At 73.3% G+C, this 115,343-nt stretch carries 100 protein-coding genes and 1 riboswitch (1 of these 101 running past the window's edge); of the genes, 63 read left to right on the top strand and 37 right to left on the bottom strand.

Going from position 1 to position 115,343, the window contains the following annotated elements; all coding sequences use genetic code 11:
- From IE248_RS33275 to IE248_RS33175, 21 genes are all read left to right on the top strand, one after another.
- On the top strand, positions 1-363 hold the 3' portion of the coding sequence (locus tag IE248_RS33275; protein WP_073795891.1) for a VOC family protein. 90 nt of this gene lie to the left of the window's left edge; 363 of the gene's 453 nt are visible here — the last part of the coding sequence; its start codon lies off the left edge, out of view; it ends in the stop codon at positions 361-363.
- Between the two features lies 1 nt (position 364).
- Entirely contained in the window at positions 365-2,185 is a 1,821-nt protein-coding gene (locus IE248_RS33270; RefSeq protein ID WP_037792308.1) for an AGE family epimerase/isomerase, read from the top strand.
- A 37-nt stretch (positions 2,186-2,222) separates the two neighbouring features.
- Positions 2,223-2,573 carry an STAS domain-containing protein gene (locus IE248_RS33265; protein ID WP_008740349.1) on the top strand — a complete coding sequence of 117 codons (351 nt, stop codon included), beginning with the start codon at positions 2,223-2,225 and terminating at the stop codon, positions 2,571-2,573.
- Positions 2,570-4,717, top strand: a complete 2,148-nt coding sequence (glgX, locus tag IE248_RS33260) for a glycogen debranching protein GlgX (protein WP_229895714.1) — start codon at positions 2,570-2,572, stop codon at positions 4,715-4,717. The genes IE248_RS33265 and glgX overlap by 4 nt, the downstream gene beginning before the upstream one ends.
- Positions 4,718-4,733: 16 nt before the next feature.
- A complete protein-coding gene (locus IE248_RS33255) occupies positions 4,734-5,045 on the top strand; it encodes an STAS domain-containing protein (RefSeq protein ID WP_008740347.1) in 312 nt (103 codons plus the stop codon).
- Between the two features lie 14 nt (positions 5,046-5,059).
- The gene (locus tag IE248_RS33250; RefSeq protein ID WP_037792307.1) at positions 5,060-5,515 is read left to right on the top strand and encodes an ATP-binding protein; all 456 of its coding nucleotides are present in this window, start codon (positions 5,060-5,062) and stop codon (positions 5,513-5,515) included.
- Positions 5,497-6,756 carry a PP2C family protein-serine/threonine phosphatase gene (locus IE248_RS33245; RefSeq protein WP_053065747.1) on the top strand — a complete coding sequence of 420 codons (1,260 nt, stop codon included), beginning with the start codon at positions 5,497-5,499 and terminating at the stop codon, positions 6,754-6,756. Before IE248_RS33250 ends, IE248_RS33245 begins: the two co-directional genes overlap by 19 nt.
- Entirely contained in the window at positions 6,757-7,500 is a 744-nt protein-coding gene (locus IE248_RS33240; protein WP_008740342.1) for a MinD/ParA family ATP-binding protein, read from the top strand. It abuts the gene before it with no gap.
- 70 nt (positions 7,501-7,570) lie between these two features.
- The gene (locus IE248_RS33235; RefSeq protein WP_008740340.1) at positions 7,571-8,311 is read left to right on the top strand and encodes a type 1 glutamine amidotransferase domain-containing protein; all 741 of its coding nucleotides are present in this window, start codon (positions 7,571-7,573) and stop codon (positions 8,309-8,311) included.
- A 38-nt stretch (positions 8,312-8,349) separates the two neighbouring features.
- Positions 8,350-9,834 carry an aldehyde dehydrogenase family protein gene (locus IE248_RS33230; protein ID WP_073778878.1) on the top strand — a complete coding sequence of 495 codons (1,485 nt, stop codon included), beginning with the start codon at positions 8,350-8,352 and terminating at the stop codon, positions 9,832-9,834.
- Positions 9,835-9,878: 44 nt separating this feature from the next.
- Entirely contained in the window at positions 9,879-10,505 is a 627-nt protein-coding gene (locus IE248_RS33225) for an NADPH-dependent F420 reductase (protein ID WP_229895713.1), read from the top strand.
- Positions 10,490-11,014 carry a (2Fe-2S)-binding protein gene (locus tag IE248_RS33220; RefSeq protein ID WP_073778874.1) on the top strand — a complete coding sequence of 175 codons (525 nt, stop codon included), beginning with the start codon at positions 10,490-10,492 and terminating at the stop codon, positions 11,012-11,014. The genes IE248_RS33225 and IE248_RS33220 overlap by 16 nt, the downstream gene beginning before the upstream one ends.
- Before the next feature lie 5 nt (positions 11,015-11,019).
- Complete coding sequence (locus IE248_RS33215; protein WP_229895712.1) at positions 11,020-13,515, top strand: xanthine dehydrogenase family protein molybdopterin-binding subunit; 2,496 nt, start codon at positions 11,020-11,022, stop codon at positions 13,513-13,515.
- Complete coding sequence (locus IE248_RS33210; protein ID WP_190032635.1) at positions 13,512-14,354, top strand: FAD binding domain-containing protein; 843 nt, start codon at positions 13,512-13,514, stop codon at positions 14,352-14,354. The genes IE248_RS33215 and IE248_RS33210 overlap by 4 nt, the downstream gene beginning before the upstream one ends.
- 23 nt (positions 14,355-14,377) lie before the next feature.
- On the top strand, positions 14,378-15,694 hold the full coding sequence (locus tag IE248_RS33205; protein ID WP_190032634.1) for an MFS transporter: 1,317 nt from the start codon (positions 14,378-14,380) through the stop codon (positions 15,692-15,694).
- Positions 15,691-17,256, top strand: a complete 1,566-nt coding sequence (locus IE248_RS33200; RefSeq protein WP_190032633.1) for an ATP-binding protein — start codon at positions 15,691-15,693, stop codon at positions 17,254-17,256. The genes IE248_RS33205 and IE248_RS33200 overlap by 4 nt, the downstream gene beginning before the upstream one ends.
- A 15-nt stretch (positions 17,257-17,271) precedes the next feature.
- Complete coding sequence (locus tag IE248_RS33195) at positions 17,272-17,613, top strand: nuclear transport factor 2 family protein (protein ID WP_037797207.1); 342 nt, start codon at positions 17,272-17,274, stop codon at positions 17,611-17,613.
- Positions 17,614-17,695: 82 nt separating this feature from the next.
- On the top strand, positions 17,696-18,343 hold the full coding sequence (locus IE248_RS33190; RefSeq protein WP_037799405.1) for a TMEM175 family protein: 648 nt from the start codon (positions 17,696-17,698) through the stop codon (positions 18,341-18,343).
- 73 nt (positions 18,344-18,416) lie between these two features.
- Positions 18,417-19,727 (top strand): IS701 family transposase, encoded by a 1,311-nt coding sequence (locus tag IE248_RS33185; protein WP_079196009.1) that lies wholly within the window; start codon positions 18,417-18,419, stop codon positions 19,725-19,727.
- Positions 19,727-20,881 carry an XdhC family protein gene (locus IE248_RS33180; protein WP_073795882.1) on the top strand — a complete coding sequence of 385 codons (1,155 nt, stop codon included), beginning with the start codon at positions 19,727-19,729 and terminating at the stop codon, positions 20,879-20,881. Before IE248_RS33185 ends, IE248_RS33180 begins: the two co-directional genes overlap by 1 nt.
- Positions 20,882-21,027: 146 nt before the next feature.
- The gene (locus tag IE248_RS33175) at positions 21,028-22,470 is read left to right on the top strand and encodes a GuaB1 family IMP dehydrogenase-related protein (protein ID WP_037797205.1); all 1,443 of its coding nucleotides are present in this window, start codon (positions 21,028-21,030) and stop codon (positions 22,468-22,470) included.
- Positions 22,471-22,561: 91 nt separating this feature from the next.
- On the opposite strand, the gene IE248_RS33170 is transcribed toward IE248_RS33175, so the two are convergent.
- The 3 genes from IE248_RS33170 to IE248_RS33160 form a co-directional block, all read right to left on the bottom strand.
- On the bottom strand, positions 22,562-23,797 hold the full coding sequence (locus IE248_RS33170; RefSeq protein ID WP_190032632.1) for a sensor histidine kinase: 1,236 nt from the start codon (positions 23,795-23,797) through the stop codon (positions 22,562-22,564).
- Positions 23,794-25,644: a sodium/solute symporter gene (locus IE248_RS33165; protein ID WP_190032631.1), complete on the bottom strand. Its 1,851-nt coding sequence runs from the start codon at positions 25,642-25,644 to the stop codon at positions 23,794-23,796. Before IE248_RS33165 ends, IE248_RS33170 begins: the two co-directional genes overlap by 4 nt.
- A gap of 112 nt (positions 25,645-25,756) precedes the next feature.
- Positions 25,757-26,032 (bottom strand): hypothetical protein, encoded by a 276-nt coding sequence (locus IE248_RS33160; protein ID WP_073778861.1) that lies wholly within the window; start codon positions 26,030-26,032, stop codon positions 25,757-25,759.
- A 223-nt stretch (positions 26,033-26,255) separates the two neighbouring features.
- Between IE248_RS33160 and IE248_RS33155 the strand changes: the two genes are divergently transcribed.
- Entirely contained in the window at positions 26,256-27,434 is a 1,179-nt protein-coding gene (locus IE248_RS33155) for an alpha/beta hydrolase family protein (protein WP_190032630.1), read from the top strand.
- 22 nt (positions 27,435-27,456) lie between these two features.
- Entirely contained in the window at positions 27,457-28,320 is an 864-nt protein-coding gene (locus tag IE248_RS33150) for a class I SAM-dependent methyltransferase (RefSeq protein ID WP_190032629.1), read from the top strand.
- Between the two features lie 28 nt (positions 28,321-28,348).
- Here IE248_RS33150 and IE248_RS33145 read toward each other — a convergent pair whose 3' ends face one another.
- From IE248_RS33145 to IE248_RS33135, 3 genes are all read right to left on the bottom strand, one after another.
- On the bottom strand, positions 28,349-29,194 hold the full coding sequence (locus IE248_RS33145) for a LytR/AlgR family response regulator transcription factor (RefSeq protein ID WP_100582435.1): 846 nt from the start codon (positions 29,192-29,194) through the stop codon (positions 28,349-28,351).
- A gap of 175 nt (positions 29,195-29,369) precedes the next feature.
- The gene (locus IE248_RS33140) at positions 29,370-30,386 is read right to left on the bottom strand and encodes an SCO0930 family lipoprotein (protein ID WP_229895711.1); all 1,017 of its coding nucleotides are present in this window, start codon (positions 30,384-30,386) and stop codon (positions 29,370-29,372) included.
- A 113-nt stretch (positions 30,387-30,499) separates the two neighbouring features.
- Positions 30,500-31,516 (bottom strand): GDSL-type esterase/lipase family protein, encoded by a 1,017-nt coding sequence (locus IE248_RS33135; protein ID WP_073795871.1) that lies wholly within the window; start codon positions 31,514-31,516, stop codon positions 30,500-30,502.
- A gap of 406 nt (positions 31,517-31,922) precedes the next feature.
- Here IE248_RS33135 and IE248_RS33130 point away from each other — a divergent pair, with 406 nt between their 5' ends.
- Together IE248_RS33130 and IE248_RS33125 are read left to right on the top strand one after the other, a co-directional pair.
- Entirely contained in the window at positions 31,923-33,392 is a 1,470-nt protein-coding gene (locus IE248_RS33130) for an amino acid permease (protein WP_008744037.1), read from the top strand.
- Between the two features lie 10 nt (positions 33,393-33,402).
- Positions 33,403-33,858 carry an Lrp/AsnC family transcriptional regulator gene (locus IE248_RS33125; RefSeq protein WP_030027017.1) on the top strand — a complete coding sequence of 152 codons (456 nt, stop codon included), beginning with the start codon at positions 33,403-33,405 and terminating at the stop codon, positions 33,856-33,858.
- 100 nt (positions 33,859-33,958) lie between these two features.
- Here IE248_RS33125 and IE248_RS33120 read toward each other — a convergent pair whose 3' ends face one another.
- The 5 genes from IE248_RS33120 to IE248_RS33100 all read right to left on the bottom strand — a co-directional run bounded on the left by IE248_RS33120 (position 33,959) and on the right by IE248_RS33100 (position 39,113).
- Positions 33,959-34,270, bottom strand: a complete 312-nt coding sequence (locus tag IE248_RS33120; RefSeq protein WP_190032628.1) for a WhiB family transcriptional regulator — start codon at positions 34,268-34,270, stop codon at positions 33,959-33,961.
- A gap of 95 nt (positions 34,271-34,365) precedes the next feature.
- On the bottom strand, positions 34,366-35,499 hold the full coding sequence (locus IE248_RS33115; protein WP_190032627.1) for an LLM class flavin-dependent oxidoreductase: 1,134 nt from the start codon (positions 35,497-35,499) through the stop codon (positions 34,366-34,368).
- 14 nt (positions 35,500-35,513) lie between these two features.
- A complete protein-coding gene (locus IE248_RS33110; protein WP_190032626.1) occupies positions 35,514-36,914 on the bottom strand; it encodes an NtaA/DmoA family FMN-dependent monooxygenase in 1,401 nt (466 codons plus the stop codon).
- A 19-nt stretch (positions 36,915-36,933) separates the two neighbouring features.
- Complete coding sequence (locus IE248_RS33105) at positions 36,934-38,163, bottom strand: LLM class flavin-dependent oxidoreductase (protein ID WP_190032625.1); 1,230 nt, start codon at positions 38,161-38,163, stop codon at positions 36,934-36,936.
- A 257-nt stretch (positions 38,164-38,420) separates the two neighbouring features.
- Entirely contained in the window at positions 38,421-39,113 is a 693-nt protein-coding gene (locus tag IE248_RS33100; RefSeq protein ID WP_229895710.1) for a GNAT family N-acetyltransferase, read from the bottom strand.
- A gap of 1,395 nt (positions 39,114-40,508) precedes the next feature.
- Between IE248_RS33100 and IE248_RS33095 the strand changes: the two genes are divergently transcribed.
- The 3 genes from IE248_RS33095 (at position 40,509) to IE248_RS33085 (ending at position 43,859) form a co-directional block, all read left to right on the top strand.
- Entirely contained in the window at positions 40,509-41,144 is a 636-nt protein-coding gene (locus tag IE248_RS33095) for a glutathione S-transferase family protein (RefSeq protein WP_100582441.1), read from the top strand.
- A 167-nt stretch (positions 41,145-41,311) separates the two neighbouring features.
- On the top strand, positions 41,312-42,112 hold the full coding sequence (locus IE248_RS33090; protein WP_037797195.1) for a carbon-nitrogen hydrolase family protein: 801 nt from the start codon (positions 41,312-41,314) through the stop codon (positions 42,110-42,112).
- Positions 42,113-42,161: 49 nt separating this feature from the next.
- Positions 42,162-43,859: a flavin monoamine oxidase family protein gene (locus IE248_RS33085; protein ID WP_037797193.1), complete on the top strand. Its 1,698-nt coding sequence runs from the start codon at positions 42,162-42,164 to the stop codon at positions 43,857-43,859.
- A gap of 105 nt (positions 43,860-43,964) precedes the next feature.
- Here the strand turns inward: IE248_RS33085 and IE248_RS33080 are convergent, their stop codons facing one another.
- From IE248_RS33080 to IE248_RS33070, 3 genes are all read right to left on the bottom strand, one after another.
- Positions 43,965-44,606 (bottom strand): DUF5995 family protein, encoded by a 642-nt coding sequence (locus tag IE248_RS33080; protein ID WP_037797191.1) that lies wholly within the window; start codon positions 44,604-44,606, stop codon positions 43,965-43,967.
- 130 nt (positions 44,607-44,736) lie between these two features.
- Entirely contained in the window at positions 44,737-46,176 is a 1,440-nt protein-coding gene (locus IE248_RS33075; protein WP_190032641.1) for a uracil-xanthine permease family protein, read from the bottom strand.
- Between the two features lie 61 nt (positions 46,177-46,237).
- On the bottom strand, positions 46,238-47,458 hold the full coding sequence (locus IE248_RS33070; RefSeq protein WP_190032624.1) for an MFS transporter: 1,221 nt from the start codon (positions 47,456-47,458) through the stop codon (positions 46,238-46,240).
- Between the two features lie 52 nt (positions 47,459-47,510).
- Here IE248_RS33070 and IE248_RS33065 point away from each other — a divergent pair, with 52 nt between their 5' ends.
- A complete protein-coding gene (locus tag IE248_RS33065; RefSeq protein WP_190032623.1) occupies positions 47,511-48,668 on the top strand; it encodes an ROK family transcriptional regulator in 1,158 nt (385 codons plus the stop codon).
- 139 nt (positions 48,669-48,807) lie between these two features.
- Here IE248_RS33065 and IE248_RS33060 read toward each other — a convergent pair whose 3' ends face one another.
- Both IE248_RS33060 and IE248_RS33055 read right to left on the bottom strand, forming a co-directional pair.
- A complete protein-coding gene (locus IE248_RS33060; protein ID WP_073797493.1) occupies positions 48,808-49,566 on the bottom strand; it encodes an SDR family oxidoreductase in 759 nt (252 codons plus the stop codon).
- A gap of 180 nt (positions 49,567-49,746) precedes the next feature.
- Complete coding sequence (locus IE248_RS33055; protein WP_190032622.1) at positions 49,747-52,116, bottom strand: chitinase C-terminal domain-containing protein; 2,370 nt, start codon at positions 52,114-52,116, stop codon at positions 49,747-49,749.
- Positions 52,117-52,459: 343 nt separating this feature from the next.
- A riboswitch (FMN riboswitch) is annotated at positions 52,460-52,590 on the top strand.
- A 216-nt stretch (positions 52,591-52,806) separates the two neighbouring features.
- On the opposite strand from IE248_RS33055, the gene ribD reads away from it, so the two are divergent.
- From ribD to IE248_RS33005, 10 genes are all read left to right on the top strand, one after another.
- Positions 52,807-53,889, top strand: coding sequence for a bifunctional diaminohydroxyphosphoribosylaminopyrimidine deaminase/5-amino-6-(5-phosphoribosylamino)uracil reductase RibD (gene ribD, locus IE248_RS33050; RefSeq protein WP_100582488.1), 1,083 nt, complete (start codon positions 52,807-52,809; stop codon positions 53,887-53,889).
- Positions 53,890-54,519 (top strand): riboflavin synthase, encoded by a 630-nt coding sequence (locus tag IE248_RS33045; protein ID WP_008743108.1) that lies wholly within the window; start codon positions 53,890-53,892, stop codon positions 54,517-54,519. It abuts the gene before it with no gap.
- Positions 54,516-55,172 carry a nicotinamide mononucleotide transporter family protein gene (locus tag IE248_RS33040; protein ID WP_174261658.1) on the top strand — a complete coding sequence of 219 codons (657 nt, stop codon included), beginning with the start codon at positions 54,516-54,518 and terminating at the stop codon, positions 55,170-55,172. The genes IE248_RS33045 and IE248_RS33040 overlap by 4 nt, the downstream gene beginning before the upstream one ends.
- Positions 55,169-56,452: a bifunctional 3,4-dihydroxy-2-butanone-4-phosphate synthase/GTP cyclohydrolase II gene (locus IE248_RS33035; protein ID WP_073797495.1), complete on the top strand. Its 1,284-nt coding sequence runs from the start codon at positions 55,169-55,171 to the stop codon at positions 56,450-56,452. The genes IE248_RS33040 and IE248_RS33035 overlap by 4 nt, the downstream gene beginning before the upstream one ends.
- A 74-nt stretch (positions 56,453-56,526) precedes the next feature.
- Positions 56,527-57,012, top strand: coding sequence for a 6,7-dimethyl-8-ribityllumazine synthase (gene ribH, locus IE248_RS33030; RefSeq protein ID WP_007262951.1), 486 nt, complete (start codon positions 56,527-56,529; stop codon positions 57,010-57,012).
- Between the two features lie 35 nt (positions 57,013-57,047).
- Positions 57,048-57,329: a phosphoribosyl-ATP diphosphatase gene (locus tag IE248_RS33025; protein WP_008743111.1), complete on the top strand. Its 282-nt coding sequence runs from the start codon at positions 57,048-57,050 to the stop codon at positions 57,327-57,329.
- 73 nt (positions 57,330-57,402) lie between these two features.
- Positions 57,403-58,251 carry an ATP phosphoribosyltransferase gene (hisG, locus tag IE248_RS33020; protein WP_008743112.1) on the top strand — a complete coding sequence of 283 codons (849 nt, stop codon included), beginning with the start codon at positions 57,403-57,405 and terminating at the stop codon, positions 58,249-58,251.
- Positions 58,252-58,309: 58 nt separating this feature from the next.
- Complete coding sequence (locus IE248_RS33015) at positions 58,310-58,774, top strand: PH domain-containing protein (protein ID WP_008743113.1); 465 nt, start codon at positions 58,310-58,312, stop codon at positions 58,772-58,774.
- A gap of 200 nt (positions 58,775-58,974) precedes the next feature.
- On the top strand, positions 58,975-60,351 hold the full coding sequence (locus IE248_RS33010; protein ID WP_008743114.1) for a hemolysin family protein: 1,377 nt from the start codon (positions 58,975-58,977) through the stop codon (positions 60,349-60,351).
- Positions 60,348-61,442, top strand: coding sequence for a hemolysin family protein (locus IE248_RS33005; protein WP_037797185.1), 1,095 nt, complete (start codon positions 60,348-60,350; stop codon positions 61,440-61,442). Before IE248_RS33010 ends, IE248_RS33005 begins: the two co-directional genes overlap by 4 nt.
- Positions 61,443-61,493: 51 nt before the next feature.
- On the opposite strand, the gene IE248_RS33000 is transcribed toward IE248_RS33005, so the two are convergent.
- Both IE248_RS33000 and IE248_RS32995 read right to left on the bottom strand, forming a co-directional pair.
- On the bottom strand, positions 61,494-63,449 hold the full coding sequence (locus IE248_RS33000; RefSeq protein ID WP_037797183.1) for an AAA family ATPase: 1,956 nt from the start codon (positions 63,447-63,449) through the stop codon (positions 61,494-61,496).
- 388 nt (positions 63,450-63,837) lie between these two features.
- Positions 63,838-64,500: a uridine kinase family protein gene (locus tag IE248_RS32995; RefSeq protein ID WP_008743117.1), complete on the bottom strand. Its 663-nt coding sequence runs from the start codon at positions 64,498-64,500 to the stop codon at positions 63,838-63,840.
- 145 nt (positions 64,501-64,645) lie between these two features.
- Here IE248_RS32995 and IE248_RS32990 point away from each other — a divergent pair, with 145 nt between their 5' ends.
- From IE248_RS32990 to IE248_RS32970, 5 genes are all read left to right on the top strand, one after another.
- Positions 64,646-66,016, top strand: a complete 1,371-nt coding sequence (locus IE248_RS32990) for a C39 family peptidase (RefSeq protein WP_190032621.1) — start codon at positions 64,646-64,648, stop codon at positions 66,014-66,016.
- A gap of 118 nt (positions 66,017-66,134) precedes the next feature.
- Positions 66,135-66,557, top strand: a complete 423-nt coding sequence (locus IE248_RS32985) for an SPW repeat protein (protein ID WP_008743119.1) — start codon at positions 66,135-66,137, stop codon at positions 66,555-66,557.
- Positions 66,558-66,731: 174 nt separating this feature from the next.
- Positions 66,732-66,905, top strand: coding sequence for an SCO1431 family membrane protein (locus tag IE248_RS32980; RefSeq protein WP_106433416.1), 174 nt, complete (start codon positions 66,732-66,734; stop codon positions 66,903-66,905).
- Positions 66,906-66,991: 86 nt separating this feature from the next.
- On the top strand, positions 66,992-67,705 hold the full coding sequence (locus tag IE248_RS32975; protein WP_190032620.1) for a TetR/AcrR family transcriptional regulator: 714 nt from the start codon (positions 66,992-66,994) through the stop codon (positions 67,703-67,705).
- Between the two features lie 148 nt (positions 67,706-67,853).
- Positions 67,854-69,026 (top strand): acyl-CoA dehydrogenase family protein, encoded by a 1,173-nt coding sequence (locus IE248_RS32970; RefSeq protein ID WP_190032619.1) that lies wholly within the window; start codon positions 67,854-67,856, stop codon positions 69,024-69,026.
- A gap of 512 nt (positions 69,027-69,538) precedes the next feature.
- On the opposite strand, the gene IE248_RS32965 is transcribed toward IE248_RS32970, so the two are convergent.
- A complete protein-coding gene (locus IE248_RS32965) occupies positions 69,539-69,766 on the bottom strand; it encodes a hypothetical protein (protein WP_008743123.1) in 228 nt (75 codons plus the stop codon).
- A gap of 796 nt (positions 69,767-70,562) precedes the next feature.
- Between IE248_RS32965 and IE248_RS32960 the strand changes: the two genes are divergently transcribed.
- Both IE248_RS32960 and IE248_RS32955 read left to right on the top strand, forming a co-directional pair.
- A complete protein-coding gene (locus IE248_RS32960) occupies positions 70,563-71,636 on the top strand; it encodes an Rv3169 family protein (protein ID WP_373301688.1) in 1,074 nt (357 codons plus the stop codon).
- Positions 71,637-71,700: 64 nt separating this feature from the next.
- Positions 71,701-72,807 carry a phosphotransferase family protein gene (locus IE248_RS32955; RefSeq protein WP_190032617.1) on the top strand — a complete coding sequence of 369 codons (1,107 nt, stop codon included), beginning with the start codon at positions 71,701-71,703 and terminating at the stop codon, positions 72,805-72,807.
- 39 nt (positions 72,808-72,846) lie between these two features.
- Here IE248_RS32955 and IE248_RS32950 read toward each other — a convergent pair whose 3' ends face one another.
- The gene (locus tag IE248_RS32950; protein ID WP_008743127.1) at positions 72,847-73,299 is read right to left on the bottom strand and encodes a hypothetical protein; all 453 of its coding nucleotides are present in this window, start codon (positions 73,297-73,299) and stop codon (positions 72,847-72,849) included.
- 219 nt (positions 73,300-73,518) lie between these two features.
- Between IE248_RS32950 and IE248_RS32945 the strand changes: the two genes are divergently transcribed.
- The 4 genes from IE248_RS32945 (at position 73,519) to fxsA (ending at position 77,476) form a co-directional block, all read left to right on the top strand.
- Positions 73,519-73,959, top strand: a complete 441-nt coding sequence (locus tag IE248_RS32945) for an Lrp/AsnC family transcriptional regulator (RefSeq protein ID WP_030240692.1) — start codon at positions 73,519-73,521, stop codon at positions 73,957-73,959.
- A 68-nt stretch (positions 73,960-74,027) separates the two neighbouring features.
- Positions 74,028-75,662 (top strand): amidohydrolase, encoded by a 1,635-nt coding sequence (locus IE248_RS32940; RefSeq protein WP_190032616.1) that lies wholly within the window; start codon positions 74,028-74,030, stop codon positions 75,660-75,662.
- Between the two features lie 270 nt (positions 75,663-75,932).
- Entirely contained in the window at positions 75,933-76,817 is an 885-nt protein-coding gene (locus IE248_RS32935; RefSeq protein ID WP_190032615.1) for a polyprenol monophosphomannose synthase, read from the top strand.
- Positions 76,818-76,897: 80 nt separating this feature from the next.
- Entirely contained in the window at positions 76,898-77,476 is a 579-nt protein-coding gene (gene fxsA / locus IE248_RS32930) for an FxsA family membrane protein (RefSeq protein ID WP_190032614.1), read from the top strand.
- A gap of 123 nt (positions 77,477-77,599) precedes the next feature.
- On the opposite strand, the gene IE248_RS32925 is transcribed toward fxsA, so the two are convergent.
- The 3 genes from IE248_RS32925 to IE248_RS32915 all read right to left on the bottom strand — a co-directional run bounded on the left by IE248_RS32925 (position 77,600) and on the right by IE248_RS32915 (position 80,507).
- Positions 77,600-77,974: an RNA polymerase-binding protein RbpA gene (locus tag IE248_RS32925; RefSeq protein WP_007262928.1), complete on the bottom strand. Its 375-nt coding sequence runs from the start codon at positions 77,972-77,974 to the stop codon at positions 77,600-77,602.
- Positions 77,975-78,297: 323 nt separating this feature from the next.
- Positions 78,298-79,671 (bottom strand): MFS transporter, encoded by a 1,374-nt coding sequence (locus IE248_RS32920; protein WP_190032613.1) that lies wholly within the window; start codon positions 79,669-79,671, stop codon positions 78,298-78,300.
- A 65-nt stretch (positions 79,672-79,736) separates the two neighbouring features.
- Positions 79,737-80,507: a glycerophosphodiester phosphodiesterase family protein gene (locus IE248_RS32915; RefSeq protein ID WP_008743133.1), complete on the bottom strand. Its 771-nt coding sequence runs from the start codon at positions 80,505-80,507 to the stop codon at positions 79,737-79,739.
- A 185-nt stretch (positions 80,508-80,692) separates the two neighbouring features.
- Between IE248_RS32915 and IE248_RS32910 the strand changes: the two genes are divergently transcribed.
- Positions 80,693-82,195 carry an SCO1417 family PLP biosynthesis transcription factor gene (locus IE248_RS32910; protein ID WP_100582455.1) on the top strand — a complete coding sequence of 501 codons (1,503 nt, stop codon included), beginning with the start codon at positions 80,693-80,695 and terminating at the stop codon, positions 82,193-82,195.
- A gap of 48 nt (positions 82,196-82,243) precedes the next feature.
- On the opposite strand, the gene IE248_RS32905 is transcribed toward IE248_RS32910, so the two are convergent.
- Together IE248_RS32905 and IE248_RS32900 are read right to left on the bottom strand one after the other, a co-directional pair.
- A complete protein-coding gene (locus IE248_RS32905) occupies positions 82,244-83,875 on the bottom strand; it encodes a P-loop NTPase family protein (protein ID WP_190032612.1) in 1,632 nt (543 codons plus the stop codon).
- Between the two features lie 80 nt (positions 83,876-83,955).
- On the bottom strand, positions 83,956-84,150 hold the full coding sequence (locus tag IE248_RS32900) for a hypothetical protein (protein WP_008743136.1): 195 nt from the start codon (positions 84,148-84,150) through the stop codon (positions 83,956-83,958).
- 310 nt (positions 84,151-84,460) lie between these two features.
- Between IE248_RS32900 and IE248_RS32895 the strand changes: the two genes are divergently transcribed.
- Together IE248_RS32895 and IE248_RS32890 are read left to right on the top strand one after the other, a co-directional pair.
- Positions 84,461-84,901: an ankyrin repeat domain-containing protein gene (locus IE248_RS32895; RefSeq protein WP_190032611.1), complete on the top strand. Its 441-nt coding sequence runs from the start codon at positions 84,461-84,463 to the stop codon at positions 84,899-84,901.
- Positions 84,902-85,243: 342 nt separating this feature from the next.
- A complete protein-coding gene (locus tag IE248_RS32890; RefSeq protein ID WP_073797508.1) occupies positions 85,244-86,641 on the top strand; it encodes a hypothetical protein in 1,398 nt (465 codons plus the stop codon).
- A gap of 403 nt (positions 86,642-87,044) precedes the next feature.
- On the opposite strand, the gene IE248_RS32885 is transcribed toward IE248_RS32890, so the two are convergent.
- The 4 genes from IE248_RS32885 to IE248_RS32870 all read right to left on the bottom strand — a co-directional run bounded on the left by IE248_RS32885 (position 87,045) and on the right by IE248_RS32870 (position 90,266).
- Positions 87,045-87,452, bottom strand: a complete 408-nt coding sequence (locus tag IE248_RS32885) for a DUF3224 domain-containing protein (RefSeq protein WP_190032610.1) — start codon at positions 87,450-87,452, stop codon at positions 87,045-87,047.
- A gap of 536 nt (positions 87,453-87,988) precedes the next feature.
- A complete protein-coding gene (locus tag IE248_RS32880; protein WP_190032609.1) occupies positions 87,989-88,900 on the bottom strand; it encodes a 5-oxoprolinase subunit C family protein in 912 nt (303 codons plus the stop codon).
- Positions 88,897-89,508 (bottom strand): 5-oxoprolinase subunit B family protein, encoded by a 612-nt coding sequence (locus IE248_RS32875; RefSeq protein ID WP_190032608.1) that lies wholly within the window; start codon positions 89,506-89,508, stop codon positions 88,897-88,899. Before IE248_RS32875 ends, IE248_RS32880 begins: the two co-directional genes overlap by 4 nt.
- Positions 89,505-90,266: a LamB/YcsF family protein gene (locus IE248_RS32870; protein WP_100582491.1), complete on the bottom strand. Its 762-nt coding sequence runs from the start codon at positions 90,264-90,266 to the stop codon at positions 89,505-89,507. Before IE248_RS32870 ends, IE248_RS32875 begins: the two co-directional genes overlap by 4 nt.
- A 194-nt stretch (positions 90,267-90,460) precedes the next feature.
- Here IE248_RS32870 and IE248_RS32865 point away from each other — a divergent pair, with 194 nt between their 5' ends.
- From IE248_RS32865 to IE248_RS32855, 3 genes are all read left to right on the top strand, one after another.
- Complete coding sequence (locus IE248_RS32865) at positions 90,461-91,984, top strand: hypothetical protein (protein WP_037797178.1); 1,524 nt, start codon at positions 90,461-90,463, stop codon at positions 91,982-91,984.
- A gap of 193 nt (positions 91,985-92,177) precedes the next feature.
- Complete coding sequence (locus IE248_RS32860) at positions 92,178-93,101, top strand: membrane protein (protein WP_037797177.1); 924 nt, start codon at positions 92,178-92,180, stop codon at positions 93,099-93,101.
- Between the two features lie 53 nt (positions 93,102-93,154).
- Entirely contained in the window at positions 93,155-97,825 is a 4,671-nt protein-coding gene (locus tag IE248_RS32855; RefSeq protein ID WP_190032607.1) for a hypothetical protein, read from the top strand.
- Positions 97,826-97,866: 41 nt separating this feature from the next.
- On the opposite strand, the gene IE248_RS37880 is transcribed toward IE248_RS32855, so the two are convergent.
- Complete coding sequence (locus tag IE248_RS37880) at positions 97,867-98,328, bottom strand: hypothetical protein (RefSeq protein ID WP_229895709.1); 462 nt, start codon at positions 98,326-98,328, stop codon at positions 97,867-97,869.
- 388 nt (positions 98,329-98,716) lie between these two features.
- Here IE248_RS37880 and IE248_RS32845 point away from each other — a divergent pair, with 388 nt between their 5' ends.
- Genes IE248_RS32845 through IE248_RS32830 form a run of 4 tightly spaced genes read left to right on the top strand, consistent with a single transcriptional unit; the run spans position 98,717 to position 103,190 of the window.
- A complete protein-coding gene (locus IE248_RS32845) occupies positions 98,717-101,728 on the top strand; it encodes a sensor histidine kinase (RefSeq protein WP_190032606.1) in 3,012 nt (1,003 codons plus the stop codon).
- Complete coding sequence (locus IE248_RS32840) at positions 101,725-102,162, top strand: roadblock/LC7 domain-containing protein (RefSeq protein WP_037797174.1); 438 nt, start codon at positions 101,725-101,727, stop codon at positions 102,160-102,162. Before IE248_RS32845 ends, IE248_RS32840 begins: the two co-directional genes overlap by 4 nt.
- A 10-nt stretch (positions 102,163-102,172) precedes the next feature.
- Complete coding sequence (locus tag IE248_RS32835) at positions 102,173-102,583, top strand: DUF742 domain-containing protein (RefSeq protein ID WP_073780702.1); 411 nt, start codon at positions 102,173-102,175, stop codon at positions 102,581-102,583.
- Positions 102,564-103,190, top strand: coding sequence for a GTP-binding protein (locus IE248_RS32830; RefSeq protein ID WP_190032605.1), 627 nt, complete (start codon positions 102,564-102,566; stop codon positions 103,188-103,190). The genes IE248_RS32835 and IE248_RS32830 overlap by 20 nt, the downstream gene beginning before the upstream one ends.
- A 208-nt stretch (positions 103,191-103,398) precedes the next feature.
- Here the strand turns inward: IE248_RS32830 and IE248_RS32825 are convergent, their stop codons facing one another.
- The 4 genes from IE248_RS32825 to IE248_RS32810 all read right to left on the bottom strand — a co-directional run bounded on the left by IE248_RS32825 (position 103,399) and on the right by IE248_RS32810 (position 106,189).
- Entirely contained in the window at positions 103,399-104,589 is a 1,191-nt protein-coding gene (locus tag IE248_RS32825) for a lipid-transfer protein (protein ID WP_073797517.1), read from the bottom strand.
- Positions 104,586-105,059, bottom strand: a complete 474-nt coding sequence (locus tag IE248_RS32820) for a Zn-ribbon domain-containing OB-fold protein (RefSeq protein WP_229895708.1) — start codon at positions 105,057-105,059, stop codon at positions 104,586-104,588. The genes IE248_RS32825 and IE248_RS32820 overlap by 4 nt, the downstream gene beginning before the upstream one ends.
- 105 nt (positions 105,060-105,164) lie before the next feature.
- Positions 105,165-105,503, bottom strand: a complete 339-nt coding sequence (locus IE248_RS32815) for an Mpo1-like protein (protein ID WP_073797520.1) — start codon at positions 105,501-105,503, stop codon at positions 105,165-105,167.
- A 14-nt stretch (positions 105,504-105,517) separates the two neighbouring features.
- Positions 105,518-106,189, bottom strand: coding sequence for a M15 family metallopeptidase (locus IE248_RS32810; protein ID WP_229895707.1), 672 nt, complete (start codon positions 106,187-106,189; stop codon positions 105,518-105,520).
- A 29-nt stretch (positions 106,190-106,218) separates the two neighbouring features.
- Between IE248_RS32810 and IE248_RS32805 the strand changes: the two genes are divergently transcribed.
- Positions 106,219-106,740: an NUDIX domain-containing protein gene (locus IE248_RS32805; protein WP_100582465.1), complete on the top strand. Its 522-nt coding sequence runs from the start codon at positions 106,219-106,221 to the stop codon at positions 106,738-106,740.
- A 227-nt stretch (positions 106,741-106,967) separates the two neighbouring features.
- On the opposite strand, the gene IE248_RS32800 is transcribed toward IE248_RS32805, so the two are convergent.
- Complete coding sequence (locus IE248_RS32800) at positions 106,968-109,421, bottom strand: glycoside hydrolase family 31 protein (protein ID WP_190032603.1); 2,454 nt, start codon at positions 109,419-109,421, stop codon at positions 106,968-106,970.
- A 211-nt stretch (positions 109,422-109,632) separates the two neighbouring features.
- Here IE248_RS32800 and IE248_RS32795 point away from each other — a divergent pair, with 211 nt between their 5' ends.
- Both IE248_RS32795 and IE248_RS32790 read left to right on the top strand, forming a co-directional pair.
- Positions 109,633-111,615 carry an acetoacetate--CoA ligase gene (locus IE248_RS32795; RefSeq protein ID WP_073797526.1) on the top strand — a complete coding sequence of 661 codons (1,983 nt, stop codon included), beginning with the start codon at positions 109,633-109,635 and terminating at the stop codon, positions 111,613-111,615.
- 63 nt (positions 111,616-111,678) lie between these two features.
- A complete protein-coding gene (locus tag IE248_RS32790; protein ID WP_073797527.1) occupies positions 111,679-112,641 on the top strand; it encodes a DUF8829 domain-containing protein in 963 nt (320 codons plus the stop codon).
- Positions 112,642-112,719: 78 nt separating this feature from the next.
- On the opposite strand, the gene ptsP is transcribed toward IE248_RS32790, so the two are convergent.
- Both ptsP and IE248_RS32780 read right to left on the bottom strand, forming a co-directional pair.
- Positions 112,720-114,390 (bottom strand): phosphoenolpyruvate--protein phosphotransferase, encoded by a 1,671-nt coding sequence (ptsP, locus tag IE248_RS32785; protein ID WP_008742845.1) that lies wholly within the window; start codon positions 114,388-114,390, stop codon positions 112,720-112,722.
- A gap of 75 nt (positions 114,391-114,465) precedes the next feature.
- On the bottom strand, positions 114,466-114,915 hold the full coding sequence (locus IE248_RS32780) for a PTS sugar transporter subunit IIA (RefSeq protein ID WP_008742846.1): 450 nt from the start codon (positions 114,913-114,915) through the stop codon (positions 114,466-114,468).
- Positions 114,916-115,343 lie beyond the last annotated feature (428 nt).

Genomic DNA, 115,343 nt, shown 5'->3' with positions numbered 1-115,343 from the left:
TACTTCGGCTTCACCCGGGCCCGGGTGGTCGATCTCGGGGAGTCGCGGATCGTGTTCCTGCGCAAGGGGGACGCGTACCTGGAGCTCTTCGCGGCCGACACCGCCCCCGCGGGCGCGGCGCACGAGGACGGGCCGCAGGCGCCCGGCCGGATGCGGCACCTGGCCTTTCAGACCGACAGCGTGGACGCGTTCCTGGCATCGCTCGGTGACGCGGCCGAAGTGACCCTGGGACCTCTGGACTTCGACGACTTCATCTGCGGGTGGCGGACCGTGTGGGTCCGCGATCCCGACGGGGTGATCGTCGAGGTCAGCCAGGGATTCGAGGACGACCGCACGCCTTCAGAGAACAAGGACGGTGCATGACATGGCGGACGCCGTGAGCTTCTCCTTCTCCGACACCATCGCGGGCTATGTCGTCCGCTTCGACTCCGGCACCCGGCTGCTGCGGCTGAGGACCTCGGACGGCCGCGAGTTCGACGTCTCGCTGGCCGGCGACCCGAGCGCCGAGCTGGTCCGCAACCTGGACGAGCCGTACATCGACGCCTCCGGGCACATCGACGAGATGCTCTCGCCGGGCCGGTTCCTCTTCGTCTACGGGATCCACTACCCGGAGCACGGCGGCCGTTTCGACGCCAAGCGCCTGGTGTTCCTGGGCCGCGGGGCGGAGGACTACCGCTTCGAGGAGGGCAGCTGGTGGGTCAAGCAGATCGAGTCGCTGGCCGACTTCTACATCCGGGCGCAGTTCGGCGACGGGCCGGTGGACTTCACCGAGTACCGCACCGAGGTCCGGCTCGGCGGTGACAAGACCGCCAGTCATGTCCAGGAGACCGACACGATCTCCCGCCTGGTCTACGGCATGGCCTCGGCCTACCTGCTGACCGGCAAGGACGAGTACCTGGAGGTCGCCGAGCGCGGCACCGAGTACCTGCGCAAGCACATGCGGGTCGTGGACAGCGAGGAGGACGTGGTCTTCTGGTACCACGGCATCAGCGTGGACGGGGACTCCGAACGCAAGCTGTTCACCTCGGAGTTCTCCGACGACTACGACGCGATCCCGATGTACGAGCAGATCTACGCGCTCGCCGGCCCCATCCAGACGTACCGCGTCACCGGTGACATCCGGATCAAGAACGACGCGGACGCCACGATCCGGCTGTTCGACAAGTTCTTCAAGGACCCGGAGCAGGGCGGCTACTACTCGCACATCGACCCGATCCTGTTCAGCGCGGACCACGAGTCCCTCGGCGAGAACGCCGAGCGCAAGAACTGGAACTCGGTCGGCGACCACGCCCCCGCGTACCTCATCAACCTGTACCTGGCGACCGGCGACCAGAGCTACGCCGACTTCCTGGAGTACACCTTCGACACCATCGCGGACAGGTTCCCGGACTACAAGAACAGCCCCTTCGTCCAGGAGCGCTTCTTCCGCGACTGGTCGCACGACACCGCGCACAGCTGGCAGCAGAACCGCGCGGTGGTCGGGCACAACCTGAAGATCGCCTGGAACCTGATGCGGATGAACTCGCTGAAGCCCAAGCCGGCGTACGAGGACCTCGCCAAGAAGATCGGCGAGATCATGCCGGCCGTCGGCAGCGACGTACAGCGCGGCGGCTGGTACGACGTCGTCGAGCGGATCAAGCAGGGCGACCAGGAGGCGTACCGTTTCGCCTGGCACGACCGCAAGGCCTGGTGGCAGCAGGAGCAGGCGATCCTCGCCTACCTCATCCTGAACGGCACCGTCGGCGGCGACGACTTCCTGCGCGAGGCCCGGCAGGCGCAGTCCTTCTACAACACCTTCTTCCTCGACCACGACGAGGGTGCCGTCTACTTCAACGTGCTCGCCAGCGGTACGCCGTACCTGCTCGGCACCGAGCGGCTCAAGGGCAGCCACTCGATGTCCATGTACCACTCGGCGGAGCTCTGCTACCTCTCCGCCGTCTACAACAACCTGCTCATCAACGGCCGGGAGATGGACTTCCACTTCCAGCCCGACCCGACCAACCTGCCCGACCGCGTGCTGCGCGTCTCGCCCGACCTGCTTCCCGCGGGCTCGGTCGAGGTCGCGTCCGTCGAGATCGACGAGAAGCCGTGGACCGACTTCGACGCGAAGGGCCTCACGGTCCGGCTGCCCGACGTCCAGGGACGGGTCAAGGTCAAGGTCCGGCTGCGGCCGGTGACCAAGTAAGGCCCAACGGGGGGCGCCCCGAGAAGAGGGGAACATCATGACTCTCAACCTGAAGCAGCGCCGGAACAAGGCGAGCACCGTGCTCGTCGCCACCGGCGAGATCAACAGCGAGACCTCCGGATCGATGCTGCAGGCACTGCTGCCGCTCGTGCGCGAGGGCCGGCCGCTGCGCATCGACCTCACGGCCGTCACCTACGTCTCCAGCGCGGGGCTGCGCACCCTGCTCGTCGTCTACCGCGAGGCCCAGCACGCCGGGGTCTCCGTCACCCTCTACGGGGTGAGCGAGGAAGTCCGGTTCGTCATGTCGGCCACCGGGTTCCTCGACTTCTTCGAGGCGGGCGAGGCGGCGGCGGCCGAGGCCAAGGTCCAGGCGGGGACCGTGCGATGACCGAGGCCCAGTCCGAGCTGGTGCTGCGCGTCGACGCGTACCCGACCCACGAGGTGGGCGGGTACCGCGTCCGCGCCGGCAAGCCCTTCCCCTTCGGGGCCAACGTGGTCCCCGGCGGGGTCAGTTTCTCCGTCTTCTCCGACCAGGCCACCTCCATGTCCCTGGTCATCTACAAGCGCGGAGAGCCCGAGCCGATGGCCGAGCTGGAATTCCCCGAGGAATTCCGCACCGGCAGCGTCTTCGCCATGACGGTCTTCGGCCTCGACCACGAGAACATCGAGTACGGCTACCGGGCCGACGGCCCCTTCGACCCGGCCTCCGGCCACCGCTTCGACGCCCGGCAGGTCCTGTCCGACCCGTACGCGCGGCTCATCGCGGGCCGCGACGTGTGGGGCGTGGAACCGGACCGCAGCCGCGGCTACCAGTACCGCTCCCGGGTCTGCCTCCAGGACTTCGACTGGGGCGACGACACCCCGCTGGGCATCCGTGCCGAGGACCTCGTGGTCTACGAGACCCACGTGCGCGGCTTCACCCGGCACCCCTCCTCGGGCGTCACCGCGCCCGGCACCTTCGCGGGGCTGCGGGAGAAGATCCCGTACCTGAAGGAACTCGGTGTGAACTGCGTCGAGCTCCTGCCGGTGTTCGAGTTCGACGAGTGCGACAACCCGCGCAGCAACCCGGAGACCGGCGAGAAGCTCTACGACTACTGGGGCTACAACACCGTCTCCTTCTTCGCGCCCAAGGCCGGCTACGCGGCCACCGGACGCTACGGCATGCAGGGCGACGAGTTCCGCACCCTGATCAAGGACCTGCACGCGGCGGGCATCGAGGTCATCCTCGACGTCGTCTTCAACCACACCGCCGAGGGCAACGAGCAGGGCCCGACGATCTCCTTCAAGGGGCTCGACAACGCCACGTACTACATGCTCACGCCCGAGGGGTACTACTTCAACTTCAGCGGCACGGGCAACACGGTCAACTGCAACCACCCCGTCGTGCGCAACTACGTGCTCGACTGCCTGCGCCACTGGGTCGCCGACTACCACATCGACGGCTTCCGCTTCGACCTCGCCGCCATCCTCGGCCGGTCCGCGGACGGCACCCCGCTGCCCAACCCGCCACTGCTGGAACTGCTCGCCTACGACCCGGTGCTGCGGCACACCAAGCTCATCGCCGAGGCGTGGGACGCGGGCGGCCTCTACGAGGTCGGCAACTTCCCGGCGTACGGCCGCTGGGCGGAGTGGAACGGCAAGTACCGCGACACCGTGCGCAGCTTCCTCAAGGGCGACCCCGGGATCACCGGGGAGCTCGCCACCCGCATCGCCGGCTCGCCGGACCTGTACTCCAGCCGCGGCACCTCGGCGTCGGTCAACTTCCTGACCGCGCACGACGGATTCACCCTGGCCGACCTGGTCTCGTACAACGACAAGCACAACGAGGCCAACGGCGAGGGCAACAACGACGGCGGGAACGACAACGCCAGCTGGAACTGCGGGGCGGAGGGGCCGACCGACGACCCCGGGATCAACGCGCTGCGGCTGCGGCAGATGAAGAACGCCCTCGCCATCCTCTTCACCAGCCAGGGCATTCCGATGCTGCTGGCCGGGGACGAGGTCGCGCGGACCCAGCAGGGCAACAACAACACGTACTGCCAGGACAACGAGCTGTCCTGGTTCGACTGGGACCAGGTCGACGACAACGCCGAACTGCTCCGCTTCACCCGGCAGATGATCGCCTTCCGTAAGCGCCACCGCGAGCTGCGCTCCACCTCGCACCCCACCGGAGCGCTCCGGGACAGCCTCGGGCTGCCCGACATCAGCTGGCACGGGGAGCGGGCCTGGCAGCCCGACTGGTCGCCGGAGAGCCGGCTGCTGGCGGTGGCCCGCTGCGGCACCGGGGACGACGACGTGGTGTACGTGGCCATGAACTCGCACTGGGAGTCGCACGACCTGGAACTGCCCGCCCTCCCGGGCGGACGGAGCTGGCACCTGTTCGCCGACACCGGGGCCGAAGCGCCGTACGACATCCGCACCCCCGGGGCGGAGCAGGAGCTGGACAACGCCGGCAAGTACCTCATCGGCCCCCGCTCCGTCGTGATCCTGGTGGGCCGCACGAACGATCCCGAGACGACCGGGACGCCCTGACCGAAGGAGACCTGACATGCCGCTTTCCGTGTCCCTGAGCATCGAGGGCGACACCACCGTGATCGAGCTGACGGGCGAGCTGGACGCCAAGACCGCGCCGGACTTCCATCAGACGATCGAGAAGGCCGCCGGGCACGGCACGAGCACCGTGGAGATCCGGATGGCCGGCGTCGGCTACATGGCCAGCGCCGGACTGCGCTCCCTGGTCTTCGCCCAGCAGAAGGTGGCGGACCACGTGACCATCAAGGTGGTCGGCGCCATCGAGCCCGTGTCCCGGACCATCCGGACGGCCGGGCTGGACCGCAGCATCCTGCTCTCCGACGACTGACACCGGTGAGTGAGATGGTCGAACTGGCGAGGACGCCCGCCGCGCTGGAGGTGCCCGCCACGGTGGGGGCACTGGGCGACATCGCCGCGTTCGTCCTGCGGCTGGCCGAGGGGGCGGCCCTCGACAAGGGCGCCGCGTACCGGATCCGGCTGGCCGTGGACGAGCTGGCCACGAACATCGTGATGCACGGGTACCGGGGCGGCGACGGACGGATCACCGTCCGGGGCCGCTCCGGTCCCGGCGGGGTGCGGATCACGATCGAGGACACCGCACCCGCCTTCGACCCCGTCGAGGGCTGCCTGCCCCCCGTCCCCGGGCTCCCCCCGGAGCGGCGCAGGGTCGGCGGTCTCGGCATCCACCTGGCGCTGACCAGCGTGGACGAATTCAGCTACACCCGCAGGGACGGCCGCAACATCAGCACGCTGACTGTGAAGGCTGAGGGGACGGACCCATGCCCTCCACGACCGTGATCATCCTCGACGAGTACCCGCCCCCTCCGCCGCAGCTGTACGACGCGCTGCGGACGATGGACGCGGAACTCGTCACCCGCACCCTGCCCGACCTGATGTACGGCGATACGGAGGAGCTGCCCGTCGCCGACGTGCTGCTCGTCCCCGCCGAGTCCGACGGCGAGTCGGTCCGCACGGCCGTGCGCCGGCTGCGCCGCCGGGCCGGGGCACCCATCGTGGTCGTCTGGACCGTGGCCGGGTTCGCCGCCCTGGAGGAGCACGTCCGCCTCGGCCACGACTACCTCGTACCGCCCTTCCTGCCCGCCCTGGTCGGGGCCCGGCTGCACAGCTGCTCGGAGCGCGCCGGACTCGGCCGCACCCTGCGGGAGGCCGACGCCCGGGCCGAGCTCATGGGGTACGAGAAGGAACTGGAGATCGGCCGGGAGATCCAGGCCGGTTTCCTGCCCGAATCGCTGCCGGTCCCGGAGGGGTGGGAGATCGACGTACGCTTCCGGCCGGCCCGGCAGGTCGCCGGGGACTTCTACGACGTCTTCGAGATCTCCCGCGGCCGGCGGCTCGCGGTCGTCGTCGCCGACGTCTGCGACAAGGGGGTCGGAGCGGCGCTGTTCATGGCGCTCATCCGCTCCCTGCTGCGGCACACCGCCGAGAACAGCGGCCTCCAGCACCTGATGGCGGCCGGCCGGGCCGGCGGCGGCCGGCGCACTCCGGTCGTCGGCGCCACCCCGCTGCTCAACGCGGTCACCGCGACCAACGGCTACCTCACCCGCAACCACCTGCGGCAGGGCTACTTCGCCACCCTGTTCTTCGGGGTGCTCGACCCGGTCACCGGCAGCCTCGTCTACATCAACGGCGGCCACAACCCGCCGCTGCTGTTGCGCGCCGACGGCAGCGACCCGGTCCCGCTGGACGTCACCGGCCCGGCCGTGGGGGTCCTGCCCGACTGCGTCTACACCCTCGGCTACGCCCAGCTCGATCCCGGGGACACCCTCTTCGTGTTCACGGACGGGGTCCCCGAGGCCCGCTGCCCGGGCGGCAGCTTCCTCGGCGACGAACGGATGCTGGACCTGCTCGCCGGCCCCCCGGTGAGCGGAAAGGACGTGGTCGACCGGATCGACCTGGCGGTGCGCGAGCACACCGGCACCGCCGAACAGCACGACGACGTCACCATGCTGGCCCTGCACCGGCCACGCGCGGCGCGGGGGCCGCGCGCGGACGGCGCGGGCCACCGGGTGGTGGCGTAGATGACCCGGACCATCGTGGTGCACTCGCACCGCGGCGGCACCGGGAAGTCCTCGGTGCTGGCGAACCTCGCGCTGCTGATCGCGGCCGGGGGGCGCCGGGTGGGGGTGGTCGACACCGACATCCACTCACCCACCCTGGACCTGCTGTTCCGGCTGGAGCCGGGCTTCTCGCTGGCCGACTACCTGCTCGGCCGCTGCGAGATCGAGGCGGCGGCCCAGCAGGCCGGCGCGCCCGGGCTGTACGTCGTACCGGCCCGGACCGGGACGGCCGCCCTGCGCGAGCTCATGTCCACCGGGTACGACGTGGGGCTGCTGCCGGAGGGGTTCGACCGGCTGTCGCGGCACCTCGCGCTCGACGTGCTGCTGCTGGACACGCACGCCGGGCTCAACAACGAGTCGGTGACGGCCATGGCCAGCGCCGACGTCCTGATGATCCTGGCGCGGGCGGACCGCATCGACCTCTGCGGGGTCGAGGAGACGCTCGCCCTGGCCGGGCGGCTGCCCTGCCGGCGCGCCCTGGTCATGAGCATGGCCCCGGCAGGGGTCGACCGGGACGAGGTCGGCCGGCGCGCCGAGGCGGCCTACGACGCACCCCTGGCCGGAATCCTCCCCTACGCGCCGGAAATGGCCGCTCTGTACGGCGAGCGCATATTCGCCGAAGCCCATCCCGACCACCCCCTGGTCGGTGAATTCCGCACCATCATCTCCGCGTTGGATGCACGTGACGAAGTATCACGCGCCTGACGCTCCCCCCTTACGCCCCTCGCGGGCGGCGTGTTGAATCGGCAGCGATTCCAGAACAAGGAGAACAGTCATGAAGATTCTCGTCGTCATGACGGCCAAGGCAACGCTCCATCTCTTGGACGGGGAACAGCACCCCTCGGGATTCTGGGCCGAGGAATTCGTGGTTCCTTTCACCCTCTTCAAGGCCGCGGGACACACCGTGGACCTGGCGACGATCGGGGGGCGGGCGCCCACGGTCGACCAGACCAGCATCGACCCCCAGTTCCTCCAGTGGGTCCGTCCCCAGGGCTCGCCGAACGAGGACGAGGCCAACGCGGCCGAGTACGTCCGCGTCATCGCGGACAGCCCCGAGCTGCGGAACCCGATCGCCCTGGAGAGCCTGGGCGAGAAGGAGATCGCCGACTACGACGGCATCTACGTCAGCGGTGGCCACGGCGCCATCGGCGACCTGCCCAAATCCGACGAGCTCGCCCAGATCCTGCGGTGGGCCATCGCCCAGGACAAGCCGCTGGCCACCGTATGCCACGGGCACACCTCGCTCCTCGCGCTCCGCGACGGTGAGGGCCGGTGGCCGTTCGAGGGCTACAGGATGACCGCCTTCTCCCACGCCGAGGAGCTGGTCACCAACATGGCCGGCCGCCTCCCGCTGATCCTGGAGGCCGAGCTCACCCGGCTCGGTGCCCGGTACGAGAAGGCCGAAGCGATCTGGGACTCGCACGTGGTGGTGGACCGCAGGCTCACCACCGGCCAGAACCCGTACTCCTCCAAGGCCCTCGCCGAGACCTTCTTGACGCAGCTCGCGAAGGGCTAGCACCACCGCGCCCCCGCACCCGACACCGGAAGGCAGCCATGACCAAGCGTGAGCTGAGCGGTCCGCCCCTCGCCAACCCCGGCAAGCTGTTCATCGGCGGCAAATGGGTCGCCTCCCAGGACGGGAGGACCGAGCCGGACATCAGCCCCGTGGACGGACAGGAGATCGTGCCGGTGGCCCAGGCCACCGCCGCCGACGCGGACGCGGCCGTGGCCGCCGCCCGCGCGGCGTACGAGGAGGGGCCGTGGAGCAGACTGTCCGCCCAGGAGCGCGCGCTGAGGCTGAACCGGGTCGGTGAGCTGATCGAACGCGACCTGGAGGAGATAGCCCTGCTGGAGACGGTGGACATGGGCAAGCCGTTCGCCTTCTCCAGCACGGTCGACGCCCCCATGGCCGCGCAGCTCATGCACTACTACGCCGGGGCGGTGACCCGCGTCGACGGCTCCTCGCGGGCCCCGGCCGGCGGGCAGCTGGCGTACACCCTGCGCGAACCGCTGGGCGTGGTCTGCGCGATCACCCCGTTCAACTTCCCGCTGCTGCTGTCGATGACGAAGATCGCACCGGCGCTCGCGGCGGGGAACACGGTGGTCCACAAGCCCTCCCCGGCGACCCCGCTCACCGCGCTGAAGATCGCCGAGCTCTTCCAGGAGGCGGAGATCCCGGACGGGGTGCTGAACGTGGTCACCGGTCCCGGCGTGGAGCTGGGCCAGACCCTCAGCGACCACCCCGGCATCGACAAGATCGCCTTCACCGGCTCCACCGTCGTGGGCCAGTCGATCATCCGCAAGTCGGCCGGCACCCTGAAGAAGGTGACGATGGAGCTCGGCGGGAAGTCCGCCAACATCGTCTTCGCCGACGCCGACCTCGACGCCGCCGAGGAGCTCGCGTTCTTCGGCATCTACTACAACAAGGGCGAGATCTGCACCGCCGGCTCCCGGCTGCTGCTCCAGCGCCCCGTCCACGACGAGATGGTCGAGCGCCTGGTGCGCCGGGCCGCCGCCCTGAAGCCCGGCGACCCGCGCGACCCCGCCACCCTGTTCGGCCCGCTGGCCCACCGCGGCCAGTTCGACAAGGTGAGCTCGTACATCGAGATCGGCGAGAAGGAAGGCGCCGTCCTGCGCACCGGCGGCACCGGCTGGACCCCCGAGGGCGCCTCCTCCGAAGGCCTGTACTTCCTGCCGACCGTCTTCACCGGCGTCGACAACGGGATGCGGATCGCCCAGGAGGAGATCTTCGGCCCGGTCCTGTCGATCATCCCCTTCGACACCGAGGAGGACGCCGTGCGCATCGCCAACGACAGCGCGTACGGCCTCGCCGCCGGCGTCCACACCAAGGACCTGCGGCGCGCCCACCGGGTCGCCTCGCAGATCAAGGCCGGCACCGTCTGGGTGAACTGCTACAACCAGTACGACCCCTCCGTCCCCTACGGCGGCTACAAGGCCTCCGGATTCGGCCGCGAGTGCGGGCCCGAATCCCTGGAGAGCTACACCCAGACCAAGTCGGTCTGGATCGGCATGGACTGAGCACCTCCCGAGCACCTCCCGAGCACCCTCCCGAAGGAGCGGCAATGCGACTGGGCATCATCGGCACCGGGCGGATCGGCTCCACGCTCGCAAGGATCCTGGTGGCGGCGGACCACGAGGTGGTACTCGCCAACTCCCGGGGCCCCCGGAGCATCGGACCGCTGCTGGCCGAACTGGGCCCGGCCGCTTCGGCGGCGCACCCCGCCGAAGCGGCCGACCGCAGCGAACTCCTGGTGCTGATGGTGCCGTTCGACGGCGTCCGGGGCCTGCTGCCCCCCGGCGCCGTCCGCGACAGCGTGATCGTCGACGCGACGAACGCCTTCAGCGGCCCCGGCGCACCCCGGGAGCCGGACGGGCGCGGCTCCAGCGAACTCGTCGCCGAGTGGTATCCCGGCGCGCGGATCGTGAAATCCCTGAACACCATGCATTTCGAGACACTCGCCGTCGCCGGCACCGAACCGGGCCGAGAGGGGTCACGGCGCCTGGCCCATTTCGTGGCCGGCGACGACGGGAAAGCCAAGGAAATCGTCGCGGGAGTCGTCACGGATCTCGGATTCGCTCCCGTGGACACCGGTCCGCTGCACTCCGGGGGAATTCTCCAGCAGCCCGGCGGGCCCCTCTTCAACCGGTCGCTCACGGAAGCGCAGGCGCTCGCATGGATCTCACACTGAATGTCAACGGAAGACCCGAGAAATTCGCGGCGGCGCCGAACGAACTGCTCGTGGAGCGGCTCCGCGACGGCCTCGGGCTGACCGGCACCAAGGTCGGCTGCGACACCGGCCAGTGCGGGTCCTGCGTCGTGCGGCTCGACGACAAGTCCGTCAAGAGCTGCCTGGTCCTCACCGTGGCGGCCGCCGGCTCCGAGGTCACCACCATCGAGGGCATCACCACCACCGGCGGTGAACTCACCGGTCTCCAGGAGGCCCTGCGCCAGGAACACGGCACCCAGTGCGGGTTCTGCACGCCCGGCATGGTCATGGCGCTCGGCGAGCTCGTCGAGGCCACCGCCGACGGCGAGGCCCCCACCGAGCCCGAGATCCGCGAGTGGCTCACCGGCAACCTGTGCCGCTGCACCGGCTACCACAGCGTCGTGCGCGGGGTGCAGCGCGCCTGCGCGGCCTCCCGGGCCGAGGCGCCCGCCGACTCCGCGGCGTCCACCGCCGTCGCACAGGAGGTGTGAGGGAGATGACCACAGTGACGGGGGAGACCAAGGAGGTCACGGAGGCCGTGGAGACCACTGAGACCGCAGGGACCACTGAGGCTGCGGAGGCCACTGAGGCCGCGGAGATCGCCGAGACCGCGCCCTACGGCAACGGGGTGCTCGGCCAGCCGCTCGACAGCCGCGAGGACCCGCAACTGCTGCGCGGCGAGGCCACGTACGTCGCCGACATCAACCTGCCCGGCACCGCCCACATGGCCATCCTCGGCAGCCCGGTGGCCCACGCGAAGATCCTCTCCATCGACACCAAGGCCGCCGAACAACTGCCCGGCGTGCTCAAGGTGGCCACCGCGGCCGACTTCACCGACGTCATGCCGCTGCCCTGCATCTGGATACCCGGCGGGGTCGAGAGCCACTTCCCGCCCCACCCCTACGGACTTCCCGGCGCCCGCCCCGTCCTGACCGGTGACGCCGTCCGGCACGTCGGCGACCCCATCGCCGTCGTCGTCGCCGAGACCCCGCGCCAGGCCGCCGCCGCGCTCGCCGCCATCGAGGTCGCCTACGAGCCGCTGCCCGTGGTCACGCTGGCCGACGAGGCCCTCAAGGAGGGCGCGCCCCAGCTGCACGAGGCCGTCCCCGGCAACCTGAACGCGTACTGGACCTGCGGCGACAAGGACCGCACCGACGCGGCCATCGCCGTCGCCGAGGTCACCGTGGAGCTCGACCTGGTCAACCAGCGCACCATCAACAGCCCCATCGAACCCCGCGGGGCGGTCGGCGACTACAACGCCGCCACCGGCGAGTACACCCTCTACGCCTCCACCCAGGGCCCGCACAACCACCGCTTCCTGCTCTCCGCCCTGGTCCTCGGCATCCCCTTCAACAAGCTCCGCGTGATCGCCCCGACCGTCGGCGGCAGCTTCGGCACCAAGGGCTACCTGTACCCGGACATGGCGCTGGTCCTGCTGCTCTCCAAGGCCCTCGGCCGGCCCGTGAAGTGGGTGGACACCCGGACCGGACTGATGAACTCCACCGTCCAGGGCCGCGACCACCGCCAGCACGTGGTGCTCGCCGGCACCCGCGACGGCCGGATCACCGCCGTGCGCGCCACCAGCTACGCCAACCTCGGCGCCTACCCCTCCACGATCGGCCCCGGTGTCGCCACTGCCCTGATGGGACGCTCCATCAGCGGCATGTACGACATCGACGCGGCCTTCTGCGAGGTGTACGCCGCCTTCACCAACACCGTCTCGCTCGGCGCCCAGCGCGGCAGCGGGCGCGCCGAGGCCGCGTTCCTGATGGAGCGCCTGGTCGACCGGTACGCCTCGGAGATCGGCATGGACCCGGCGGCCGTGCGCCGCAAGAACCTGGTGCCGAAGGAGAAGTTCCCGTACGACAACGGCCTCGGCTGGACGTACGACTCCGGGAACTACCAGCTCAACTTCGACCGGGCCATGGAGCTGTCGGACTACGCCGGGATGCCCGCCCGCAAGGCCGAGGCCCGCGCCCGCGGCAAGCGGCTCGGCGTCGGCATCGCCAGCTACGTCGCCATCTGCGGCGTCGGCCCCTCCACCCGGATGTCCAAGGAGGGCATGCTCGGCGGCACCTGGGAGAGCGCGAACATCCGCGTCCACCCGACCGGCGAGGTCACCGTCACCGTCGGCTCCGCCTCCACCGGCCAGAGCCACGGCACCGTCTTCGCGCAGGTCGCCGCCGACGAGCTCGGCATCGACCCCGCGCAGGTCCAGGTGTACGAGGGCGACACGCTCAAGGCCCCGTACGGGCAGGGCACCTACGGCTCGCGCTCCTACAGCATGGCCGCGCCCGCCGTCGCCCTCACCGCCCGCAAGCTCAAGGCGAAGCTGGTCAAGGCCGGCGCCGTGTTCCTCGGCGTCCCCGAGGACAAGGTGGTCTACGAGGGCGGCAAGGTCCACGAGGACGGCAACCCGGAGAACACCAAGACCTTCGCCGAGCTGGCCATGGCCATGTGGTACGGCTGGGGGCTGCCGCCGGAGATCGAGCCGGCCCTCGACGAGACCACCCACTTCGACCCGCCGGACTTCAACTACCCCTTCGGGACCCATGTCGCGGTCGTCGAGATCGACGAACTCACCGGCGAGACCGAGGTGGTGGCCTACACCGCCGTCGACGACGCCGGGAACATCGGCAACCCGAAGGTGGTCCTGGGGCAGATCGAGGGCAGCATCATGCACGGCCTCGGCCAGGCGCTGATGGAGCACGCCGTGTACGACGAGAACGGGCTGCTCGAAAGCTCCGACCTCACCCGCTACGCGCTGCCGCGCGCCTTCGACGCGCCGTTCTTCACCCTCGGCAAGACCACCACGCCCTCCCCGCACAACCCGCTCGGAGCCAAGGGCGCCGGTGAGATCGCCACCGTGCCGCCCGCCGCGGCCGTCGTCAACGCCGTCGTCGACGCCCTCAGCGATCTGGGCGTCCAGCACATCGACATGCCCGTCACCCCCGAGAAGGTCTGGCGCCGCCTGAGAGGGGAAGCCCAGTGATCCTCACCGACTTCGACTACGTCCGGCCCGCCGGCCTCGACGAGGCCCTGACCCTGCTGTCCGGCACCCGGGGCGCCCGGCTGCTGGCCGGCGGCCAGACCCTGCTGCCCGCGCTGCGCACCGGCGAGATCGCCCTCGACCCGGCCGGCGGCCCGCTGCTGGTGGACATCCGGCACGTGGACGAGCTGCGCGGCATCGAGGACGGGCCCGGCGGCGGACTGCGCATCGGCGCCCTGACCACCCTCGCCGAACTCGCCGCGCACCCCCGGGTGCTCGCCGGGGCCCCGGAGCTGGCCGCCGCTGCCCGCGCCAACGGCGACCCGCAGGTCCGCAACCTCGGCACCGTCGGCGGGAACCTGGCCGCCGCCGGGCGGGCCACCGACCTGCCGGTCGCGGCCGTCGCCGCCGACGCGCTGGTCGAACTGGCCGGCCCCGGCGGGCGGTCGACCGTACCGGCCGAGGAGTTCGCCGCCACCGGCGCGCCCGCCGGCTCGGTCGTCACCGCGCTCCTCGCGCCGGCCGGGGGGCCGGCCGCCGCCTTCGAGAAGACCGCCGACCGGGCCACCCGCTACCCGGTCTGCGCCACCGCCGTACGCATCACCTCCGGCGGGCCGCGGATCGCCGTCACCGGCGCCACCCCGCGCGCGCTGCGCCTGCGCGGGGTCGAGGACCGCCTCGGCGGGGGCCCGTACACGACCGACGCCGTCCTCGCGGCGTTCCGCGCCGAGCCCAGGGAACTGTTCGTCCCCGGGCGCGGCACCTCGGCCGAATACCTCGGCCACCTCGCGGGGGTACTGACCGCCCGCGCGCTCGCGAGGGCGGTCCAGGCAGTCGCCTGACCGCCCACCACGGGGGAGTTGCAGTGGAACCGGACCAGACGTCCACGCCGACCACGCCGACCACGCCGACGACGCTGACCACGTCGATCGCGCCGACCGCGCCGACCACGGGGGTGACCTTGAACCCAGCCGCCCGCACGGTCGGCGCACCGAGAGGCTCGGGCTTCTGGGTGGTGGGCGCCGTCCTGGTCCTGCTGATGCTCTCCTCCTCCGTACCCTCCGCCCTCTACGTGCTCTACCAGCAGGAGTGGGGCCTGTCCTCCGGCACCATCACGGTGGTCTTCGCCCTCTACGCCGTCACCGTCCTGGCGGGGCTCCTGCTGTTCGGCTCCCTGTCGGACACCCTGGGCCGGCGCCCCGTACTCGGCGCCGGCCTGGTCCTGGCCATCGTCTCCATGGGGCTGTTCGCCGGCTCCCAGGGCCTCGGGATGCTGCTCGCCGCCCGCGCCGTCCAGGGACTCGCCGTGGGCCTCGCCACCGGGGCGATGGGCGCGGCCCTGCTGGAACTCACCCCGCGCTCGCGGCCCGCGCTCGGCGCGCAGGTCAACAGCGCCGGGCCGACCGTCGGCATCGGGCTCGGCGGGATCGGGGCCGGGCTGCTCGTCCAGTACGCGCCCGCGCCGACCGCGCTCAGCTACCTGCTGCTGATCGGGGCGTTCGCGCTCTCCCTGGCGGGAGTCGCCCGGATGCCCGAGAGCGCTCCCGGCGCGGGCGGCGGCTTCCGCGTCGTACCGCGCCGGATCCGGATCCCGGCGGCCGTGCGCGGCCGGTTCGCCGTCCTCGTACTGACCATCGTCGCCGTCTGGTCCGTGGGCGGCTTCTACCTCTCGCTCGGCCCGCACCTCGCCCTGTCCCTGCTCCAGAGCACCAACTACCTCGTCGGCGGCGCCACCGTGGCCCTGCTCGCCGGCGCCGCCACCGCGGCGCAGCTGCTGCTGGGCGCCACGGAGGCGCTGCGCACCGCCGTCATCGGGCTGCTCGGGCTGCTCGCCGGGCTGGGTCTGGTGCTGCTCTCGCTCGGCACCGGATCAGCCGCCCTGTTCCTGGTGGCCACCGCCGTCCTAGGCAGCGGCTGGGGCGCCGCGTTCCTCGGCTCCTTCCGCGCGCTGAGCGCCCTCGCAGAACCGGAACACCGGGGCGAACTGACCGCCGCCGTCTACGTGTTCGCGTACCTGGCGATGAGCGTGCCGGCGGTGCTCGCCGGCATGCTGACCAACATCCACGGTCTGCACCGCACCTCGGTCGGCTTCATGGCCGCCGTCGCCGCCGTGTGCGCGCTGGCCCTGCTGGTGACCCTGCGACTGGCCGCCCGTACCCGGGCCGAGGGAAGGACGGCATGACCGAGCCGGAGCTGCGCACGGCCCTGAGCGGGCTGGAGATCTTCGAAGGGCTCACCGAGGACCAGCTGGACTGGCTGGTCTCGGTCTCCGAGCCCCGTGTCCTCGGCGACGGGGAGGTCCTCTTCCGGGACGGCGAGGAGGCCACCGGCTTCCACGTGCTGCTCGCAGGGGGCCTCGTCGTCACCAAGGTGGTCGACGGCCGCGAGGAGGTGCTCACCCGGCATTCCACCGAGGAGGAGAGCGCGGCCGCCGAGGAGCACGACGGCAAGCCCTCCGCCGCGCACCGCTTCACCGGGGAGCTGCCCCTGCTGACGGACGGCTCGTACGTGGCCACCGCCGCCGCGAGCGGGCCGGCCACGACCGTCGTCGCGTACCCGAAGCCGGTGTTCTTCGAGATGCTGACCCGCTGCCACGGGGTGGCCGCGGTGCTCATCCCGGTGCTGGCCTGGCGGATCAAGTCCTCCGAGGTACAGGCTCGCAAGCGGGCCACCGTGGAGGCGCTCGGCACGCTCGCCGCCGGGCTGGCCCACGAGCTGAACAACCCGGCCGCCGCCGTGGCCCGGGCCGCGCAGGAACTGGCGCCCGCCCTGGAGCGGCTGACCCGGACCGCGTACGCCTGGGGCGCGGCCGCCTCGGGCGCGGAGCGCTCCGTACTGGAACGGCTGGCGGAGGAGCTCGACAAGCTGCCGCCGCCGGAGATCACCGACCCGCTGGCCCAGGCCGATGCCGAGGAGGAGATCGCCGACTGGGCGCAGGAGGCGGGCACCGAGCGCGCCGGGCTGCTCGGTTCGGGGATCTCGGACCTCGGGCTGGAGCTGGGCTGGCTGCTGGAGCGGCTGGAGGGCGTCGGCGAGCCGGCCCTGCCCGCCGCCCTGGACCATCTGGCGGCGCTGCTGGAGACCCGCTCGCTGGCCGCCGAGCTCCGGGCGGCGGGTCCGCGGATCTCCCAACTCGTGGCGGCGACCCGCGATTACGCCAATCTCGACCGCGCCCCCGAGCAGACCTTCTCGGTGACCGACGGTCTGGAGAACACGCTGGTCGTACTGCGTGCGAAGCTCGCGGGCATCAGCATCGTACGGAAGTACGAGCCGGATCTGCCCGAACTGACGGGCTATCCAAGCGAGTTGAACCAGGTGTGGACCAACCTGGTCGACAACGCCGCCGAGGCCATGGAGGGCTCCGGCGTACTCACGCTACGCGTCCGGGCCGAGGGCGTCTGCATGGTCGTGGAGATCACCGACACGGGCCGGGGCATCCCGGAGGACTCCCTGCCGCGGATCTTCGAACCCTTCTACACCACCAAGGACGTCGGGAAGGGCACGGGCCTGGGGCTGCACCTCAGCTACCGCATCGTGACCCAGCGACACCACGGGTCGATCGCCGCCCGCTCCCGGCCCGGGGAGACCCGGATGGTCATCCGGCTGCCCTTCGCGGGGAACGCGCCGGCCTGCGCCGTGGTCGACGACGTCCCTGGTCAGAGCGCCGGCGAGGCGCCCGGCGCCGGCGCCACCAGCTCCACCGTCCGCACCACCGACCGCTCCACCAGCAGCTCCACCACGTGAAGGAACGGAGTCGACATGGCCGAGTACGACATCTCGAAACTGCACCCGGTGTTCGTCCGCCAGATGGACGCCCTGGCCGCCCTGGACATCGAGGCGGTGATGAAGAACTACACCGACGACGCCGTACTGCTCCGCTTCGAGGGGGCGTCCGTCGGCATCGAAGCCGTCCGTGAGACGTTCACCGGCTACCTCACGGTGAAGCCGACCCTGGTCGAACTCCAGGAGTACATCGAAACCGAAGACACCATCTTCTACCGGGCGATCATGAACCTCAACGGCGAACCGGAGCACGCGTTCGGGACGCTCGTCGTCCGCGATGGCCGGATCTGGCGCCAGACCGCCGGCTTCGGCGGCTGAGGCCCGAAACCTGGGTAGCGTGTGCGGGGAGGGCGGGGGAACGCCCTCCCCGTATGTGCAGGGCAAAGGCAAAGGGGAGGTCATGGAACGCGAAACCGGGCGGGTCGAGGCATTCAGTGACGGCGTATTCGCCATCATCATCACGATTCTCGTGCTGGAGTTAAAGGTTCCGGAAGAAACCGGATCCCACTTCTGGCAGGGCGTCCGGGAGCAATGGCCGCATTACGCCGCCTACGTGGTGAGTTTCCTCATCATCGGTGTCATGTGGGTGAATCACCACACCATCTTCAGCCATCTCAGGCGGGTGGACCGACCGCTGTTGTTCCTGAATCTCCTGGTGCTGATGGTGGTATCGGTGATTCCTTACACGACCAATGTCCTCGCCGAACACCTCATGGAAGAGGGCGGCTCCGCCAATGCGGCCGCGGTCCTCTACAGCGGCGTCACCGTCGCCTATGCCCTGGCCTTCCTGGGCTTCTGGTGGTACGTCACGCGGGTCGGCCACCTCTTCAACGAAAAGGTGGACAAGGAAGGCGCCCGCGCCACCCGGGTCCGCTTCGGCCTCGGCGCCATCGCCTACCCGCTCACGGTCCTCCTGGCCTTCGTCTCCGCACCGCTCACTCTTGTCGCACACTTCCTGATCGCGATCTACTATGCGGCGAACCAGATCCCCATCCCCCTCGTGGTAGAGGAAGAGCGGCTCGAAACTGCCAGCGACCTCAGGAAGTAGCCGCCGGGGCCTACGGCCGTTCTCCGCGGTCAAGTAGGGTATTGGATCTAGCTGGTCGCGGGGGAGGCACCAGATGGCTCGCTTAGTCCTGCCGGAGGATTCCACCAAGGAAATCTCCGAATTGATCGACGTACTGATCTCGCTCTTCTTCGAGTCCTTACCCCGGCGGGACCAGCGCAACTGGGCCCGCGTATATCTGAACGGTCTGGTGGGAACGGCCGGGAAGAAAACAATCCGAAACATTGCCGGAACCGGGGCCAGTTCCGTCGAGCAGAGCCTCCAGCAGTTCATCAGCAAGTCCCCGTGGGACTGGACCCCCGTACGCCGGTCCCTCGCCCAGCACCTCGAACGCACCGCGCAGCGGCCACTCGCCTGGGTGATCCAGCCCATGGTCGTCGAGAAGGCCGGAGACCGCTCGGTCGGAGTCGGCCGGCAGTTCGTCCCCCAGCTCGGCCGCACCGCCAACTGCCAGCAGGCCAGCGGGATCTGGCTCGCCTCCAGCGAGGCCAGCTTCCCGGTCGAATGGACCCTCACCCTCCCCGGGCCCTGGACCAGCGAGCTGCTGCGCCGGCGGCGGGCCGGCATCCCCGACACCGCCCGCTCCCTGACCCCCGCCCAGGACGCGGTGCACGCCGTCCAGCGCATGGCCGCGAGCTGGCAACTCCAGCGCCGGCCCGTGGTGATGGAGGTCGCCAACAGCGATCTCCCGCACTGCATCGAGTCGTTCGCGCTCCAGGACATCCCCTTCGTCTTCAAGGTCGACGGCACCCTGCCCGTCTCCTTCGGCGGCGCCGGCCGCCACAAGCCCGGGCCGCACACCGCGCCGGCCCGCGAGCTCATCGACTCCCTGCGCTCACAGCGCCGCGTCGTCGAATGGACCCGGCACGGCCGCGCCGAGGGCTCGGTGACCCTGCTGACCTCCGCCGCCATCCTCGCCACCCCCTGCGAGGACCGGCCGGTCCCCGCCCCGCCGACCCCGCTGCTCCTGGTGGGCGCCTGGACCGAGGCCGCGATGCTGCCGTCCGAGTTCTGGATCACCAACATCGGTGACCGGCCCCTCGCCCAGCTCTTCCTGCTCGCCAAACTCACCGACCGGGTGTCCCTCGACTTCTCCGACACCTGCGAACCCGTGGGGATCCGCGACTTCGAGGGCCGTTCCTTCCGTGGCTGGCACCACCACGCCACCCTCGCCAGCGTGGCCCACGCCGCCATGCTGCTCGGCGCCCGAGGACACCGCCCCGCCCCCGGCCCCCTCGCCTACCCGGGCCCCTCCGCCCGGCCCGGCGAGCAGACCGTGCTGCCGCCGAGGCCACCCAGACCGCTCATACCCGGACAGACCCCCCGACTGCCCGGACAGACCCCGCGCCGCGAGTACATCCGCTGATGCTCGACATCGCCGGAGAGCTACGGGCGTGGTGCGCCGCCCAGCGGGAGTTCGCCCTGGCCACCGTGGTCGCCGTCAGCGGCAGCGCACCGCGCGGGCCGGGCGCCTCGCTGGCCGTCGACGCCGGCGGCACCGCGCTCGGCTCCCTGTCCGGGGGCTGCGTGGAGTCCGCCGTGCACGAGATCTGCCTCGACGCGATCGCCTCCGGCGAGAGCGGCGTCCACCGCTTCGGATACAGCGACGACGACGCCTTCGCCGTCGGGCTGACCTGCGGAGGAGTCCTCGACGTCCTGGTCACCCCGGTCCGCGGGCAGGACCCGGTACGGCCCGTGCTCGGCTCGGTGCTCGACGCCGCGCTCGGCGGGGACCGGGCCGCCTTCGCCCGGGTCGTCACCGGGCCGCCGCGGCAGCTCGGCCGCGCCCTCGCCGTCCACGCCGACGGCTCCTACGAGGGCGGCCTGGGCGGCGGCGCGGAGCTCGACCGGGCTGCCGCCCGGCAGGCCCGCGCGCTGCTGCTGGCCGGCCGGACCGGCACCGCCGAGCTGGGCACCGCCGGCGGGCTCTGCGGGCAGCCGCTGACCCTGCTGGTCGAATCCGCCGCCGAACCGCCCCGGCTGATCGTCTACGGGGCCATCGACTTCGCCTCCGCCCTGGCGCGCATCGGGGCCTTCCTCGGACACCGGGTCACCGTGTGCGACGCCCGGCCCGTGTTCACCACGCCGGCCCGCTTCCCCGAGGCCGACGAGGTGATCGTGGACTGGCCGCACCGGCACCTGGCCGCCGAGTGGGAGGCGGGCCGGCTGGACTCCCGTACCGCCGTCTGCGTGCTCACCCACGACGCCAAGTTCGACGTACCGCTGCTGGCCCTGGCGCTGCGGCTGCCGCTCGGCTACATAGGAGCCATGGGATCGCGGCGCACCCACGGGGAACGGGCCGCGCGGCTGCGCGGCGAGGGGATCACCGAGCGGGAGCTGGCCCGGCTGCGCTCGCCCATCGGCCTGGACCTGGGCGGCGGCACCCCCGAGGAGACGGCCCTCGCCATCGCCGCCGAACTCACGGCCGTCCGCAACGGCGGCTCCGTCCTTCCGCTGGCCGGGCTCGCGGGCCCCGTACACCGGCGGGTCGGCGCCCCTTTCGGGACCAAAGTCCCGTAGGAAAGAACCACCCGGGGCACCGGGTCCTGGACGATCCACCCGGGCCTGGTGAACGCCGGGACGTGGGAGAATGAAGTACGTGCGTTTTCCTCGGCTGCCCCGCTGGGTATGACGGGATCCTCCGACTCGACTGGGATGTTCTGCACGTGCGTTTCCTCAATGACCTGAAGCCGCCGTACGACCTGACGTACGACGATGTGTTCATGGTGCCGAGCCGCTCCGCGGTGGGTTCCCGTCAGGGTGTCGACCTCTCCTCGCCCGACGGCACCGGCACCACCATTCCGCTCGTCGTGGCGAACATGACCGCCATCGCGGGCCGCCGGATGGCCGAGACCGTCGCCCGCCGCGGCGGCATCGTCGTCATCCCCCAGGACATCCCGATCGAGGTCGTCACCGACGTCATCTCCTGGGTGAAGACCCGCCATCACGTGCTCGACACCCCGATCACGCTGGCGCCCACCCAGACCGTCGCCGACGCCCTGTCCCTGCTGCCCAAGCGCGCGCACGGCGCCGGTGTCGTCGTCGACGCCGAGAACCGGCCCGTCGGTGTCGTCACCGACCACGACCTGACCGGCGTGGACCGCTTCACCCAGCTCTCCGAGGTCATGTCGAAGGAGCTGCTGCTCATCGACGCCGACATCGACCCGCGCCAGGCGTTCAACCAGCTCGACGCCGGCCACCGCAAGCTGGCCCCCGCCGTCGACAAGGACGGCCGGCTCGTCGGCATCCTGACCCGCAAGGGCGCGCTGCGCGCGACCCTGTACGCGCCGGCCGTGGACGCCAAGGGCGGGCTGCGGATCGCGGCCGCCGTCGGCATCAACGGCGACTTCGTGGGCAAGGCCAAGCAGCTGCTCGACGCGGGCGTGGACACGATCGTCATCGATACCGCGCACGGCCACCAGGAATCGATGATCAACGCGATCAAGGCCGTCCGCGCGCTGGACCCGCAGGTCCCGATCGTGGCGGGCAACATCGTCGCGGCCGAGGGCGTCAAGGACCTGATCGACGCCGGCGCGGACATCATCAAGGTCGGTGTCGGCCCCGGCGCGATGTGCACCACCCGCATGATGACCGGCGTGGGCCGCCCGCAGTTCTCCGCGGTGCTGGAGTGCGCGGCCGAGGCCAAGAAGTACGGCAAGCACGTGTGGGCCGACGGCGGCGTCCGTCACCCGCGCGACGTGGCGATGGCCCTCGCGGCCGGCGCCTCCAACGTCATGATCGGCTCCTGGTTCGCGGGCACGTACGAGTCCCCGGGCGACCTCCAGCAGAGCGCCGACGGCCGCTTCTACAAGGAGTCCTTCGGCATGGCGTCCGCGCGCGCGGTGCAGAACCGGACGTCGGAGGAGTCGGCGTACGACCGGGCCCGCAAGGGGCTGTTCGAGGAGGGCATCTCCACCTCGCGGATGTTCCTGGACCCCGCGCGTCCGGGCGTCGAGGACCTCATCGACTCGATCATCGCGGGCGTCCGTTCCTCCTGCACCTACGCCGGTGCCGGCTCCCTCGCGGAGTTCGAGGAGAAGGCCGTCGTCGGCATCCAGTCCGCGGCGGGCTACGCCGAGGGCAAGCCGCTCCACGCCAGCTGGAGCTAGGCCGTCCCCCTCCCCGGTACCCGTCCCAACACCGCGGCCCCAGCCCGTCCCTCGCGGACGCGCCGGGGCCGCGGCGCGTCCACCGAAGGGGTCAGGAGGGGGGCTGGCGCCCTCCCGGAGGGGACGTGTGGACGCCCGCGCGGTACTTGGGGATCCGGAGGGTGATCTTCATCCCGGCGCCGGGGCCCGTCTCCAGCACCATGCCGTACGCGTCGCCGTAGACCTGGCGGATCCGCTCGTCCACGTTCGGCAGCCCGATGCCGGAGGAGGAGCCCGTCCGCTCCCCGGCCAGGATGCGGCGCAGCAGGGCCGGATCCATGCCGACGCCGTTGTCCTCGATGGTGATCACCGCCTCCGCGCCCGCGTCCCGGGCGGCGATGGTGATCCGGCACTCCTCGGTCGAGTCCTCCAGCCCGTGCTTGACGGCGTTCTCCACCAGCGGCTGCAGGCACAGGAACGGCAGCGCCACCGGCAGCACCTCCGGCGCCACCTGCAAGGTCACCTTCAGCCGGTCCCCGAACCGGGCCCCGGCCAGTGCCAGGTACTGCTCGATGGAGCGCAACTCCTCCGCCAGCGTGGTGAATTCGCCGTGCCTCCGGAAGGAGTAGCGGGTGAAGTCCGCGAACTCCAGCAGCAGCTCCCGGGCCCGCTCCGGATCGGTCCGCACGAACGAGGCGATCGCGGCGAGGGAGTTGAAGATGAAGTGCGGGGAGATCTGCGCCCGCAGCGCCTTGATCTCCGCCTCCATCAGCCGGGTCCGCGACCGGTCCAGCTCCGAGAGCTCCAGCTGTACGGAGACCCAGCGGGCCACCTCCGTCGCGGCCCGCACCAGCACCGCCGACTCCCGCGACCCGTACGCCACCAGCGCGCCCAGCATCCCGTCCTCGCCGGTGAGCGGGGCGAACACGGCCCACTTCAGCGGGCAGCCGGGGCGCTGGCACTCGGTGCGCACGCTCTGGCTGCGCCCGGACTCCAGCATCAGCGTCACCCGGGCCATCGCCCGCCGCTGGTGGTGGTCGGCGCCCGGGCCGTCCCAGGCCAGCACCGCCTCCCGGTCCGTGAGGCACAGCGCCTCGGTGCCCAGCAGCGACCGCAGGCGCCGGGCCGCCTTGCGGGCGGCGTCCTCGGTCAGGCCGGCGCGCAGCGGGGGCGCGGCCAGCGAGGCGGTGTGCAGGGTGTGGAAGGTGGCCCGCTCCACGGGCGTCCCGAGATCCGGGCCGGCCGCCCGCTCGCCGCGCCGGGCCTGCCACCGGCCGGCGGCCCAGCCGGTCCCGAGCAGCAGGGCGGCGCCCGCGACGGCCAGTACCGAGAGCACCGCCGCGGTCATGGAGCACCGCCCGTACGGGCGGCGTCGCCGGGGCCGGGACCGGTTGTAGGGCCGGCCGCACGACCGGGGCCGCGGCCGGCCGCACGACCGGGGCCGCGGCCGGCCGTACGACCGGGGCCGCGGCCGGGGCCCGGATCCGACGGGTACAGCGCCTCCGGCAGGTGCAGCCGGGCCAGCGTCGCCGCCGTCCCGGCCGGAATCCGCGACCGGGTCGCCAGCGACACCAGCACCATCGTCAGGAACCCCAGCGGCACCGACCACACCGCCGGCCACGCCAGCAGCGTGTGCGGCCAGCCCGTCGGGGCCAGCCCCGCCCGCGTCGCCAGCACCGCGCTCAGCGCCGCCCCGCCCCCGGTGACCAGCCCGGCCACCGCCCCGGGTGGCGTCAGCCCGCGCCACCAGATCCCGAGGACCAGCAGCGGGCAGAACGACGAGGCCGACACGGCGAACGCCAGCGCCACCGCGTCCGCCACCGGCACGTCCGTCGCCGCCACGCTCCCGCCCAGCGGTACGAGCATCGCCAGCAGCGCCGCGACCCGGAAGCTGCGCACCCCCCGCGTCGGCAGCACGTCCTGGTGCAGCACCCCGGCCACCGCCATCGTCAGCCCCGAGGCCGTCGACAGGAACGCCGCGAAGGCGCCCCCCGCCAGCAGCGCCCCCAGCAGGTCGCCGAGCACCCCGCCCACCACCCGCTCCGGCAGCACCAGCACCGCCGCGTCCGCCGTCCCGGTCAGCGCCAGCTCGGGGGCGTAGATCCGGCCGAGCGCCCCGTAGACCGGCGGCAGCAGGTAGAAGACGCCGACCAGCCCCAGCACCACCAGCGTGGTGCGCCGCGCGGCCCGCCCGTTCGGGCTCGTGTAGAACCGCACCGCCACGTGCGGGAGACCCATGGTGCCGAGGAAGGTGGCCAGGATCAGCCCGTACGTCGCGTACAGCCGGAACTCCGGCCGGTTCCCGGACAGCGGCTCGGACCAGCTGGACACGCCCAGCCCCGCCTCCGCCCGGGCCTCGGGGACGGCGCTGCCCGGGGTGAACTCCAGCCGCGCGCGGGCCCGTACCGCGTGCCGCCCGGCGGCCAGGGTCAGCGGCTCGCCCGCGTAGGACCGGCCGTCCACCTGCCCCGTCACCGTCAGCGTGAGCGGCTCGTCGAAGGTCAGCCGTACGTCGTCGGCGAGGGTGACGACGGTGTGCTCGCGGAAGACGGCCGGGGCGTCGAAGCGGGCGCGCGGCCCGCCGTCCCCGGCCCAGGCCGCGATCAGGAAGAAGGCCGGCACCAGCAGGGCGGTGAGCTTCAGCCAGTACTGGAAGGCCTGCACGAAGGTGATGGAGCGCATCCCGCCGGCGGCCACGGCCACCGTCACCACCACCGCGACCACCACCCCGCCCACCCAGTGCGGGGCCCCGGTCAGGATCTGCAACGTCAGCCCGGCGCCCTGGAGTTGCGGCAGCAGGTAGAGCCAGCCGACGCCGATCACGAACAGCACCGCGATCCGCCGCACCGCCAGTGACTCCAGCCGCGCCTCGGCGAAGTCCGGCAGCGTGTACGCGCCCGAGCGCCGCAGCGGAGCCGCCACCAGCACCAGCAGCACCAGGTATCCGGCCGTGTAGCCGACCGGGTACCAGAGCATCTCCGGCCCCTGGAGCAGCACCAGCCCCGCGATGCCGAGGAAGGAGGCCGCGGAGAGGTACTCCCCGCTGATGGCGGCCGCGTTCAGGCGCGGGCCGACGGTGCGCGAGGCGACGTAGAAGTCGGAGGTGGTCCGGGATATCCGCAGGCCGAGTGCCCCGACCAGCACGGTGACCAGGACGACGACGGTGACCGCGGTCAGCGCGTACGTCTGGTTCACGGGGGCCGGTTCCTTCGGGGCGGGGCAGCGGGGTGACCGGAGTCTACGCAGGGCCCGGACCGGGCGACAGGCGTGATCCGGCACGTCTGAGGCGGCACTGGCCGGGCGGGTCTCAGATCGCGGGGTCGCGGTGCTCCGCGCAGTCGCGCAGCGCGATCTCCAGCTCCACGTACGACTCCTCCGCGCGCCGGAAGGCCAGCGTCAGGGCCGCCTCGGCGCGGGGCGGCAGCTCCTGGCGGACCCCCTCGTGCGCCTCGTAGAGCACGTCGGCCCAGCGGGCGGCCGCGCTGCGCAGCCGGGCCAGCAGCGCCTCGGTCTCCGCGGGTCCGGCGGGGCGGGTCCGGGGAAGTCCGCTCAGGGCGTCGAGCAGCGCCTGGATCTCGGACATCACACCCCCTGCTTCCGGGCCGGAAGATCCACGATACGCGCGGGGCGGGGCGGTGGTGGATCGCCCGGCAGCCGCTGCGGCCGACGGCAGGGCCGGATCGCCGTACGTCCCTCCCGGCGCGACGAACGGCAGCCGCCGCACGCCGGACGGTCGGCCCCGGCGGTGTCCGGCCGTTCTCCGAAAACTTAGGTTAGCCTTGCCTTAATTCACTTAGGATGCGGGCATGAAGAAGATCATCCGCGCGCTGACGGCCGTGGCCGCCGGTCTGACCCTCGCCGCGCCCGGCACCCTCGCGACCCCCGCCGCCGCAGCCGGCCCCGCCCCGGCCGGACAGGCCACGAGACTCGAACTCCCGCGCCCCACCGGTACGTTGGCGGTGGGCCGCGACACCCTGCACCTCGTGGACCGGGACCGCAAGGACCCCTGGGTCCCCACGGCCGACCGGGAGTTGCTGCTCTCGCTCTACTACCCCGCGCTCGCGCACACCGGAACTCCCGCCCCCTACATGGCTGTTCCCGAGGCCAAGGCGCTGCTCACCGACCGGGGCCGGCTCGGCGAGTACGTCACCCCCGAGCGCCTCGCGGCCACCCGCACCCACGCCCGGGACGGCGCCCTGCCCCGGCCCGCCGCGCAGCGCTACCCGCTGATCGTGCTCTCGCCCGGCTTCACCATGCCCCGCTCCACGCTGACCACCCTGGCCGAGGACCTCGCCAGCCGCGGCTACGTCGTGGCCGCCGTGGACCACGCGTACGAGTCGGACGGCACCCTCTTCCCCGGCGGCCGGATGCTCTCCTGCAAGGCCTGCGAGCAGGTGTTCCCCGACGGGTCGCTGCACCGGGTCACCGAAGGCCGGGCCCGTGACGTCTCCTTCGCCCTGGACCGGCTCACCGGCCCCCGCCCCGCGTGGCGCCACTCCCGGCTGATCGACGCCCGGCACATCGGCATGGCCGGGCACTCCATCGGCGGGGCCGCGGCCTCGGCCACCATGGCCGCCGACCCGCGCGTGGACGCCGGGGTCAACATGGACGGCACGTTCTTCACCCCGGTCCCCGAAAGCGGCCTCGGCGGACGCCCGTTCCTGATGCTCGCCGGGGACCCCGCCCTCCTGCCGCCCGACTTCCCCGACACCTCCTGGGAGGACTCCTGGCCCCGCCTGGACGGCTGGAAGCGCTGGCTGACCGTCACGGGAGCGGGCCACCCCGGCTTCACCGACTGGCCGGTGCTCGGCGACCAGGTGGGCTACGACCACCCGGAGACCCCGCTCTCCGGCACCCGCTCCCAGCAGATCACCCGGGCCTACGTCGGCGACTTCTTCGGCCTGCACCTGCGCGGGACACCGGCGCCGCGCCTGGACGGCCCGGCGGCGGCCGACCCGGAAGTCGTGTTCCACCGCAGCAGCTGAACCGACCCGAGGAGCTCACCCCATGTCGAACACGTCCACGCCGGACGCTCCCGGCAGCGGCGGCCCGGCCCACGGCCTCAGCGGTGTGGCCATGACCCTGCTGACCCCGCTCTACGGCCGCGCCCACGCCGCCGAACTCCTTCCCGGCACCGCCTTCCGCGATCCCGCGGCCGCCTCCGTTCTGGCCGCCACCGGCTACCGGGCGCCGGAGGTGCTGACCGACCGCGGCAACGCGCTCGGCTCCGTCCACCGGGCCATCGTCTTCGACGAGCTGACCGCCGCCTTCTGCCGGGAACACCCCGACGCGGTGGTCGTCTCGGCGGGCATCGGGCTCGACACCCGCGCCGAGCGGCTCGCGGGCGCCCTGCCGGCCACCGTCACCTGGCTCGGCGTCGACGTGCCCGACGTCGTCGAACTGCGCGCCCGGCTGCTGCCCGGCGACCTGACCCGGGTGTTCCCCGCCTCGATCACCGAGCCGGACTGGGCGCAGCGGCTGCTGCCCCTGGTCGGGGAGCGGCGCAACGTCCTGGTCCTCACCGAGGGCGTCCTGATGTACCTGGACCCGGCCGGACTGCGGTCCTTCCTGGTCTCCTGCCGGACCGCGTTCCCCGCCGCGGAGCTGGTGGCGGACCACTTCCACCCGAGGATCGCCCTCAGCGGGCTGCACCCGATCGTCAGGGCGACCGGGGCGCGGTTCCGTTCCGGCGCCCGCGGCGGCCGCGGACTGGCGGCCGCCGCGCCCGGCTGGGAGAAGGTGAGCGATCACCGGGTCATGGAGCGCATCAGCCTCGGCCACCGGGCGGCCGGCGGCCTGTTCCGGCTGCTCGCCCTCGGCGCGCCGGCGTACTCCGTGGCCCGGCTGCGGGCCGCGCCGACGGCCGGCTGACGCGAGGGGCAGCAGGCCGGCCGGGCGGTCAGCCCGTCGCGTGCCGCATCAGCAGGTCCCGCAGCTCCCGGGCGTGGCGCCGGCTGACCTGGAGCTCCGCCGCCCCGACCCGGACGCTGGTGGTGCCCGCGTCCAGCCGGAGCTCGTCGATCCGGCCCAGCGCCACCAGGTGGCGGCGGTGGATCCGGACGAACCCGCGCGCCGCCCAGCGCTGCTCCAGCGTGGACAGCGGGATCCGCACCAGGTGGCTGCCCCCGTCGGTGTGGAGGCGGGCGTAGTCGCCCTGGGCCTCGACGTACGCGATGTCGGCGATCGCCACGAAGCGGGTGACCCCGCCCAGCTCGACGGCGATCTGGTCGGCGGCCCGGTCGGCGACGGTGACCTCGGGAACGGCGCGGTGTGGCGACAGGGGCGGCTGCGGCGGCTGCGGCGCGGGCCGGGCGCCCGCGGCCGCCTGGCTCCGTACCGGCGCCCCGGCCGGCCCGCCCAGCTGTGCGCAGGCCCGCCGGACGGCCTCGGCCAGCCGCTCCGGGCGCACCGGCTTGAGTACGTAGTCCACGGCCTTGAGGTCGAAGGCCTGTACGGCGAAACCCTCGTGGGCGGTGACGAACACGATCAGCGGCGGCCGCGCGAACCCGGCCAGCAGCCGGGCGATGTCCAGCCCGGTCAGCCCGGCCATGTGGATGTCGAGGAAGACCACGTCGATGCGGTCGGGGCCCTCGGGGCCGCTCTCCAGCGCCCGGGTGACCCGGCGCAGCGCCTCGGTGGCGTCCGAGGCCCCCTCGGCACTGTGCACCCGGGGGTCGGAGCGCAGCAGGTAGAGGAGTTCCTCCAGGAGCGGCTTCTCGTCGTCGACGGCCAGTACGCGCAGCATGGGGGGAGTGTAGGCAGTGGCCCGCCGCGGCGGAACGGTGCGCGGCCCCCGCCCCGGGGGAGGTAGGGCGAGGGCCGCGCGATCGGGCGTGGGGGGCGGGCCCGGCGGGTGACCGGGCGGGCGGGGGAAGTCCGGGAGGCCGGCCGGAAGGGGGGCCGGCCGGCCCCGCGGACGGCTACTTGACGGTGATGGGCTTGCCGTCGGGGGCAACGGCGTACCAGGTGCCGCCGACACCCTGGCCGTTGGTGTCGCCCGGCTTCTTGTCACCGCTGAAGGTGTAGACGGGCCAGCAGTTGACCGTCTGCTGCTTCTTGCCGTCCGGGCGGTCGAGCACCAGGTAGTTCTTCTCGATGATGCCCTCGCCCTTCTCCGCCGGGGCCACCGCCGGCCACTTGACCAGGCAGTCGCCGGTGCACTTGGAGACCATCGGCCAGGCGGTGTCCGGCTTGAACCGGTAGACGGTCATGCCCTTGCCGTCGACGATGTGGTCGCCGAGCTTCGGGTCCTTGGCGACGCTCAGCCGTCCGTCCTGGCCCTCGGCGGGCGCCTCCGGGGTGGCCGATGCGGACGGGGCCGCCGACGCGGACGGGGCGGCCGACGCGGACGGGGCTGCCGATGCGGACGGGGCCGCCTTGGAGGCCTTCTTGCCGTCGGGGGCGAACGCGAACCAGACGCCGCCGACGCCCTGGCCGTTGACGTCGCCCGCCTTGGCGTCCTTGCTGTAGCGGTACGCGGGCCAGCCGGCGATCGTCAGCTGCTTGGTGCCGTCGCCGCGGACGACCTCGCCGAGCAGCGACGGGTCCATGCCGGCGGCGGCGGTGGCGTCGCCGGCCACGACCACGGGCCAGGTCTTCTCGCAGTCGCCCTCGCAGTTGGACTTCGGGGGCTTGGCGGTGTCCTTGTCGAAGCGGTAGAGGGTGCGCCCGGAGCTGTCGGCGAGGAAGGAGCCGATCTTCTCGTTGTCGGCGACCGCCAGCTGCCCGGCGGCGGACTTGGCGCCGACGCCCGCGGCGCTGCTCGCCGGGGTCTCGTAGCCGTAGTCCCCTGACTTCGACTGGTTCGACTGGGGAGAGGCGGCCGCGACGGGCTGGGCGGCGTCCGCCGCCTTGTAGTCGTCCCCGCCACAGGCCGTCGCCGTGAGGGCGACGACCGCTGCCACGGCCGCCAGGGTGGTTCCGCGCTTGATGCCCATCGTGTTCTCCCGTGTGCTGTCTCTCGTGCCGCGACCGGGGCCGCGCCGACTTCGTGCAGAACACGGGGTGAGGGGGCCGGGGTGTTCAGCGCGGGCGCTGTGCGCTGTCTCACTCACGTTCCGTCGAACCCGGACCGCCGCAGGGCCGTGGCCACAGCGAGGCCGAGGACCTGGTGTCCGGAGTCGTTGGGGTGCAGTCCGTCGGCGAGGTGCTCGGGTCCCAGCAGGTCACGCCCCGGAAGCAGGGCGAGGAAGGAGTCCCCGGCGGCCGTCCGGTCGCGGACGGCGCGCTCCATGGCGTCCCGCAGGGCGCCCAGGGTGGCGCCGAGCTTGTTCGGGGTGCGTTCGGCGTCGGGGCGCAGTACGGGGGAGACGAGCAGCACCGGGGTCCTGGGGTGGCCCTGGCGCAGCAGGTCGAGGAACGCGCGCGTGGTCTCGTACAGCAGGGGCGCCGAATGGGGCACGCGGGACCAGCAGTTGGTGCCGAAGGCGAGCGTCAGGACGTCGGCGGGGAGTCCGGCGAGCTGCTCGGCGGTGGCGAGCTCCCCGCGCGCGGCGCCCGCGTACCCGAGGTTGACGGTGTCCCAGCCGAGCGCCCGGCCGGTGACGGCGGGCCAGCCGTGCGCGGGGCGGGTGGACCACCAGCCCTCGGTGATGGAGTCCCCGTGCACCACCCAGCGCGGGGCGGCCGGGGCGGGGGAGAGGGAGCCGCCGATGCCGCGCAGGCCGAGGATCAGCGGGCCCTGGCTCTCGGGCGGGTGGACGGTGAACGGGCCGTGCCGGGGCGGGAGTCCGATGCGCACGACGGACTCGGCGGCCGGTTCGGTGTACACCTCGTCGAGGCGGCCGTGCCGGTTCCACAGGGCGAAGCCGTGCGCGAGGTCGCGCAGTGCGTCGGTGGGGCCGGGGACGGTGGCCCGGTAGTGGATCTCCACGGCCCGGGCCGTCCCGGCGGTGAATTCCAGCCGGACGCCGATGGGCAGGGTGGCCCGCTCGCCGGTGTCCCAGGGCAGTCGCATGGTGTCGGCCGGGTCGGCCCGGACGGGACGCCCGCCGTCGAGCCAGGCGACCCCGCGCAGGAACGGCCCGGGGTCCTGCCACGGGTCCTCCGCGCCGCTCAGTGGTCTCACGCATCGCCTCCGCTCGTCGGGTACGGCTGCCGTGCCGCTCCCGGGCCGCCCGGTTCTTCCGTACCCCGCCCGGAGCCGGTTCGACCGCCGGGGGCGCCGCGGTGCGCCGCGGCCGGCGGGCGTCAGGAAAAGGGAGCCGAGAGTGACCGCGCAGTGATCGATCATCCGCGCGCAACAAAGGGCCATCTGGGACAGATCCGCGCAACGATCGTTCGGCAATGTGCAAGGATGGTGCATTACGGGCGCTATCACTCAGCTCGTAGGCTCACTCGCTGTACGTGGAGTGGCGTGGACCGCCTGCTCGGCGGTCCCCCATGCCCAGGCGCGCTTCGCGCACGCCTGCTCCTGCTCAGGACCGCTGCGGTCGATGCCTTATCCCCACCCGCAGTGTCAAAGGAGACCCCCCGTGCTCGAAACCGGCCAGGCGCCACCGCTCACCTCCGAGCCCCGCAAGCCTGTGAACCCTTTGCTGCGCCGCAAGCCGGTCGAGCAGATGGTCGCCGAGGGTGGCCAGGGTGAGGGCGGCTCGCTGCGCCGCTCGCTCACCATGTGGCAGCTGACCATGATCAGCATCGGCGCCACCCTGGGCACCGGCATCTTCGTCGTCCTCGGCACCGCCACCCCCAAGGCCGGCCCCGCCGTGACGATCTCCTTCATCCTCGCGGGCCTGACCGCCCTGTTCTCGGCGCTCTCCTACGCCGAGCTGGCCGGTTCCGTCCCGGTCTCCGGCTCCTCGTACTCGTACGCGTACGCCACCATGGGCGAGCTCATCGCCTGGATCTGCGGCTGGTGCCTGGTCCTGGAGTACGCCGTCTCCGTGGCGGCCGTCGCCGTCGGCTGGGGCCAGTACCTCAACGAGCTCCTCGACGGCACCATAGGCGTCACCGTCCCCGAGGCGGTCTCCGCGCCGCTGGGCGAGGGCGGGTTCATCAACCTGCCGGCCCTGGTCGTCGTCCTGCTCTCCATGGTCTTCCTGATGCGCGGCGCCAAGGAGAGCGCCACGGTCAACTCGATCATGGTCGGGGTGAAGATCGTCACCCTGCTGCTCTTCATCGGCATCGGTGTCATGGGCATCAAGTCCGGCAACTACACCCCGCTGGCCCCGCTGGGCGTCACCGGCATCAGCGCCGCCGCCTCCACCCTCTTCTTCTCCTACATCGGCTTCGACGCCGCCTCCACCGCCGGTGAGGAAGCCAAGAACCCGAAGAAGGACCTGCCGCGCGCGATCATGCTCTCGCTGGCGATCGTCACCGCCCTCTACGTGCTCGTCGCCTTCGTCGCCGTCGGCGCCATGCCGTGGAAGGACTTCGAGGGCACCGAGGCCGCGCTCGCCCAGATCATGACCGACGTGACCGGCAACAGCGTCTGGGGCGTCGTCCTCGCCGCCGGCGCCGTCGTCGCGATCTTCTCCGTCGTCTTCGCCGTCCTCTACGGCCAGACCCGCATCCTCTTCGCGATGTCCCGCGACGGTCTGGTGCCCAAGGTCTTCGCCAAGGTCGACGAGAAGACCGGCGCCCCGCGCACCAACGTCGTGATCGTCTCCCTGTTCTGCGGCACCCTCGCGGCCTTCATCCCGCTGGGCAAGCTCGCCGACGCCACCAGCATCGGCACCCTGTTCGCCTTCGGTCTGGTCAACGTCGCCGTCATCATCCTGCGCCGGACGCGCCCGGACATGCCGCGCACCTTCAAGGTGGCGCTCTTCCCCGTCACCCCGATCCTGGGCGCCATCGCCTGCGCCTACATGATGTTCGAGCTGGATTCGGCCACGTGGATGGTCTTCGGTGGCTGGATGATCGTGGGCCTCGTGTTCTACTTCCTGTACGGCATCCGCCGCTCCGGACTGGCCACGGCAGAAGTGGTCACAGCAGAAAAGTGATCGACCCGCAGTGCGACTGAACGATCTCGACGAACGCATCGTGCACGCCCTCGCCGAGGACGCCCGCCGCTCCTATGCGGACATCGGCTCCGAGGTCGGGCTCTCGGCCCCCGCCGTGAAGCGACGCGTGGACCGGCTGAGGGCCGAGGGAGCCATCACCGGCTTCACCGTCCGCGTCGACCCCGCCGCGATGGGCTGGGAGACCGAGGGCTTCATCGAGATCTACTGTCGCCACAACACCTCGCCCGACGACATCCGGCGAGGGTTGGAGCGGTACCCCGAGGTGGTGTCCGCGTCGACCGTCACAGGCGACGCGGACGCCCTCGTCCAGATCTTCGCCTCCGACATGAGGCACTTCGAGCGGGTCCTGGAGCGGATCGCCGGCGAGCCCTTCGTGGAGCGCACCAAGTCGGTCCTGGTCCTCTCCCCGCTGCTGCGCCGCTTCACCTCGGGCGCCCCCGCCTGAGCGGCACCGCCTGAACGGCCCCGCTCCTGGGCCCCGCCCCCCAACACCCCGCCGCCCGCAGCCGATTCGTCCGGCTGCGGGCGGCGGTGTCACGACAGCCCTAGCGCCGGCCTGCGGGTTCGGGGCGGCGGCGGCGGGAGGCCCGGGTCAGGAGCGTGCGCCGCTCCTCCTCCGTCAGGCCGCCCCAGACGCCGAAGGACTCCCGGGTGCGCAGCGCGTGTTCCAGACAGGCCGTCCGCACCGGGCAGCCGGCGCAGACCCGCTTCGCGGCCTCGTCCCGTTCGTCACGGTCCTCGCCCCGCTCACCGGCGGGGTGGAAGAACGGCTCCGGTCCCAGGTTCCGGCACGCCGCGCGCAACTGCCACTGCCAGTGGTGCGCGGCAGGTCCGGGCAGGCGGGTGTCGTCGGTCATGGCAGGTCCCTTCCTCGGGAAGCGGCGGTCACTCCTGCGCGTGTGACCACTCACCGCCCGCCGAAACCCGCCCGGACGCACCGCCGTCGCTGCCGCTACTGCCTGCGCGCCCACTCCCGCGCCAGCAGCCGGTACGAGCGCACCCGGTCGGCGTGGCCGTGCGTGATCGTCGTGACCAGCAGCTCGTCCGCCCCGGTGGCGTCCCGCAGCCGCTCCAGGTGGTCGGCGACCGTCCCCGGCGAGCCGACGAACCGGGTCTCCACCCGGTCCGCGACCAGCGCGTGGTCCGCCGCCGTCCACGACCGGGTCAGCGCCCGCGCCTCGGCCGGCGTGGGGAACGGCATCGCGCCCTCGGCCGTACGGATGCCGTGCACCCACGGCGCGTACCCGGTGGCCAGCTCCCGCGCCTGCGCCTCGTCCGGCGCCACCACCACGTCGGCCGACACCGTCAGATACGGCCGGTCCAGCCCGGCCGACGGCTTGAACGCCGCCCGGTAGCCCTCCGCCGCCTCCAGCACGCTCGCCGGGCTCACGTGGTAGTTCGCCGCGAACCGCAGCCCGTTCTCCCCGGCCGTCTGCGCGCTCACCCCGCCGCTGCTGCCGAGGATCCACACCTGTACGTCGGCGCCCTCGCCGGGGACGGCGTGCGCCGCCACCCCCTCCTGCGACCGGTACTCCCCGCGCAGCAGGGCCAGTACGTCGCCCACCTGCTCGGCGTAGTCCTGCGGGTGGGCCCCGGGCAGGTTCAGCAACCGCTCCTGGAGGGCGACCCGGGGGTGACCCAGCAGGTGGGAGAAGGAGAACGGCGGCGGGATGCGCAGGCCGTTCTCCGTCGTGTACCCGCCCGCCGGCGCGGGCCTCGGCGGCGGTCCGGTGCGCTGCGGCGGCCGGCCCGCCGAGCGGCCCAGGCCCAGGTCCAGCCGCCCCGGGTGCAGGGCGTCGATCAGCCCGAACTCCTCGACGGTGGACAGCGCCGTACGGTGCCCCAGCTGGACCGCGCCGGAGCCGAGCCGGATCGTGGAGGTGGCCGAGGCGGTCAGCGCCAGCACCACGGCCGGGGAGGTCCCGGCGACACCCGGGTTCAGATGGTGCTCGGCGAACCAATAACGGGCGTAGCCGAACCGCTCGGCCTGCCGGGCGAGGTCGATGCTCGCGCGCAGCGCGTCGGCGGCGGTGGAACCGGAGGCGATCGGTACGAGGTCCAGGACCCCGAGCGGTGTACCGGGCATGGTCGGGACGCTCCTCAGCGGTGGGCGGCAGTGCGGCCGGACGCGGTCAGGGCACCCGGGGCGGCGGGCCCGGGGGCTTCGCGCAGCCCGAGGTGGTCGCGCAGGGTGCGCCCCGTGTACTCGCGGCGGAACACCCCGCGCTCCTGGAGCAGCGGGACGACGGTGTCCGCGAAGGCGTCCAGCCCGCCGGGCGTGAGGTGCGGGACGAGGATGAACCCGTCGGCCGCGTCCTCCTGGACCAGGTGGTCGATGGAGTCCGCGACGGTCGCCGGGGAGCCGATGAAGGACTGCCGGCCGGTGGTCTCGATCACCAGCTCCCGGATCGACAGGTTCCGGGCGGCGGCCAGCTCCCGCCACTCCTTGGCCACCGCGAACGGGTCGCGGAACTGCCGCACGCTGGCCCTCCCCAGGGCGATGGTGTTCTCCCCGGGGTCGGGGTCGACCTCCGGCAGCGGCCCGTCCGGGTCGTAGCCGGACAGGTCACGGTTCCAGACGTGCTCCAGGTACGCGATCGCGGTGGCCCCGCTGACCTGCTTCAGCCGCACCTCCCGGGCCAGCTCCCGCGCCTCGGCGTCGGTGTCGCCGAGTACGAAGGTGGCCGCGGGCAGGATCTTCAGCTCGTCCGGGGTGCGGCCGTAGCGGGCGAGCCGGCCCTTGACGTCGGCGTAGAAGGCCCGGCCCGCCTCCAGCGAGGCGAACCGGCTGAAGACGGCGTCCGCGTCGGCCGCGGCGAACTCCCGGCCCTCCTCGGAATCGCCCGCCTGGAAGATCACCGGCCGCCCCTGGGGGCTCCGCGGCACGTTGAAGTGCCCCGAGATGTCGAAGTGCGGGCCCCGGTGCGCGAAGGCGCCCGCGCCCGCGTCCCGCAGGAACACCCCGGAATCCTGGTCGGCCAGGATCTCCCCGCCGTCCCACGAGTCGAACAGCTCGTGCGCGGTCGCCAGGAACTCCCGGGCCCGCGCGTACCGCTCGTCGCGCGGCAGGAAGCCGCCGCGCCGGAAGTTCTCGCCGGTGAAGGCGTCCCAGGAGGTGACCACGTTCCAGGCGGCCCGGCCCCCCGAGAGGTGATCGAGGCTGGCGAACTGCCGGGCCACCTCGTACGGCTCGTTGAAGGTGGAGCTGATGGTGCCGGTCAGCCCGAGGTGTTCGGTGACGGCGGCCAGGGCGGCCAGCACGGTGAAGGTGTCGGGCCTTCCGACCACGTCCAAGTCGTGGATCCGCCCGCCCTGTTCGCGCAGCCGCAGGCCCTCGGCGAGGAAGAGGAAGTCGAACTTCGCCCGCTCGGCGGTGCGCGCGAAGTGGGTGAACGAGGCGAACTCGATGTGGCTCCCGGCGGCCGGGTCGCTCCACACGGTGGTGTTGTTGACCCCGGGGAAGTGCGCCGCGAGGTGGATCTGCTTGAGCGGCCTGTTCATCGTGACCGGTCCTTCCGGATCAGGCGCGGGCGGCGCGGGCGGGGACGGGGGCTGCGGCGGGCGTGGCGTACCGGTTGGCGGGGCGGGCGAGTCCCAGTAGGCCGCGCAGCGAGGAGGCCTCGTACGACCGCCGGAAGGCGCGCCGCCGCTGGAGCTCCGGGACCAGGCCCCGGGTGATCGCCGGGAGGTCGTGCGCGAGCACCCCGGGCCGCAGCCGGAACCCGGACAGCCCGGCCGCCCGCCACTCCAGCAGCAGGTCCGCGAGGTGCACCGGCGTGCCCGTGAACACCGCGGCGTCGCTCGTGTACGCCGACCCGTGCGCGGCGTCCAGCCGCTGGAGCCGGCGCACCGCGGCCGCCCGGGTGTCACCGAGGAACACCGTCAGCTCCCCGAAGAGGTGCGCCGGCCGGCCGGGGTCCCCGCCGGCCGCCTCCCGGGCGCCCCGGACGCCCGCGACGGCGACACGGACCTCGTCGGTGTCCCGCGGGGTCACGTACCCGATGTCGGTGGCGCGCGCGAGGAGCGGGTACGCGGCGCTGTCGGCGGCGAGGGCGCTGACCGGGGGCTGCCCCTGCGGCGGCCGCGGCGTGATCGAGGGCCCCTTGACGCTGAAGCGGCGCCCCTCGAAGCCGATGTAATGGAGCTTGTCGCGGTCGATGAACCGCCCGGTGGCCACGTCCCGGATCTCGGCGTCGTCCTCCCAGCTGTCCCACAGGCGCCGGACCACCTCGATGTGGTCGGCCGCCTCGTCGAGCAGCACGGCGCGGCCCTCGTCGGGCGAGCGGCGGCCGAAGTGCCGTGCCTCGTCGGCCCGCCCGGAGATCCGGACGCGCAGCCCGGCGCGCCCGCCGCTGACGTGGTCGAGGGTGGCCACGGCCTTGGAGACGTGGAACGGCTCGGTGTGCGTGGCGATCACGCTCGGCACCAGCCCGACGTGCCGCGTCAGCGGCGCCACCCGGGCGGCGAGGAGCACGGCGTCGAGCCGGCCCCGTACCTGGTCGGTACGGCCGTCGGACTCCGTGGGATGCGCCGACTGGAGGGCGAGGGAGTCCTCGAAGGTGACGAAGTCCAGCAGGCCGGCCTCGGCCTCGGCGACGAGCGACGCCCAGTGGGCGGCGGTGAACAACCGCGTGGGCTCGGCGCCCGGTTCGCGCCAGGCGGCCGGGTGCCAGCCGGCGCCGTCGAGGGCGACGGCCAGGTGCAGGGCGGGGGAGGGAGAGAGGGAGAAGGGGCGGGAGGGGGAGGGCATGGCGGAGCGGCCTTTCCCGAGCAGGCGTGGAGGACCGCCGGCGTCGGGAGGACGCGGCGGCGCGGACGCGAGAGCAGGTCAGGAAGGACAGAGCGAGGCGGCGACCCGTACGAGGTCGATGTGCGCCCGCGAGAACAGCCGGACCGGGTGCAGGACGGGGCGTACGGCACTGCCGCGCGACGCGATCACGACCACCGCCCCCTCTCCGCCTCCGCTGTTCCTCGCCTCGACGCTACCGCCCGGCGACGAACGCCGTGTTACGGCTTCTTGTCAGGCGTGCGCAGCCCGAGGAAGTCCGGGCGGCGGCGCAGCGTGAACCCCATCGACTCGTACAGCGCTATGGCGCGGGTGTTGTCCGCGGCGGCGTGCAGGAACGGGCTGTCGCCGCGCTCCCGGACGGCGGCCGCGACCGCGCGTATCAGCCGGCCGGCCAGCCCCTGGCCGCGGTGGTCGGGGTGGGTGCACACGGCGCTGATCTCCGACCAGCCGGCCGGCCGCATCCGCTCCCCGGCCATCGCGACGAGCCGTCCCTCGTGCCGGATCCCGAGGTACGTGCCGAGCTCGACGGTGCGCGCCAGGAACGGGCCGGGCTTGGCCAGTTCGACCAGCTCCGTCATCTCCGGCACGTCGGCGGGGCCGAGGACGACGGCGTCCGGCGCGGCCACGGCCCGTACGGCCCGGCCGTCGAGCTGGACGCCGGGAATGGTGGCGACGGTGTCCCAGCCCGGCGGCGGCTTCAGCAGCCCGGTGACCCAGACGGGCATCCCGGGACCGGCCAGCGCGGCCAGATCCGCCCAGGCCAGGGGGTCTTCGGGGTCGGCGAGCGCGGCGAACGGGGTGGTGTCGCCCTGGTAGCGGGCGGCGCGCCCGGACACCTCCGCGAAGGCGGCGTGCGGGCCGGTCAGCGCGGCCCAGACCGGGTTGTCGAGGGCTGCGTCTTCGGGGGACATGGCGCGGATCTCCTTCCGTCGGGGCGTACGGCCGACCGCCACCGCCTTCTTGACGGCCCGGCGCGCCGCCACGAGACTGCGGGGGACGGCGGCCACGCGTTCAAGTGCCCGCCGTGATCAGCGTATCCACCGGTGCGCTGGCCGCTGCGGAGGGATGGGGCGGACCGATGAGCACGGCCCGTACGGCCCGTACGCCGCACTGCCCCGAAGGGGATGCGGCGGGACCGCCGCTGCGCCGCTGCTGGCTCACCCGCCGCCTGCACATAGACCTCCTCCGCGTCTGCAGCGCCACCCCGACCCCCTCTTAACCCGGCCCGACCCGAGGCCGCCCCCGGCCCTCGGCCCGAGGCCGCCACGAGCCCCGGGCCGCCCCGGCCTCAAGGCCACCACGAGTCCCGTTCCGGCCCGCCCGCGAGTCCGTCACCGACCCTCGGCCCGAGGCGGCCACGGGCCGAGAGCTGGCGAGGCGAGGTCGCCACCCGGTCTCGGCCATGGGTCCCGGGCTGGTCCGGCCGAGTGGTAGCCACCTGGTCCTCGGCCTGGAGGTCGCCATGAGGCTCGGGCTGGTCCGGCCGCGAGGTCGCTACCTGGTTCTCGGCTCTGCGGCCCGGCCGTACCGAGGCGTCGCCTGGATCCGGCCTGCTTCCGGCCGGTCCGGCTACCGTCGCCCAGGCCGAGCCGGGCCAAGGGGCCGGGGCGGGTGCCGTGCGGCCCGCAACGGCTGCCGGGCGTAGTCGCGCCCGGGCCGGCCCGCGGCGCCTGCCGGGGTAGCGGCCCTCGCCGGTCTCGGGGCGGGTGTCGCGACGCCCCACGGGCGGGATGGCCATCTGAGCCGGGTTCGTACGCGGTCCGCGCGGCCTCCGCAACGCCCCCAGGCGCTGTCCCGGGCCGCCCGGTCCGCGGGCGGTGCCGCAGGGGGTGGCCAGCGCCCGCGGGCGCTGCCCCAGCCTTCCGTGCCCCGGGCGGTGCCGCGAGGCCGGGTATGCCGGGGCGCGGGCGCGACCGGGCTGGTCGGGCCAGGCCAGGTACGGCCTGCCCGGCCCAGCCCGGCGCGGCCCGGCCCAGCCCGGCGCGGCCCGGCCCAGCCCGGCGCGGCCCAGCCCGGCGCGGCCCGGCCCGGCCCGGCCAGGCCCGGCGCGGCCCGGTACGGCCGGCCAGGCCAGGCACGGCCGGGGATCCGGCTCGGTGTCGGGGCGGTGTCCGACGGGCCGGTCGCGGCGCGGGCGGGCCGCGGCTTCGTCGGGGGCGCGGTCGTGGGCCGCGCGGTCGGCCCGGCTTGCCGCGCCCATCGCACCGGGGCGCGGCGAGCGGGGTCGACGGCCCGCCGTCGGCGGGAGGGGTACATGGCGCTCGCGGGGTGCGGGCGTGGACGGATACGTACGCAGGAGGAGAGCCATGCTTCAGATGTCACTGCCCCGGACCGGTTCGGGGCCCGCGTTGCGGGGGCGGATCGGGGCCGGGTTCTCGCCCGCCCCGCACCGGTACCACCTCTACCTCCGCGCCGGCTGTCGGGATTCGCTGCGGGTCCGGATCGCCCTCGCCCTCCTCGGGCTGGAGGGCGACGTCTCCACGACCACCCTCACCCCCGACGCCCCCGACCACGCCGGGCTCCGCCGCGCCTACGAGGCCACCCGGCACCATCACACCGGTTCCCTCACCGTCCCCGCCCTCTGTGACACCTGGAGCGGCCGCGTCGTCAGCGATCACACCCCGGACATCCTCGACGACCTCGCCCTCCGGCTCGCCGGCCGGCCCGAGCTGAGCCCGCCCGTCCCCGCGGCCCACGCCGACGCCGTCCGCGCGCTCCTCGACCCCGCCGCCCCGCGCGCCGAGCGGTCCGCCGCCCTGGCATCCGTCGAGCACCGGCTCGCGGCGCACCCGTACGCCCTCCCCGGCGACCGGCCGACCATCGCCGACGCCGACCTCTGGGTCGCCCTCCGCCACCCCGCCACCGCGCCCGCGCCCGGCCCGCACGTACGCTCGTACCTGCGAGGTCTCGCCGCGCACCCCGCCTTCCGGCTCCCCGCGTAGCGCCCCGCGCAAACGCCCCCGCGCAACGAATCGCCGCTCCGCGTCCGGAAGACGCAACGAATCGATGCGCAGAGCGCAACAGTCATGGCTTGTCGCGGTCGAACGCGCAAACGTACCTTCGTATGACACACCCACCCCACCTGTCACAGACTCACAGAGGTACGCCCATGCCCCCGCTGCGCACCGCCCTCCTCCAGAGCTCCGGCCGGCTCGGCGACACCGCCGAGAACCTCAAGGCGCTCGAAGAGGCGGCGGAGCGTGCCGCGCGGGGCGGGGCCGGGCTCCTCGTGACCTCGGAGATGTTCCTGACCGGCTACGCGCTGGACCTCCAGGACATCCCCGGCATCGCCGAACCGGCCGACGGCATGTCCGCCCGCGCCATCGGCGAGATCGCCCGCCGCCACGGGATCGCCGTCCTGTACGGCTACCCGGAGCGCGCCGGCGACGCCGTGTACAACTCGGCGCAGCTCATCGGCCCCGACGGCGCCCCGCTCGCGAACTACCGCAAGACGCACCTCTTCGGCTGCTTCGAGCAGGACGCCTTCACCCCGGGCGACACCCCCGTCGTCCAGGCGGAGCTGAACGGCCTCCGCATCGGCATCATGATCTGCTACGACGTGGAGTTCCCCGAGAACGTCCGCGCCCACGCGCTCGCCGGGACCGACCTCCTCCTGGTCCCGACGGCGCAGATGCACCCGTTCCAGTTCGTCGCCGAGCAGCTGGTCCCCGTACGGGCCTTCGAGAACCAGATGTACATCGCGTACGTCAACCGCACCGGCCCCGAGGGCGAGTTCGAGTTCGTCGGCCTCAGCTGCCTCGCCAGCCCCGACGGAGTCACCCGCACCCGGGCCGGCCGCGGCGAGGAGACGGTGGTCGGCGAGGTCGACCCGGAGCTGCTGCGGGCCTCCCGCGAGGCCAACCCCTACCTGCGCGACCGGCGGCCCGGGCTCTACGCCTCCCTGGTCTGAGCCCGCCCGAGCCTTCCCCCCTGCCCCACCCTGCAAGGAGCCGTACCCCATGACGTCCACGGTGCCCACCACCGCCGTCCCGCACAGCGACGGTCAGCCGCCGATCACCATGTTCGGCCCGGACTTCCCGTACGCGTACGACGACTTCCTCGCCCACCCGGCGGGTCTGGGTCAGGTTCCGGCGACCGAGCTCGGCACCGAGGTCGCCGTCATCGGCGGCGGGCTGTCCGGCATCATCTCCGCCTACGAGCTGATGAAGATGGGCCTCAAGCCCGTCGTCTACGAGGCGGACCAGATCGGCGGCCGGCTGCGCACCGTCGGCTTCGAGGGCACCGGCACCGAGGGCCTGACCGCGGAGATGGGCGCGATGCGCTTCCCGCCGTCCTCCACCGCGCTCCAGCACTACATCGACCTGGTCGGCCTGGTCACCGAGCCCTTCCCGAACCCGCTCGCCGAGGCCACCCCCTCGACGGTCGTGGACCTCAAGGGCGAGACCCACTACGCCGAGACGATCGCCGACCTCCCGCAGGTCTACCGCGACGTCGCCGACGCGTGGAACGCCTGCCTCGACGAGGGCGCCGACTTCTCCGACATGAACACCGCGATGCGCGAGCGGGACGTCCCGCGCATCCGGGAGATCTGGGCCAAGCTCGTCGAGAAGCTCGACGACGAGACCTTCTACGGCTTCCTCTGCAAGTCCGAGGCCTTCCAGTCCTTCCGCAAGCGCGAGATCTTCGGCCAGGTCGGCTTCGGCACGGGCGGCTGGGACACCGACTTCCCGAACTCCATCCTGGAGATCCTCCGCGTCGTCTACACCGAGGCGGACGACCACCACCGCGGCATCGTCGGCGGCTCGCAGCAGCTGCCGCTGCGCCTGTGGGAGCGCGAGCCCGAGAAGATCGTCCACTGGGCCCAGGGCACCTCGCTGTCCTCCCTGCACGAGGGCACCCCGCGCCCCGCGGTGACCCGTCTGCACCGCACGGCCGGCAACCGCATCACGGTCACCGACGCCTCCGGCGACATCCGCACGTACCGTGCGGCGATCTTCACCGCGCAGTCGTGGATGCTGCTGTCCAAGATCGCGTGCGACGACTCGCTGTTCCCGATCGACCACTGGACGGCGATGGAGCGCACCCACTACATGGAGAGCTCCAAGCTCTTCATCCCGGTGGACCGCCCGTTCTGGCTGGACAAGGACGAGCAGACCGGCCGCGACGTCATGTCGATGACGCTGACGGACCGGATGACCCGCGGCACGTACCTGCTGGACAACGGCCCGGACCAGCCCGCCGTCATCTGCCTCTCGTACACGTGGTGCGACGACAGCCTGAAGTGGCTGCCGCTGTCCGCGAACGAGCGGATGGAGGTCATGCTGAAGTCCCTCGGCGAGATCTACCCGAACGTCGACATCCGCCGTCACATCATCGGCAACCCGGTGACCGTGTCCTGGGAGAACGAGCCCTACTTCATGGGCGCGTTCAAGGCGAACCTGCCCGGTCACTACCGCTACCAGCGCCGTCTGTTCACCCACTTCATGCAGGACCGCCTGCCCGAGGACAAGCGGGGCATCTTCCTCGCGGGTGACGACATCTCCTGGACGGCCGGCTGGGCCGAGGGCGCCGTGCAGACCGCCCTGAACGCGGTGTGGGGCGTCATGCACCACCTCGGCGGTTCCACCGACTCCACCAACCCGGGCCCGGGCGACGTGTACGACGAGATCGCCCCGGTCGAGCTCCCGGAGGACTGACCTCCCCGAGCCACCGCCGCCGCAGGCACCCCACCGGTCCCTCCGGCCCCGTGACCACGGGCCGCCCCCGCGCAAACATCGCGGCGGCGGCCCGTTTTCAATGCCTCAGCCCCGGGGGGTCAGGAGGCAGCGGCCCACGAGGCCGACGCCGGCGTCCAGCGACTGGGTGAACTCGGCGGTGAGTTCGGGCGAGCGGCGCAGCGCCCACAGCAGCCGGGCCGCGGCCCAGGCCCCGGCGCGGGCCCGCTCCAGGCTCCAGGAGCCGACCAGGTGCGTCAGCGGGTCCGCGATCTCCAGCAGGTCCGGACCCGGCATCAGGTCCTCCCGGATGTGCTCCTCCAGGGAGACCAGGGTGTCGCCCACCCGGTCGAAGTCCGCTTCGAGCGCCGCCGGTTCGCAGCCCAGGTGCCGGCACGTGGCCACCACCGCCAGCGCCAGGTCATGGCCGATGTGCGCGTTGATCCCGGCCAGCGCGTGCTGGAGCGGCCGTACCCCGGGGTGCCGGCGGTACTGGAGCAGCGGCCGCCAGCAGGCCGGCGGCCGCTCGGCCTCCACCGCCGTCAGGTAGTGCTCCGCGAACCGGGCGCTGAGGGCCGTCGCCCGCCGGGGCACGGGGAACGCCCCGTGGGAGATGCGCTCGTGCAGGGTCTCCGTCACCGTCAGGTAGACCCGGTTGAAGACGGCGACGCCGTCCCGCTGGGGGAGCCGCTGATCCAGGGCGCGCATCCGCGCGAGCACCGCTTCCATGGGACGCAGCGTCGCAGCCGCCGGCGCGGATCCGGGGAACTTGGCCGTACGCTTCGCCGGTTCGGGCGAAGCCGCGTCAACTCGGCTTGTCCCCCGAGTCCCCCGAGCCTCCTAAGCCCCCCGAGCCGCTTCAGCCCCCGGCGCCCCGGGCGCCCCCGCCGTCCCGGGCGCCCCCGCCGTCCCGGACGTCCCCGGCCGGCCCCTCGTCGTAGGCGGAGGTGCCCCCGTCGAGCAGCGGCTCCTCCCGCTTCATGTGCGCCGGGGCGAAGTACCGCAGCGTGTGGTAGCCCGTGATCACCACGATCGTGCCGAGCGCGATCCCGCCCAGCTCGAAGCTGTCGGTGAACCGCAGCGTCACGCCGCCGATGCCGATGATGATGCCCGCCGCGGCCGGCACCAGGTTCAGCGGATTGCGCAGGTCCACCCGGCCGGTGATCCAGATCTGCGCGCCGAGCAGGCCGATCATGCCGTACAGGATGACGGTGATCCCGCCGAGCACCCCGCCGGGGATCGCGGCGACGACCGCCCCGAACTTCGGGCACAGCCCGAACAGCAGGGCGAAGCAGGCGGCCGCCCAGTAGGCCGCCGTCGAGTAGACGCGGGTCGCGGCCATGACGCCGATGTTCTCGGAGTACGTGGTGTTCGGCGGGCCGCCCACCGCCGTGGACAGCATGGACGCCGCGCCGTCGGCGGCGATCGCGGTGCCGAGCTCGTCGTCCAGCGGGTCGCCGGTCATCTCGCCGACCGCCTTGATGTGCCCGGCGTTCTCCGCGATCAGGGCGATCACCACCGGCAGCGCGATCAGGATCGCCGACCACTCGAACGCCGGGGCGTGGAAGGACGGCAGCCCGATCCAGTCGGCCTCGCCGACCCCGGAGAGGTCCAGGCGCCAGTGGTCCACGGCGGCGGTCCCGCCCGCCGGGGAGTGGATCTTGCCGAAGACCAGGTCGAGGACCCAGGAGAGCGCGTACCCGAAGAGCAGCCCGAGGAAGATCGCGATGCGCGACCAGAAGCCGCGCAGGCAGACCACCGCCATCCCCGTGAACAGCATGGTCGCCAGCGCCGTCCACTGGTCCTGCGGCCAGTACGTCGAGGCCGTCACCGGCGCCAGGTTGAAGCCGATCAGCATCACCACCGCGCCCGTCACCACCGGCGGCATCGCGGTGTGGATGACCCGCGCCCCGAACCGGCGCACGGCGAGTCCGGCCAGGAACAGCACCCCGCCGACCACGAAGACCGCGCCGGTGACCACCGCACTGTCCCCGCCGCCCGCCCGGATCGCGGCGGCGACGCCCACGAAGGCGAGCGAACAGCCGAGGTAGGAGGGGATCCGGCCGCGCGTCGCGAGCAGGAAGATCGCCGTCGCGACGCCGGACATCATGATGGCCAGGTTCGGGTCCAGGCCCATGAGCACCGGTGCCACGAAGCTCGCCCCGAACATCGCCACGACGTGCTGGGCGCCGAGCCCGGCGGTCCTCGGCCACGACAGCCGCTCGTCCGGCCGTACCACCGCGCCGGGGGCGGGGGTCCGCCCGTCTCCGTGCAGGGTCCAGCCCACGCCGAGGCCCATGTTCCACCACTTCCGTTCCGCCGGGGTCACGCGATCCGGCCGCAGGGCGGCCAGCGACATATTACGGCCGGATACTGGCCGGTTCGTCCCTGCCCGCCGTCCGGGAGTCCGCCACGGCCGGCTTCGGCCGCAGCACGGAGGCTCCCACGACCAGCCCGAACGCCAGCAGCGTGACCAGCCCGAACGACACCACGAGCGAGGTCGCGTCCGCGACCGCCCCGATCGCGGACGGGGCGATCAGGCCGGAGGTGTAGGTGATCGTCGCGACACCGGCGATGGCCTGCGCCGGGGCCGGCCCGCTGCGTCCCGCGGCCGCGAAGGCCAGCGGGACCACCACCGCGATCCCCAGGCCGATCAGCGCGAACCCGGCCAGGGCCGCCGCCGGATGAGCGGCCGTCACCACCAGCACTCCGCCCCCGGTGGCCAGTACTCCGCCCGCCCGTACGGTGCGCACCGGGCCGAACCGGTCCACCACCCGGTCCCCGGCGAGCCGCGCCACGGCCATGGTCAGCGCGAAGGCGGTGGTGGAGGCGGCGGCGAGGCCCGCGTCGGTGTCCAGCACGTCCCGCAGGTAGACCGCCGACCAGTCCAGGCTCGCGCCCTCCGCGAAGACCGCCGCGAAGCCGATCGCGCCGATCAGCAGCGCCGACTTGGGAGGCGGCGCGAAGTGCGGCGGAGCATCGTCGTCCGCGCCGCTGCGCAGGTCCAGCACCCCCCGTACGGCGATCAGCCCGACGACGGTCAGCGCGAGCGCCGCGATCAGGTGGTGCGTCCGCGCGTCGGTCCCGGCGTGCGCGGCGACCGTACCGGCGGCCGAGCCGATCAGGGCGCCCACGCTCCACATGCCGTGCAGCGAGGACATGATCGAGCGCCCGAGCCGGTTCTCGGTCTCCACGCCGAGGGCGTTCATGGCCACGTCCGACATCCCGGCGGTGGCCCCGTAGACGAGGAGCACGAGGCAGAGCGCCGGCAGGTTCGGGGCCAGGCTCGGGAGGATCAGGGCCAGGGTCCACAGCGCCAGCAGCCCGCGCAGCGCGGCGCGGGCGCCGAAGCGGTGGTTGATCCGGCCCGCGAGCGGCATCGCGAACGCGGCGCCCAGGGCGGGGAAGGCGAGGGCCAGGCCCAGGGTGCCCGCGCTGAGCTGCGCGTTCTCCTGGATCCACGGGATGCGGGTGGCGAAGGAGCCGGTCACCGCGCCGTGGGCGCAGAAGACGGCGGCGATGGCGTGGCGGGCACGGCGCAGCCGCGCCGGGCTGAGGGTGCTGTCGGTGTCCCCGGTCATGACCAGTAAACTATCAGGGAACCTGCCTGATAGTTATGCCGGAACTCCTAGGATGAGCGCCGTGACTCCTGCCAAGGCCCTGACCCCCGCTCCGTCGCCCGCCTCCCCGAGCACGGCCCGGGCCCTCAACGACCGGCTGGCGCTGGGACTCCTCCAGGAGGAGGGCCCCCTGACGGCCACCCAGCTCAAGGAGATGACGGGGCTCTCCCGCCCCTCCGTCGCCGACCTCGTCGAGCGGCTGACCGAGGCCGGGCTGATCGAGGTCGTCGGCGAGTCCGGGGCGCAGCGCCGCGGCCCCAACGCCCGGCTGTACGGGATCGTCGCCGCCCGCGCCTACCTGGCGGCCCTCGACGTACGGACGGACAGCGCGACGGCGGTGATCGCGGACCTGCTCGGGCGGCCCCTGGCCCGGGCGGCCCTGCCCGTGGACGCGGTGGAGGAAGCGGTGGACCGGCTGGAGGCGCTCGCCCGGGAGGCCGGCGCGGACCGGCTGCACACGGTGGTGGTCGGCGCCCCGGGCATGGTCGCCCCCGACAGCGGCGTACTGGAGGACACCAGCGGGCTGCCGGCCTGGCACCGGGACCTGGTGGCGGCCCTGCGGCGGCGGCTGCCTGCCGAGGTGGTGGTGGAGAACGAGACCAACCTGGCGGCGCTGGCCGAGCAGCGCGTCGGGGTGGCGCGGGAGCTGGACTCCTTCGTGCTGCTCTGGCTGGGCGCCGGGGTCGGCGCGGCCGTGGTCCTGGACGGGCGGCTGCGGCGGGGCGCGTCCGGCGGGGCGGGCGAGATCGGCTTCCTCCCGGTGCCGGGTACGGCCGGGCTGCCGTCCGCCACGGACTGCGGAGGCGGCTTCCACGCCCTGGCCGGCCGGGCGGCGGTGGCCGCGCTCGCCGCGGAACACGGCTACGGGGGACCGGTGGAGGAGGCCGTGGCGGGCGCCGCCGGGGAGGCGTTCCTCGACGCGCTGGCGCGGCGGCTGGCGCTGGGCGCGGCGGCCGTCGCGGCGGTGCTGGACCCGGGGTGCGTGGTGCTCGCGGGCGGACTCGGCCGCGCGGGCGGGCCGGAGCTCGCCGCGCGCGTCGCCGCCCGGCTGGCCGAGCTGACCCCGGTGACGACGGCGGTCCTCGCCACCACCCTCGGGGATCCGGCGGTCCTGACGGGCGCCCGCCTCGCCGCCCGCGAAGCCGCCCAGGCCACCCTCTTCGCCCCCTGACGACAGCCGCCCGGCGGTCCCGGCCCGCCTCCCGGCGCGGGAGCCGGCCCTCGTGGTCCCCACCCCGGTCATCGCCGAACGCGTCGCGGAGGAGCGCGCCCCCGACCATCCGCTCCCGCTCGGTGACTGAACCCGGGCCTCAAGAGGAACGGGCAGCGCGTTCCGCGAGGAAGTCGGCGAAGGTCCGGCGCCCCACCGCGTGACTGGGGGCGAGGTGGCCGCCGCGCACGAAGGCCCGGTACGCCTTGCCGGCCAGCGGCACCGCGAGGATCCGCCGGCGGCGCCCCGTCGCCGCCAGGTACGAGCGGCCCAGGTCCGCCAGCGTACGGATCTCCGGGCCGCCCATGTCCGGGACCCGGCCCGCCGGCTCCGGCACCGCCAGCTCGGCCAGCCGCGCCGCCACCTCCTCGACCGCGACCGGCTGCACCCGTACGCCCTTGGGGAGCGGCAGCGGCAGCGGCGCCGGGACCTTCGCCAGCGCGTCCACGGACATCGCCACCAGGTCGTGGAACTGCGTCGTCCGCAGGATCGTCACGCCCAGCCCGGACTCCTCCAGCAGCCGCTCCACCTGGTACTTCACCGTGTAATAGCCGAACGGGACCACATCGACGCCGACGATCGAGATGTAGACGACGTTCGTGACCGTCCCGGCCCGCCGGGCCGCCTCGATCAGGTGTCCGGCGGCCCGGTCGTCGCCCCCGCGCGGACTGCTCGCGCAGTGCACGACGACCTCCGCGCCCGCCATCGCTGCGTCCAGCCCGCTCCCGTCGGTCAGGTCGACCGGGTACTCCTTCGAGTGCCGGCTCAGGGCGCGGACCTCGTGGCCCGCGTCCCGCAGCCGGGTGACGACCAGCGCGCCGAGGTTTCCGGTGCCTCCGGTGACCAGGATGGTGCTCATCGTGTGCGTCCCTTCCCTGCGTGAGATGCGTTCACCGGTACGGACGGGCCGGCCCGGGAGAACGTTCGGTCGTGGCCGGAGAAGTCTCGGCCCTTCCGGGGCCGCCCGCGTCCCCACACGCGGGAGGACCCGGTGGCCGCCGGGCCACCGGGTCCTCACCACGCCGTCACCCGCGGGGTGTCAGCAGGCGCCCTGGTCCTTCCAGACGCCCCAGTCACCGGTGGTGCCGGGCTCCTCGTTCTGCGTCCACCACTGGGCCTTCCAGTTGTGGCCCTTGTGCGAGACGAGGCTGCCGCTGTTGTAGACCGTCCCCGCGGCGTACGCCGGGTTCGCGCAGGTCCCGCCGGGCGGCGTGGTCGGCGGCGTGGTCGGGGGAGTGGTCGGCGGGGTCGTGGGCGGGGTGGTCGGCGGCGTGGTCGGGGGCTGGCTGCCGCCCGGCTCCGTGACCGTCGTACCGCGCGCCAGGTCCCCGGCGAGGGCGTAGGTGGTGCCGGAGATGTTCACCGTCCAGTTGGAGGGCGTCGAGACCGGCAGGTAGTAGTTGAACGCCAGGTCCACCGAGGCGCCGGGGGCCAGCGTCTGCCAGGCCGGGAGCTTCAGCGAGACCCGCTGGAAGTCGCCCTTCAGGCCGCCGACGTTGCTCCCGCTGTGGCCGACGGCGATCACCTTGGTGCCGAAGCCGGACTGGTCGGAGGCGTTCGCCGGGGCCGAGGTCCCGTAGTCGAACTGGAACTCGGTGCCGCCGGGCAGCGTGGCCCTGGTGTTGTTGGTGATCTTGAGCTTCGGGGTGATCGGGTAGTTGGAGTCGCCCAGCTTGAACTCGGTGAACTCCGTCTTGATGTCCACGGCCTGGGCCGGCAGCGCGCCGCCGGCCTTCTTCGCGCCGTAGGGGGCGGCCGCCTTGAACTTGTCGTACATCAGGGAGGTGAGCGTGTCGCCCCGCTCGTACTGGCCCTTGGCGGAGTTGTAGGAGTAGTCGCCCGCCAACTCCCAGACCATCGTGCCGCCGATGCCCTTGCTGACCACGTAGTCGGCCTTGGCGGCGACGGACTGCTCGTCCTCGGTCGACAGGAAGACCTTCTTCTGCGCGTTCCACAGCCACGGCGCCACCAGAGTGGAGTCGTACTTGCGGGCGTAGGTGCCGGTCAGCGTGGTGTTCGCGGGGAAGCCGTACGCGGTGACGTAGTCACCGACGACGCCCTTCTCCAGGTTCTTGGCGTGCCACATCGGGTTGGAGCCCGCCGGGGACTCGACCCCGTTGGTGTCCTTGTCGTGCCACAGGTTGTCGATGCCGACCGCGCCGTCACCGCACTTGGTCAGGCCCGCGCCGGCCGGGCAGGTGGTCGTGGGGGCCTTGCCCCACAGGCCGTCCGTGCCGCCCTGCACGTTCTTGAAGCCGCGGGTGTAGTACGGCAGGCCGATGTTGATGCGGCCGCCGGGCATGGAGCCGCGGAAGTAGTGGTAGGCCCAGTCGGTGTTGAGGTAGCCGACACCGCCGTACTGGGAGGTGGAGTAGACGCCCGCGGCGGCCAGTTCGGCGTCCTTGCCGTCGTCGAAGAGCGAGGCGTTGGGGCCGACGTACTCGTTCCAGGCGCCGTGCAGGTCGTAGGACATGATGTTGACGTAGTCCAGGTACTGCTGCACCTGGAACGTCTCCATGCCCCGCAGCAGGTAGCCGGAGGAGGGGGCGGCGACGGAGAGCAGGTAGTGCTTGCCGTCGGCGGCGCCCGCGCGGTCGAGCTTCTCGCGCAGCGACTTCATCAGGGCCGCGTAGCCCTTGACCAGGCCGGCGCGGCGGGCGTTGGACAGCTGCCAGTCCAGCGGGTTGCCCGCGTCCTTCATGGTGGTCGGGTACTCGTAGTCGATGTCGACGCCGTTGAACCCGTACGTGCGGATGAACTCGACCGAGGAGTTCGCGAAGGTGTCGATGCCGGCCTGGTTGACGGAGCCGTCGGCGTTGGTGGCCATCGAGTAGAAGCCGCCGGAGGCGACCCGGTTGCCGTCGTCACCGAAGTAGCCGCCGGTCTCGGCCCAGCCGCCCACCGAGATCAGGGTCTTCACGTTCGGGTACTGCTTCTTGAATTTGGTCAGCTGGTTGAAGTGGCCCTTGTAGGGGAGCGCGGGGTCCATCTCGGCGCCCGCGACGCCCGGCCAGGTCATCCCGGTGGCCGCGTTGTTCGCGTTGTCCGCGCCGACCGAGATCTTGTTGTCGGCGCCGACGTGCGCGAAGGCGTAGTTCAGATGGGTGACCTTGGACCACGGGATGTTGTTGGCGAGGTAGGCGGGCGTGCCGTCCTTGCCGGTGCGCCAGCCGGTGAAATAGCCGATGACCCGGCGCTGGTGGTCGGGGCCCATCTTCTCGCGGCCCTCGGAGTCGTAGACCGAGCAGTACGGGACGTCGGCGCCGGCCGTCTTGTACAGACCGTCGGGGCGACAGCCCTCGTTGTCGGCGGCGTGGGAGACGCCGGCCGAGAGCCCGCCCGCCAGCAGTCCGGCGATCGCCGCGCCGGATGCCAGCAGCATCGCTCTCGTACGGGTGGGGGACGGCATCGTGCCTCCTGGGGAGGGGAGGGTGTCAGGACACGGACTCAACTTGCGGACGGGTGGCGCTCGTTGGCCCGTGATGTGCGCACATCTGACGGGCTGTCTCCCGGGGAGGATGAAGGGAACGTTAAAAGGACTAGACCAACCCGTCAATAGGTCTGGACCAAAGTGGGGGAGGGGTGGTGGTCCGGCCCGGGCGGCCCGTCGGGCCGGTCCGGTACCGACCGCCGGATCGGCGCGACGCCGACTTGACAAGGCCGGTGCGAAACCCCCCGCTGTGAGTCAGGCCACAGGTCCTCACTCGCATGGCCGCCGATCACCCGTGGCACACTGGCCCTAGTACCAGTAGCAGCGCACTCCGGGGTCGGTGTAATTCCGAACCGGCGGTTATAGTCCGCGACCCGTCCGCAGCCAGCGGCCGGTTGACCAGGTGAAATTCCTGGACCGACGGTTAAAGTCCGGATGGGAGGCAGTGCGCGGCGGGCCAATCACCGGTACGCCGCCGTCGGCGGTTCATCGGCACACCCTTCGGGGGAGTGCCCGATCGGACCGTTCTTCCGGCCTCGGCGTCCCCGCGTGTGGTGTCCCGCTTCACTGTCGTATCCCGACAGGCCCCGGAGTCCGTGCCCGATGAGGCAGGAGGACCCGGTGGCGACCCACGCCGCGCACGCAGCAACCGACACCCGTGCCACCGCCATGCGCCGAGCCATCGAGCTCGCGGCCCGCGGACTCGGCTCCACCAGCCCCAACCCGGTCGTCGGCTGCGTCATCACCGACGCCCGCGGCGCCGTCGTCGGCGAGGGCTGGCACCAGCGGGCCGGCGGCCCGCACGCCGAGGTCCACGCCCTGCGCGCGGCGGGCACGGCGGCCCGCGGCGGCACCGCCTACGTCACCCTGGAGCCCTGCAACCACACCGGCCGTACGGGCCCCTGCGCCCAAGCCCTCATCGAGGCCGGCGTCACCCGTGTGGTCTACGCGGTCTCCGACCCGAACCCGCAGGCCAGCGGCGGCGGCGCCACCCTGCGCGCCGCCGGGATCGCCACCGAGGCCGGGCTGCTGGAGCAGGAGGCCGAGGAGGGCAACGCCGCCTGGCTCACCTCCGTACGGCGCGGGCGCCCCCACGTCCTGTGGAAGTACGCCGCCACCCTCGACGGCCGGATCGCCGCCGCCGACGGCACCAGCCGCTGGATCAGCTCCCCGGAGTCCCGCGCCGACGTCCACCGGCTGCGCGCCGAGGCCGACGCCGTCGTCGTCGGCTCCGGCACCCTGCACGCCGACGACCCGCACCTCGCGGTCCGCGGCCGCCCCGGCACGGACCCCGCCGACCAGCCGCTGCGGGTGGTCCTCGACACCCGCGCCACCGTCCGGCCCGGCGCCCGCGTCCTGGACGACGCCGCCCCCACCCTCATCGCCGTCGCCGAGGACGCCGACACCGGGCACCTGCCCGGCGTGGACCTGGTCCGGCTCCCGGCCGACGAGAACGGGATCTCCGTCCACGCCCTGCTCGCCGAGCTGCACCGGCGCGGAGTCCGCTCCGTCCTCCTCGAAGGCGGCCCCACCCTGGCCGGCGCCTTCGTCGCCGCCGGAGCCGTCGACAAGGTCGTCGGCTACCTCGCCCCCGTCCTCCTCGGCGCCGGCCGCACCGCCCTCGGCGACGCCGGCATCGACACGATCGCCGACGCGCTCCGGCTCCGGATCACCGAGACCGTCCGCATCGGCCCCGATCTCCGCGTCACCGCAGTCCCCGAAGCCGTCCCCACCGCCCCCAAGGAGCACTGAGTGTTCACCGGAATCGTCGAAGAACTGGGCGAGGTCACCGCCGTCGAGCAGCTCGCCGAGGCCTCCCGCTTCCGCCTGCGCGGCCCCGTCGTCACCGAGGGCGCCAAGCACGGCGACTCCATCGCCGTCAACGGCGTGTGCCTGACCGTCGTGGAGACCGCCGACGGCGAGTTCACCGCCGACGTCATGCAGGAGACCCTGAACCGCTCCAGCCTCGGCACCCTGGGACAGGGCTCCCGGGTCAACCTGGAGCGCCCCATGGCCCTCGGCGGCCGGCTCGGCGGCCACCTGGTCCAAGGGCACGTGGACGGCACCGGCGAGATCCTCTCCCGCACCCCCTCGGAGCACTGGGAGCTCGTCAAGGTCGCGCTGCCCGCGCACCTGGCGCGGTACGTCGTGGAGAAGGGCTCCATCACGGTCGACGGCGTCAGCCTCACCGTGGTCGAGGCCGCGGCCGACCACTTCACCATCAGCCTGATCCCCACCACCCTCGCTCTGACCACGCTCGGCATCAAGCAGCCCGGCGACCCGGTCAACCTGGAGGTCGACGTCCTCGCCAAGTACGTCGAGCGCCTGCTCGCCGCCGGCGTCGACCCGCTCTCCGCCAAGGCCGGGGAGGAGCGGTCGTGAACGCCCTGAACTGGCTCGGCACCACCGAGGCGTTCACGCTCTTCGGCCAGCACATCCTGTGGTCCGACATGGTCGGCAACACGATGGGCCTCATCGCCCTCGCCCTCGGCTGGCGCCGCTCCATCTGGACCTGGCCCGCCCAGCTCCTGTCCGGGGCGATCCTCTTCCTCACCTTCGCCGCCGGCCACCTCTCGGGCAACGCGGGCAAGCAGCTCGTCGTCGTCATCGTCGCCCTGTGGGGCTGGCGGCAGTGGAGCCTCGGCAGGCAGCGGGCCCAGGACGGCACGCTCGCCGTCCGGTTCGCCACCTGGCGCGAGCGGGGGTACCTCCTCGGCGCGGCAGCCCTCGGCACCCTCGCCGTCGGCGGACTCTTCACCCTGTTCCCCAGCCTGTCCTGGAACCCGTGGCCCGACGCCTACATCTTCGTCGGCACGATCGTCGCCATGTACGCCCAGGCGCGCGGCATGGTCGAGTTCTGGTTCGCCTGGCTGCTGGTCGACGCGGTGGGCGTCCCCCTCGCCTACACGAGCGGCTACGCCTTCTCCGCCTTCGTCTACGTCATCTACGGCGCGCTCGTCCTGTGGGGCGCCTACGACTGGTACCAGCGCTCGCGCACCAACCCCGCCACGGCCCTGGAAGGAGCAACGGCATGACCCTCAAGCCCGTGCCCAGCGAGACCGAGACCTTCCGCCTCGACCCCGTCGAGCAGGCCATCCGTGACATCGCGGCCGGCCGCCCGGTCGTCGTCGTCGACGACGAGGACCGCGAGAACGAGGGCGACCTCGTCATCGCGGCCGAGAAGGCCACCCCCGAGATCATCGCGTTCATGATGAGCGAGTGCCGCGGCCTGATCTGCGCGCCGATGGAGGGCCCCGAGCTGGAGAGGCTCGAACTCCCCCAGATGGTCCAGCACAACACCGAGTCGATGAAGACCGCCTTCACCGTCTCCGTCGACGCGAGCGCCGCCCACGGCGTCAGCACCGGCATCTCGGCCGCCGACCGCGCCACCACCCTGCGGCTGCTCGCCGACGGCGTCTCCCAGCCCGCCGACTTCGTCCGGCCCGGCCACATCTTCCCGCTGCGCGCCAAGCCCGGCGGGGTCCTGGTCCGCAACGGTCACACCGAGGCGGCCGTCGACCTCGCCCGCCTCGCGGGCCTGCGCCCGGCCGGCGCCATCGTGGAGATCGCCGGCGAGGACGGCGTCATGCTGCGGCTGCCCGAGCTGATCCCGTTCGCCCGCAAGCACGGCCTGACGATCATCTCCATCGAGGACCTGATCGCCTACCGCCGCTCCGCCGAGCCGACCGTGCGCCGCGAGGCCGAGGTCAGCCTCCCGACCGCCCACGGAGACTTCACGGCGTACGGGTACCGCTCCACCGTCGACGGGGTCGAGCACGTCGCCCTCGTCCACGGCGAGATCGGCGACGGCGAGGACATCCTGGTCCGGATGCACTCCGAGTGCCTGACCGGCGACATCTTCCACTCCCTGCGCTGCGACTGCGGCCCCCAGCTGCACGCCTCCATGGCCCGCATCAAGGCCGAGGGCCGCGGCGTGGTCGTCTACCTGCGCGGCCACGAGGGACGCGGCATCGGACTGCTGTCCAAGCTGCGCGCGTACGAACTCCAGGAGCGCGGCCGCGACACGCTGGACGCCAACCTGGAACTCGGCCTGCCCGCCGACGCCCGCGACTACGGGGCCGGCGCGCAGATCCTCGCCGACCTCGGGGTGCGCAGCGTCCGGCTGCTGACCAACAACCCCGAGAAGTCCGCGGCGCTGGTCCGCCACGGCATCACCGTCGCCGGCCGGGAACCGATGCCGGTCGAGGCGGGCGAGCACAATCTGCGGTACCTGCGCACCAAGCGGGACCGGATGGGCCACGACCTGCCCTGGCTGGACGGGGCCGTGACCACGGCCGCCTGCGGCAACCAGTAGCCACGCACCACCCGCAACACCCGCACCACCCGACCGAACCACACCACGTACGTAACGCACCGAGGAGCAGAGCTGTGAGCGGCAAGGGCGCACCCGAACTGAGCGTGAAGAACTGCGGCGACCTCCGGGTGGCCGTGATCGCGGCCCAGTGGCACGAGAAGGTCATGGACGGTCTGGTCGACGGCGCCCTGCGCGCCCTGCACGAGCTGGGCATCGACGAGCCCACCCTGCTGCGCGTCCCGGGCAGCTTCGAACTGCCGGTGGTGGCGAAGGTACTCGCCGGTCGCGGTTACGATGCCATCGTCGCGCTCGGAGTGGTCATCCGCGGCGGCACCCCGCACTTCGACTACGTCTGCCAGGGCGTCACCCAAGGCCTGGTACAGGTGTCGATCGACACCGGAGTCCCCGTCGGCTTCGGCGTCCTGACCTGCGACAACGACGAGCAGGCGCTGGACCGCGCCGGGCTTGAGGGGTCGAACGAGGACAAGGGGCACGAAGCGGTCACCGCCGCCGTCTCCACCGCCATGACCCTGCGGACCGTCAGCGAACCCTGGCGCTGAGTGGCGGCGGGGGACCCCTTATTCTGAGGACCATCATGGCGAACGAACCCTCCAAGAGCTTCGAAGAGCTCTTCACCGAGCTCCAGCTCAAGGCCGCCAACGGCGACCCCAGCACCTCCCGTACCGCCGAGCTCGTGGGCAAGGGCGTCCATGCGATCGGCAAGAAGATCGTCGAGGAGGCCGCCGAGGTCTGGATGGCCGCCGAGCACGAGGGCAAGGAAGCCGCCGCCGAAGAGATCTCCCAGCTGCTCTACCACGTCCAGGTGATGATGGTGGCGCGCGGGATCTCCCTCGACGACGTCTACGCGCACCTCTAGGCCCGAGCTCCTCCCGCGGGCCCCCCGCCCGCCACAGCCGACATTTCGCAACCTACGCACCAAAGGAAACCCCATGCTGCGCATCGCCGTCCCCAACAAGGGCTCACTCTCCGGAGCGGCGTCGGCGATGCTCCATGAGGCCGGCTACCGGCAGCGCAAGGAGTCCAAGGAGCTCGTGGTCCTCGACCCCGAGAACGGGGTGGAGTTCTTCTACCTCCGCCCCAAGGACATCGCGATCTACGTGGCCTCCGGCAAGCTCGACATCGGCATCACCGGCCGGGACCTGCTGCTCGACTCCGGCGCCAGCGCCGAGGAGATCCTGCCGCTGAACTTCGGCCGGTCCACCTTCCGCTACGCCACCCGGCCCGGCACCGCGAAGGGCCCGGAGGACTTCACGGGGATGACGATCGCGACCTCGTACGAGGGAATCGTCGCCAAGCACCTCGCCGAGCAGGGCATCGACGCCTCCGTCGTCCACCTCGACGGCGCGGTCGAGACCGCCATCCAGCTCGGCGTCGCCCAGATCATCGCGGACGTCGTCGAGACCGGCACCTCCCTGCGCAACGCCGGCCTGGAGGTCATCGGCGAGCCGATCATGACCTCCGAGGCGGTCGTCATCCGCGGCCGTGCCACCGACGCCGAGGACCCGCGCGCCCAGCAGTTCCTGCGCCGCCTCCAGGGCGTCCTGGTGGCCCGCAGCTACGTGATGATGGACTACGACTGCCGCGCCGAGCACCTGGAGCGCGCGGTCGCCCTCACCCCGGGCCTGGAGTCGCCGACCGTCTCCCCGCTGCACAACGAGGGCTGGGTCGCCGTCCGCGCGATGGTCCCCGCCAAGGAAGCCCAGCGGATCATGGACGACCTGTACGAGCTCGGCGCGCGCGCGATCCTCACCACCTCGATCCACGCCTGCCGTCTCTGACCCGTACGCACGCGGTCACCCGATCCGTACACCCCCTCCAGAAGGCATCACCAGCATCATGGCCGAGTCCGCCGCCCAGCCCGCACCGCCCGCCCTGCCGGTCACCTTCCGGCCGACCCGCACCCGGGCCGTCCTGCTGGGTGTCGGGCTCGCCATGTTCGCCACCATCACGGCGATCGCCGTACTCCTGGAGAACCTCAGCCCGGGCGAGCGGATCAGTTTCGTCTTCACCGCCGTCCTGCTGACCTCCGTGCTCGTCCTGCTCAGCCGCCCCAAGGTGGTCGCGGACGAGACCGGGGTCACCGTCGTCAACCTGACGACCACCCGGCGCCTGGAGTGGGCCCAGATCCTCCGGGTGAACCTGCGCCCCGGCGACCCGTGGGTGTTCCTCGACCTGAGCGACGGCACCAGCCTGCCGGCCCTCGGCATCCAGCCCGGTGTGGCCAAGGCCCAGGCCATCGGCGATGCCCGCGCCCTGCGGGCCCTAGCCGAGAACCGGGGAACCGGCTCGAACGGCCGCTGAGCCGAGCCGCCCTTGTCGCTGCGTCCCATTGCGGCAGCGATCTCAATGACTACCCTGGTGGCGGGGCACGACCGTGTGCCCTCCCACCGGCCCCGGGACCCCGTGGCCCGCGGGCAACTGCTACTTGAGGAGTGACTCCTTCCAGCAATGGACGGATCGTCCGGTTATACCCGCGCCGCCCTCCCCCCGGAGGCGGCGGCATGATCATCCCGCTACTTCTGCTCGTGGCGGCCTTCGCGCTGATCCTCGCCAACGGTTTCTTCGTGGCAGCCGAATTCGGCCTCGTCACGGTGGAGAGACCCGAGGCCGAACGCGCCGCAGCCGACGGTGACCGCCGTGCCCGTACGGTGGTCGAGGCCCTGCGGGAGCTGTCCTTCCAGCTCTCCGGCACCCAGCTCGGCATCACCATCACCTCCCTCGTCGTCGGCATGCTGGCCGAACCGGCCCTCGCCGGACTGCTCTCCGGCCCCCTCGCCGCGACCGGCCTCCCCAAGGGAGCCGTATCCGGCGTCGCCGTGGTCATCGGCATGCTGCTCGCCTCAGCCGTCCAGATGGTCGTCGGAGAACTCGTCCCGAAGAACTGGGCCGTCTCCCGGCCGCTCCAGGTCGCCCGGGTCGTCGCCGGCCCCCAGCAGGTCTTCTCCCGCGCCTTCCGGCCGGTTATCGCCGGCCTGAACGCCGTCGCCAACCGGCTCGTCCGGGCGCTCGGCGTGGAGCCGACCGAGGAGATGGCCTCGGCCCGCACCCCCGGCGAACTGGTCTCCCTGGTCCGCCATTCGGCCCAGGCCGGCGCCCTCGAACAGGACACCGCCGACCTCTTCGTACGCACCCTCTCGCTGGGCGAGCTCACGGCCCAGCACGTCATGACCCCGCGGGTGAAGGTCAGCGCCCTGATGCACACGGCCACCGCGGCCGACGTGCTCAACCTGACCCGGGCCACCGGCCTGTCCCGCTTCCCCGTCTACCGCGACCGCATCGACGAGGTCACCGGCGTCGTCCACCTCAAGGACGCCCTCGCCGTGCCCGAGGCCGAGCGGGCCCGCACCTCCGTGGCGCGGATCTGCGTCGCCCCGCTGCTGGTGCCCGGCTCCCTGCCGGTGCAGCCGCTGCTGGAGCGGCTGCGCAGCGAACAGCCGATGGCCGTCGTCGTCGACGAGTACGGCGGCACCGCCGGCGTGGTCACCCTGGAGGACATCGTGGAGGAACTCGTCGGCGAGGTCCGCGACGAGCACGACCTGGCCGAGGACGAGAGCCCCGAACTGGCCCCCGTACCCGCCGAGGACGGCCGCCCCTCCTGGGAGGCCGACGGCAGCTGCCGCGTCCAGACCCTGCGCCGGATAGGCCTCGAAGTGCCCGAAGGCCCCTACGAGACCGTCGCCGGGCTCGTCGCCGACCTGCTCGGCCGGATCCCCGCCCCCGGGGACCGCGCGGAACTGCCCGGCTGGAAGCTGTCCGTCCGCCAGGTCGGCCGCTACCGCGCCGAACGGGTCCGGCTGGTCCGCACCGCCCCGGCGGCCGACTCCGTGCCCGTCGCCGCGGTGCCCGCGCCCGCCCGGCTGGAAGCGGTGGGCCGGTGAACGCCCTCCAGCTCCTGTTCGCCCTGCTCCTGGTCCTGGCCAACGGCTTCTTCGTCGGCGCCGAGTTCGCCCTCGTCTCCGTCCGCCGCAGCCAGATCGAGCCCCTCGCGGCCGAATCCAAGCGGGCCCGCCAGGTGCTCCACGGCCTGGAGAACCTGCCCCGGATGATGGCCGCCGCCCAGTTCGGCATCACCGTCTGCTCGCTCACCCTGGGCGCGGTCGCCGAACCCACCGTGGCCCGGCTGCTGGAGCCCGTCTTCCACGCCGTCCACGTTCCCGAGGGCCTGATCCACCCCCTCGGCTACGCGTTCGCGCTGGCCGCCGTGGTCTTCCTGCACCTGGTCATCGGCGAGATGGTCCCCAAGAACCTCGCCATGGCCGCCCCCGAGAAGACCGCCCTCTGGTTCAGCCCCGGCCTGGTCGCCTTCGCCCGCCTCTGCGGACCGATCACGACCGCGCTCGGCGCCTGCGCCACCTGGGTGCTCCGCCTCTTCAAGGTCGAGCCCAAGGACGAGGTCGAGGCCGTCTACACCAGCGCCCAGCTCGGCCGGCTGCTCAAGGACTCCCGGCAGGCCGGGCTCCTGGAAGCCGTCGAACAGGAGCGCCTGGAAGACGCCCTGGAACTGGGCAGCCGCCGGGTCACCGACGTCCTCCTCGCCCGGGACCGGCTGGTCACCGTCGGCCCCTCGGCCACCCCGCGGCAGATCGAGCAGCTCACCGTCCGCACCGGGTACTCCCGCTTCCCCGTCCGCTCCGACGGCGGCGCCTTCATGGGCTACCTGCACGTGAAGGACGTACTCGACCTGGAGGACCGGGAGCGCGCCGTGCCCCAGCGGGTCTGGCGCCGGATGACCACCCTGTGCTCCACCCTGCCGCTGGACGACGCCCTCAGCGTCATGCGCCGGGACGCCACCCATCTGGCCCAGGTCGCCGACCCGGCCGGACGGATCCTGGGCCTGGTCGCCATGGAGGACGTCCTGGAGATGCTCGTCGGCGAGGTACGGGACCCCGCGCACCGGACCGCCCCGGCGGCCCGCCGCGAGCCCGGCCGGGCCGTGTCCGCACGCTCCGGGGAAGCGCTGGCGGTCTGACCCGCCGGGCGTTCCCCGGACCGCACCGGCCCCGGAGCCGCCGCCGACGCACTACATCGGCGGCGGCTCCGGGCGATCGCGGTCCTGCGGCCCACGGCCCGACAGGACCTCCCCGTACGCCTGCATCAGGTCCGCCAGCCGCAGCGTCGCCAGATCGTCCCGCGAGGGCTCCCCGGCGAAACCCGCCAGCCGCAGGTCCCGGTAGGCGCAGCTCTTCTCGTACAGGGTGCGCAGGAAGCGCCCGTTGCCCAGCTCGTCGATCCAGCCCTGCTCGACCACGTGCCCGCTGATGCTGCGCAGCTCGTCGAGGGCCTCCTCGTCCCAGCGGTCCCCGTTGGCGTCCGCGAGCACCCCGCCGATCGCCGTGAGCTCCAGCGGCCGGTAGCTCGGGAAGTCCACGCGGGTCGTGAACCGCGAGGACAGCCCCGGGTTGGTGGCCAGCAGCCGGTCCATCCCGGCCGGATAGCCCGCCAGGATCACCACCAGGTGGTCCCGGTTGTCCTCCGCCCGCTTCAGCAGCACCTGGAGGGCCTCGTCCCCGTACGCGTCGCCCTTGCTGTAGCCGGAGTTGGACAGGCTGTACGCCTCGTCCACGAACAGCACCCCGCCGATCGCGGAATCGATCAGCTCGTTCGCCTTCACGGCCGTCTGTCCCAGGAACTCGCCCACCAGGTCCGCCCGCTGCGCCTCCACCAGGTGGTCCCCGCCCAGCAGCCCCAGCGCGTAGAACACCCGGCCCAGGATCCGGGCCACCGTGGTCTTGCCCGTGCCGGAGGGCCCCGAGAACACGAAGTGGCGCTTCGGCGGCTGCACCGGCAGCCCCTGACCGGCGCGCAGCCGGGCCATGTGCAGTTGCGCGGACAACGCCTTCACCTGCCGCTTCACCGGCTCCAGGCCGACCATCCGCTCCAGCTCCGCGAGCGCCTCGGCCAGGGCCCGCGGATCGGCCGGCCCGGGCGGCAGCCCCACCGGGGCGCCCTGCGGCGGTACGGACGCCTTGCGCCGTACGCCCTGCGTCCGGCCCGCGTCCGACGGCGGCGCGAACCGCTGGCCGGGCGGCTCCGGCGCGGCCGGCGGATCGCCGTCCAGCTGGCCGTCCGCCGCGATGTCCTGCACGGGACCGCCGCCCCCGCCCAGCGCCACCGCCGCGAAGTCCCCGCCGAGCGGGGACAGGCCGTGACCGGCGACCCCTCCGGCCACGTGCCCGCCGAAGCCCGCGTAGCCGTCCGCGCCGTCGACGTAGTCGCTGTCCTCGATCGCCGTCAGCCGCGCCGCCGTGTCCATGAACGCCGGATCCACCCGGTGCACGGCCCGGTACAGCGGCAGCGCCGCCGCACTGCGCCCGGTGCCCTCGTGCGCCCGCGCCAGCCAGTAGCGCAGCTCCTTGCGCTGAGGCTGCTCGCTGCGGCAGCGCATCAGCGCCGTCGACAGCAGCGGCTCGGCCTGCCCGTACATCTCCAGCCGGACCCGGGCCATCCCGCCGAACAGCCCCGCCTCGATGCCCAGCAGCGGATCGTCCACCAGCGGCTCGGTGTGCCGGACCAACTGCTCCCAGTCCTTGACCAGATACGCCCGGCAGGCGTGCAGGAACCGCACCTGCGGATCGGTGTCCACCGGCGGCAGGGCGGCCAGCGCCTGGTCCAGCTCCGGTACGTGGCGGCCGTCCAGCCAGTGCGAGGCGTGGGCGAGCAGCAGGTCCCGGGGGCTCTCCAGCACCGGCTGCACCCACCAGCCCAGCCAGTACCAGGAGTTCAGCGTCCGCCGGTGCCGGGCCCGCTGCTCCCCGAACCGGTCCCGGTGGGCGTACATGCGCAATAAGGCGTTGGTGGTGTCCACCCGGAGGGCGTGCAGGCCCAGCCAGGCGTCGGCCATCGCCGGATCGAGCCGTACGGCGGCCCGGAACTCCTCCTCGGCCTGCGGGTACGCGCCCATGGTGCAGGCGTCGACCCCGCGCAGCCAGGCGAGTTCGGCCGGGGCGTGCGTGCTGCCCGGAGTGCCGAAGTCCATCACATCCCCCACAAGCCTGCCCCCGTGGTGCGCGGCAACCCCCGCGCGGCACGCGTGAGTTGTTCCTGCGCCGATGAAATCAGGGCTGCATCGTACCTGCGGTTACGCACCTTACGTAGGGTGCGGCGGCCACCGGTGGCGCCGGTGCGCCGAGGGCGCACGGTGACTCAGGGTGAACGATCGGGGCGGTACGGGGGCGGTACGGGGGCGCGGAGCGGCGGTGCGGAGCGGGCCGCGGACAGAACGAAGCCCCCGATCACGGGGGAACAATCGGGGGCTTCGCGTCCGCCGCGGCCTTCGCAGGCCGTGCACGGAGAACGTACGGCGGCCGCGGGCCCCCGGTCAAGCGCGTCGGAGCGGGCCCGCGCGGGCGGATTTCCGGGGCGGCTCAGGCCTGGGGGAGCCCGTCACCATCAGTGACAGAAGGGGAGGTTCCTGAGGTCGCACCCGTCCCGGAAGACCACTCGTATCCCGTACCGCTCTGGCGTACCAGGGTGTCGGCGAAGGGGCGCGAAGGGTCATCCGAGAAGTGCGCGAGCTCCGCGCGCTCCCATCCGTCCCAGAAGTCGGAGAGTTCACGCCCGTCCCGGTTTCGCCCGCGCCCCCAGGACCGCGCGCGCGGCGTCTCCATCCACAGCAGCCGCGCCAGGTGCGGCCGCAGCGCCCGCCGGCCGGCCCCCACCCCCTCGACGAGCAGCAGCGGCACCGGGTCGAGCACCCGCTCCGGTCCGAAGCGGCGCCGGACCCAGTCGTACGGGGCCCAGTGCGCGGGCCGCCCGGCGGCGAGCGGCTCCAGCACCTGCGCGCGCAGCCGTTCCTGCCAGCCGAAGAGCTCCTCGTGGGTGGCGATGTCGTCGAGGTGCAGCACCGGCACCCCGCCGAGCGCCTCGGCGAGCCGCCCCGCGAAGGTGCTCTTGCCGGAACCGGCGTGCCCGTCGATGCCGATCAGGCGCACGGGGCCGAGCGAGGGGGGCAGCCCGGCGAGCTCGCGCGCCAGGGATTCGAGTGACTCATGTGACTCGTCAGACTGATGTGACCTGCGTGGCTCCACCCGGCCAGCCTAGAGGGCGGGGTACCGGCACCAGGGCGCCCGGGATGTCACCCCGACGCGGAGTCGTGGCTTCGGCACCCGGGCACCGGGAACTGGAAGGGTGGAGCAGCCGACCCACCAGACCGACCCCAGGGGGGCCACGCCGATGACCGCAGCCACACCACGCCGGGCCCTGCTGGCCGTCGCCCTCGCGGCCGCCGCCACGGCCACCGTCCCCGGCGGCCGCTCCTCGGCCGCCGGAGCCGCCCGTGGCGCCCGTACCGGGGGAGCGGCCACCCCGGCGACGGTCGACAACCGGTTCTGGTACGCGCACGCCCACTGGCTGGCCGGCACCCACCACGGCACCGCCGCCGCCGAGGGCGACCGGCCAGCCCTGCGCATCGACACCCCCGTCGGCCGCACCGAGTACCAGGACCCGTACACCGGGAAGAAGACCACCTGGGAGTACGCCACCTGGACCTCCCCGGTCCACCGCCCCGCCGTACCCGCCACCGAGGCCATCGCCTCCTGGAACGCCCGCACCCCGGCCGGCACCTGGATCCAGATCGAGCTGCGCCCCACCTACACCGACGGAGCCACCGGCCCCTGGTACGTGATGGGCCGCTGGGCCGCCGGGGACGGCGACATCCGCCGCACCTCCGTGGACGGCCAGACCGACGGCAAGAGCACCGTCTGGACCGACACCCTCGCCGTCGACCACCCGCAGAGCGGGCTGCGGATCAGGGACTGGCAGCTGCGGCTGACCCTCCACCGCAGGCCCGGCGCCGACGGCGGACCGCTGGTCTGGCTGGCCGGCGCCATGGTCTCCGACGTCCCGGACCGGTTCACCGTCCCCGCCTCCGCCCCCTCCTCCGGCGGGGCGCACGAACTGACGGTCCCGCGCTACTCGCAGGAGACCCACAAGGGCCAGTACCCCGAGTACGACAACGGCGGCGAGGCCTGGTGCAGCCCCACCTCCTCGCAGATGATCATCGAGTACTGGGGCGGCAGGGCCAGCGCCGGCGCCCTGGCCTGGGTCGACCGCGCCTACAAGGACCCGCAGGTCTGCCACGCGGCCCGCTCCACCTACGACGCCGCCTACAAGGGCTGCGGCAACTGGCCCTTCAACGCCGCGTACGCCGCCACCTACCGCGGGCTCGGCGGCGTCGTCACCCGGCTGGGCTCCCTCGCCGACCTGGAGACCCTGGTCCGAGCCGGCATCCCCGCGATCACCTCCCAGTCCTTCCGCCCCGAGGAGCTCACCGGGGCGGGCTACGGCACGGCCGGCCACCTGATGACCGTCATCGGCTTCACCGCAGCCGGAGACGTGATCGCCAACGACCCGAACTCGGCCGACAACGCGGCCGTCCGCCGCGTCTACAAGCGCGCCGAATGGGAGACCATCTGGCTGCGCACCAAGCGCCACAACACGGCCGGCAAGGTCGTCTCGGGGAGCGGGGGCATCTGCTACCTCTACGGCCCGGCCCGGCCGAACCCGGCCCAGATCGCGGCGCTGAGGGCGGTCGGGGTGCTGTGAGAGCGGGGCCGGAAAGAGGCCGGACATACCGTCGCCGCAACCGTTGACCGCGAGGTATGACAAGCGCAATATGGGGCATAAAGGGCGTATAAACGTTTCTACGCGGAGGCGGCCCACCATGACCACTCACAGCATCGAACACCACCCGGACCTCGCCGAGATGAGGACGCGGTTCGAGCGGGTCACCAGTACCCCCGCCGCGCAGGCCGTGGAGGCGCTGGCCCTGATCACGGGCCTGTACCTGGCGGCCTCCCCGTGGATCGCGGGGTTCAGCGTCCTGGGCGCGCTGGCCGTCAACAACCTGATCACCGGCCTGGCCTACTGCGTGTGCATGAGCGGGCTCGGCTCCGCCTACGAGCGCACCCACGCGATGGCCTGGACGGCGGTCGGCCTCGGAGCCTGGACGATCGTGGCTCCCTGGGTCATCGCCGGCAATGTCGACACGACCCGCACCGTGGTCAACAACGTCATCACCGGCGCCGTCGCCCTGTGCCTCGCCCTGGTCATGGCCGGAATGGCGGGCCGCGAACGCACCGCCTGACCCCGAGCACGCCGGGCCCCGGTCGCGATCCGGCCGGGGCTCGACGATGTCCGGGGCGGGGGAGGGGGAGCGGGAGCGGAGGTCGGGGAGGACCGGCGCCGGCGGCGTGACGTGCGCCACGAGTGACCAGCATCATCTACCGCGAAAGCCGCGAACGCTGGCACATTGGACGCCATGACCGCGACCGCAGACCCCACCGCCACCGCTGCCACGGATCTCACCGCCCGCGCCCGGAACCTCCTGCGCACCGGCGGCCCCGAGGACGGTTCCTCCTGGCTGGAGCACGTGCTCGGCTGGACGCTGGTGGTCGTCGTCGCCATGTTCGTCACCCAGGTCGGCTGGCTCTGACGCCCTCCTCCCGGCCCGGGTCCACCCTCCAGGGCGGCTCTGCGATACTTCCGGCATCCTGAGGCAGTTCGAGGCTGGGGCCGGATTTGAACAATAGTCAACAGCGTGGCTCGACCCTGCGCTCGCAGACCCGCAGAGCGGAACTCATCGCGATCGGGCGGCGGTTGTTCGCCGACACCTCGTACGACGCGCTCTCCATGGACGACATCGCCAAGCAGGCGGGCGTCGCCAAGGGGCTGATCTACTACTACTTCACGAGCAAGCGCGGCTACTACCTCGCCATCGTCGAGGACTCCGTCGCCGAACTCGTCGCCCGCGCCAGCGGGGACACCGACCTCCCGGGCGTCGAGCGGGTGCGCCGCACCATCGAGGGCTACCTCGCCTACGCCGAGCACCACCAGGCCGCGTACCGCACCATCGTCACCGGCGGCGTCGGCTCCGACGCCGAGGTGCTCGCCATCCGGGACGCCGTCCGCGAGGAGCTGGTGGCCGCCATCGCCGAGGGTGCGTACGGGCGGCGCGAGATCCCGCCGATCGCCCGGCTCGCGCTGGTGGGATGGCTCGCCGCGGTCGAGGGGACGACGCTGGAGTGGATCGCCGCACCGGCCGACGGCGCCGACGGCGCCGACGGGGTCGACGGGCGGCCGGACCGGGACCGGCTCGGCGCCCTCCTGGTGCGCCAGCTGCGCGCCACGCTCACCGTCATCGGGGAGTTCGTCCCGGAGTGTCCCCCGCCGCCCCTTCCCGAAGGACCGTTCGGTCAGGCCGATGATCTTGCCCCGGTGACGGGACGCGCCTGATCGGGCATACTCAAGCCGCCGCAGCCACTGATCAGCCCCTTTCGTGATCCGAAAGGGCAGCATCGGCTGTGAGAGCACCGAGATCCGGCGTCGCGTCCCACACCTTCACGCGCCGCCGCCGTGCCCGACCAGGGAGGAGAGCGCCGCCATGACAGACCGCGCCCCGCAGCCGGTGGACCGTCAGCTGCCCACCGAGGAGTCCCGGGACCTCCTCGCCCTCGTACGTGAGATCGCCCAGCGGGAGATCCGTCCCCGGGCCGCCGAGGAGGAGGACTCCGGGCGCTTCCCCCGCGAGGTCTTCACCCTGCTCTCCGAGGCCGGGCTGCTCGGTCTTCCGTACGACGGCAGCTTCGGCGGCGGTGAGCAGCCGTACGAGGTCTACCTCCAGGTCCTGGAGGAACTCGCGGCGGCCCGCCTGACCGTCGGCCTCGGCGTCAGCGTGCACTCGCTGGCCTGCCACGGCCTGGCCGGCTACGGCTCCAAGGAGCAGCAGTCCGCCCACCTGCCCGCGATGCTCGGCGGCGGGCTGCTCGGCGCGTACTGCCTGTCCGAGCCGGCCGCCGGTTCCGACGCGGCCTCGCTGACCACCAAGGCGGTGCGCGACGGCGACGAGTGGGTCATCACCGGCACCAAGGCCTGGATCACCCACGGCGGCGTCGCCGACTTCTACACCGTGCTGGCCCGCACCGGCGCGCCCGGCCCGAAGGGCATCACGGCGTTCCTGGTCCCGGGCGACGTGGAGGGCCTGACGGCGGCCGTCCCCGAGAAGAAGATGGGCATGAAGGGCTCGCCCACCGCCCAGCTGCACTTCGACGGGGTCCGCGTCCCGGACTCGCGCCGCATCGGCGAGGAGGGCCAGGGCTTCACCATCGCGCTGGCCGCGCTGGACGCCGGCCGCCTCGGCATTGCGGCCTGCGCCGTCGGCGTCGCCCAGGCGGCGCTGGACGAGGCCGTGACCTACGCGCTGGACCGCAAGCAGTTCGGCCACCCCATCGCGGACTTCCAGGGCCTGCGGTTCATGCTGGCCGACATGGCGACGAAGATCGAGGCGGGCCGCGCGCTGTACCTCGCGGCGGCGCGGCTGCGGGACGCGCGTAAGCCGTTCTCCCGGCAGGCGGCGATGGCCAAGCTGTTCTGTACGGACGCGGCGATGTCCGTCACGACGGACGCGGTCCAGATCCTCGGCGGCTACGGCTACACGGCGGACTTCCCGGTGGAGCGGCTGATGCGCGAGGCGAAGGTGCTCCAGATCGTGGAGGGCACCAACCAGATCCAGCGCATGGTCATCGCCCGCCACCTGGCAGGCCCCGAAACCCGCTGACCAAACCCGCCCACGCCGCTCCCGACCCCCACCCCGCCCCGCGCGACGGTACCCGGGCGCGTCTGGAGCGGTCAGCCGCCGAGACGGCCCCCGGCCCGGCAACCCGGGGCCCGGCGGCCGCGCGTCGGCTACGAGCCGAGCGTTGGCGGGCGCCGCGCGTTGGCCACGTGCCGCGCGTCGAGTCCCGCCCCGCGCGGCGGGACTCGGGGTGTGCCGGGAGCGGTCGGCCGCCGAGCCGGCCCGAGGTACGGCGGCCGCGCGTCGGTCATGTGCCGAGCGTTGACCACGAGCCGCGCGTGGCGGCTACGAGCTGAGCGTCGGCCACGAGTCGCGCGTCGAGTCCCGCCCTGCGCGGCGGGACTCGGGGTGTGTCTGGAGCGGTCGGCCGCCGAGGCGGCCCGGGGCGTGGCGGCCACGAGCCGCACGTTGCCGAGCGTCGGCCACGCGGCCACAGGCTGCGCGTCGAGTTCCGCCCCGCGCAGCGGCGCGTGCCGCGCCCGGCGCGGGGGCGGTCAGCTGCCGAAGAGCGGGCCGCTCGGCCAGATCGGCGAGGTGATGACCTGGGACCACTCCGGGTCGCCGTGACCCGGCAGGGTCCGGCCGTCGTCGGACCAGCGGGCCAGCAGGTCGCGGTAGATGGGCGGATCGGGGTGCCGATGCTGAACCGATTCTTCGTAGCCGGGCGGCATCGGCCGCCGACGGCGCCCCGTCCGTGGCGTGGCAGTCTCAAGCGTCGTCATACCGGGCCAACGCGCCATCGCACCCCCGGTAACCGCCCCCACCCCACGCCCATCCGTTCGACGTGTCCCCACCCCTCCCACAGGCGGCAGGGCTTCACCGCCGAGCGCGTCCGCGTGGTCGCGACCGGGAGGGGCAAGGCAGCGGTCGCGTGCCGCTGTCGGCCGCCTTCCCCGCCGAAGGGGAGCCCGACGGCCGGATGAACGCGCCTGCCGGCCGCCGTGGCGCTCTCGGACCGCTGAGCCCGGAGCCGTGCGCGCGGACCGGCTAGCCGCGAACCTCCTCGCCCCGCCCCGTCGGCCGCCGCGGCGCCCTCGAAACGCTGAGCCCGGAGCAGCGCGGACCGGCTCGCCACGCACCTCGTCGCCCCTGCCCAGCCGGCCGCGGCGGAGCCCTCGGTGCGCTGAGCCCGGAGTCGTGCGCGGGCCGGTTCGCCGCGCACCTCGTCGCCCCCGGCCTGCCGGCTGCCGCGGCGCCTCGGAGCGCTGAGCCCGGAGCCGCGGGGACCGGCTCGGCGTGAGCCTCGTCGCCCCCGGCCGCCGCGCGGCCCTCGGGTCGGGGCCCGCCGGTGGCGCGGGGGCGGGGCGGCGCGCCCGGCGCCCCCCGTAAAGCCGCGGCCAGCGGAGCGGCATGGAATGACGGGGTGTCAGTACATGCCATAACTCTGGCCCCCGGCGCGCCTTCTGACGTACCGTCATATCCGCCGCTCCGCCCGACCCCGCGCCCAGGAGGTTTGCCGTGCCCGCGGACCGTCCCGTACCGCTCGACGAATACCCCATCCACCAGGCCCCGTTGTCGATGCGCCACCTCGTCAGCGGCGACCGGAACGCCTACGACCGCTGCATCTTCCACGTCTTCGACCACGCCGGCCGCGCCGTCCTCATCCTCGGCCTCGGCGTCTACCCCAACGCCGGGGTCATCGACGCCTACGCCACCCTCCGCGTCGGTGACGAACTCCTCGCCGTCCGCGCCTCCGACGCCCTCTCCGACGACCGCATGAACCTCTCCGTCGGCCCGCTCCGGATCATCGTCGACGAACCCCTCAAGCGGATCACCCTCCAGTGCGACGCCGACCCCGCCGACCCGGAAGGGCTCTCCTACGACGTCACCTGGACCGCCGAGTTCCCCGCCGTCTGGGAGCCCCACCACGTCCAGCGCCGCGGCGACCGCCTGATGCTCGAAGGCCGCCGCTTCGTCCAGGCCGGCCACGTCACCGGCACCCTCCGCGCCAAGGGCGAGGAGTACGCCCTCACCCCCCACGAGTGGACCGGCACCCGCGACCGCAGCTGGGGCGTGCGCCCCCTCCCCGGCGAGGACGGCGGCCGCGCCGCCGAGGAGTACCGCCCCGAGGGCTTCCACTGGCTCTGGATCCCCGTCCGCTTCGAGGACCGGTTCCTCATGGTCATCACCCAGGAGGACGCCGACGGCCACCGCACCCTCAGCGAAGCCGTCCAGGTCTTCCCCGAGGGCGCGGGCCGGGGCGACGTCCAGCTCGGCTGGCCCCACACCGAGATCCGCTACCGCCCCGGCACCCGCCACCCCGAGAGCGCCGTCGTGCACCTCACCGACCCGGCCCGCAAACCCCTCGAACTCGGCGTGGAGATCCTGGCCTCCTCCCCGCTCGCCGTCGGCGCCGGATACCCGCCCGCCGCCGACTGGCAGCACGGCACCTGGCAGGGCCGCGGCTGGAGCGACCGCCGCGTCTACGACCTCTCCGACCCCGCCGCCCACCCCACGGCCGCCTTCGGGGTCACCGACCACTCCGCCCGCTTCACCCTCGACGGCCGGACCGGCTTCGGCGTCTTCGAGCACGGCAGCTTCGGCCGCCACGACCCCAGCGGCTTCGCCGACTACGGCTCCGTCGCCCAGTGACCCCCGCCGAAGCGGCACGCCGCATCCCGTACGCGGGCACGCGGCAGGACAGGAAGGGCACCCCATGACGGCCGCGGCATCCGCACCACGTCCCCGCACCACCACCCGCGAGCCCGGGGAACTCGGCCGGCGCCTCGCCGCCTGGCTCGACACCCGGCTGCCCGGCGCGAAGGTCACCGGCGCCCGGGTCCCCGGCTCCAACGGCATGTCCAGCGAGACCCTGCTCTTCGACCTCGAACACCCCGACGCCCCGGTCCGCACCTGCGCACTGCGCCTCGCCGCCGACCCGGCCGCCTACACCGTGTTCCCCACGTACGACATGCCCCGCCAGCACCGTGTGATGAGCCTGGTCGCCGAGCACACCGACCTGCCCGTCCCGCGCACGCTGTGGCTGGAAGAAGACCCCCGCCCGCTCGGCGCCCCCTTCTTCGTCATGGCCCGCGCCGAAGGCCGCGTACCGCCCGACGTCATGCCCTACACCTACGAGGGCAACTGGCTGCACGCCGCGACCGACGCCGAACGCGCCGCGCTCCAGGAGGCGAGCATCTCCCTGCTCGCCCGCCTGCACGACCAGTTCCCCGCCAAGGAGGCCGAGTTCCTCCTCCCGCCCGGGCCGGGCAGCCCGCTGCGCCGCCACGTCGACGCCCAACGCGCCTACTACGACTGGGTGGTGGCCGGTCTCGCGCCCTCCCCGCTACTGGAGCGCGCCTTTCGCAGGCTGGAGGAACTCTGGCCCGCCGACGAGGGCCCCGCCGTCCTCAACTGGGGGGACGCCCGCATCGGCAACGTCGTCTACGAGCCCGGGGGCTTCGCCCCCGTGGCCGTCCTCGACTGGGAGATGGCGGCCCTCGCCCCGCGCGAGGTGGACCTCGGCTGGACCGTCTACCTGCACCGCTTCTTCCAGGACCTGACGGTGAGTTTCGGCCAGAGCGGCCTGCCCGACTTCCTGCGCCGCGAGGACCTGGAGCGCCGCTACGCCGACCTCACCGGACACGCTCCGCGCGACATGGAGTTCCACACCCTGTACGCCGCGCTGCGGCACGGGATCGTGATGCTGCGCATCGCCTACCGGCAGGCGCACTTCGGGGAGATCGAGATCCCGGCCGACCCGGACGGCCTGATCCTGCACCACGCCAGCCTCGCCGCCATGGTGCAGGGCACGTACTGGTGACCCCGGCCCGGTGAGCCCGGCCCGGTGAGCCCGGCCGGCTCAGGCCGCCTGCGCGTGCTGCCGCATCTGCGGCGGCAGCGCCGCCGCCGGCACCCGCACGGGACGCGAGCCCGGGCCGCCGACGTGCGAGAACGGCTGCGTCCGCCAGTCCAGCCCCTGCGGCAGGGTCAGCAGCACGACGGGCTCCAGCTCCGGCTCCTGCGCCTCGCCCTCCCCGTGCAGCGTGCCCACGGTCGGCAGCGCGTCGGAGACCGGCCGGCCCGTACCCGCGCACACCGTCAGCCCGAACGGGTTCCACGGGGTCAGGCAGAGCGCGTGCTGCGGGAGGTGCTCCTCGTCCGCCACGAGCGCGATCGACTGGCCGCAGTCGGGGCAGATCGCGTGGTGGATCTCGAAGCCCTCGGCGTCTTCGAGGTAGTCGTCGTCCTCGGAGTCGACGAGGAGTTCGAGGGGCTCCGGTTCGGTGCGACCGGCGCGCTTGGTGTTCAGCATGGATGTACTCCCCCTTGGGTGGGCCGGGCGGGCAGGTTCTTCGGCCACGGCCACAGCAAGCACTTCCCGTAGCCCGGCACGAGTAACCAACAACGGACCGGCATACGCCCTCTCACTCCTGTGGCCTTGGTCACATGCCCGGCGCAGGTGCCGGTTCATCCATGGACACCGCTGGGCGCGGAGCGGTGTTGGGCCGTAGGTTGTGCGGCTATGAGCGCAATGGAGGAGCTGGACCGCCAGATCGTAGACCTGCTCGTGCGGGACGGGCGGATGAGCTACACGGATCTGGGCAAGGCCACGGGACTGTCCACGTCGGCGGTCCACCAGCGGGTACGCCGCCTGGAGCAGCGCGGCGTGATCCGCGGCTACGCCGCCGTCGTCGACCCCGAGGCCGTCGGGCTGCCCCTGACCGCCTTCATCTCGGTCAAGCCCTTCGACCCGAGCGCCCCGGACGACATCGCCGAGCGACTCGCCGGCGTCCCGGAGATCGAGGCCTGCCACAGCGTCGCGGGCGACGAGAACTACATCCTCAAGGTCCGCGTCGCCACCCCGCTGGAGCTGGAGGACCTGCTCGGCCGGCTGCGCGCCCTCGCCCACGTCTCCACCCGCACCACCGTGGTCCTCTCCACCCCCTACGAGGCCCGCCCGCCCCGCGTGTGACCGCAGGGCGCCGCCCGCCCGGGGGGCCGCGGTCGGAGCGCCCGTACGGACCCGCGAGACTGGTCCGCATGACTGACCGCACCGCCGACTCCGCCACCGCCGCCGGAGCAACAGCACCGCACCGAACCGTCCTGCTGCGCCGCGGCGAAGTGCACAGCCCCGCCGACCCCTTCGCCACCGCGATGGTCGTCGAGCGCGGCCACATCGCCTGGGTGGGCTCCGAGGGCGCAGCCGACGCCTTCGTCCAGGGCGTCGACGAGGTCGTCGACCTCGACGGGGCGCTCGTCACCCCCGCCTTCACCGACGCCCACGTCCACACCACCTCCGCCGGCCTGGCCCTGACCGGGCTGGACCTCTCCACGGCCCGCTCCCTCGCCGACGCCCTCGACCGGGTGCGCGCGTACGCCGACGCCCGCCCCGCCGACCGGGTGCTCCTCGGCCACGGCTGGGACGCCGCCCGCTGGCCCGAGCGGCGCGCCCCGCGCCGCGAGGAACTCGACCAGGCGACCGGCGGCCGCCCGCTCTACCTGAGCCGCATCGACGTGCACTCCGCCGTCGTCACCACCGCCCTGCTCGACCTCGTCCCCGGCGTCCGCACGCGCGACGACGAACCGCTGACCCGGGACGACCACCACGCCGTACGGGCCGCCGCGCTCGACGCCGTCACCCCGGCCCAGCGCGCCGAGGCCCAGCAGGCCGCCCTGGACCGCGCCGCCTCCCTCGGCATCGGCTCCGTGCACGAGTGCGGCGGCCCCGGCATCTCCTCCGCCGAGGACTTCACCGCCCTCCTGGAGCTGGCTGCGAGCCGCCCCGGACCGCGCGTCTTCGGCTACTGGGCCGACCGCGACCTCGACCGCGCCAAGGCCCTCGGCGCGGTCGGCGCCGCCGGCGACCTCTTCGTTGACGGCGCCCTCGGCTCCCACACCGCCTGCCTGCACGCCCCGTACGCCGACGCCGGCCACACCGGCACCGGCTACCTCGACGCGCCGGCCGTCGCCGAACACATCGCCGCCTGTACGGAGGCGGGCCTCCAGGCCGGCTTCCACGCCATCGGCGACGCCGCCATCACCGCCGTCGTCGAGGGCGCCCGGGCCGCCGCCGCCAAGGTCGGCCTGGACCGCGTCCGCGCCGCCCGGCACCGCGTCGAGCACGCCGAGATGATGACCCCCGACACCATCGCCGCGTTCGCGGAACTCGGCCTCACCGCCTCCGTGCAGCCCGCATTCGACGCCGCCTGGGGCGGCGCGGACGGCATGTACGCTGACCGCCTCGGCGCCGACCGCGCCCGGACGCTCAACCCCTTCGCCGCCCTGCTCAAGGCCGGTGTGCCGCTCGCCTTCGGCTCCGACGCGCCCGTCACCCCGCTCGACCCGTGGGGCACCGTCCGCGCCGCAGCCTTTCACAAGACGCCCGAGCACCGGATCTCCGTACGGGCCGCGTTCACGGCCCACACCCGGGGCGGCTGGCGGGCGCTGGGCCGCGACGACGCGGGCGTCCTGGTGCCCGGCGCCCCCGCCGACTACGCGGTCTGGCAGACCGGGGAACTGGTGGTCCAGGCCCCCGACGACCGGGTCGCCCGCTGGTCCACCGACCCCCGTTCCGGCACCCCCGGACTGCCCGACCTGAGCCCCGGCCGGGACCTTCCGGTGTGCCTCGCCACGGTCGTGGGCGGCCGGGAGGTATTCGTACGCCCACAGGGGTGATCCGGCGGGCCCCGGTTCGGTACGGGCGGCCGGACCCGGATAGGTTCGGCCGGGTCCACCATCAGGACGTCCGTACCGGAAGGATCCGTGAGCTCAGCGCGCCCGCGCCTCGGGGGCGAGGGAAGGTTTCGCCGGGCGGCGGTGGCCCCGGATCGGAGCCCGGAGGTCCAGTAGACAACGGTCCCGGGGGCCCGCAGCCAGCGGGAACCGGACCGGCCCGAAGGACCGCGGGCTCCGATCGCTGTTCTAAAATCATCCTCCTGTGACGTGATGTCGGACGAGAACACACAAGGGGACCCAGTGAGCGACGGCGGACCACGGAGCTACGGCCCACTCGGCACGGCTCTGGTGATCATTCCGACCTACAACGAGGCCGAGAACATCGGGCTGATCGTCGGGCGCGTCCGCGCGGCGGTGCCCGCCGCCCACGTCCTGGTGGCCGACGACAACAGCCCCGACGGCACCGGGAAGCTCGCCGACGAGCTGGCCGCCTCCGACGACCACGTCCACGTCCTGCACCGCAAGGGCAAGGAGGGCCTCGGCGCCGCCTACCTCGCGGGCTTCTCGTGGGCCCTGGAGCGCGACTACGGGGTCGTCGTCGAGATGGACGCCGACGGCTCCCACCAGCCGGAGGAGCTGCCCCGGCTGCTCACCGCCCTCGCCGGCGCCGACCTGGTGCTCGGCTCCCGCTGGGTCCCCGGCGGCCGGGTCGTCAACTGGCCCAAGAGCCGCGAGGTGCTCTCCCGAGGCGGCTCCACGTACTCGCGGCTGCTCCTGGACGTCCCGATCCGGGACGTGACCGGCGGCTACCGCGCCTTCCGCCGCGAGACCCTGGAGGGCCTGGGCCTGGAGGACGTGGCCTCGGCGGGCTACTGCTTCCAGGTGGACCTGGCCCGCCGGGCGGTGCGCGAGGGCTTCCACGTGGTGGAGGTGCCCATCACGTTCGTCGAGCGCGAGTTCGGCGACAGCAAGATGAGCAAGGACATCGTCGTCGAGGCGCTCTGGAGGGTCACCCAGTGGGGCCTGAAGGCCCGCACCGCCAAGCTGACCGACCTGGCCCTCGGCAAGAGCGACCCGAAGGCCGAGGCGAAGGCCGAGCCGGAGCCCAAGACGGAGCCCAAGGCAGATCCCAAGACGGAGTCCAAGGAGGGCTGACCCCGCCCGCGGGCCCCTAGGGGATGTCCGGTACCTCCGACTGAGGCCGCTTTTACACCGACCCAGGCACACTGGACGGTATGACGACCGGCATTTCGACGGCCCCCCGACGGCGCTCGCCCGTCCGTACGTTCCTCCCCCTGGCGGTAGCCGCCTGGCTGATCCTGGAGATCTGGCTGCTCAGCCTGGTCGCGAGCCAGGCCGGCGGGCTGGCCGTCGCCGCGCTGCTCGCGGGCGCGATGGTGCTGGGCGTGGTGGTCATCAAGCGCGCCGGGCGGCGTGCCTTCAAGAACCTGACGGAAACCTTCCAGCAGGCTCAGCAGGGCGTGCCGCCCACGCCGCAGCAGCCGGGCGGCGGCAACGGGCTCACCATGCTGGCCGGCCTGCTCCTGATCATGCCGGGTCTGCTGTCCGATGCCGCGGGGCTGCTCCTGCTGCTCCCGCCCGTCCGCGCCCTGGTCAGCCGCCGGGCCGCGCGCTCCCTGGAGCGCAAGATGGCCTCGGCGCCCGCCGGGTCCTTCGGGGACGCCTTCCAGCAGGCCCGCATCCACTACCCGGACGGCAAGGTGGTTCCGGGTGAGGTCATCCAGGGCGAGGTCGTCCGTGAGGACCGGCAGCAGGGCCCCGACACCGGGTACCGGCCGCCGCTGACCCCCTGATCCCGGCGCTCCACGCCCTGACCGGCGTGGAGCGCGAACGGCGCAGCGGAAAACCGAGGGGCCCCCACCACATCGGATGTGGTGGGGGCCCCTCGGCTTTGTCGCTCGTGCTCAGTCCGGCTGTCAGGCGGACTTGCGGCTGTCCCGCGGATGCACGGCAATGTTCATGGCGCCGGAACGAAGGACCGCCAGCCTCTCGGCCAGCACTTCCTCCAGCTCCTCGCGGGTGCGTCGCTCCATGAGCATGTCCCAGTGCGTTCGCGCAGGCTTGCCCTTCTTCTCTTCGGGCCCGTCCCCGTCCACCAGGAGTGCCATGGCGCCGCACGCCTTGCACTCCCACTCCGGCGGAATTTCTGCCTCAACCGAGAACGGCATCTCAAATCGATGTCCGTTCTGGCATGCGTACTCCACCGCCTGGCGCGGGGCCAGATCGATGCCGCGGTCCGTCTCGTAGCTGGTAACCACGAGCCGCGTACCGCGGAGAGCTCGCTCACTCATGAATCGTGCCTCCCGGGCTTGTCGCCCACAGGACAGGTGTCGCTGTCGTCGTCATCCGGTCAACGTCCGGTCGGCGGTATAGATTCCCGCTCCGGGTCATGCGTCGCCCGTCGTGCCGCCCCTTGTTGTACCCACCAGTGCCCGTTTTGTCACATCTGGCAGCAGATGTCACCCAACGTCTTCACTTCTTTAGCGCGCAGTAACGGTCCGCCTGGCAGGCCAAAGGCGTACACTACCGGCCCTTGGCTTCAACGTCGAAATCCGTTCGGAATTCGCCAGAGAATTCGGTCACACCGTCACTCCCGCATACCCTCGGATCCCTCTCAGATCCGCTCGGGAACAGGATTCCCCGCCGCCCGCACCGCGCGCCGCACCGGCACCCTGGCGAGGAGCACGAAACCCAGTGCGAAGAAGAACACCAACGAGATGATCGCGTCCCGGTAGCTGCCCGTGACCTGATAGGTCAGGCCGAACACCAACGGCCCCACCCAGCTCAGCCCGCGGTCGCTCATCTCGTACGCGGAAAAGTACTCGGCTTCCTTGCCCGCCGGCACCAGATGCGAGAACAGCGAGCGCGACAGCGCCTGGCTGCCGCCCAGCACCAGCCCGATCATCGCCGCGAGCGCGAAGAACCACACCGGCGTCCGGGCCGGCAGGAAGTAGCCCGCCGCCAGGGTCAGCCCCCACGCGGCCAGCGACCCCAGGATCGTCCGCTTGGCGCCGTACACCCGCGCCAGCCGCCCCATCCCCAGCGCCCCGACCACCGCCAGGACCTGCACCAGCAGCACCGCCACGATCAGCGTGGACTGCTCCAGCTCCAGCTCCTCCGAGCCGTAGACCGAGGCCTGGGAGATCACCGTCTGGACGCCGTCGTTGTAGATCAGGTACGCGAGCAGGAACGACAGGGTCAGCGGATAGCGCCGCATGTCCTTCAGCGTCGCGACGAGCTGGCGCCATCCGCTGACCGCCGGCCCCGCCCCCGGCTCCCGCACGACCGCCCGGTCCCGCAGCCTGCGCAGCGGGATCAGCGCGAAGGCCCCCCACCACAGGCCCGCCGAGGCCAGGCAGATCCGCACCGCCTCGCCCTCGGAGAGGCCGAAGGAGTCGTGCCCCTGGTAGAGGACGAGGTTCAGCAGGAGGACGAGCGCGCCCGAGGTGTACCCGAAGGCCCAGCCCCGTGAGGAGACGGTGTCCCGCTCGTCGGGCGTCGAGATCTGCGGCAGGAAGGCGTTGTAGAGCACCATCGACACCGCCAGCGCCGCGTTGGCCACGACCAGCAGCAGCCCGCCCAGCAGATAGCGGTCGCCGTCCAGGAAGAACATCCCGGCCGTCGCCGCCGCACCCGTGTACGCCGTCACCGCCAGCAGCGGCTTCTTGCGCCCGGTGCGGTCCGCGACCGCCCCCACCAGCGGCATGATCAGCACGGCCACGATCACCGAGACCGACACCGTGTACGCGAAGTACGAACCGGCCCGGACCGGAATGCCCAGCGGGTGGACGTACCCCTCGGAGTCCGCGGCGGCCTTCGCCACCGCCGTCAGGTACGGCCCCAGGAACACGGTGAGCACGCTCGTCGAGTAGACCGAGCACGCGAAGTCGTAGAAGTACCAGCCGTGCTGTTCGCGCTTGCGCGCCGCGGCGCCGGCTCTGCCGTCCTCGGCCCCCGGTTCCGCTTCTTCCGTCGTGCGCACACTCACCTGGTGTCCCCTCGCTGGTCCCCGCCACCGCCCCGACGCCGGGCCGCGGGCGGGCGCGGGCATCGTCAGGCCCAGGCCCCGCGCTGCTCCAGCACCGTGCGCAGGATGTCGATCCGGTCGGTCATGATGCCATCGACACCCAGATCGAGCAGCGCCCGCATGCGTTCCGGTTCGTTCACGGTCCAGACGTGCACCTGGAGTCCCCGCGCGTGCGCGGTGCGTACGAAGCGCTCGTCGACCACCCGGACACCGCCCTGGGTCTCCGGAACCTGCGCCGCCACCGCACCCACCCGCAGCGCGAACGGGATCGCCAGCGAGCGCAGCCGCAGGCCCAGCACCCCGCGCACCCCGTACGAGGTCGCCAGCCGTGGGCCGGCGATCTTCTGCGCCCGGGCCACCCGGCCCTCCGAGAACGAGCCCACGCACACCCGGTCCCAGACGCCGGCCCGCGCGATCAGGTTGACGAGGGGGTGCACCGCCGACTCCGCCTTGACGTCGATGTTCCAGCGGGAGTCCGGGAACTCCTCCAGGAGCTCCTCCAGCAGCGGCAGCGGCTCGCTGCCGCCGACCCTGGCCTCCCGCAGCCGGCTCCAGGGCATCTCGGAGATCCGGCCCCGCAGGTCCGTGACCCGGTCCAGGGTGGAGTCGTGGAAGGCGACCAGCTTCCCGTCCAGCGTGGCGTGCACGTCGGTCTCGAAATACCGGTAGCCCGCGTCGGCCGCGCGGCGGAACGCGGCGGTGGTGTTCTCCAGCCCGTCGGCGGCCCCGCCGCGGTGCGCGAAGGGGATCGGACCCGAGTGGTCCAGATACGGGTGGCGGGGGCGTCGTTGCGTCACGGCGGCAGTATGCCCCCTGTGCGGCGCCCCGCCCGAACGACCCCTCGGCCGGTTCCGTGCCGATCCCGGCCGGGCCCCCTGGCCCCGCCGGAGCCACGCGTGACAGTCTGGGCCACGGAAGCAATCCAATACCGGTCGCACCTGGGGCCGGTCGGGGCCAATTCGACGAAGGTGGACCGGACAGCATGGCTCAGTGGACCTCGGCGGTCGGTGCCGCACAGCTCGCCCGCCTCATCGGCTCCCAGCAGCGGCCGACGGCCGTGGCCGGCGCCCGCAAGCCGCCCGCGTACCGCACCCTCGCCGACGGCATCCGGCTGCTCGTCCTCGAAGGCCGCGTCCCCGTAGCCGCCCGGCTGCCCGCCGAGCGGGAACTCGCCGTCGCCCTCGGCCTCAGCCGCACCACCGTCGCCGCCGCCTACGAGGCGCTGCGCGGCGAGGGGTTCCTGGAATCCCGCCGGGGCGCCGGCAGCTGGACCTCCGTACCCGCGGGGAACCCGCTGCCCGCGCGCGGCCTGGAACCCCTGCCGCCCGAGTCCCTCGGCTCCATGATCGACCTGGGCTGCGCCGCCCTCCCGGCCCCCGAGCCCTGGCTCACCAAGGCCGTCCAGGGCGCCCTGGAGGAACTCCCGCCGTACGCGCACACCCACGGGGACTACCCGGCCGGGCTGCCCGCGCTGCGCCGGATGCTCGCCGACCGCTACACCGAGCGCGGCATCCCGACCATGCCCGAGCAGATCATGGTCACCACCGGAGCGATGGGCGCCATCGACGCCATCTGCAGCCTCTTCGCCGGGCGCGGGGAGCGGATCGCCGTCGAATCCCCCTCCTACGCCAACATCCTCCAGCTGATGCGCGCCGCCGGCGTCCGCCTCGTACCGGTCGCCATGGGCGACGGGCTCGGCGGCTGGGACATGACCGTGTGGCGGCAGGTGCTGCGCGACGCCGCGCCCCGCCTCGCCTACGTCGTCGCCGACTTCCACAACCCGACGGGCGCCCTGGCCTCCGAGGACCAGCGCCGCGCGATGGTCGAGGCCGCCCGCTCGGCCGGCACCGTGCTCGTCGTGGACGAGACCATGGCCGAACTGAAGCTGGATCCGGAGGTGGCCATGCCGCGCCGGGTGTGCTCCTTCGACCCGGCCGGGTCCACCGTGATCACCGTCGGCTCCGCCAGCAAGGCCTTCTGGGCCGGGATGCGGATCGGCTGGGTCCGCGCCGCGCCCGACGTCATCCGGAGCCTGGTCGCCGCGCGCGCCTACGCCGACCTGGGCACTCCGGTGCTGGAGCAGCTCGCGGTGAACTGGCTGATGCGGACCGGGGGCTGGGAGGAGGCCGTCGGGATCCGCCGCGACCAGGCCCGCGAGAACCGGGACGCGCTGGTCGCGGCCGTCCGCCGGGAACTGCCGGACTGGGAGTTCGAGGTGCCGAGGGGCGGGCTGACCCTGTGGGCCCGCGCGGGCGGGCTGTCCGGCTCACGGCTGGCCGAGGTGGGGGAGCGGGTCGGCGTACGGGTCCCCTCGGGCCCCCGGTTCGGCGTGGACGGGGCGTTCGAGGGGTACGTCCGGCTCCCGTTCACCGTCGGCGGCCCCGTGGCCGAGGAGGCCGCCGCCCGGCTCGCGGCGGCGGCCCGGCTGGTCGGCACGGGCGCGGGCGGCAGCGGAGCCGAGCCGCCGCGCACCTTCGTGGCGTAGCGGCCCCGCCGGACCGGGCCCGCGGGCGCGGGTTCTCGGGGCGGGCCCTCAGGGCGTCTCGGCGGGTACCTCGGGGATCTCCGGGGCGTCGGTCTCCGGGGCCTGCGCCTGCGCCGGGGGCTGGTGCCCCTGGAGCGGCTTGCCCAGCGTGAGGTGGTGACCGGCCACGGCCGGCTTGCGGGCGGGCAGCAGCTCAAGGACCGCCTGGCGGTGCGCCGCGTGCGCGCCGTCGTCGTACGGGTCCGGGGTGGCCGGGACCTGGAGCCGGTGCACCGGACCCGTGCCGAGCCGCGCGTACCCGCGGCCGGGCGGGACCTGCGCGGTCGGGGTGGTGTGCGGCGGCAGCCCCAGGACGTCGGCGGTCTGCTGGATCGAGGCGGGCCCGAGCACGATCCGCGCCCGGGTGTGCTGCCAGATGGCGTCGTTCAGCAGCTCCAGGTGGTCGAAGTGCTCGGCCACCACCACCGTGACGTGCGCGGCCCGGCCGTGCCGCAGCGGCACCTGGAGCCGGCCGAGCGGATCGGGGTGCCCCTCGGAGACGGCGAGGTGGGCCAGCACGCTCGGCTGGTCCAGCAGGATCCACAGCGGGCGCCGGATGTCCTCGGGCGCCGGCCGGCCCGCCTCGCGGGCCCGGTGGCCGGCGATCAGCCGCCGCTCGGTCTCGTGCGCGGCCCACTCCAGCGTCGCCAGCGCCCCCGTCGGGCCGCATTCCACGGCCAGGACGCCCGTACGGCCGGACAGGCAGGCGAACTCGCCGGTGTCCCCGCCCTCGACGATCAGTACGTCGCCCCCGTGCCGGAGGGCCTGAAGGGCGATCGAGCGCAGCAGGGTGGAGGTGCCGCTGCCGGGCTGGCCGACGGCCAGCAGGTGCGGCTCGGTGGAGCGCGGGCCGGTGCGCCAGATCACCGGCGGCACGTCGCGCGGCTCGTCGCCCTCCAGGACGGGCAGGGTGCGCCGCACGCTGCCGGCGTCGGTGAATCCGAGCACGGTCTCGCCGGGGGAGGTGACGAACGGCTGGGCGGCGATGCCCGTCGGCAGCGCCGCCAGCACGCTCAGGTCGAGCTGGTTGCCCTCCTCGTCCCAGTCGAAGCGGTACTCCCGTCCGCGCCCGGACTTGGCGTGCAGCAGCGCCTCGATCCGGGCCCGCGAGGCGGCCTCGCCGTCGGTGAAGTAGGCCGGGTAGCGGATGCGCAGCCGGGTGACGCGGCCCGCCTCGTCGAACTCGTGGCCGCTGAAGGCCTGGTCCCAGCTGCCGCCGTGGGCGAAGAGCGGGTTCGGGTCCTCGGGGATGGAGAAGTACGGCACGAGGGCTTCGTAGAGGGAGCCGAGCCGCTCGGTCTCGGCCTCGCTGGGACCGGTCTTCACCGGGGTGCGGGCCCGTCCCTGCCAGGCTGCCGCCGCCATGAGGGTGATCAGGGCGAGCAGCGGACCGTAGGGGACGAGCGCGACCACGAGGACGCAGGCCGCTCCCAGGAACAGCGCGGGACCCCGCTTGTCCTTGGGGGTCCCGGCCCACTTGCGCCGCCCGGCCGAGGCCAGGACGCGCAGGCCGCGGCCGATGACGAGGAGCGGATGGAGGACGTCCGTGGCACTGTCGGCGGCCGTGCGCGCGAAGTCGCGGCCCCGGGCCAGCGACGCGGTGCCGCTGATGAGGATGCGGGGAAGTGGGCGCCGGGCCACGGGCGTCTCCTGGAGTTGTCGGTGTGGCGGGTGCTTCGGGTGTGGCGTGGTGTTCTCGGGACCACTCGCTCGGCGGTGGCCTAGAGCTTGATCCCGCCGAGGAGGCTCGCGAGGCTCGCGGTGCTCGCCGTGATGCTGGGGGCGATGGCGGAGCCGGCCAGGAAGAAGCCGAAGAGCGCGCACACGAACGCGTGCGACAGCTTCATCCCGTCCTTCTTGAAGAACAGGAAGCAGATGATGCCGAGTAGGACGACACCTGAGATCGACAAGACCATGGGAGGTTCTCCTGGTAGTGGGGGCAGTCACCATCAGTTGTTCCAGGCTCACAGGAAGTATCAATGCGACAAAAGGTGCATCCGAGTGAATCCCGAGGTTTTTCACTTGACCGGCCCTTCCCGGCTTGCGCGACCGGGGCGAAGGGGGTTCAAGCGGGTCAAGAGTGATCTTTGCCTCAGTCGGACCCCGACATGTGCGGGCCCGGGCGCTACCCTGGCGATTCACCCGTACGGACGCGGCGCCGTACGCCCCCATGCCCGCCCGGCCTGGGGAAACTCACCCAGCAGCGAGTGAAAGGCGGTACGGACGATGAGCGAGAACATCCCCGGCGGCACCGGATCCAACGGATCCACCGGATCCCACGACGCCCCCGACGAGGACGTCATCGAACTGGCCACCAAGATCTTCGACCTGGCCCGCCAGGGCGAGACCGTCACGCTCACCGCGTACCTCGACGCCGGGGTCCCCGCGAACCTCACCAACGACCGCGGCGACACCCTCGTGATGCTCGCCGCCTACCACGGCCACGCCGCCACCGTCACGGCCCTGCTGACCCGCGGCGCCGAGGCCGACCGCGCCAACGACCGCGGCCAGACCCCGCTCGCCGGCGCCGTCTTCAAGGGCGAGGAGGCCGTCATCCGCGCGCTGCTCGCCGGCGGCGCCGACCCGGCCGCCGGAACGCCCTCCGCCGTGGACACCGCCCGCATGTTCGCCAAGGACGACCTGCTGGAACTCTTCGGAGCCAAGTAGTCCGCTTTTGGCCGCCACCTGGGCGCCGATCGACCGATACCTACCTCACAGGTTGATCACGGCGGCCGTAAATGTGGTCGCGGTGCACAAACCGGCTGAGTCATCATGGCGTCGGATTCGATTCGCGAACATGACGGACGGGCAGGAGCGGGCTGGACACGAAGGGTGTCCCGGCCCATCACCTGCCACACCGGCCGCCCTGGCCGCGAAGCACCGACGAGAGTGAGAAGGCAATGGTCTACATCGAGCGGAACATGACGGCGGACGTCCTCACATGCTGTTACGCGGCCCTGTGAATCCCGATTCCCGGTTGCGTCCCCAGCTTGATTTGAGGCCATTCCCATGTTCGAACCAGTCATAGCGCCAAGCGGCACCCTGCTCGGGCTCCTCCAGCGGGGTCGCGGCGACGGCACGCTGCACGCCCTGGCCGCACCCAGGGCCGAGGCCCTCGCGGCACTCAACCAGTGTGTGCTCCGCGACCCGCGCCAGGACTGGCAGGTCGAGAACCGCTCCCTGTACTACGCCAGGCTCTACCTGGACCTCGACGGCCCCCTCGGCGAGATCGAGACCCACCTCTTCAGCGCCGACGACCTCGTCGACGAGGACGACCACCGGACCGGCCTCGCCCTGTCCGTACTCGGTCACCTCGCCTCCTACGGCCGCGACGACGCGCTCATGCTGCTGCGCCGGTACGCCGCCCGCGGCGCCAACTGGTCCTGGGCTCTCGACGAACTCGCCCTGCGCGACGACGACGAGGGACTGCGCGGCCTCGCCACGCCCGTCCTCGCCAGATTCCCGGCCACGGCCGACGGCGAGGCGCGGCTGGCCGCCGCCGTCCGCGACGCGTACGAGCCGAGGCCCTGGTTCCTCTGGGAAGAGACGCCCGCATTCGGCGATCGGTTGCGCGCCGCCCGCCAGCAGGGCTCCTTCGACCGCTGGCAGCGCCAGCTGACACCCAGCGGGCCCCGCCCCGGCTGGGGAGTCCAGGCCGTCTTCGACTGGGCCGCCGACGGACTGCGCCGCGGCACCCCGCTGCACGTCCCCGCCGCCCGCTGTCTCGCCGCGGTGGCCGCGCCCGAGGACCGCTCCGCGATCCTCGCGGCCGCCGCCGGAGCCGCCGGCGAGGCCGCCCGCGCCACCGCCCTGCACCACCTGGTCGTCGCCGAACCGGAGAACCCGGCCGTCCTCGACCTCATCGAAGCCGCCGGGGACGAGCCCGCCGTAGCCGCCTACCAGCGCATGTACGGCCCCGCCGCCATCGACCGCGCCCGGCTCTGGGCCCACCGCCCCGACGCCCTCGGCGCGGCCGCGGCCGCCCTCCTCGCCACCCGCGGCGGAGCCGAGGACACCGGCCTCGTCCTCGGAGCCCTCCGCTCCACGGTCCGCGGCGCCGGCCCGGACAGCCTCGGGCTGTTCCCGCTGGTGGACGGAGCCGGCCGGCTCTCCATCGGCTGCGCGGCGCCCGTGCTGCGCCACATCTACCGCGAGACGTCCTCGTCCCACCTGCGCGGCCGCGCCGCCCGCGCCCTCGCCAGCACGGACCCCTCCTTCGCGGCGGGCTTCGCGGTCGAGTGCCTGTGGGACTGCGAGGAGACCACCCGCGAGGTGGCGGCCCTCCACGCGGAAACGGCGGACGCCCGCGTCGCCCCCCGGCTGCGCCACCTGGCGGCGGACCCCGCCGAGGAAGAGGACGTGCAGTCGGCGGTCCGGAGCCGGATAGCACCGGAGTCGGCGGTGTAGCACCCCGGCCGCCACCGGAACCCGGCCGGGCGGGATCGAACCGTGCTGGGGGCTTCCCGTCAGTCTCACTGTCCTTCCGTGTCGGTCCGGCCCGTCAAGGGCGCTCACTGCGTTCGCGTCGCTTCGCGATGGCCTTCGGCCACCCTTGACAGCCCGGCCCGCCCCGGAATGCCAAAGACTGTCGGGAAACCCCCAAAGAACGGTCAGGGGGGACCATGACCACCGAGCCGCACTGAGACGCCCGACCGGGACCCGTGCAGAGCGGACACGCCGCCCTCCGGGCGGAAAACCCGCCGAACCTGCACTCCACGGTGTCCAGATCAACCAAGCCAACGCTCAGGCGCATCAGATCGCTACCCGCCTGCCACTCGGCTCAGCGGCTGCGGACCGGCCGTGGCTGAGGTCAGCTGAGCTCGTAGTCGAACCACACCCGGTGCGTCCCGTCGGCATCGACGGTCAGCCCACCCGATCCGGCGATACCGGTCAGCTGACCGGTGCCACTCGACGGCACGATCACGAAGAACTCGTTGGCACGGTCGCTCCCGTGCGTCGTGGCGGAATGCGCGAAGTTGAACGTGCCCTCGCGGTCGTTCAGTGCCCCTTCGAAGGACTCCATGGCCAGGTAGGTGCCCACGCCCTTCGCCTGGTCGAAGGCAGAGGTGAACAGGGTCGCCGAATGGCCGACGATTTCCCCCTCGAAGTGCTTTTCCATCGTCATCACCCCCACCGCAACTCCGGTGGTCACGGCGGGAGTAGGCGCCACGTCGGCCGGGTCGAAGCCTTTGACGCTGAACGTTCCGGAAGCTCTCATGGCCCGATCGTAATGACGCCCTCTGACAACGGCCCTGACCAGCCACAACGGCTCGCGCCGCGTAGTGAGGGCGGGCGCCCAGCCTCGGCCGGTCCGCAGTCGCGTGGGGCGAGAAGCACATGGCGAGTGTGGGCGGCTTGTGTCCAGCCACGGCCGGTCCGCAGCCGCTGAGCCGAGTGGCAGGCGGGTAGCGATCTGATGCGCGGTAGGCCCCCTTCGCTGCGCTCGGGGCCCTCTGGGGCGCCGCCCCAGACCCCGCGCCTCAAACGCCGGCGAGGCTGGAACGCGGGGCGGCGTTTCCCGCCGAGCGGGAGCCCCGCCCAGGCGTCTTGCGATGGCTGGGTGGTCATGGTCCCCCCTGACCGTTCTTTGGGGGTTTCCCGACAGTCTTTGGCATTCCGGGGCGGGCCGGGCTGTCAAGGGTGGCCGAAGGCCATCGCGAAGCGACGCGACGACGAGGAACGAGGAGGAGCGCCCTTGACGGGCCGGACCGAACCGGAAGGACAGTGAGACTGGCGGGAAACCCCCAGCACTGTTCAATTCCGCCCGGCCCGCACGAACCTGACCCCCGTCCCCGGCCGGGCCTGGGCCGTCGCGTCCAGGGGCGGGCCCTCGGGGATGACGCCGATCACCGGGTAGCCCCCCGTCACCGGGTGGTCGGCCAGGAACACCACCGGCAGGCCGTCCGGGGGCACCTGGACCGCGCCCAAGACCATGCCCTCGCTCGGCAGTTCGCCGCCCCGCGCCCGTCGCAGCGGCGGGCCCGCCTCCGTGCGCAGCCCGATGCGGTTGGACAGGGCCGACACCCGGTACCCGGACCGCCACAGCCCCGCGATCGACTCCGCCGTGAACCAGTCCGCCCTCGGCCCCAGCCGCAACGGCAGCACCAGTTCCGACCCCGCCGCCCCGGCCCCGGCCGACCCCGCCGCCCCCGCCCCCGCCCCCGCCCCGTCCGCCCCACGGGCCGGGTCCCGTCCCGGTGGGCCCACCGGGAGCAGCGTGCCCGCCGCGAGCACCGGCGGGCCCAGCCCCGACAGCAGGTCCGTCGCCCGGCTGCCGAGGACCGCCGGTACGCCGAAGCCGCCCCGCACCGCGACGTAGCTCCGCAGTCCCGACTCCGCCCGGCCCACTTCCAGTTCGGCCCCGCCCGGCAGCCACACCGGCTCGCCCCAGGCGACCGGGCGACCTGATGCCCGTACCGCGCACGGCGCCCCCGTGACCGCGACGGTCACCGGGGCCAGTGCCCGCAGGGCCACGCCGTCCAGGGTGGTCTCCAGGGTCGCGGCGTCCACCGGGTTGCCCACGAGCCGGTTGGCCAGCGCGTGCGCCCCCGCGTCGAGCGCGCCCGAGCGGGGCACCCCGAGGTGCGCCCATCCGGGCCGTCCCCGGTCCTGGACGGTCGTGAGCGCCCCGGCCCGCAGTACCAGCAGCCCGCGCGGCCCGCTCATGTCCCGGCCTCCTCGAACCGCACCCGTACCCCCGGCGCGAACAGCGCCGCCGGGTCCCGCTCCGGGTCCCACAGCACCGCGTCCGTCGTCCCGATCAGCTGCCAGCCGCCGGGGGAGGAGCGCGGGTACACCCCCGCGTACTCGCCCGCCAGCGCCAGCGAGCCGGCCGGGACGGCCGCGCGGGGCGTGGCCCGGCGCGGCAGGTGCAGCCGCTCGGGCAGCCCCGTCAGGTACCCGAAGCCGGGCGCGAACCCGCAGAAGGCCACCCGGAACACGAGCGAGCCGACGACCCCGGCCACCTCCCGTTCCGTCACGTCCCACAGCAGGGCCACCTCGGCGAGGTCCGGCCCGTCGTACCGCACGGGGACGGTGATGAGCGGCCCCTCGGTCCCGGCCAGCGGCGGCACCTCCCAGAGGGCGATCCGCTCCGCGAGCGCGCGGGGTTCGCGCACCCCGTCCAGCAGTACGGTCCGGGCGGCGGGCACGATGTCGCGCACGGGGCCGAGTTCCGCCCGGCGCCGCAGCAGCTCGGCGTGGAGCGCGGCCACCTGCGCCGCGGAGTCCACTTCGAGCAGCAGGCCCTCGGAGCCCGCCACCAGCGCCCTCACGCGAACGCCTCCACCCGGACCCCGGCGGTGCGCAGCGCCTCCCGGACCCGCAGCGCCAGGCCCGCCGCCCCCGGGGTGTCCCCGTGCAGGCACAGCGAGCGCGCGGCTACCGGCACCGGGGCCGTCCCGTCGGCCGGGGTCACGGCGCCCTCGGCGGCCATCCGTACCGCCCGCGCGACCACCGCGTCCGGATCGTGCAGCACGGCCCCGGGCTCCCCGCGCGGTACGAGGGTCCCGGCGGAGGTGTAGGCCCGGTCGGCGAAGGCCTCCGGTACGGGGGGCAGCCCGGCCTCCGAGGCCGCCGCGAGCAGCAGTGACCCGGGCAGTCCGAGGACGGGGAGCCCGCGCGCGCCCGCCGCCAGCCGGATCCCGGCGACGACCGCGCCCGCCTGGCCCGCGTCGTGGACGGTGCGGTTGTAGAGCGCGCCGTGCGGTTTCACGTACGACACCTTGGACCCGGCCGCCCGTGCGAAGACCTCCAGAGCCCCGATCTGGTACGCCACCTCGTCCGCCAGCTCATCCGGCGGCACGTCCATGGCGCGCCGCCCGAAGCCCGCGAGGTCCCGGTAGGAGACCTGCGCCCCGATGCGCACCCCCCGCTCCGCCGCCTGCTCGCAGACCCGCCGCATGATCGACGGGTCCCCGGCGTGGAAGCCGCACGCCACGTTGGCGGAGGTGACGACGGAGAGCAGCGCCTCGTCGTCGGTCAGCGTCCAGCGCCCGAAGCCCTCGCCGAGGTCGGCGTTCAGGTCGATCAGGGGAGCGATCCGGGGTGCGATCATGGAAGCCATGCGGTGAGCGTAGAACAGCACCCGCGCGGCCGTGCCACGTTCTCCGCGCGGCCGTCCCGCGTTCCCCGTGCGGCCGTCCCGCGTTCCCCGCCGCCCCGGGACCGATCCGGCCGAACCATGCCGTTTGGGATGTTGTCAGCAACAGCGCCTAGTCTTTGTCCGTGACTCTCCCCGCCCAGGCGTTGCCCCTCTCGTCCCCGGCACCGGGCCCGGCCGCCGACGAAGGCCTGGCCCGGCGGCTGCGCGCCCTCGCCTGCACCGCCCCGCTGCACGACCTCGACGTACGCAAGGCCAATCTGGCGGGCGAGTACGGGGGCTACGCGATGGCGGAGGTCGCGCTCGCCGCCATCGACCTGGTCACGCTCAACATGGACTTCGACACCGGCGCCGACCACGAGCAGATAGTGGCCAGGCTGCTGCCCCGCGTCGCCGCCCAGGCCCCTGACCGCCCGGCCGCCGAGCACGAGCGGGTGGCCCGCTGGGTGCTGGAGAACCTGATCAACGTCGGCAGCGTCGACCGGGGCTTCCGCGCGATCTACGGAACCTTCGGCCCCGACGGCGTCTACGTACGCCGCGACTACGACTTCAAACTCATCGAGGAAGTCCCCGGCTACGGCGGCGCCGTCTACCTGCGCACCACCGACGAGGCCGTCAACGTGCTGGTCGGCGCCCTCGACACGGACGTCACCAGCGCGCAGATCGCAGCCGAGGTCAAGCTGGAGGTCCTGATCAGCCGGGGCCGCCTCGCCGACGCGCAGCTCGCCGCCGAACAGGCCCGCTACCGCACCGTCCAGTACGCGGAGACCCTGCGCCGCACCCTCGACGCGACGCGGCGCAACGTGCGCGCCGTGGACTGGCTCCAGGCCGTCCCCGACATGATCGCCGAGGCCCTGGACCACGTCGCCGACCGGTACCGCCACGAGAACGCGATCCTCACGAACATCCGCAAGGCCCGCGACGAGGCCGACGCCGTGCTCGACTCCAAGACGGCGGAGAACAAGCGGCGCGCCGCCGAGCTGGTCGACATCGTCAAGGACTGCATCCGGCGCCACACCCAGCTCCAGTCCCGCCTCCTGGACGCCGGCCCGCTGTTCCGCGCCGAGCAGGACCGCCAGGCCTTCGCCGCCCCCGCGCCGCGCTCCGGCATCGACCTGTACGGGCAGCTCGTGGCGCCCGTCCTGCCGCTCCCGGTGGAGCAGGCCCGCCGGGTCACCGACGCCTTCTTCGCGGCCGGCACCGGTCTGCGCACCCCCGTCTCCGTCCGCGTCGCCGACCTCGTCGAGATACTGCTGACCCCGCCCGTGGAGCGGGAGCACCTCGGCGTGGAGATGCCCGAGCCCGACCTCATCGCGACCCCGGACGACAGCCGCTTCAGCGAGGAGCAGCTCGCCCGCGCCATGGAGCTCCTGGACCTGCCGCACGACGCTCCGCGCCGCCTCTCCGGGCTGCTCGCGCAGGCCCGCCGCGCCGACCCGGACCTCCCGTACCTGGTGGCGCTGCTGGCCGTGCACGCCGCGAGCCCGGCGGTCGGCACCGCCTACCGGCAGGGCGAGGAGCGGCTGCTCTTCGCCGTGGACGACGGCACCGAGCTGGACGACCCGGAGTTCGGCGGCGCCGACCTGATCGTCGGCACCGCCCTCCTCGACGCCGCCGGCATGGCCGCGGCCCGCTCGGAGGCCTCGTGACCACCCCGGAGCCGCCCGGCCCGTACCGGCCGCCCACCGCACCCCCCGAGCCGGGATCCGCCGAGCCCGCATCCCCCGTACCGGCACCCCCCGGGCCCGGCCGTCCCGCATCGCACCGCCCCGAGCCCGCACCGCACCGCCCCGAGCCTTCACCGCACCACCCCGCACCGCACCCCACCGAGGAGACCCACCCGTGAGCGACCACCACGCCGAGCACCCCGCGTGGAGCGAGCGGCACCCCGCGTGGAGCGAGGCCGACACCCCCTCGGCCCCCGTCGCGCCCGCCCCCGGAGGGACCGTCACGCCCGCCGACGCCGCGGACGCGGCCCGGCTCGTCGCCTTCGGGCTCCAGCCCAAGCTGCTCCCCGCGCGCGACGCCGAGTACGCCGAACTGCTGCGCCGCTACCGCGAGGACCCCGCCTTCGGCCGCCTCGCCGACGCCGTGGCCACCGGCCTCGGCCTCGTCGTCCTGGAGGTGTCGGCGCGCGCCGGGATGGCCGTCGCCGCCGACGAGGACTCCGTCTTCGCCGTCCGGATGGGCGACTACGCCCGCCGTACCGCCGCCGACTCCGCCGACCGGTTCCTGCACGGCCTCGCGCACCTGGCCGTCGCCGCCCTCGCCTTCCCCCGGCCCGAGGACCTCGCCGACGACGGCTACATCGGCCGGATCACCGTCAACGGGGTCGACGCGTTCGTCCGCCAGACCTGCCGCCGCCTGGAGGAGCGCGCCGAGGAACTCGGCGAGAACACCGACCCGGCCTCCGACGCCCCCGGCCTGGAGGCCGCCTGGCGCGTCTACGCCCGCCGCAGCTCGACCGGCGCCACCAAGGACGCCCGCCGCCTCGCCGGATCCACCACCGGCATCGTCGGCAAGGCCGCCGCCTTCCTCACCGACTCCGGGTTCCTCCAGCGCACCGGCGACGACTCCGGAGGCACCTACCGCACCACCCCCCGCTACCAGCTCCAGGTCCGCGACATGGCGGGCAGCTCGGCCATGGCCGAACTCCTGGAACTCGGCGTGGTCCCCGTCAGCGACGGCTCCGCCACCCTCCTGCCGCCGCCCGAGGGCGACGACCTGGAACTCGCGGCCGACGCCGGCCTGCCGTTCCACGCCTGAGCCACCTGCCCTCCGTACCCCTCCGTACCGAGAATTCACGAGAGTCCGCCGCCATGTACGAGCTGTCCCGGATCCGCCTCTACTCCATCGGGCCCGCCGGTGCGCGCTACGCCGACACCGTGCTCGACCTGCGCGGAGTCGGCGAGCCGGTGCCCCACCCGGCACCCACCCAGGCGGAGTTCTTCGAGGACGAGCCCACCGGCCCGCCCCGGCGCCCCGCGCCCGCCGGCGTGCTCTTCCTGGAGAACGGCGGCGGCAAGTCCGTCCTGCTCAAGCTGATCTTCTCGGTGATGCTCCCCGGCCACCGCAACACCCTCGGCGGCGCCAGCTCCGGTGTCCTGCGCAAGTTCCTGCTCGCCGACGACTGCGGTCACGTGGCCCTGGAATGGCAGCACACCCAGACCGGCGAGTGCGTGGTCGTCGGCAAGGTCAGCGAATGGCGCGGCCGCCAGGTGTCGGGCGACCCGCGCAAGTTCGCCGAGGCCTGGTACTCCTTCCGCCCCGGCCCGGGCCTGAGCCTCGACAACCTCCCCGTCGCCGAGGCCACCGCCGTGCGCCCGCCCGTCGAAGGCGCCTCCGGCGCCCAGGGCCGCCGCCGCACCATGAAGGGCTTCCGCGACGCCCTCACCGACGCCGGCAAGGCGTACCCGCACCTGGAGGTGGTCTGGGAGGAGATCCACGACCGCTGGAACGAGCACCTCACCGAACTCGGCCTCGACCCCGAACTCTTCCGCTACCAGCGCGAGATGAACGCCGACGAGGGCGAGGCCGCCGGTCTCTTCGCGGTCAAGAAGGACTCCGACTTCACCGACCTGCTGCTGCGCGCCGTCACCGACACCCGCGACACCGACGGCCTCGCCGACCTGGTCCACGGCTTCGGCAACAAGCTCGGCCGGCGCGGCGAGCTGATGGCCGAACGGGAGTTCACCGCGGGCTCCGTGGACCTCCTCACCAAGATCGTCGAGGCGGCCGGGACCCGCTCCCGGCTGCGCGACGTCCACGCGGGCGCCGAACGCCGCACCCGCACCCTCGCCCGGCGGCTGTCCGCCCGCGCCGGCGAGGAACGCGGCCGCGCCGCCGACCTCGCCCAGCGGGTCACCGGCGCCGCCCACGCCGTCACCTCCGCCGAGTCCGCGCGCGACCGCAGCGCCGCCGTCTCCGCCGAACTCGCCTACCGGCACGCCTCGCTGGCCCTGACCGTCGCCGACAAGGCCGCCGCCGCCCAGCGCCGCGAGCTCCTCGAAGCCCGCACCCTGCACTCCGCCTGGCAGGCCGCCGAGACCGTGCTGCGCCACCGCGCCGCCGCCGACCGCTCCGCGCGCGTCGCCGCCGCGATCCTGGAGGCCGAGCGGGACGCCGCCCCGGCGCTCGCCGCGCGCGCCACGGCCGCCGCCGCACTCGTACGGGCCCTGCACACCGCCGCCGAACACGGCGAGCGGGTCGCGAACGAGGAGGAGGAGCGCTCCGCCGCCCTCCAGGACGTCGGCGAGACCGCCCACCGGGACGCCACCGCCGCCGCCACCGCCGCCCAGCGGGCCCGCAGCGAGGCCGAACACCTGCGCTCGCGCCTCGGAGAGGTCGAGCAGGAGACCGCCGAGGCCGTACGGGCCGGCTGGCTCGACGACACCGCCCCCGACGCCGACCCGGCCCGCGCCGCCCTGGCCGCCGCCGACGCGGAGAAGTCCGCCGTGGCCGCCTGGGACGAGTCCCGCGACGCTTCCCGCGCCGCCGCCGAGGCCGCCCGCGAAGCCGCCGCCGCGGAATCCCGCGCCGAACTCACCGCCGCCCGCGCGGCGGACGCCGCCGACGCCGCCGAGGCCGCGCACGACGCCGAACACCGGGCGGCCGCCTCCCTCGCCGCCGCCCCGCGCCTGGCGGAGCTGCTGGGCCTCCCGTCGACCCCCGACACCTTCCTCCCGCACCCGCGCACGGGCACGCCGGGCGCCCCCGCGGCATCCGGCACACCGACCGCGGCCGCCGGCTCCGCGCCCGCAGCCGGCGGGCTCACGGTCTCGGACCTCGACCGCAACGCCGACGAGCTGCGCGAACTGCTCACCCGCGGCGTCGCCACCGCCGAACGGCAGCTGTTCGACCTGCGCACCGCCGCCGCCGACGACGCCCGGATCCTCGGCGCCCTCGGCGACGGCGGCCTGCTGCCGCCCGGCCCCGACGTCCTGGCCACCGTCGAGTACCTCGGCGAACACGGCATCCCCGCCCTGCCCGGCTGGCGCTACCTCGCCCAGTCCGTGGACCCCGCCGACCACGCCGCCGTCCTCGCGGCCCGCCCGGAACTCGTCGACGGCGTCGTCATCACCGACCCCGACACCCACCACCGGGCCCGCGAGGTGCTCTCCGGCGCGGCCCTGCTGCCCCGCTCCACCGTGGCCGTCGGCACCGCCGCCGCCCTGCTGGCGCCCGTGCCGCCCGCCGACCACTCCGACACCGGGGTGTTCCTCGTACCGCCGAACCCGGCCATGCACGACGAGCACGCCGCCGACGAGGAGCGCCAGGCGCTGCGCACCCGCGCCACCGCCCGCGACACCGAGATCCGCGACCTCGCCGCCCGGCTCTCCGGCGACCGCGAGCTCGCCGCCCGCCTCGGCTCCTGGCGCACCGGCTGCCCGCCCGGCCGCCTCGCCGAGCTGGCCGGACAGGCCGCGGCCGCCCGCACCTTCGCCGAGGAGGCCGACGCCGAGCTCGCGGAGGCCCGTACCGTACGCGCCGAGGCCGAGGACACCGCCGCCGACGCCGCCCGCGTCCGCGACGAGCGCCAGGACACCGCCCAGCGCGCCCGCCGCGTCGCCGATGCCCTCGCCGGGCTCGCCTTCCGGCTGCGCGAGCGGGCCGGCTGGCAGGTCAAGGTCCGCGAACTCGCCGACGACGCCGCCGAGTCCGAGGCCCGCGCCGAGGTCTGCCTGGACCGCGCCCGCGCCGCCGACGAGGACCGCCGCGCCGCCCAGCGCGCCGCCGACGACGCCCGCCGCACCGCCCGCGCCCTGCGCGCCGAACGCGCCGAGATCGCCGGCGCCCCCGAGGCCCTCCCCGAGGACGACGGCGCGCCCAAGGCCCCGCTGCCCGACCTCCGCGAGGCCTACCGCGCCGCCTCCCAGCTCTACGAGAAGGTCGGCGTCGGCGCCGACCTGCGCGCCGAACAGGCCCGCGCCGAGGGCGACGAGAGCGCCGCGCTCGCCGAACTCGACCGCCTCACCAACAAGGTCCGCACCCGCGCCGCCCAGCTCCTCGAAGGCACCGACGGCGCCGACGGCCCCTCCCGGCAGGCGGCCGCCGCCCGCGCCGAGTCCCTCGTCCAGATGCTGGAGACCCGCGCCTCCACCGCGAGCGAGCAGCTCGGCCGGCTGCGCGGCGAGGCCGAACGGCACGCCCCCACCGACGGCGAGGCGCACACCGAGCTGCCCGAGGAGATGATCCCCGGGGACGTCGAACAGGCCCAGGGCCTGCTGCGCACCGCCACCGCCCAGCTCGCCGCCCACACCGCGGCCGTGGAGAGCGCCCGGGCCGCGCACGCCGATCTGCTGCGCTCCCACCGCACCGCCGAGGACGGCGCCGGCGGCTTCGAGGAGACCGCCGCCCAGCTGCGGGACCTGCTGCGCGACCACGGGCACGACGAGGACGAGCAGTCGCCCGCGCCGCACCCGGGCACGCTGGAGGAGGCCCGCCAGTCCGCCACCGAGGCCCGCCGCTCGCTGCGCGGCTGCGCCGCCGACCTCTCGGCCGCCGAGTCGGCGGTCCGGGAGGCGAGCGACATCCTCGTCCGGCACGCCAACGCCAACCGCTACGAGCAGGTACGCACCCCCGCGCGCCAGCAGATCCGCGAACTGCCCGCCTCCGCCCTGCCCGAGCACGCCGCGGCCTGGGCGGCGGCCTTCGCCCCCCGGCTGCGCGTCCTCACCGACGAGCTGGCGCAGCTGGAGCGCAACCGCGACAGCATCGTCGACCGGCTCCGCGGGCTGGTGGAGTCCTCCCTGGCCACGCTGCGCTCCGCCCAGCGGCTCTCCCAGCTCCCCGAGGGCCTGGGGGAGTGGTCGGGCCAGGAGTTCCTGCGGATCCGCTTCGAGGAACCCGACCAGGCCACGCTCACCGAGCGGCTCGGCGAGGTCATCGACGAGGCGACCCGCGCCGCCGTCAAGAAGAACAGCACCGCCTCCTTCGGCGAGGGCCGCCGCGACGGCATGTCGCTGCTGCTGCGCGGCGTCCAGGCGGCGCTGGAACCCAAGGGCATCTCCGTCGAGATCCTGAAGCCGGACGCGGTGCTGCGCGCCGAGCGGGTCCCCGTCGGCCAGATGGGCGACGTCTTCTCCGGCGGGCAGCTGCTGACCGCCGCGATCGCGCTGTACTGCACGATGGCGGCGCTGCGCAGCAACGACCGGGGCCGCGACAAGCACCGGCACGCCGGCACGCTGTTCCTCGACAACCCGATCGGCCGCGCGAACGCGACGTACCTGCTGGAGCTCCAGCGGGCCGTGTCCGACGCGCTCGGCGTCCAGCTGCTCTACACGACGGGCCTGTTCGACACCACGGCCCTCGCCGAGTTCCCGCTGGTCATCCGGCTGCGCAACGACGCGGACCTGCGCGCGGGCCTGAAGTACATCAGCGTCGAGGAGCACCTGCGCCCGGGCCTGCCGCAGCAGTCCCCGGACGAGGAGACGATCCACGGCGAGATCACGGCGACCCGTATGTTCCGCCGCTCCACGGTCGGCGCCTGACCCGCCCGGGGCCGTACGGGCTTGTACGGCCCCGGGCGGGGTCAGCTCCGGCCGGCGCCCGGCTGGTAGCGCCGGTCCCCGGCCGCCGCCTGCCAGGCGGCGGCCCGGCCGGCCGCCTCCGCCTGCTGCTGCCGTATTCGCCCGCCCCGGGCGGGCACCGACGCGCGGGCCTCCCGGCGGCGGGCCCGCGCCGTACTGCTCGGCTGTGACACCACCCCGTGCCGCTGGTTCCACATCTGCCGGGTGATCAGCACGTCCAGCACGGCCCAGGTGGCCACGACGGTCCCGGCTATCCCGCAGAGCGCCATCGGGAACGCCAGCCAGGAGCCCGTCACCATGAGGAGGAACGCGATCGTCGCCTCCGTCAGCGTGACGGCCACGATCAGCACCGCCCGCACCGCCGAATCCCGCACCGGGTCCGGCAGCCTGCGCCGCGGCGACTCCTCCTCCACCCACAGCGACCGCCCCGCCCTGCCCGCGCCGCCGTCCTCGTACTTCCGCATGGTCCGCTCCCTCCCTCCACGCGGCCCGTCATACCGCAGTGGTTCCGGGTAAGTCCGACTTACCCGCCCCACTCGGATAGACGCTCGGGACGGCCGAGAGATTCCCGGAGCACGGACACCCCACCCGTGCCCGAACAACGCGGAACGAAGAATTCCAGCCATCCATCACGTAGCGGGAACTGACACCCCACCAAGTGTCATCTGCCACATATCGGTCCGCTCGTGACCGGAATGACCGGACAACTTGTGATCTCCGTCCCCGGGCCCGGCCGAAAACGTCCGGACACGCCTTCGAACCCGCTGCGTGGCAGTAGTAGGCTCACGCCGTTTAAATGACGGAACACCGACCCCCGCCAATGGGGTTGAGCTGGGGGAGGCTGGGGAGGCCATGCGCTTTCGCGGGAAGTCCATCCGCCGGAAGATCGTGGCGTTGCTCCTTGTGCCGCTCGTCTCCCTGACCGCCCTCTGGGGCTTCGCGACAGTCATCACCGGCCGCCAGGCCGTCCAGCTCCTCGACGTCGCCTACGTCATAGACAAGGTCGGCTACCCCATCGAGGACGTCGTCCGCGTCATCCAGAAGGAACGCCGCCAGACCCTCGTCGTCGTCGGCGACCCCCGCTCCTCCGTCGCCACCGCCGAACTCGCCAAGAGCCGCGCCGCCACCGACGCCGCCGTCGAGAGCATCAGCGCCAACGCCAAGGACCCCGAGGTCCTCGACGAGCTCAGCGAGGGCACCACCCAGCGGCTGGACTCCATCCTCGAAGCCTTCCGCGGCATCGCCGCGCTGCGCCGCTCCATCGACCAGAACAGCCTCGACCCCAGCCAGGCCCTGGAGCTCTACAGCCGGCTCGTCGACCCCTGCTACGAGTTCCTCCTCAATCTCCACGCCCTGGAGAACGTGGAGCTGGACAAGCAGGGCCGCGCCCTCGTCGGCATCACCCGCGCCCGCGAGACGCTCTCCCGCGAGGACGCCGTCATCGCCTCGGCCCTCGTCGCCCGCAACGTCAGCGCCGCCGACATCCGGCACGTCTCCGACTTCGCCGCCAACCGCCGCCTGCTGTACGAGTTCAACCTGGCGATCCTGCCGAGCGAGGACCGCGACCGCTTCGAGTCGTACTGGATGGGCCCCCAGACCACGCCCCTGCGCGACGCGGAGGAACGGTTCATCAGCGCGGGCGCCACCAAGACCCCGCGCGCCGTCACCGCGGCCCAGTGGGACGAGGCCGCCACCAAGGCCCTCGACGACCTCGCCACCATGGGCACCGCCGCCGGCGACGCCTACCAAAAGCGCGTCGAACCCGCCGCCATGAACGTCCTGATCCAGGCCGCCATCGCCGGCATCCTCGGCTTCATCGCCCTCGTCGTCTCCGTCGTCCTCTCCGTCCGCATCGGCCGCGACCTGGTCCGCGACCTGTCCCGGCTCCGCAAGGACGCCCACGAGGCCTCCGGCGTCCGGCTGCCCAGCGTCATGCGCCGTCTCGCCGCGGGCGAGAGCGTCGACGTCGAGACCGAGGCGCCCCGCCTGGAATTCGAGAAGGACGAGGTCGGCCAGGTCGCCCTCGCCCTCAACAGCCTCCAGCGCGCCGCCGTCGAGGCCGCCGTCAAACAGGCCGAACTGCGCCGCGGAGTCTCCGAGGTCTTCGTCAACCTGGCCCGCCGCAACCAGGTGCTCCTGCACCGCCAGCTGACCCTCCTCGACACCATGGAACGGCGCACCGAGGACACCGAGGAACTCGCCGACCTGTTCCGCCTCGACCACATGACCACGCGCATGCGCCGCCACGCCGAGGGCCTGGTGATCCTCTCCGGCGCCGCGCCCTCCCGCCAGTGGCGCAAGCCCGTCCAGCTGATGGACGTCGTCCGCGCCGCCGTCGCCGAGGTGGAGGACTACGAGCGCATCGAGGTACGCCGCCTCCCGCGCCTGGGCATCGAGGGCCCGGCCGTCGCCGACGTCACCCACCTCGTCGCCGAACTCCTGGAGAACGCCACCGTGTTCTCCCCTCCGCACACCGCCGTCCAGGTCCACGGCGAACGCGTCGCCAACGGCTTCACCCTGGAGATCCACGACCGCGGCCTCGGCATGAACCCGGAAGCGCTGCTCGACGCCAACCTCCGGCTCGCCGAGACCGCCGAGTTCGAACTCTCCGACACCGACCGGCTGGGCCTGTTCGTCGTCAGCCGCCTCGCCCATCGCCACGGCGTCAAGGTCGTCCTCCAGCACAGCCCCTACGGAGGCACCACCGCGGTCGTCTTCCTCCCGGCGGACCTGCTCACCGAGGCCCCCGAGACCAACGGCACCGGTATCCGCCTCACTGACGGCAAGCGCTCCCCGCGGCCCGCGCAGGCCGCCGTCGAGCGCGCCCGGCCCGGCCGCGCCGCCTCCGGCCGCCCGCTGCCCGCCGGGGTGCTGCACGGGCCGGTGGAGCTGGAAGCCCCGCTCAGCGTCCTCGGGCTGGACGGCATCGACCGTACCGAGGCCCCCGCCGGCCTCGCGGGCCTCGACGAGGTCACCGGGATCGCCGGGCGCGGCGGCAGCGGCCGCCCGCCCATGGCCACCCTGGACGACGAGACCCCGCCGAACGGCACCCCCCGCAGCTCCCTGCTGGGGCTCCCGCAGCGCGCCGGCGGCTGGAAGAACGACCGCAACGGCGCGGACCGCAACGGAGTGGACCGCAACGCCGCCGACCGGAACGGGGCCGACCGCAGCGCCGCGGACCGCAACGCCGCCGAGCGGCCCGACGGCGAGCGGTTCGGCGAGCAGTTCGGCGAACGCGACCGGGACCGGGACCGCCGGCGGGAGCCGCTGCCGCCCACCGGCCCGGTCCGCCTGGACCACTCCCGGGTGGACAGCGCCCGCCCCGACAGCGCCCGCCCCGAAGGCCCCCGCGCCGGCGGCGCGGTGCCGCTCCCGCGCCGCAGGCCGACCCCGACCCTGGTCGCCGAGCACGGCCGCCGCGTCGAGCCCCGCCCGGTGTCCATGGTCCGCCGGTCCCCGTCCACCGCCACGCCTCCGACGGCGGCCGCGCCCCAGCCGGCGCCCGCCGGAACCGACCCCGGCGGCGCCCGGCCCCAGCCCGCCCCGGGCCCCGGCGGGCTGCCCCGCCGGGTCCGCCAGGCCAACCTGGCCCCCCAGCTCAAGAACGCCCCGTCCGCCGGTTCCGCCGAAGCCGCCGCCGAGCCGCTGGAGGACCGCGACGCGGACGACGTGCGCAACCGCATGTCGGCGCTCCAGCGGGGCTGGACCGCGGGCCGCGAACAGCACGCCGCCCAGCAGCGCCGCGCGGCACGGCAGCAGGACGTACAGCAACAGGACGCACAGCAGCAGCCGGAGGCCGGGGCAGGCACGTCCGCCGCCACCGGTCCCGCGACCGAGAACGAGAACGAGGGGGACGGTCGATGACCGCACCGCAGACCGGCAACGACACCAGGGGCCGCGGCTCCGGCCCGCTCAACTGGCTCCTCGACGAACTCGTCGACAAGGTCGGCAGCATCCGCAAGGCGGTGGTCCTCTCCGGCGACGGCCTGCCCACGGGCAGCTCCGCGGACCTGACCCGGGAGGACAGCGAGCACCTGGCCGCCGTGGCCTCCGGCTTCCACAGCCTGGCCAAGGGCGTCGGCCGCCACTTCGAGTCCGGCCGGGTCCGCCAGACCGTCGTCGAGCTCGACGAGGCGTTCCTGTTCGTCATGGCCGCCGGGGACGGCAGCTGCCTCGCCGTGCTCTCCGACGCCGACTCCGATGTCGGTCAGGTCGCGTACGAGATGACCCTGATGGTCAAGCGAGTCGGTGACCACCTGGCGACCGCCCCGCGGACCGGGCTGCCAGCCGGAGGGTGAGTCGGACGGCATGAGCGATTCAGGCCAGGACCGCCCCACCCCAGCCCACCCGCACTGGTTCGACGACGAGGCGGGCCCCGTGGTCCGTCCGTACGCGATGACCCGCGGCCGGACCAGCCACCCGGGCCAGCACCGGCTCGACCTGATCGCGCTCGTCGTCGCCGAAACGGCGGCCGACGACCCGGTCTGGGACATGACCCTGTCCCCGGAACACGCCCACATCCTGGGGCTGTGCCGGGGACGCCCCCAGTCGGTCGCGGAACTCGCGGTCGAGCTCGACCTCGCGATCGGGGTGGTCCGAGTCCTGATCGGAGACCTCGTCGACGAAGAACTGGTCCATGTGACCCGGCCGGTACCGCCGGCCGAACTGCCCGATGAATCCATTTTGCGTGAGGTGATCGATGGCCTTCGGGCGCTCTAGCCGCACCGGCGCGATGCATGCCGTGTCGCCGGTCGAGCCGCTGACCCTGAAGATCCTGGTCGCGGGCGGCTTCGGGGTGGGAAAGACCACCCTGGTCAGTGCGGTGAGTGAGATCAGACCGCTGCGGACCGAGGAACTCCTCTCGGAACCCGGCATAGGAATCGACGACACCGGGGGAGTGGAGGGCAAGAACACCACGACCGTGGCCATGGACTTCGGGCGCATCACGCTGCGCGAGGACCTGGTGCTGTACCTGTTCGGCACGCCCGGCCAGGACCGGTTCTGGTTCCTGTGGGACGAGCTGTCCCAGGGCTCGCTCGGCGCGGTCGTCCTCGCCGACACCCGCCGCCTCGCCGACTGCTTCGCCGCCATCGACTACTTCGAGCGGCGACAGCTCCCCTTCGTGGTCGCGGTCAACTGCTTCGACGGCGCCGACCACCATCCGGTGGTGACCGTACGGGAGGCCCTGGACCTCGACCCCGAGGTGCCGGTGCTGCTGTGCGACGCGCGCGACCGGGAGTCCGTCAAGGACGTGCTGGTGGGGGTCGTGGAACACGCGATGTCCCTGGCGCGGGCCCGCAGACAGAGCCTGACGGCGGGCACCTGACCGCCCGGCACGGAGGCGGCCCGTACCCCCGCCGACTGGGGTACGGGCCGCTGCTCTCATGGGGGGATCGAGGCTCTCGCCGGCGGCGCGAGACTGTGGGGAGAGTGTGAACCCGCCACCAGGGGCCGTCAAGCATTCGCGCGGCACGCCCGGCCGGGAGATTTCCGGCAGGGCGCCCCGGCCACCCCGGCCGGGCTTCTGAGCTGCCCTAACGGACGGCGATCACGGCCGAGCCGTGCCCGAACAGCCCCTGGTTCGCGGTGATCCCGGCCCGGGCCCCCGGAACCTGCCGCTCCGCGGCCGTTCCGCGCAACTGCCAGGTCAGCTCGCAGACCTGGGCGATCGCCTGCGCCGGCACCGCCTCCCCGAACGAGGCCAGCCCGCCGCTGGTGTTGACGGGCACCCGCCCGCCGAGCGCGGTCGCCCCCTCCCGCAAGAGCTTCGCGCCCTCGCCCTCGGCGCACAGCCCGATGTCCTCGTACCACTCCAGTTCCAGGGCCGTGGACAGGTCGTAGACCTCCGCGAGCGAGAGGTCGTCCGGGCCGAGACCGGCCTCCTCGTAGGCGGCGCGGGCGATCGACGCCCGGAACGAGCCGGCCGCCGGCCGCACCGCCGTCACCGAGTCGGTGGCGATGTCCGGCAGGTCCAGCACCGTCCGCGGATACGTCGGCGTGACGGTCGACACCGCCCGGATCCGCACCGGATCGGTCACCCCCCGGGCCCGCGCGAAGTCCATGCTGCTCAGCACCAGCGCCGCGCCCCCGTCGGAGGTCGCGCAGATGTCCAGCAGCCGCAGCGGGTCGGCGACCACGGCCGAGGCGGCCACCTCCTGCGCGGTCACCGGCTTGCGGTAGCGGGCGTTCGGGTTGAGCGCCCCGGCCGCCGCGTTCTTCACCTTCACCTGGGCGAAGTCCTCGGCGGTGTCCCCGTACAGGGCCATCCGGCGCCGCGCGTACAGCGCGAAGTACGCCGGGTTGGTGGCCCCCAGCACGCGGAACCGCAGCCAGTCCGGGTCATCCGGCCGGTCCCCGCCCGCCGGGGCGAAGAACCCCTTGGGCGCCGCGTCCGCACCCACCACGAGGACGACGTCGGCCAGCCCGCCCAGGATCTGCGCCCGCGCCGCGCCGATCGCCTGGGCGCCCGAGGCGCAGGCCGCGTACACGCTGGTCACCCGCGCGCCCTGCCAGCCGAGCGCCTGGGCGAAGGTCGCGCCGGCGACGTAGCCGGGATAGCCCGAGCGCACGGTGTCGGCGCCGACGATGGATCCGACGTCGGTCCAGTCGAGCCCGGCGTCGGCGAGGGCGGCCCGGGCCGCGGCCCGCCCGTACGTGACGAAACTCCGGCCCCACTTGCCCCAGGGGTGCATCCCGGCTCCGAGGACGGCGATGTCGGCGGTCACGGCCGCGCCTCCCCGTCGGCCCCGTCCCCGCCGTCCCCGCCGGCCACGTCGGTCACGGGCCGGAACCGCCAGGTGGTCCAGGTCGTCTCGGTGGTCTCGTCCAGCACGCCGCCCACCACCTCGACCTCCATCCCGATGGCCAGGTCGGCGACGCCCACCCCGGGCACCGCCTGCCCCAGCACCACCATCCCCTCGGCCTCCAGCTCCACCGCGACCAGCGTGTACGGCTCCCAGGGCACCTCCGGGTCCGACACGTAGGGGGCGGGCGGCCGGTAGCGCCCGTCGGTGTAGGACCAGACCCGCCCGCGCGGGGACAGCGGGACCTCGGCGAGCTCACCGTCACCCGCGCAGTGCGGATTGCGGCAGTACGCGTCCTCGCGCGGGAAGAACACCGCGGCGCAGGCCGAGCAGCGGGTGCCGAGCAGCCGGAACCCGCCCTCCGCGCCGCTGTCGCCGAACCACCCGCTCACGACGGGCGTACGTGTACGTGTGCGTTCCAAAACCCCTCCCGGAGGCAGCGCGAGGCATCACGATCTGACGAATCGTCAGAAGTCTGCCACGGGAGGGTCGCCGGGTCACCGGTTCTCGGTGAGCCACTTCTCCGCGATCACGGCCAGCTCCCCGTCCCGCCCGGCCAGCATCATCCGGATCATCCGCGCGTCCCCGCGCAGCGACCACACCGGATGCCCGAACGTGGCCGGATTGTTCCCCTCTATCAGGAAATGAGCCGGCCAAGCGGTCCCGTACCCGATCAGCGGCAGGGCCGCGAGATAGCGCTTCCGGCCGCGCGCCAGCCCGTAGGCCGTCACGGCGAGCCCGGTCAGCGACCCGGTGAGGTGCACCCAGCGGGTGGCGGAGCGGGAGTGCATGGCGACGTAGTAGGGCCAGAATTCCTCGTACGAACGGAAAGTCATGCCGGGCACGGTACTCAGGGGCGGACGGCCCCGACAGACACCGGGAAGTCGAAATAGCGGTCCGGGAAGGCCTCGGGCCGGTACGTGAAGTGCCACCACTCCTCGGGCAGGTTCACGAAACCCTGCCGCCCCAGCACCCCCGTCAGCCGCCGCCGGTTCTCCCGCGCCACCGCACCCACCCGCGGATCGTCCGTGTGCGAGAGCGGATCGAAGAAGTCGAACGGGGTCCCCATGTCCAGCTCCCGGCGCGCGGGCAGCCGTACGAGCGTCACATCGAGGGTGCTGCCCCGGCTGTGCCCCGACCGCTCGGCGATGTACCCGTCGGGGATCAGCCGGCTCTTCGCCACCCCCGGATAGAACTCCGCCTTGGTCGACTGGTCCGCCTCGTCCCGGGCCCACCGCACGAACCGGTCCACCGCGCGCTGCGGCCGGTAGCAGTCGTACACCTTCAGCGCGTACCCGCTGCGCAACAGCTCCCTCTGCGCCCGCCGCAGCGCCTCGGCGGCCGGGCGGGCGAGGAGGCACACCGGCTCCTCGTAACCCGGCACCCGCGCGCCGGTGAAGTTGTGCGCACCCGCGTACCGCACGTCCTGCCCGATGGTGGGATCCACCTCCGCCAGCGCCACGAACCCGGGCGCCGCCGACCCGGCGACCAGCCCCGCCAGCAGGGTCACAACAGCCAGCATCCTCATACCCCTTGGCATACCATCGCCGCATGCCGGCACAGCTGAGGGACTCGCACTGCTCCACCTGCGGAGCCCCGTTCGACACGTCCACCTGGCCCCGGACCTGCCCCGCGTGCGGCGCCGTCCACTACCGCAACCCGCTCCCCGTCGCCGTCACCCTCCTCCCGGTCCGGGACGAGGACGGCACCGGGCTGGTGGTCATCACCCGTACGACGGAACCCGCGCTCGGCGGCATCGCCCTGCCCGGCGGGTTCATGGAATGCGGCGAGGACTGGCGCGAGGCCGTGGTCCGCGAACTGCGCGAGGAGACCGGCATCGAGGCCCCGGCCTCGGAGGTCGTCCTCGCCGACGCCATGAGCTCCCCGGCCGGTCACCTGCTGCTCTTCGGCCTCCTCCCGCCCCGCCCGGCCGCAGCCCTCCCGCCGTCCGTCGCGACCGATGAAACGACGGGCTGGCACATCCTCCGCGGCCCGGCGGACCTGGCCTTCCCCCTCCACACCCGCGCCGCGACCGCCTGGTTCGAGGGGAGCTACACCCCCGCCGGCCGCTGACGCCGGCCCGCGGCGCCCACGCCGTCCACAAGGCACCGCCGCCACCCCGGTCGGTCCCGTCCCGGCTCCCGTCCCGGCCCCGGTCTCGGCTCCGCCCCAGCCTTGGCTCCGCTCCGGCTCCGCCCCGGTCCCGCCCCGGGCCCGGTCCCGCCCTGGCCTCGGGGCCACTGCCCGGGGGCTGATGGCTCCCGTCGCCCCGCCCCGCCCCGCCGCCGCGGCGCCCGCGTTCAGAGCCCGCGCACGGTGACGTCCTCCGCCGGGGCTCCGGCCTCCGTTTCCACCAGCACCGCGTCACCGGCCCACCGCACCGCGTACCGCTCGACCTCGCCCGCCCCGAACCCCGGCCCCGGATCCCGGATGACCACCCCGCCGCCCGTCCGCCCCCGGGCCGGGGCCCACACCTCCAGCCCCACCCCGCCGCCGGAACGCACCGGCAGCACCGAGCCGGCCCGCGCCAGCACCGGGATCCGCCCCCGGGGCGCGTCCAGCAGCACCTGGCCCGGCCCCTCGTACGCCACCTCCGTCACCGTGTCGTACCACCGCCCACGCGGCAGCCGGATCGCCCGCCGGTCCGCGCCGCACTCCAGCACCGGGGCCACCAACAGCGCGTCCCCCAGCAGGAACGCGTCCTCGCAGTCCCGCAGCGCCCGGTCCTCCGGAGCCCCCCACCACAGCGGCCGCACGTACGGCGCCCCCGTCCGCCGCGCCAGATGCGCCAGCGTCACGAAGTACGGCCGCAGCCGCTCCCGCTCCGCCAGCACCGCCCGCGCGTGCTCCGCCACCTCCGGACCGAACTCCCACGGCTCCCGCCGCCCCGCCCAGATCGCCGAGTGCGTCCGGAACAACGGCAGGTACGAACCCAGTTGCAGCCACCGCAGGTACAGCTCCGGCGACGGGGACCCGCCGAAACCGCCGACGTCCGGGCCCGAGTACGGCACCCCGCACAGACCCAGCCCCAGCACCAGCGCGAGCGAGGCCCGCAGCCCCTCCCAGCCCGTCTCCACGTCCCCCGACCACGTTCCCCCGTACCTCTGCATCCCCGCCCACCCCGACCGCGAGAACAGGAACGGCCGCTCGTCCGGGCGCAGCCGCACCAGCCCCTCCCAGCCCGCCCGCGCCATCCCGAGCGCGTACACGTTGTGCGCGGCCCGGTGGTCCCCGCCCGCCCCCTCCAGCGCGTGCCGCGCCGAACGGGGCAGCGTCGCGTCCCCGAACGGGGCGAAGGACACCGGCTCGTTCATGTCGTGCCACACCCCGGAGAACCCGCGCGCGAGCCGCTCCCCGTACAGCCCGCCCCACCACTCCCGTACCGCCGGATCCGTGAAGTCCGGGTACGCGCACTCCCCGGGCCACACCTCGCCCCGTACCTCCCGGCCCCGCGCGTCCCGTACGAACGCCCCCTGCGCGCCGACCTCCAGCCCCGCCGCGTGCAGCGGGTCACCCGCCTTCACCGCCGGGTCGACGATCGAGACGAGCCGCACCCCCTGCCCCCGCAACTCCTCCGCGAGACCCGGCAGATCGGGGAACTTCTCCTCGTCCACCGTGAACACCCGGTGCCCGTCGTAGTGGTCGATGTCCAGGTGCACGGCCGACAGCGCGAGCCCGCGCTCCCGGTAGCCGGACACCACCCGGCGCACCTCCGCCGCGCTCCCGAACCCCCACCGCGCGTGCTGGTAGCCCAGCGCCCACTCCGGCGGCACCGTGGCCGCGCCCGTCAGACCCGACCAGCCCTGCAGCACCCGCGCCGGTGTCCCCACCAGCACCCAGCACCGCAACGGGCCGCCCTCCATCCGCAGTTCGCTCGTCCCCGGCCGGTCCGGCCCGGAGCCCGCGCCCTCCTCGCCCTCGCGCAGCACCACCCGCCCGTCCCAGGTGTTGTCGTGGAACACCAGGTGCGTTCCCGCGTCCGCGACCACCATCTGCACCGGCATCGTGATGTACAGCGGATCGTCCCCCGGCCCGAAACCGCCCTTCGGGTCCGTGTTCCACAGCCGGTACGCGCCGTCCCGCAGCCGGGGCCCCGCGGCGCGGCCGCCGAGCCCGAAGAACCGTGCGTCGGCCGGCACCTCGGCCCGCGACAACCACCGCGCCTCACGCCCCCCGGCCCCCTCGCCCCCGCCGGCCCCGGCCCGGCTGCCTCCGGCCGCCCCGGCCCGGTCGCCCGAGTCGGCCCCGGCCGGCCCACCGGCCGAGTCCGTCTCCGTCTCCGGATCCGGACCCACCGGCTCCCACCAGCGCGGCGGCAGCTCCCGGCGCAGCACCGTCCCGCCCGGAGTCCGTACCTCCACCGCCCCGAGCCGGGACACCGCGACCGTCACCCGCTCCGACACCACCCGCCAGCCGCCCCCGGTGTCCGCCTCCAGCGCCGCGCGCGGATCCGGCTCGGGCCCGCCGCCCGTCACGGCGTACGAGGGCGTCGGCTCCGCCCCGTCCCAGCTCCAGAACACCGCCCCGCCCACGGTCACCCGTACCAGCAGCTCGGAGCGCGCGAACCGCAGCACGCCCCCGCCCGGACGCGGCTCCGTCCCCGTCAGCGGCCCCGGGACCCGCGCCCGCTCCGCGCCCCGGCGCGGGAGCGCCACCGCGTCCGCACGCCGGTGGCGCCAGGCCGAGCGCCAGGCGCCCCGCCCCCGCGCCGTACCGAGCTCCGCCACCGCACGCACCAGATCACGACCGTCCATGCCGCTCACCCTGCCACCGGCCCCCGCCCGAGCGGGCCGCGTTCAACTTCCGTTCACCGACAAATGGATCAAGAGTGACCGCCCCCGACAGCTCTGGTGCGGATGTCGATCACATGGCATCGTCCCTGTGAGCCGCCACGCGCACACCCACCGCGCGATGGCACCGTACGCACACGAAGCGCGAGCCGCAGACTTGACCGGGAGCCGACCCATGACCTCAGCCAGCACGCCGCAGCCCCTCTGGTCCCCCGGCCCCGACCGGATCGCCGCGGCCCGGATCACGGCCTTCCAGGCCTGGGCCGCCGAACGCTTCGGCGCCCCTGCGGCCGGCGGCTACCCGGCCCTGCACCGCTGGTCCGTCGACGAGCTCGACACCTTCTGGCAGGCCGTCGCCGAATGGTTCGACGTCCGCTTCACCACCCCGTACGAGTCCGTCCTCGCCGACCGCGCCATGCCGGGCGCCCGCTGGTTCACCGGCGCCACCCTCAACTACGCCGAGCACGCCCTGCGCGCCGCCGAGGACCCGGCCCGCGCCGACGAGGCCGCCCTCCTCCACGTCGACGAGACCCACGAGGCCGTCCCCGTCACCTGGGCCGAGCTCCGCCGCCAGGTCGGCGCGCTCTCCGCCGAACTGCGCGCCCTCGGCGTACGCCCCGGCGACCGGGTGAGCGGCTACCTCCCCAACATCCCCGAGGCCGTCACCGCCCTCCTCGCCACCGCCGCCGTCGGCGCGGTCTGGACCTCCTGCGCCCCCGACTTCGGCGCCCGCAGCGTCCTGGACCGCTTCCAGCAGGTCGAGCCCGTCGTCCTGTTCACCGTCGACGGCTACCGCTACGGCGGCAAGGAGCACGACCGCCGCGACACCGTCGCCGAGCTGCGCGCCGAGCTGCCCTCGCTGCGCGCCGTCGTCCACATCCCGCTGCTGGGCACCGACGCCCCCGAGGGCACCCTGGCCTGGTCGGAGCTGACCGCCGCGGCCACCGAGCCCGTCTTCGAGGCCGTCCCCTTCGACCACCCCCTCTGGGTCCTCTACTCCTCCGGTACGACCGGCCTCCCCAAGGCCATCGTCCAGTCCCAGGGCGGCATCCTCCTCGAACACCTCAAGCAGCTCGGCCTGCACTGCGACCTCGGCCCCGAGGACCGGTTCTTCTGGTACACCTCCACCGGCTGGATGATGTGGAACTTCCTCGTCTCCGGCCTGCTCACCGGCACCACGGTCGTCCTCTACGACGGCAGCCCCGGCTACCCCGACACCGGCGCCCAGTGGCGGATCGCCGAACGGACGAAGGCCACCCTCTACGGGACCTCCGCCGCGTACGTGATGGCCTGCCGCAAGGCGGAGGTCCACCCCGGCCGGGACTTCGACCTCTCCTCCGTGAAGTGCGTGGCCACCACCGGCTCCCCGCTGCCGCCCGACGGCTTCCGCTGGCTGCACGACGAGGTCGCCGAAGACCTCTGGATCGCCTCCGTCAGTGGTGGCACCGACGTCTGCAGCTGCTTCGCCGGCGCCGTCCCCACCCTTCCCGTCCACATCGGCGAGCTCCAGGCCGCCTGCCTCGGCACGGACCTCCAGGCCTGGGACCCGTCCGGCAAGCCGCTCGTCGGCGAGGTCGGCGAACTCGTCGTCACCAACCCCATGCCGTCCATGCCGATCCACTTCTGGAACGACCCCGACGGCAGCCGCTACCGCGACAGCTACTTCGAGATGTTCCCCGGCGCCTGGCGGCACGGGGACTGGATCACCATCACGGACCACGGCTCGGTCGTCATCCACGGCCGCTCCGACTCCACCCTCAACCGCCAGGGCGTCCGGATGGGCTCGGCCGACATCTACGAGGCCGTCGAACGCCTCCCCGAGATCAAGGAATCCCTGGTCATCGGCCTGGAGGAGCCGAACGGCGGCTACTGGATGCCGCTCTTCGTCCACCTCGCCCCCGGAGCCACCCTCGACGACGACCTCCGCGCCCGGGTCAAGACGACCATCCGGGAGCAGCTGTCCCCGCGCCACGTCCCCGACGAGATCATCGAGGTCCCGGCCATCCCGCACACCCTCACCGGCAAGCGGATCGAAGTCCCGGTCAAGCGCCTCCTCCAGGGCACGCCCCTGGCCAAGGCGGTCAACGCGGGCTCGGTCGACAACATCGACCTGCTGCCCTTCTACGAGGAGCTCGGCCGCACCCGCGCCCAGGGCTGAGGCCACTGTCAGTGGGCATGGTTACTGTGAGTGAGCAAGTGATTGCGCCACTCAGGGGGAGCCATGCCACCGACCGACAAGACCACGCACGAGACACCGCAGCAGCAGGGCCGGCCCGGCGGCCGGAGCGGTAAGAGGAGCGGCGGCGCCGGCCGCAGCAGCGGGCGCCGCACCCTGCGCCGCGAAGCCCCCAGCACCGTCGGCCTCCTGGCCGACGCCGGGGACTTCGCGGCCATGCGCGACTACCGCAGCTTCACCTTCGAGGACCACCAGGACTACCTCCGCCAGGTCGACGGACTGCTCCGGTCCCTCGCCGCCCAGGGCATCCACACCACCGTCGCCCTCTTCGACCCCGAGGAGTACGCCGTGTTCTGCCGGGAACACGGCCTCGACCCGGACACCGCCCACAACCGCACCCGCTTCACCGCCGAGCTCGCCGGCAGCAGCGGAGGGCTGGCCTACACCGGCCAGCCCATCGAGGAACTCGTCCCGCTCCTCCTCGACGAAGCCGTCCGCCAGACCATGTGGGAGTACGCGAGCACGCTCCTGGCCGCCGTCGGCAGCTGCGCCGACTGCGGCGAGGACATCGGCCACGCCTCCTTCGAGCGCGCCGCCGACGCGCTAAAACGCCTGGTGGCCGGCGCCGGCCCCGGCCACCACCACCTGGTGTGCAGCATCCCGACCGAAGAGGAACAGCTCGTCGCCGTCCTCCACGCCGACGCCGTCACCGACGATCCCGACGCCCCACCACGCATCGAGGGCCGCGACGGCCTCGACTTCGTGACCGTACTCGCCGCCGGCATCGCCCTGGGCGGCCCCGGGGGACTGGTGCTCCGCAGCACGGCCGAAGGCCGCGACCGGGTCCACGGCTGGCGCCTGGACCGCGGCCGGCTGGTCCCCCTCTCCGCTGCGTCCGTGTTCAACGCCTACTGCACGGACGCCGACACCGGAGACCCCGTCGCCCCCGAACCGGGCGTCGAATACTGCCCCGGCTACGAGGTGGACGAACCACACCCGCACCACTGAGCGAGGGAGCCCGCTGAAAACGGCCGAGGGGCCCTCGCCACCGGCGAAGGCCCCTCGACAACACACCAATCCGTCCTGCTACTCGCCGGACAGCACCGCCTGCGCGGCCACCCGGGCCTCTTCGGCGCTGTCCGCGGCGCGCGCGGCGGCAGCCGCGCGCTCGCACTGCGCGAGCGTGTGCTTGGCCAGCGTCGCCCGTACATAAGGAATGGACGCGGCACCCATCGACAGAGAGGTGACACCCAGACCGGTCAGCACACAGGCGAGCAGCGGATCCGAAGCGGCCTCGCCACACACGCCACAGCTCTTGCCCTCCGCCCTGGCGGCATCCGCCGACATGGCGATCAGGTCGAGCAGCGCCGGCTGCCACGGATCCTGCAGCCGCGACACCGCACCGACCTGACGGTCGGCGGCGAAGGCATACTGCGCCAGGTCATTGGTACCCAGCGACAGGAACTCGACCTCCTGGAGGATCGAGCGCGCCCGCAGCGCGGCGGAGGGGATCTCCACCATCGCGCCGAACTTCGCCCGCAGCCCGGCCTCGCGGCAGGCGTCCGCGAACGCCTTCGCGTCGGCCCGGTCGGCCACCATCGGGGCCATGACCTCCAGATAGACCGGCAGACCCTCGGCGGCCTTCGCCAGCGCGGTCAGCTGCGTGCGCAGCACGTCCGGGTGATCCAGCAGCGAGCGCAGACCGCGAACGCCCAGCGCCGGGTTCGGCTCGTCGGCCGGCGTCAGGAAGTCCAGCGGCTTGTCCGCACCGGCGTCCAGCACACGGACGACGACACGACCCTGGGGGAAGGCTTCGAGCACCTTGCGGTACGACTCGACCTGCTTCTCCTCGGAGGGCGCCTTCTTGCTGTCGTCCAGGAACAGGAACTCGGTGCGGAACAGGCCCACACCCTCGGCCCCCGCCTCCACGGCCGCCGGCACGTCCGCCGGACCGCCGACGTTGGCGAGCAGCGGCACCTTGTGCCCGTCGGAGGTGGCACCCGGACCGGACGAAGCGGCCAGAGCGGCCTTGCGCTCCGCGGCCGCCGCCTCCAGCTCGGCCCGCTTCTCGGCCGACGGGTCAACGAACAGGTCGCCCGTGCTGCCGTCCACCGCGATCAGAGTGCCCTCGGCGATCTCGCCCGCACCCGGCAGCGCCACGATGGCCGGTACGCCCAGCGCCCGCGCGAGGATCGCGCTGTGGCTGGTCGGCCCGCCCTCCTCGGTCACGAAGCCGAGCACCAGCGCCGGGTCCAGCAGAGCCGTGTCGGCGGGGGCGAGATCCCGCGCGATCAGTACGTACGGCTCGTCGCTGTCCGGCACACCCGGCATCGGCACGCCCAGCAGGCGCGCCACGATCCGGTTGCGCACGTCGTCCAGGTCGGCCACCCGGCCGGCCATGTACTCGCCGGCCCCCGCGAGCAGCTCGCGGTAGGCGGCGAACGCGTCGTACACGCCGCGCTCGGCGGTGCTGCCGACCGCGATGCGGCGGTCGACGTCCGCGATGAGCTCGGGGTCCTCGGCGATCATGGCCTGAGCCTCAAGCACGTGCTGGGCCTCGCCGCCGGCCAGCTGGCCGCGCGCGATCAGGTCGGCCGCGACCGCGCTGACGGCCTGACGGGCGCGCCCCTGCTCGCGCTCCGCCTCCGCCGCGGCGATCTGCTTGGCCGGCGGTTCGAGAACCGCCGTGCCCATGTGCCGGACCTCGCCGATCGCCACACCGTGGCTCACGCCGACGCCTCGCAGCGTTGTCTCCATTTCACCCGTCTCCGATAGAGCGGCGAGCCCAGCCGCCGCGGTGGTCGTCCGGCCCGCCTGTGCGGGCGGACAAGGTCAGTGCCAGCCGAAGAGGGCGTCGTCGGTCTTCACGTCTCCGGACTCGACGACGTCGGAGAGGGAGTCCGCGGTGGCCTCCAGCGCCACGACGGGGCAGATCGCAGACTTGCCGGCCGCTTCGACAGCCTGCGGGTTCCAGCGGATGACGGCCTGACCACGGGTCACGGTGTCGCCCTTGTTGACGAGGAGCTCGAAGCCCTCGCCGTTGAGCTGGACCGTGTCGATCCCGAGGTGCGTGAGCACGCCGTGCCCCTGGCTGTCGACGACCACGTACGCGTGCGGGTGAAGGGAGACGACCACACCGTCGACGGGGGCCACCGCCTCCGAAGGCTCACGGACGGGGTCGATAGCGGTGCCCGGTCCCACCATCGCGCCGGAGAAGACCGGATCGGGCACTGCCGCGAGTCCGATCGCACGCCCGGCAAGTGGGGACGTCACGCTGGTCATGGGGGCCTCCCAGGGGGTGGGGCTTCTTCATGTCACCGTCACAATCTGTCCTGGACGGCATACTTTCAGAAGGGTAAGTCATTAGATGTCCCGGTTCCGCCCGAAGTGCACCTCTCGTACGAGGTCACGACGCGCTCCCGCGACACAGTAGTGGACTAGACCATACGCCTGAATCGATTTGCTTGGGCACCGGCAGGCCTGTACTGTCGAGTCTCCCGCCAGGACGCACCGCGTGAACACCTCGCGAACTGCCGATGGACGGGACTCCTCCTCTTAAGTGCCGATCTTGATCTCGACTTCTGCCTGCCTGTCTGCCATTCGGCAAAACGGCGAGTGGTCAGAGCGAAGGAAAAGCACTGATAGAGTCGGAACCGCCGGAAAGGGAAAACGCGAAAGCGAATCACCTGGAAAGCGAGCGGGACTGACTC

Source organism: Streptomyces goshikiensis, from assembly GCF_014650555.1.
Taxonomy (GTDB): domain Bacteria; phylum Actinomycetota; class Actinomycetes; order Streptomycetales; family Streptomycetaceae; genus Streptomyces; species Streptomyces goshikiensis.
This window is presented reverse-complemented; position numbering and strand designations above follow the sequence as displayed.

Coding starts and splice junctions, on each gene's coding strand:
- IE248_RS33170 (WP_190032632.1), bottom strand. CDS start 23,797: ATGACCGCGGCGGTGCTCTCGGTACTGGCCGTCGCGGGCGCCGCCCTG.
- IE248_RS32960 (WP_373301688.1), top strand. CDS start 70,563: ATGCGCCACCTCGTCAGCGGCGACCGGAACGCCTACGACCGCTGCATC.
- IE248_RS33215 (WP_229895712.1), top strand. CDS start 11,020: ATGACCACAGTGACGGGGGAGACCAAGGAGGTCACGGAGGCCGTGGAG.
- IE248_RS33255 (WP_008740347.1), top strand. CDS start 4,734: ATGCCGCTTTCCGTGTCCCTGAGCATCGAGGGCGACACCACCGTGATC.
- IE248_RS33065 (WP_190032623.1), top strand. CDS start 47,511: ATGAGCGCCGTGACTCCTGCCAAGGCCCTGACCCCCGCTCCGTCGCCC.
- IE248_RS33070 (WP_190032624.1), bottom strand. CDS start 47,458: ATGACCGGGGACACCGACAGCACCCTCAGCCCGGCGCGGCTGCGCCGT.
- IE248_RS32910 (WP_100582455.1), top strand. CDS start 80,693: ATGGCTCAGTGGACCTCGGCGGTCGGTGCCGCACAGCTCGCCCGCCTC.
- IE248_RS32940 (WP_190032616.1), top strand. CDS start 74,028: ATGACTGACCGCACCGCCGACTCCGCCACCGCCGCCGGAGCAACAGCA.
- IE248_RS33055 (WP_190032622.1), bottom strand. CDS start 52,116: ATGCCGTCCCCCACCCGTACGAGAGCGATGCTGCTGGCATCCGGCGCG.
- IE248_RS33080 (WP_037797191.1), bottom strand. CDS start 44,606: ATGGAAGCGGTGCTCGCGCGGATGCGCGCCCTGGATCAGCGGCTCCCC.
- IE248_RS32900 (WP_008743136.1), bottom strand. CDS start 84,150: ATGGTCTTGTCGATCTCAGGTGTCGTCCTACTCGGCATCATCTGCTTC.
- hisG (WP_008743112.1), top strand. CDS start 57,403: ATGCTGCGCATCGCCGTCCCCAACAAGGGCTCACTCTCCGGAGCGGCG.
- IE248_RS33090 (WP_037797195.1), top strand. CDS start 41,312: ATGCCCCCGCTGCGCACCGCCCTCCTCCAGAGCTCCGGCCGGCTCGGC.
- IE248_RS32945 (WP_030240692.1), top strand. CDS start 73,519: ATGGAGGAGCTGGACCGCCAGATCGTAGACCTGCTCGTGCGGGACGGG.
- IE248_RS33060 (WP_073797493.1), bottom strand. CDS start 49,566: ATGAGCACCATCCTGGTCACCGGAGGCACCGGAAACCTCGGCGCGCTG.
- IE248_RS32800 (WP_190032603.1), bottom strand. CDS start 109,421: ATGGACGGTCGTGATCTGGTGCGTGCGGTGGCGGAGCTCGGTACGGCG.
- IE248_RS33120 (WP_190032628.1), bottom strand. CDS start 34,270: ATGACCGACGACACCCGCCTGCCCGGACCTGCCGCGCACCACTGGCAG.
- IE248_RS33220 (WP_073778874.1), top strand. CDS start 10,490: ATGGATCTCACACTGAATGTCAACGGAAGACCCGAGAAATTCGCGGCG.
- IE248_RS32965 (WP_008743123.1), bottom strand. CDS start 69,766: ATGACGACGCTTGAGACTGCCACGCCACGGACGGGGCGCCGTCGGCGG.
- IE248_RS33265 (WP_008740349.1), top strand. CDS start 2,223: ATGACTCTCAACCTGAAGCAGCGCCGGAACAAGGCGAGCACCGTGCTC.
- IE248_RS33000 (WP_037797183.1), bottom strand. CDS start 63,449: ATGGACTTCGGCACTCCGGGCAGCACGCACGCCCCGGCCGAACTCGCC.
- IE248_RS33110 (WP_190032626.1), bottom strand. CDS start 36,914: ATGAACAGGCCGCTCAAGCAGATCCACCTCGCGGCGCACTTCCCCGGG.
- ribD (WP_100582488.1), top strand. CDS start 52,807: ATGCGCCGAGCCATCGAGCTCGCGGCCCGCGGACTCGGCTCCACCAGC.
- IE248_RS32950 (WP_008743127.1), bottom strand. CDS start 73,299: ATGCTGAACACCAAGCGCGCCGGTCGCACCGAACCGGAGCCCCTCGAA.
- IE248_RS33195 (WP_037797207.1), top strand. CDS start 17,272: ATGGCCGAGTACGACATCTCGAAACTGCACCCGGTGTTCGTCCGCCAG.
- glgX (WP_229895714.1), top strand. CDS start 2,570: ATGACCGAGGCCCAGTCCGAGCTGGTGCTGCGCGTCGACGCGTACCCG.
- IE248_RS32925 (WP_007262928.1), bottom strand. CDS start 77,974: ATGAGTGAGCGAGCTCTCCGCGGTACGCGGCTCGTGGTTACCAGCTAC.
- IE248_RS32815 (WP_073797520.1), bottom strand. CDS start 105,503: ATGACTTTCCGTTCGTACGAGGAATTCTGGCCCTACTACGTCGCCATG.
- IE248_RS33035 (WP_073797495.1), top strand. CDS start 55,169: ATGACCCTCAAGCCCGTGCCCAGCGAGACCGAGACCTTCCGCCTCGAC.
- IE248_RS37880 (WP_229895709.1), bottom strand. CDS start 98,328: ATGCGGAAGTACGAGGACGGCGGCGCGGGCAGGGCGGGGCGGTCGCTG.
- IE248_RS32885 (WP_190032610.1), bottom strand. CDS start 87,452: ATGAGAGCTTCCGGAACGTTCAGCGTCAAAGGCTTCGACCCGGCCGAC.
- IE248_RS33190 (WP_037799405.1), top strand. CDS start 17,696: ATGGAACGCGAAACCGGGCGGGTCGAGGCATTCAGTGACGGCGTATTC.
- IE248_RS32810 (WP_229895707.1), bottom strand. CDS start 106,189: ATGCTGGCTGTTGTGACCCTGCTGGCGGGGCTGGTCGCCGGGTCGGCG.
- IE248_RS32790 (WP_073797527.1), top strand. CDS start 111,679: ATGCCACCGACCGACAAGACCACGCACGAGACACCGCAGCAGCAGGGC.
- IE248_RS33235 (WP_008740340.1), top strand. CDS start 7,571: ATGAAGATTCTCGTCGTCATGACGGCCAAGGCAACGCTCCATCTCTTG.
- IE248_RS32970 (WP_190032619.1), top strand. CDS start 67,854: ATGACAGACCGCGCCCCGCAGCCGGTGGACCGTCAGCTGCCCACCGAG.
- IE248_RS33160 (WP_073778861.1), bottom strand. CDS start 26,032: ATGTCCGAGATCCAGGCGCTGCTCGACGCCCTGAGCGGACTTCCCCGG.
- IE248_RS32845 (WP_190032606.1), top strand. CDS start 98,717: ATGCGCTTTCGCGGGAAGTCCATCCGCCGGAAGATCGTGGCGTTGCTC.
- IE248_RS32895 (WP_190032611.1), top strand. CDS start 84,461: ATGAGCGAGAACATCCCCGGCGGCACCGGATCCAACGGATCCACCGGA.
- IE248_RS33095 (WP_100582441.1), top strand. CDS start 40,509: ATGCTTCAGATGTCACTGCCCCGGACCGGTTCGGGGCCCGCGTTGCGG.
- IE248_RS33200 (WP_190032633.1), top strand. CDS start 15,691: ATGACCGAGCCGGAGCTGCGCACGGCCCTGAGCGGGCTGGAGATCTTC.
- IE248_RS33085 (WP_037797193.1), top strand. CDS start 42,162: ATGACGTCCACGGTGCCCACCACCGCCGTCCCGCACAGCGACGGTCAG.
- IE248_RS32990 (WP_190032621.1), top strand. CDS start 64,646: ATGACCGCAGCCACACCACGCCGGGCCCTGCTGGCCGTCGCCCTCGCG.
- fxsA (WP_190032614.1), top strand. CDS start 76,898: ATGACGACCGGCATTTCGACGGCCCCCCGACGGCGCTCGCCCGTCCGT.
- IE248_RS33150 (WP_190032629.1), top strand. CDS start 27,457: ATGTCGAACACGTCCACGCCGGACGCTCCCGGCAGCGGCGGCCCGGCC.
- ptsP (WP_008742845.1), bottom strand. CDS start 114,390: ATGGAGACAACGCTGCGAGGCGTCGGCGTGAGCCACGGTGTGGCGATC.
- IE248_RS33230 (WP_073778878.1), top strand. CDS start 8,350: ATGACCAAGCGTGAGCTGAGCGGTCCGCCCCTCGCCAACCCCGGCAAG.
- IE248_RS33185 (WP_079196009.1), top strand. CDS start 18,417: ATGGCTCGCTTAGTCCTGCCGGAGGATTCCACCAAGGAAATCTCCGAA.
- IE248_RS32835 (WP_073780702.1), top strand. CDS start 102,173: ATGAGCGATTCAGGCCAGGACCGCCCCACCCCAGCCCACCCGCACTGG.
- IE248_RS32880 (WP_190032609.1), bottom strand. CDS start 88,900: ATGAGCGGGCCGCGCGGGCTGCTGGTACTGCGGGCCGGGGCGCTCACG.
- IE248_RS33105 (WP_190032625.1), bottom strand. CDS start 38,163: ATGCCCTCCCCCTCCCGCCCCTTCTCCCTCTCTCCCTCCCCCGCCCTG.
- IE248_RS33270 (WP_037792308.1), top strand. CDS start 365: ATGGCGGACGCCGTGAGCTTCTCCTTCTCCGACACCATCGCGGGCTAT.
- IE248_RS32805 (WP_100582465.1), top strand. CDS start 106,219: ATGCCGGCACAGCTGAGGGACTCGCACTGCTCCACCTGCGGAGCCCCG.
- IE248_RS33075 (WP_190032641.1), bottom strand. CDS start 46,176: ATGGGCCTCGGCGTGGGCTGGACCCTGCACGGAGACGGGCGGACCCCC.
- IE248_RS32840 (WP_037797174.1), top strand. CDS start 101,725: ATGACCGCACCGCAGACCGGCAACGACACCAGGGGCCGCGGCTCCGGC.
- IE248_RS32985 (WP_008743119.1), top strand. CDS start 66,135: ATGACCACTCACAGCATCGAACACCACCCGGACCTCGCCGAGATGAGG.
- IE248_RS33010 (WP_008743114.1), top strand. CDS start 58,975: ATGATCATCCCGCTACTTCTGCTCGTGGCGGCCTTCGCGCTGATCCTC.
- IE248_RS33145 (WP_100582435.1), bottom strand. CDS start 29,194: ATGCTGCGCGTACTGGCCGTCGACGACGAGAAGCCGCTCCTGGAGGAA.
- IE248_RS33245 (WP_053065747.1), top strand. CDS start 5,497: ATGCCCTCCACGACCGTGATCATCCTCGACGAGTACCCGCCCCCTCCG.
- IE248_RS32890 (WP_073797508.1), top strand. CDS start 85,244: ATGTTCGAACCAGTCATAGCGCCAAGCGGCACCCTGCTCGGGCTCCTC.
- IE248_RS32795 (WP_073797526.1), top strand. CDS start 109,633: ATGACCTCAGCCAGCACGCCGCAGCCCCTCTGGTCCCCCGGCCCCGAC.
- IE248_RS33015 (WP_008743113.1), top strand. CDS start 58,310: ATGGCCGAGTCCGCCGCCCAGCCCGCACCGCCCGCCCTGCCGGTCACC.
- IE248_RS32935 (WP_190032615.1), top strand. CDS start 75,933: ATGTCGGACGAGAACACACAAGGGGACCCAGTGAGCGACGGCGGACCA.
- IE248_RS33155 (WP_190032630.1), top strand. CDS start 26,256: ATGAAGAAGATCATCCGCGCGCTGACGGCCGTGGCCGCCGGTCTGACC.
- IE248_RS33025 (WP_008743111.1), top strand. CDS start 57,048: ATGGCGAACGAACCCTCCAAGAGCTTCGAAGAGCTCTTCACCGAGCTC.
- IE248_RS32830 (WP_190032605.1), top strand. CDS start 102,564: ATGGCCTTCGGGCGCTCTAGCCGCACCGGCGCGATGCATGCCGTGTCG.
- IE248_RS32780 (WP_008742846.1), bottom strand. CDS start 114,915: ATGACCAGCGTGACGTCCCCACTTGCCGGGCGTGCGATCGGACTCGCG.
- IE248_RS33250 (WP_037792307.1), top strand. CDS start 5,060: ATGGTCGAACTGGCGAGGACGCCCGCCGCGCTGGAGGTGCCCGCCACG.
- IE248_RS33115 (WP_190032627.1), bottom strand. CDS start 35,499: ATGCCCGGTACACCGCTCGGGGTCCTGGACCTCGTACCGATCGCCTCC.
- IE248_RS33100 (WP_229895710.1), bottom strand. CDS start 39,113: ATGTCCCCCGAAGACGCAGCCCTCGACAACCCGGTCTGGGCCGCGCTG.
- IE248_RS32980 (WP_106433416.1), top strand. CDS start 66,732: ATGACCGCGACCGCAGACCCCACCGCCACCGCTGCCACGGATCTCACC.
- IE248_RS33225 (WP_229895713.1), top strand. CDS start 9,879: ATGCGACTGGGCATCATCGGCACCGGGCGGATCGGCTCCACGCTCGCA.
- IE248_RS32855 (WP_190032607.1), top strand. CDS start 93,155: ATGTACGAGCTGTCCCGGATCCGCCTCTACTCCATCGGGCCCGCCGGT.
- IE248_RS33180 (WP_073795882.1), top strand. CDS start 19,727: ATGCTCGACATCGCCGGAGAGCTACGGGCGTGGTGCGCCGCCCAGCGG.
- IE248_RS33140 (WP_229895711.1), bottom strand. CDS start 30,386: ATGGGCATCAAGCGCGGAACCACCCTGGCGGCCGTGGCAGCGGTCGTC.
- IE248_RS33240 (WP_008740342.1), top strand. CDS start 6,757: ATGACCCGGACCATCGTGGTGCACTCGCACCGCGGCGGCACCGGGAAG.
- IE248_RS32955 (WP_190032617.1), top strand. CDS start 71,701: ATGACGGCCGCGGCATCCGCACCACGTCCCCGCACCACCACCCGCGAG.